Raw genomic sequence first — 111,017 nt, 5'->3', positions numbered from 1 at the left:
CACCGCCGCACCGCCGGGGACCGCGTTCAGGTCCGGGGCGAGCAGTTCGGTCTCCTGGAGCCAGCGCCAGGCCGCCCGGGCCAGCTCCAGGTCCGGCGAGTGGCGTCCGGCGGCCACCGCGTCGGCCGTGGCCTCGGCGAGCCGCCCGTGCACCCACTCGTGCCACGGCTGGTCGTACGCCGTCAGGGAGAGCCAGGTCTCCAGGTGGGTGACGACGCGGATGCCGCTCAGCTCGTCGTCCGTGTCGGACAGGAAGACGGTGAGCGCCAGCGCGTCGCGTCCGGCGCGGAACTCGAAGGACGTCGGCGGCATCAGGTCGCCGGTCCGCAGCAGCTCGTCGGCGATGTACTCGGCGTACAACCACGCCATGGGAACGCTCAGTTCGCCCCCACCGGTGCCGTCCGTGCTCTCTTGGCCTCTGTGCAGCATCCCTTCCTGCCTTCCTCCGGTGCGTGCGCGTCGCCCGACCGGGTCGTGGACCCCCGTCCGGAACACGGATGAGGACAGCCGACTGCCCAACCGGGGTCCCGGGCAAGGCGCTTTACGGAGGCTTGACCAAAGGGCCGGTTTCACCGCAGGTCGGCGGCGTACCCCGGTAGCACCCTGCGCATGGCGCGCAGCGCGTAGTACGCGCGGGACTTCACGGTACCGGGTGGGATGCCGAGGGCCGTCGCGGCTTCCGCCACACTCGCCCCCTGGAAATACACCAGCACCAGGACTTCACGGTGCTCCGGAGTGAGTGTCTTCACAGCCTCGCGCACATCGAGGGCCGCGGCGGCCCGTTCGGCGTGGTCCGCGCAGACCCGGGCGTTCTCCAGTACGGCGTCGCCGACCTCCGGGGGGCGGGCCTGGCGGGCGCGGCGCGCGTCGATCGCGAGCCGCCGCGCCACGGTGAGCAGCCATGGCCGTACGGAGTCGAAGTCGTCGGCGCGCAGGGCCTCGGGGTGTTGCCAGGCGCGGACCAGGGTCTCCTGCACGAGGTCCTCGGCGCGTTGCCGGTCGCCGTCGCTGAGCCGCAGCAGCAGCGCGAAGAGCGGCCGGCCGTGCTCGCGTTGCAGTGCGGCGAGCTCGTGCTCGGCGGTCGTCCCGTTCGCTGTGTCCGTGAGGGTGATTCCGGCCGTCATGGCCGTATCGCACCGCAGGGCCCCGGACGGGGACAGGGCGCACGCACAGGTGTGCGGCGGACGGTCGATCGCGTCGACGAACGGTTCGACGAACGGTCGGTGCGCGGCCGGCGGAGATCCCCGCCCTCTGTTCCCGCACGCCGGACGGGCTAAAGGGCGTGTCGGAGCCGCTTGTGACGGGTCGTAACTCTTTACCTGTTTATAAGTAAATGTGACTTTTCATCGGTGTGTGCGACCCAGCGGAGTGAACGGATGATCACACGCAGTCGGCAGGTGGCCCTGGCCCTGACCGCCCTCCTCACCGCGGGCGCGGCCTGCCAGGCCCGCGACCACGAGCCGCCGAAACCACCCGCCCCGGCCCCGCCCGCCGCCGTCGAGGGCGCCTTCACCCTGGTCGCCTCCGGTGACGTGCTCCCGCACGACTCGATCATCGAGCGGGCCCGCTTCGACGCCGGCGGCACCGGCTACGACTTCGGCCCTATGCTCGCCGGCGCGCGGCCCGTCGTCTCGCGCGCCGACCTCGCCCTCTGCCACATGGAGACCGTCTACGGCGCGAACGGCGACTACAGCGGCTACCCCCTCTTCAAGTCCCCGCCCGAGGTGGCGAAGGCACTGGCCGCCACCGGGTACGACGGCTGTTCCACCGCCTCCAACCACAGCGTCGACGACGGCGCGGAGGGCATCCGCCGCACGCTGGACGCCCTCGACCGGGCGGGCGTACGGCACGCCGGTACGGCGCGCACCGAGGGCGAGGCGGACACGGCGACGGTCCTGCGCGCGGGCCGGGCCCAGGTCGCCCACCTCGCCTACACCCTCCACACCAACGGCCACCCCCTTCCCGACGGACAGCCCTGGGCGGTCGGCCTGATCGACGAGGCGCGCATCGTCGAGGACGCGCGGGCGGCCCGGAAGGCCGGCGCCGACGTCGTCGTCGTGTCGCTGCACTGGGGCACCGAATGGCAGGACGCGCCGGACCAGGACCAGGTGGCGCTGGCCCGGAGCCTGACCGCCGCGCGCACCGGCGACCGCCCCGACATCGACCTGATCCTCGGCACCCACGCCCACGTCCCCCAGGCCTACGAGAAGGTCAACGGCACCTGGGTGATCTACGGCATGGGGGACCAGATCGCGGGCGAGATGGTCAACGGCGAGGGCGTCCGCGACCCGCGCGGCAACCAGTCGACCATCGGCCGCTTCACCTTCGCCCCGCCCGACCGGGCCGGCGAACGCTGGAAGGTGACGAAGGCCGAGTTCGTCCCGCAGCTGTTCGACGTCGACGCCGGCCGGGTGGTGAACCTCAACCGGGCGCTCGAGAAGGGCGCCGAGCTGCGGGGCGTGCGCGACCGCATCCGCGACGTGGTGCTCAGCCGGGGCGCCGCCGACGACGGACTGGTGATGGGCGAGTAGCCGGTGACGGGGGAGCGGGGGAGCGGCTAACGGCGGGCCAGCTCCGACTTGCGGTACGAGTAGGCGAAGTAGATCACCAGGCCGACCACGAACCACACGGCGAACCGCACCCAGGTCTGCCACTGGAGGAACGTGATCAGCCAGATCGAGAAGACGATGCCCAGCGCCGGCACGAACGGCATCCACGGCGTGCGGAAGGTGCGCGGCAGGTCCGGCTGCCGGTAGCGCAGCACGATCACTGCCGCGCACACCACCACGAACGCCAGCAGGATGCCGATGTTGGTCAGCTCCGCCGCCTCGCCGATCGGCAGGAACCCGGCGATCACGGCGGACGCGCATCCGACGATCCAGGTGACCCGGGTCGGCACGTGCCGCGTCGGGTGCGTCTTGGCGAACCACTTGGGCAGCAGCCCGTCGCGCGACATGGAGAACCACACCCGGGTGACGCCCAGCATGAACGTGAACATCACCGTGAGGATGCCGATGATGGCGCCCACCGCGATGATGTCGGCCAGCGAGCTGAGCCCCACCGACTTGAACGCCGTCGAGAAGCCGCTCTCCGGGTCGATCTCCTTGTAGTTCTGCATGCCGGTCAGCACCAGGCAGGCCGCCACGTACAGCACCATCGAGATGATCAGCGAGTAGATGATCGCCTTCGGCATGTGCCGCTGGGCGTCCTTGGACTCCTCGGCCGCCGTCGACATGGCGTCGTAGCCGAAGACCGCGAAGAACACCGTCGCCGCACCGGTGAACGCACCGCCGACCCCGAACGGGAAGAACGGGTGGTAGTTCGAGCTGTTGATGTGGAAGACGCCGACCCCGATCACCAGCAGCACGACCAGCACCTTCAGCACCACCACGACCATCTCGAAGCGGGCCGCGTTCCTGATGCCCAGCGTCAGCAGGTACGCGATCAGCAGGCACAGCACGGCCGCGAACAGGTCGACCCTGTGCCCGTCGCCGGTCCCCGGCGCGCCCAGCATCCAGTTCGGCAGGTCGGCGCCCATCTCGCCGACCAGGAAGCTGAAGTAGCCCGAGATGCCGATCGCGACCACCGCCACGATCGCCGTGTACTCCAGGAGCAGGTCCCACCCGATGAACCAGCCCACCAGTTCGCCCAGGACCGCGTAGCCGTAGGTGTAGGCGGAGCCCGCCTTCGGGATCAGCCCCGCGAACTCGGCGTAGGACAGGGCCGCCGCCGCACTCGCGACACCGGCGATGAGGAACGAGATCAGGACCGCCGGACCAGCCGTGCCGTTGGCGACCGTCCCGGCCAGCGTGAAGATGCCGGCCCCGATGATGCCGCCGACGCCGATCGCGGTCAGCTGCCACAGGCCCAGCGAGCGCACCAGGCCGCCGCCGCTCTCCGTCTCCTCGATGTGCTCGATGGGTTTGCGGCGGAGAACACCCTCACCCATGCGGAACCGGGCCATGCGCCTCACCTCTTCGTGAACGGCAAACGGCTGACGGTGGATCATGATGACGCACACACGACCGTGACGGAAGACACGACGCACGAAGGACCCGACACGCACACACCGCACCGACGGGTGCGCGCGGTGCCACGGACCCGACGCGACCGGCGGGTGCGCGCGGTGCCACGGACCCGACGCGCGCTACGGCACCACCGTCACCGGCCAGCGTCCGGACTTCACCAGCCGCACCGCCACCGAGCCGACGAACCGGTGACCGGCCTGCTCGGAGGCGCCCACCACCACCGCGTCCGCCTTCAGCTCGTCGGCCGTCTGCACCAGGCCGCTGTACGGGTCGCCGCGGAACGTGTGGAATTCCCAGCGGATGTCGAATATCCCCTTCACCCGCTCGGTCGCCTCCCGGATCTGGGCCACCAGCTCCTCGGCGATCTCGTCGGTGGTCTCCGCCACCGACGCCCCGAGCGCCGCACCCCCCGCCAGTACCGGCTGCACGTACACCACCGCGAGCAGGGCCCCCTGCCGCCTGGCCAGCCCACCGGCGTAGGCAGCGGCCCGCAGCGAGGAGTCGGAGCCGTCCACACCGACGACGATGACCTTGGGTCCGTCCGTGCCGCGTTCGAACTGATGGGAGTGCTGTTCCGTCACGCGGCGAGGCTATCGGAGTCCCCGGTGATCTTGAGCCGGGCGGGTGGTTCCGTGCCGCCGCGCCGGTGTTGCTCAGGTGCGGCGCACCCTCACCGGGCGACTGATGAGTCATGGAGAAGCATCAGTTGCTCACCCGCCGCACCCTGCTCACCGGCGTCGCGGCCCTGGGCGCGGCCGGCGCCGGCGGCGCACTCGCCCTGGGCCGGGGAAACGGGCCCTCCCGTCCGCCCGCCCCCGTACCCGCTCCCGGCCCCCCGCAGCGCAGCCCGCTCAAGCCCTCCGAGTACCGCCTCCAGCCCCTGACCGGCTACGGGGCCCCGCGCGCCGCGCCCCGGCGGCCCCCGGTGCGCAGCGAGCCGATCCTGCGGATGACGGGCCGGGGCCGCACCATGCTGCTCACCTTCGACGACGGCCCCCACCCCGAGTACACCCCCGAGATCCTGGACACCCTCGCGAAGTACGAGGTGCACGCGACGTTCTTCGTGTGCGGGGAGATGGCGGACTACAACCGGGACCTGCTGACGCGGATGGCGGACGAGGGCCACGTGGTCGGCAACCACACCTGGTCCCACCCGCTGCTGACGAAACTCTCCCGGCGGCGCATCCGCTCCGAGATGGAGCGCACGAGCGAGATCGTCGAGAAGGCCTACGGCGAGGCGCCCCGCTGGTTCCGGGCCCCGTACGGAGCCTGGAACCGCGACACCTTCCAGCTCGGCTCCGCACTCGGCATGGAGCCGCTCGCCTGGACCGTGGACACCCTCGACTGGACGACACCCGGCACCGGCACCATCGTCGACCGGGTCGAGGAGGGCGCGGCCCCCGGCGTCGTGGTGCTCTCGCACGACGCCGGGGGCGACCGCTCGCAGAGCGTCCGCGCCCTGCGGCGCTACCTGCCCGAACTGCTCGACTCCGGCTACCACCTCACCGTCCCCCGGCGGCGCCTGATCTGACCGCCGACGGCGCACCCGCCCGGCCGGGGCCGCTCAGCGGACCTCGACCAGGCGGGCGAACACGACGACGTTCCCGTCGTAGCCGTTCTCCTTGGTGAAACCGCCCCCGCAGGTGATGACCCGCAGTTCCGGGGTGCCCTTCGAGCCGTAGACCCGGTCGCCCGGGAAGTTGTTCGTCTCGAACACCTCGATGCCGTAGACCTCGAAGACCGCCGTCTTTCCGTCCTGGCGGTGCACTTCCACCTTGTTTCCCTTTTTCAGGGCGCCGAGTCCGTAGAAGACGGCGGGGCCCTGCTGGTTGTCGACGTGGCCGACCACGACCGAGGTGCCCTTCTCCCCAGGGGTGACGGCGCCGGTGAACCAGCCGGCCAGGTTCGGGTCCTCGGGCGGCGGCGCGTCCACCCAGCCGTCCGGGTCCAGACCGACCCCCATGACCGGCGCGTCGACCTGGATGGCGGGGATGGAGACCTGGTCGGGCACCGAGTACGGCAGCGGCGCGACGCCGGAGGCGGCGGCCTCGCCGGGGGCTGTGCGGGTGTCCGGTGCGGCGGCCGAGGCCGGCTGCGGCGGGCCCACGTCGAACTCCCCCGAGCCGTTGCGGATGAGCGCGAGACCGGTCAGCAGAACAAGCGCTATCACGCCCCAGGGAGCGCGCTTCCGCCGCCGCTCCTCCTCTTCGGCCAACTCGGAGTCGTACATTCGCCTTCCCCTCTCGACCCGGCCGTCGCCGGATCATCCGCGCATACCAGCACGCTAGGCGGCGTGCGGGGGACCGGCGACGGGGCGGCGGCGAACGGGTGGTGCGCCGCCTTCCGTGAGCCATCCGGGAGGTGACGGGCGGAGATTTTCTGACGGTGCGTGACCTGCGGCGATATCCACTCGCGCGGTTTCGGCCCACCGCCCCTCTCACCAGGACGGACCATTCCCGAAGTGCGGCTGCGCGCAGGTCAACTGAGGGTCTTTCTGGGAGGCGCTTTCTCGCCGATCGACCGGGGACGGGACCCGGGGCGTCTTCCGCGGAGGATCACATGCGCAACACTCGTGCCCTCGCGGCAGCCGGCGCCGCGGTCGCTGTCCTCGGTCTGGCGGCCCCCGCGGCCACCGCCGGCGGGGACCACAACCAGCCGAGCAACATCGTCGCCCTGCCCAGTGTGATCGCCCGCGGCGGCCAGATGACCGTCACGGTCGACGGCTGCCCCCAGGGCGGCACCATGACCTCGGACGCGTTCCGGACCACCCACCTGACCCCGGTCAGGGGAGCCAACGAGACGTCGAAGGGCACCGCCACCATCAAGCAGGACGCCCGGCCGGGCTCGCACGACATCACCGTCAACTGCTCGGGGCGGCGGCTGACCCGGCCGGCGGCCTTCACCGTCATCGGCGGTGTCCGCGGCGGCCTCGGCGGCAGCAGCTCCAGCGGGGCGACCTCGACCGACATCGCGATCGGCGGCGGGCTCGTCGCCGCGGCCGTCGCCGGCGGCGGTCTGTTCTGGCTGCGCCGCCGGTCCGAGCGGCGGATCTGACCGCACGGCGGAGGACACCGGCAGCACTTCGCCCCGGATCCGGTGGGATCCGGGGCGAAGTGCCGCGCGCGGTGCGGGTGGGTCAGGTCCGGTTCTCGCCGGAACGGCGGCGCGAGAGGTGGTACGCGGTGCCCACCGCCCCCGCGACGAGTGCCGCGCCGATCCCGATCTGCTTCACGTCGAACCCGGCGACGCTGCCGCCCTCACCGGCGTGCACGCCCTTGTCGCGCCAGGGCTCGTCGGACGGGCGGTGCGAGCCGCCGGCGATGGTCAGGTCCACGGTGCCGGTCTTGTCCCGGCAGGCGAACGTCACCCGGTAGACCGCCCCGCGCCGGGCTTCCCGGTCGACACGGGCCGTCGCGGACGACTCGTGCCGCGGAATGGTGACCGTGTCGAACACCGGCGAGGTGACCGTGACCCGCCCGTGGCAGCCCGCGGCGGTACGGCCCACCCCCACAGTGACCTCGCCGCCCGGCGCCACGGTGGCGGGGGAGACGGTGAAGCCGAACGTGTCCGAGCCCACGGCCCCGGCCGGCACGCAGGCGGAGAGGGCCGCGGCGCCCAGCAGGGCGACCGAGGCGACGGGTATCGCGCGCATGGTGAATCCTCCGGGTCCCCGAGGAGCAGCGGCGGACCTGTTCCGCCCGCGCCAGGAATGCACCTCGATGTCCGAAACGCTAGGAAGCCGTGCACGTCGCCGCGATCGCTGTCGCGCGAATGGGGCAAGAGTGTGGGCCGCTCAGGGGACGGTGACGGCGTGTCCGCCGTCGCCGCCCCCTGGCGTCGTGTCAGTCCCCGGCGCCCGGGAACAGGCTCAGGAACGGGTCGGTGGACGCCGAGACGCCCCTGCTGAAGGGCGCGTCGAAGTCCCAGATCAGGAAGAGCAGGAAGGCGATCAGCGCGGAGAACAGCCCCGCGAGGATCAGTTCCCGGGGCGTGCGCCGGATCTGCAGGGCGAAGACCATCCCGATGGTGATGACGGCCCCGGCGATCAGCCCGAACCACACCACCCCCGGCATGGTCGCCCCGGTCGACTGCGCCCGGGAGTTGCGGGCCTGGTCCGCCAGGGCCACCTGGTCGACCAGGGGCTGGTACGCCTGGGCCTCGAAGTCCGACCTCGGCTCGTAGTCGGTGACGTCCGCGCGGACGCGGTCGAGCAGCTCGGTGCCGCGGTCGGTCAGCTCGTTGTGGTCGGCCATCGCCTTCCACTCGGTGGTGACGACGTGTCCGACATAGGCGTTGACATCCGCCCGGATGCGGTCACGGACCTCGGGCGGGTAGACCCGGGACCGTTCCGAGATCTCGTGCAGCGCCACGGCCTCCGTCTGCACGTCGGCCTCGGCGGCGCTGCGTGCCTCCCAGACACCGGCGATCGCCAGGCCCAGGACGATGGCGTACACCACGCCGATCCACATCGTCATGTACTCGATGACGTCCGGGGTCTCCGTGATGTCCTCGTCGTCGGACGCCGTGCGGTGCCGTAGCAGGGTGACGACGACGACCACGGCACACGCGGCCAGCATCGCGAGGGTGAGAACAAGCCATTCCGGCAAGAGAGGCCTCCAGGGATCAGCGCGCACGGAGCGCGGCGACGGCGACCACCGCGGGCACCGTGATGAGCAGGACGAAGACGAGCGGCGACGTGGCCCCGCGCGAGGACCGCTGCGGCGGCCGGGCGGCGCGGTGGCGCGGGTAGTGCACGGGGCTGAGTGACGGCCGGGGGGTGGGCGTGGGCGCCGGAGTGGCCGACGGAGCGGGCACGGGCACCTCGGGCCGCACCGGCGGCGGGCTCGGACGGGGCGTCGGCGTCGGGGTGGGCGTGGGCCGGGGCGGTGCCGGACGTGGCGCCGGCGGCGGCGGTTCGGGCCGCGGCGCCGGCGGCGTGGGCGCGGGAGGCTTCGGCTCGGGCGGCGGCGGGGGAGTCGGCTCGGGCGGGGGCGGAGTGGGCTTGGGGGGCGGCGGGGGCGTCGGTGTCGGAGTCGGCTCGGAGCACGGCGGGAAGGTGGGCCAGGAGAGGCTCCCGGCGACCGCCACCGCGTCGGTGCCGTCCGGTCCGGTCGAGGCGTACGCGCAGGCGTCGGCCTGCGCCGGGGCGACCGGTATGCCGACGAGGGTGAACGTCAGCGTCACCAGGGCCAACACCCGTCCGGCAGCGGCGGATCGGGTCGGTTCGGGTCCATGCACGACGAGATCATGAAGCCTGGCGCACCGTCCCACGCCCGAGTGACCGGCGATTGCCCCGAAGGAGGGACACCTCCCCACCAGGGGTTTGACGACGGCGGACCCGTCTTCGCCGGATGCCGGAAGCCTGTGCGAGGGGCCACCTGCCGGTGACGTCCGGAAGGCGAGCCGGAGAGCGAGCCGGTCAGAGGGCCGGAACGGGAGCCGGAATGGGAGCCGGACAGAGGGCCGGAATGGGAGCCGGAAAGAAAGCCCGTCTCCCGTTGAACACAACGGGCTTCCCTGTGCGTACCCAGTGTCGTGCGGCGGCCGGCAGGACGCCCCAACACCTTCGTGACGATCGGGGATTGACGATGAAGACCTCCTGGCGGAGCGCCTCACTCGTGGCGAGCGCCGCGGTGGTGCTGGCGCTGACGACGGCGTGCGGTCAGGACGGCGGCGGCGCCACCGGCAGCCAGAACGTGGGCGCGACGGCCGCGCCCGGCGACGTCGGCGACCTCGGCGCGGGTGCCGGCGACGGCGTCGGCACCGGCGCCGGAGCCGGACAGGCTTCGGCGAGCGCGCCGGAACCGGCCGGCAAGCTGTCCGTCTCCACCGACGCCGACTTCGGCGAACTGGTGACCGACGGAGCGGGCCGCACCCTCTACCGCTTCGACGCCGACACCGCCGAGCCGCCCAAGACGACCTGCGAGAACGACTGCGCCACCAAGTGGCCGCCCGTGGGGGCGGACGACGCCCTCGCGGGTGAGGGCATCGACGAGGATCTGCTCGGCGAGGTCACCCGCCCCGACGGCACCAAGCAGCTGACGATCGGCGGCTGGCCCGCGTACCGCTACGCCAAGGACACGGCCGCCGGGGACGTCAAGGGCCAGGGCGTCGGCAAGAAGTGGTACGCCCTGGCCGCCGACGGCAAGAAGGCCCGGGCCGAGCCGGCCGCCGGGCTGTCCACCCGCAAAGACCCGAAACTCGGCGAGATCGTCGTCGACAAGAACGGCATGACCGTCTACCGCTTCATGAAGGACGAGGCCTGGCCGAAGCCGGTGTCGGCCTGCACCGGAGCCTGCCTGGAGAAATGGCCGGTCGTGGCGCCCGTCGAGGCGAACGACACCAAGGGCGTCGAGAAGAAGGGCCTGATGAGCTTCACCCGGCCCGACGGCGCCGCCCAGCAGACGATCGACTGCTGGCCCATCTACACCTTCGCCGGCGACAAGAAGGCCGGCGACACCAACGGCCAGGGCGTCGGCGGCACCTGGTACGCCGTCAAACCCGACGGAAAGCCGGTCGGCGCACCGAAGAAGTAGCGACCTCCCGCCCGCCCACCTTCGGCGCACGACCACCGGGCCGTCCCCTCCGCACCCAGACGGAGGGGACGGTCCCGTTCGTGCGCTTTGGCATGCCTTCGCCCACGGCACGTGCCCGGGGCAGTGACCGGGAACGGACGGTCAATTTCCGTTTGGACTCGCCCGTTTGGCGGGCGATCAGTAGCCTCAGCTCGAACACCGGATCGCCTATGCCTTGGAGAGCTAGATGGAGCGTCCCGCCTGGGCCCCTCGCAGCATCGACATCTCGGTGCCCAGCGTGTCCCGGATCTACGACTTCTACCTGGGCGGTTCGCACAACTTCGAGGTGGACCGCGAAGCGGCCCGCAGGGCCATGGAGTTCATGCCGGGACTCCCCAAGATCATGCAGGCCAACCGGGCGTTCATGCGCCGGGCCGTGCGCTTCGCGGCCGGCGAGGGCATCGACCAGTTCCTCGACATCGGCTCCGGCATCCCCACCTTCGGCAACGTCCACGAGGTGGCCGCGCGCAGCCGTCCCGGCGCCCGCGTGGTGTACGTGGACCACGACCCGGTCGCGGTCGCGCACAGCGAGGCCGTCCTGGCGGGCAACGACGACGCGGACGTCGTGGCCGGCGACCTCCTCAAGCCGGCCGAGATCCTGGCCAGCGCCCAGGTGGAGCGGCTGATCGACCTGAATCGGCCGGTCGCCCTGCTGCTGGTTGCCATACTGCACTTCGTGGAAGACGAGGACGACCCGTACGCGGCGGTGGCCGAGCTGAGCGACGCGCTCGCCCCCGGCAGCCTGCTCGTCCTCACGCACGCCTCGTACGAGAACATCCCGCTGCCCGCCGAGCGGGCCGGAGGCGCGGTGGACGTGTACAAGGACATCCGCAATCCGCTGATCATGCGTTCGCGCGAGCACATCGCGCGGTTCTTCGAGGGGTACGACATGGTGGAACCCGGACTGGTTCCGATGCCGCGCTGGAGGCCGGAGGGGGAGCCCGAGGAAGAGGACCCGTACGCGTTCTCCGGGTTCGCCGGCGTGGGGCGTACGGCGTGAGCGCGGAGCCGGACGGGCCGGAGGACCGACTGCGCCGGTTCGCGACGATCTGGAGCCGGGCGGTGTTCCCGGTGACCTCCACCTCGTCCACCCGGCCCGAGTTCGAGGCGGAACTGCTGCCGCTGGCCCGCCGGCTGAGCGAGGTGCTGCGCGCGCGGAGTTTCGACGCGGCCGAGGCCAGGGCGGTCGGCGCCGCCCTCGTCGACGCGCACTGCACCGACCCGGACGCGCTCTCCCGGACGCTGGACTGCGTCGACGCCTACCTGGTGCTCTACTGCGGCGAGGACGGCGACCCGGAGGACCTGCGGGCCCGCTCCGCACGGCTCCAGCACGCCATGGCGGCCGGGTTCGCCGGGGCGCTGCGCGCCAGGACCCTGGCCGAGCAGGAGGCCATCGCGCAGGCCGCCCTGAAGGCGCAGGGTGTGGTGGCCGAGGCCCTGCACGCCAGCGAGGCCCGCTTCCGCGCGGTCTTCGAGGGCGCCGCCATAGGCATCGGCATCGCCGACCTGGACGGCAACGTCCTCCAGGTCAACGAGGCGTTGATGCGCATGTTCGGCATCGCCGACCCCATGCTGGGCGGCCGCCGGGCCACCGAGTGGACGCATCCGGACGACGCGCCGCAGACCTGGCGGCTCTACGAGGAGCTGGTGCGCGGCGAGCGCGAGCACTACCACGTGGAGAAGGCCTTCTACCGGCCCGACGGGACGGTCCTGTGGACCAACCTCACCGTCTCCCTGCTGCGCGACGCCGACGGCATCCCGCAGTACCAGCTCGCGCTGATGGAGGACACCACCGAGCGGCGGCTGCTCAACCTGCGGCTGCGCTACGAGGCCACCCACGACGCGCTCACCGGCCTGCCCAACCGCAGCTTCTTCTTCGAACGCCTGGAGAAGGCCCTGAACGCGGGCCCGGGCCAGCGCTTCGGCCTGTGCTACCTCGACCTCGACGGCTTCAAGACCGTCAACGACAGCCTCGGCCACGCGGCCGGCGACCGGCTGCTCGTGGAGGTCGCCGACCGGCTCCAGGGCTGCGCCACCGCGCCCGGGGAGATGGTGGCGCGGCTGGGCGGCGACGAGTTCGTGGCGCTGACCACCGGACCGGACACCCGGGACGGGGTCGACGAGCTGGCCGGCCGCATCATGAACGCGCTGCTCGCCCCGGTCAGCGTCGACGGCCGCGAACTGACCGTGCGCGGCAGCATCGGCATCGTGGAGGGCCCGGCGGGCGAGCGCAGCCCGGCCGAGGTGCTGCGCAGCGCCGACATCACCATGTACCGGGCCAAGTCGGCGGGCGGCAACCGCTTCGAGCTGGCCGACCCGGAGGCCGACGCCCGTGTCATCACCCGGCACGGGCTGACCACCGCCCTGCCGGCCGCCCTGGAGCGCGGCGAGTTCTTCATCGAGTACCAGCCGCTGGTCCACCTCGGCGACGGCAGCGTACGCGGCGCCGAGGCGCTGGTGCGCTGGCTGCACCCGCAGCACGGGGTGCTCGGCCCCGACCGGTTCATCCCGCTGGCCGAACACACCGGCCTGATCGTGCCGTTGGGCCGCTGGGTCCTGGAACAGTCCGTACGCCAGGCCCGCCTCTGGCGCGAGCGGTACGGCGAGGGCGGCGCCGCGGGCCCGCTGCGCATCAACGTCAACCTCTCGCCCTGCCAGCTCACCCACCCCGGCCTGGTCCAGGACACCGTCGAGATCCTGGAGCGCACCGGTGTGACGCCCGACGCGCTGTGTCTGGAGGTGACCGAGTCGGCGCTGATCGGCGCCGACGACGACCTGCTGAAACCACTGCGCCGGCTGGCCGAGATGGGCGTCGACATCGCCCTGGACGACTTCGGCACCGGCTACTCCAACCTCGCCAACCTGCGCAGGCTGCCGGTGAGCGTCCTCAAGCTGGACCGCTCCTTCACGCAGAGCATGCAGCAGTTCCCGGCCGACCCCGTCGACCTGAAGATCGTCGAGGGGATCGTCGCCCTGGCCCACAGCCTGGACCTCGCGGTCACCGTGGAAGGCGTGGAGACCGGCGCCCAGGCCGAGCAACTGCGCATACTGGGCTGCGACACGGCCCAGGGCTGGTACTACGCCCGCCCGGGCCCGCCGGAGCGGCTGCACGACCTGGCACTGGTGGACGCGACGGGCTGAGCGGGGCCGCCGGTCCGTCCGGGATCCGTCATGGCCGGCTCAGGCTCCGCCCCGGGCGGCTCCCGGCCCCGGCGCGGCCCAGCCTGCGCCTTGCCGCAGCAGGGCGGCCGGCGTGGACTGCTTGGCTCCTGCCCCGGTGCGGACGGCTCGGTTCACGCCCCGGCGCGGGCGCGTCGGCTCCCCTCCCGGCGCGGGCGTCTCCGTTCTCCTCCCGGCGCGGACGCCCCCGGCTTCTGCCCCGGCACCGACGACTCGGTTCACGCCCCGGCGCGGGCGGCTTCCGCGACCGCCGTCGCCGCGCGGACGAGGGCCGCGGTCGCCGTCGAGCGGGACTGCCGGGGCCAGGCGACGGCCAGGACGACCGGCGGCGCGTCCGGGACCGGGCGGTACGCGACGCCCGGCCTCGGGTAGCGGGCGGTCACCGACGCGGGCAGCAGGGTGACGACCTTCCCGAGGGAGACGGCCGTGAGTACCTGGGCCAGGTCGCCGTGGCCGCGCCGCGCCTCGTCGATGTGCCGCTCCACGCTGTCGGCGTCCAGGCCGAGGTCGGCCAGCTCGAGACGGTCCCGGGCGGCGAGCGGATGGTCCGCGGCGAGGGCGGCGACACGCGGCTCGGCGGCCAGGGTCTCCGCGTCCAGGCCGGCCCCGTCGAACGGTGCGTGGACCAGGGCGACGTCCGCCTCGCCGCCGCGCAGCAGCCGCGGCTGCTCCTGCCACCCGCACATCCGGACGGCGACCGGCACGGACCCGGGCTCGGACGCGTAGCGCGTCAGGATCGGCTCCAGCAGCCCCGCGTCCCCGTCCGCCTTCACGGCCAGGACCAGCTTCGGTCCCTCGGCCGCCCGTCTGGCCCGCCGCCCGGCGGCCTCCAGGGCGTCCAGTGCGACGCGCGCCTCGGCGAGCAGCACGTCCCCGGCCGGGGTCCGGCTGACACTGTGGGTGGTCCGCTCGAACAGGGTGACGCCCAGCTCCGTCTCCAGGCGGCGGATCGCCCTGGACAGCGGTGGCGGGGAGATGCCCAGCCGCTCGGCGGCGCGTGCGAAGTTCAGCTCCTCGGCGACCGCCACGAAGTACCGCAGGGAACGCGACTCCATGCTCCGCCTCCCTCGGGTGCCGCCCGGTATTGCCTTCAGGGTAACAAGCGGGACCCGATCGATCCTTCAGTTCCACCGGCCCGGCGAACAGGATGGAAGAGCGCCGGGAAGCGAACGGTACGGGCTACCCGCCCCGGTGCATTTCCTTCCATCTCGCCTTCCCTGAACCGGAGTTGTGCTCGTGATCGTCATCACCACCCCGACCGGCGGAATCGGCCGGCAGGTCCTCGACCGAGTCCTGGACGCCCTCGACGCCCGGGACGACGGGGCCGCCCTGCGGGTGATCGCCCGCGACCCCGGCCGTCTCACCGCCCGCGCCCGCGAACGGGCCGAGGTGTTCCAGGGCTCGCACGCCGACCCCGAGGTCCTGGCCGCGGCCTGCGAGGGTGCCGGCCAGGTGTTCTGGCTCGTGCCGCCCGCGCCCGGCGCCGACAGTGTCGAGGGCCACTTCCGCGACTTCACGCTGCCGCTGTGCGACGTGATCGCCCGGCAGGGCGTTCCACGGGTCGTCGCCGTCTCCAGCCTGGGACGCGGCGTGGCCAAGGACGCCGGACCGATCTCCGCCTCGCTCGCCATGGACGACCGGATCGCGGCCACCGGCGTGCACTACCGGGCGCTGTGCCCGCCCTTCCTGATGGAGAACCTGCTCGGGCAGGCGACCGCCCTGCGCGACACCGGCGAGTTCCGCATGGCGTACGCCGCCGACCGCGTCCTGCGGACCTGCGCGACCGCCGACATCGCCGCCGCCGCCGCCCGTCTGCTCCTCGACGACTCCTGGACCGGTCGCGCGGACGTCCCGCTCGTCGGCCCCGACGACCTCACCCCGGCGGGCATGGCGGGGGTGCTGTCCGACGTACTGGGCCGTCCGGTACGGGTACGGGAGACCACCCCGGAGGCCTACAAGGCGTCCGCCCTGCGGTTCGGGGCGAGCGAGAGCGGGGCCCAGGGGCTGGCCGACATGGCCTCGGCGATGGACGCCCAGGGCTTCTACGGCGCGGCCGAGCCCAGCACCCCGGACACCGCGCCCACGAGCTTCCGCCGCTGGTGCGAGGAGGTCCTCAGGCCGGCCACGCCCGCCTGACGGCCCGGGGCCGTCACCGCTCCAGGAGCATCCGCGTCAGCTCCCGCGCCGCCCGCGGCGGAGCCACGTCGCTGCGGTGGGCCAGGGCGATGGTCCGGTACAGGCCCGGCCGGGCCAGCGGGGTCACCCGCAGTCCGCGCCCGGAGCGCGCGGCCACCATGCGCGGGACGACCGCCATGCCGAGCCCGGCCCGCACGAAACCCAGCACCGCGTCCATCTCCCCGCCCTCCACGGCGAAGTCCGGTTCGAACCCGGCCGAGCGGCACGCGGCCACGGTCAGCTCCCGCAGGTCGTAGCCGTGCCGGAACATCACCAGACGCTCGCCCTCCAGGTCGGTGATGCGCACGGCACGGCGCCCGCCGCCCGGCCGGGGCGACTCCGGGGACGACACCACCACCAGGTCCTCCCGCAGCAGCTCCACCGTGGTCAGCGCCGGTGACGCGGTGGGCAGCGGCAGCACGACCAGGGCGAGGTCCAGCGCACCGCGCGCCAGCTCGCGCACCAGGTCGTGCGAGCCGCCCTCCTCGATCAGCAGCTGGATGCCGGGATAGCGGTCGTGGAAGGCGCGCAGCACGTCCGGGAGCAGACCGGTGCACAGACTCGGGGTGGCGCCCAGCCGGACCCGGCCGCGGCGCAGCTGGGCCAGCTCCAGCACCTCGTGCCGGGCGGTGTCCGCGTCCGCGAGGATGCGCCGGGCCAGCGGCAGCAGCGCCTCCCCGGCGTCGGTGAGGGTGATGTTCCCGCGCGCCCGCAGGAACAGGTCGGCGCCCAGCTCCCGCTCCAGCGCCTTGATCTGCTGCGACAGCGAGGGCTGCGCCACGTGGACCACCTCGGCGGCCCGGGTGAAGTGCCGGGTCTCGGCGACCGCCACGAAGTACTGGAGCTGTTGCAACTGCATACCACGAGCATACGGCCTTGATAGGCACACCCTATGGAAACCAGGCGTTCCATGTCTTGGACCGATGGGGCCCGGTCCCCGTAACGTCCTGTGACATGGCTCTGGCAACGCGGACGGACCGACGGCCGTCCATGGCGCGCACCGTGTGGGACTCGACCGTCGGCAAGAAGACAGTGATGGCGGTCAGCGGTCTCGTCATGCTGCTCTACCTGGTCGCCCACATGATCGGGAACCTGAAGATCTTCTTCGGGACCGAGGAGTTCAACCACTACGCCCACTGGCTGCGCACGGTCGGCGAGCCGTTCATGCACTACGAGTGGACGCTCTGGCTGATCCGCGTCGTGCTCGTCGTCGCCGTCGTCGCCCACGCCGTCTCCGCGTACCAGCTCAGCCGCCGCGACATCAAGGCGCGACCCAGCAAGTACGTGCACAAGAAGGCCCGTTCCAGCTACGCCACGCGCACCATGCGCTGGGGCGGGATCATCCTCGGCCTGTTCATCGTCTGGCACATCCTGGACCTGACCACCGGCACCGTGCACTCCGGCGGCTTCGAGACCGGCAAGCCCTACCAGAACGTCGTGGACACCTTCTCCACCTGGTACGGCAACGTCATCTACATCGTCGCGGTGCTCGCCGTCGGCATGCACATCAGGCACGGCTTCTGGAGCGCCGCCCAGACCCTCGGCGCCGGCAGCCGCACCCGCGACCGCGCCCTGAAGACCGTCGCGAACGTCCTCGCGCTGCTGCTCACGCTCGGTTTCATCGCCGTACCCGTGGGCGTCATGACCGGAGTGGTGAGCTGACATGACAACCTACGCCGACTACACGACCGGCGAGCCGGTCGCCGACACCAAGGCCCCGGCCGGGCCCGTCAACGAACGCTGGGACACCCGCCGTTTCGAGGCGAAGCTGGTCAACCCCGCCAACCGGCGCGGGAAGACCGTCATCGTCGTCGGCACCGGCCTCGCGGGCGGCTCCGCGGGCGCGACGCTGGCCGAACAGGGCTACCACGTCGTCCAGTTCTGCTACCAGGACTCCCCACGCCGCGCCCACTCCATCGCCGCCCAGGGCGGCATCAACGCCGCGAAGAACTACCGCAACGACGGCGACTCGATCCACCGCCTGTTCTACGACACCGTCAAGGGCGGCGACTTCCGCTCCCGCGAGTCCAACGTGCACCGGCTGGCGCAGATCTCGATCGAGATCATCGACCAGTGCGTGGCGCAGGGCGTGCCCTTCGCCCGCGAGTACGGCGGACTGCTCGACACCCGCTCCTTCGGCGGCGTGCAGGTCTCCCGCACCTTCTACGCCCGCGGCCAGACGGGCCAGCAGCTGCTGCTCGGCGCCTACCAGGCGCTCAGCCGGCAGATCGCGGCCGGCACCGTCGAGATGCACGCCCGCACGGAGATGCTCGACCTGATCGTCGTGGACGGCCGGGCCCGCGGCATCGTCGCCCGGGACCTGATCACCGGGAAGATCGACACCTACTACGCGGACGCCGTCGTCCTGGCCAGCGGGGGCTACGGCAACGTCTTCTACCTCTCCACCAACGCCATGAACTCCAACGCGACCGCCGTCTGGCGGGCGCACCGGCGCGGTGCCTACTTCGCCAACCCCTGCTTCACACAGATCCACCCCACCTGCATCCCGCGCACCGGCGACCACCAGTCCAAGCTGACGCTGATGAGCGAGTCGCTGCGCAACGACGGCCGGATCTGGGTGCCGAAGGCCAAGGGCGACGACCGTCCCGCCAACAAGATCCCCGAGGACGAGCGCGACTACTACCTGGAGCGCATCTACCCCTCCTTCGGCAACCTCGTCCCCCGCGACATCGCCTCCCGCGCCGCGAAGAACGTCTGTGACGAGGGCAGGGGCGTGGGCCCCGGCGGCCAGGGCGTCTACCTGGACTTCGCCGACGCCATCGAGCGCATGGGACGCAAGGCGGTGGAAGCCAAGTACGGCAACCTCTTCGACATGTACCAGCGGATCACCGACGAGGACCCGTACCGGGTGCCCATGCGGATCTACCCGGCCGTGCACTACACGATGGGCGGACTGTGGGTCGACTACGACCTCCAGACCACGATCCCCGGTCTGTTCGCCGTCGGCGAGGCCAACTTCTCCGACCACGGCGCCAACCGGCTCGGCGCCTCCGCGCTGATGCAGGGACTGGCCGACGGCTACTTCGTGCTCCCGGCCACCATCAACGACTACCTCGCCCGCAACCCGCACGAGGACGACGTGGACGACGGCCACCCGGTGGTGCAGGAGGTGCTGGCCGAGACCGAGGACCGGCTGAACCTGCTGCTGTCCGTCGACGGCGACCGCACCCCGGACTCCTTCCACCGGGAACTGGGCGAGCTGATGTGGGAGTTCTGCGGCATGGCCCGCACCGACTCCGGCCTGCGCAAGGCCCTGGAGCGCATCCCGCAGATCCGCGAGGAGTTCTGGCGGCGCATCAAGGTCCCGGGCACCGGCGAGGAGTTCAACCAGTCGCTGGAGAAGGCCAACCGCATCGTCGACTACCTCGAACTCGCCGAGCTGATGTGCCTCGACGCGCTGCACCGCGCCGAGTCCTGCGGCGGCCACTTCCGCGAGGAGTCCCAGACCCCCGACGGCGAGGCGGCCCGCAGGGACGACGAGTTCGGCTACGCCGCCGCCTGGGAGTTCACCGGCACCGGCGACGCCCCCACCCTGCACAAGGAAGACCTGGTCTTCGAGTACGTCCACCCCACCCAGCGGAGCTACGCATGAAGCTCACCCTGCGCGTCTGGCGGCAGAAGAACGCCGACGCCGACGGCGCCATGTCCACGTACGAGGTGGACGGAATCTCCAGCGACATGTCCTTCCTGGAGATGCTCGACACCCTCAACGAGGAGCTCATCCTCAAGGGCGAGGACCCGGTCGCCTTCGACCACGACTGCCGCGAAGGCATCTGCGGCGCCTGCTCGCTGGTCATCAACGGCGACGCCCACGGCCCCGAGCGGACCACCACCTGCCAGCTGCACATGCGGTCCTTCCAGGACGGCGACACCATCGACATCGAGCCCTGGCGGGCCTCCGCCTTCCCGGTCGTCAAGGACCTCGTCGTCGACCGCTCGGCCTTCGACCGGATCATCCAGGCCGGCGGCTACATCACCGCGCCCACCGGTGCCGCGCCGGAGGCGCACGCCACGCCGGTGCCGAAGCCGGACGCCGACCTCGCCTTCGAACACGCGGAGTGCATCGGCTGCGGCGCGTGCGTGGCGGCCTGCCCCAACGGGGCGGCGATGCTGTTCACCTCCGCGAAGGTGAACCACCTGGGCGTCCTGCCGCAGGGCGCGCCCGAGCGCGAGACGCGGGTGCTCGACATGGTGGGGCAGATGGACGCCGAGGGGTTCGGTGGATGCACGCTCACCGGCGAGTGCGCGACCGCGTGCCCGAAGGGCATCCCGCTGATGTCCATCACCAGCATGAACAAGGAGTGGCTGCGGGCCGCACGGAAGGTGCAGCGCTAGGGGTTCAGTGAACGTTCGCCGACAAGGTGCGGACGGGCGGGGTCGAGGGAGGTGCTCCCCTCGGCCCCGTCTCGCTTCTGCTCCCGGCATTCAGGAAGCGCACATCCGGGCTCCCGGCACTCGTCATGTGCAGTACAGCCGGCGTCGGGAGAACTGTGGCGGAGCCCGTCCCCACCACCACCGTTCTCACGACCAGGAGAGCACCCATGACCGGCGTACTGACCGCGGACCGTCCCCCGAAGCCCGCCGCTCCCCGCCGCTACACCGTCGCCCTCGCCCGCGACGAGGACGACGTACGGGCCGCGCAGCGGCTGCGGCACGACGTGTTCGCCGGGGAGATGGGAGCACTGCTGGCGAGCGCCGAGCCCGGGTACGACGTCGACCCCTTCGACGCGTACTGCGACCACCTGCTCGTGCGCGAGGAGACGACCGGACAGGTCGTCGGAACCTACCGGCTGCTGCCGCCGGAGCGCGCGGCGGTGGCCGGACGGCTGTACGCCGAGACCGAGTTCGACCTCGCGGCGCTGGACGCGATCCGGCCCGGACTCGTCGAGGTCGGCCGCTCCTGCGTGCACCCCGACCACCGCGACGGCGCCGTCATCGGCCTCATCTGGGCGGGGATGGCCCGCTACATGACCGACCGGGGCCACGAGTGGCTGGCGGGCTGCTGCTCGCTCCCGCTCGCCGACGGCGGAACGCTCGCCGCCGGGACCTGGGACCGGGTGCGGGCCAAGCACCTGGCTCCCGAGGAGTACCGGGTACGGCCGCTGCTCCCGTGGGTCCCGCGCCCGGCGGCGCCCGCCGCGCGCACCGAGCTGCCGGCGCTGCTGCGCGGCTACCTCCGGCTGGGCGCCTGGGTCTGCGGCGCGCCCGCGCACGACGTCGACTTCGGCGTCGCGGACCTGTACGTGCTGCTGCCGATGAGCCGGGTCGACCCGCGCTACCTGCGCCACTTCCTCTCGCTCGCCCCGGCCCGATGAGCGGCTGGCTGCCCGTCGCGCCCTGCACCCCCGGGGCGTGTGTCGAGCGGCCCCGCGGCGTGGCGGCCGTGCCGCGTGCCGTGCTGCGGCTCACCGCCCTCGCGGCGCTGCTGCTGGCCGGGACCGCCGTCGTACTGGCGCCGTCCGGCCTGCGGCGCCGTCTGCCCGCGGCACCGGTGCGCAGCTGGTGCCGGTGGGTCGTGCGGGCCGCGGGGGTCCGGGTCCGCGTCACGGGTGCGGCCGCTCCCGCAGGCGGGCTGCTGCTCGTCGCCAACCACGTCTCCTGGCTCGACATCCCGCTGCTCGCCGCCGTGCGCCCGGCCAGGATGCTGGCCAAGAGCGAGATCCGGTGCTGGCCGGTGGCGGGCGGGCCGGCCGCGCGTGCGGGGGTGCTGTTCGTCGAGCGGGACCGGCTGCGGGCACTGCCGGACACGGTCGACGCGATCGCGCGGGTCCTGGCGGCCGGCGCAGCGGTGGCCGCCTTCCCGGAGGGCAGCACCTGGTGCGGACGCGCCCGGGGGCCCTTCAGCCGGGCGGTGTTCCAGGCGGCCCTGGACGCCGGGGTGCCGGTCCAGCCGGTCCGGATCCGCTACCGGTCCGGGGAGCGGGCGGTGAGCACCACGCCCGCGTTCGTCGGCGTGGACACACTGATCGCCTCCCTGTGGCGGGTGGCGTCGGCGCGGGGACTGACGGCTGAGGTGGAGGTGTGCCCGGCCGTGTCGCCCGGCCGGCACCGCGACCGCCGTTCCCTGGCGCGGGCCGCGGAGGAGGCGGTCCACGGCCACCAGGAGAAAGCACTTTCGAAAAGCGTGTGTGCTTTGTGAAGTTTGTGCCGTTTCCTCACCGCTGGATGCGGACAATCGGAAGGCAGGCACCCGAAAGGAGGGTGATGGCAGATGATCACCCGTGAAGAGATCGCCAACGTCCTGGACCAACCGGTCTACGACGGGGACGGCAACAAGATCGGCGACGCGAAGCATGTCTTCTTCGACGACATGACCGGGCGCCCCGAGTGGGTGAGCGTCAAGACGGGCATGTTCGGCGGAGCCGAGTCCTTCGTGCCCATCCGCGACGCCGCGATGGTGCAGGACCACCTCGAGGTTCCCTACGGCAAGGACCAGGTCAAGGGCGCGCCCTCTGTCGACGTCGACGCGGGCGGCCATCTGTCGGAGACCGAGGAGCACCGGCTGTACGACTACTACGGCATCAACTGGGACAGCGTGCTGTCCGAGGCCGAGCGCACCGACGACGGCCCCGCCGCCGCGGGAACGGGCACGGCGGGCACCGCCGGAGCCGCCGGAGCCGCCGGAGCGGCCGGAGCGGCGGGTGCCGCGGGGCTGGCCGGTACAACCGGTGCTGCCGGAACGGCGGGCGGCAGGACCGGCCGCGAGGACGCCGGGCGGCGCGAGGGCATGCGCGGCGACGAGGCCATGACCCGCTCCGAGGAGCAGATGCGCATCGGCGTCGAACGCCACGAGTCCGGCCGGGCCAGGCTGCGCAAGTACGTGGTCACCGAAGAGGTCCAGCAGACCGTGCCGATCACCCACGAGGAAGTGCGTGTGGTGCGCGAGCCCATCACGGACGCCAACCGTGACGAGGCGCTGGCCGGACCGGAGATCAGCGAGGCCGAGCACGAGGTCACGCTGCACGCGGAACGTGCCGTCGTGGAGACGGAGACGGTACCGGTGGAGCGCGTCCGGATGACCACGGAGGAGCTCACGGAGAACGAGACGGTGCGCGGCCAGGTCCGCAAGGAGCGCATCGAGGCCGAGACCGAGTCGTTCACCGAGGGTGAGACGAAGCATCCCCGGGACGACAAGCGGCGGGGCGGCAAGTGACCGCTCCCCGCGGTCGCGGGACCGGGCGCCGGTGAAGCCACTTCACCGGCGCTCCCCGCCGTCCAGGGCCCGGGCCAGATAGGGCGCCGTGGCGCTCCCGGCGGCCCGCGCCACCTCGGCCGGCCGCCCCGCGGCGACGATCCGGCCACCGGCGTCGCCGCCGCCCGGCCCCAGGTCGATCACGTGGTCGGCGCCCGCGACCACCCCCATGTCGTGCTCGACCACGACGACCGTGTGCCCGGCGTCGACGAGACCGTGCAACTGGCGCATCAGCACCTCGACATCGGCCGGGTGCAGACCGGTGGTCGGCTCGTCGAGGAGGTAGAGGGTGTGACCGCGGCGCCCTCGCTGAAGCTCGCTCGCGAGCTTGATGCGCTGCGCCTCCCCGCCGGACAGCTCCGTCGCCGGCTGGCCGAGCCGCAGATAGCCGAGACCGACGTCCAGCAGCGCGGCCAGACTGCGGGCCACCGCCGGCGTGTCCGCGAAGAAGTCCGCCGCGCCCTCCACCGTCAGGTCCAGCACCTCGGCGATGTTCCGCCCCCGGTACGTCACTTCGAGCGTCGCGGGGTTGTAGCGCGCCCCGCCGCAGTCCGGGCACGGCGCGTAGGTGCTCGGCAGGAAGAGCAGCTCGACGCTGACGAAGCCCTCGCCCTGGCAGGTCTCGCAGCGTCCTCCCGCCACGTTGAAGGAGAACCGGCCCACGCCGTAACCGCGCTCCCGCGCCTGGTCGGTGGCGGCGAAGACCTTGCGTACGACGTCGAACAGACCCGTGTAGGTGGCCAGGTTGGAACGCGGGGTGCGGCCGATGGGCCGCTGGTCGACGGAGACCAGCCGGTCCACCCCCGGCAGTTCCTCGGTGATCTCGCCGACCAGCGTCGACTTCCCGGAGCCGGAGACGCCCGTCACCGCGGTGAGCACCCCGAGCGGGATCCGCGCGCTCACCCCGCGCAGGTTGTGCCGGGTCACCGGACCGACCGTCAGCGTGCCCCGCGGCACGCGCGCCTCGCGGACGGGCGCGGGGGAGCGGCCGAAGAGGTGCCGGGCGGTGGCGGACTCCGGGACCACGGCCAGACCGTCGACCGGACCGCTGTACAGCACCCGCCCGCCGTGCTCGCCGGCCAGCGGACCGACGTCCACGATCCAGTCGGCGCCGCGCATCACACCCAGGTGGTGCTCCACCACGAACACCGAGTTCCCGCCCGCCTTCAGCCGCTCGAGCACCGTCAGGAGCGCCTCGGTGTCCGCCGGGTGCAGACCGGCCGAGGGCTCGTCGAGGACGTACACCACCCCGAACAGCCCGGACCGCAGCTGGGTCGCCAGCCGCAGCCGCTGCAACTCGCCCGCCGACAGGGTGGGCGTGGGCCGGTCCAGGCTCAGATAGCCGAGCCCCAGCTCGACGACGGGCGCGATCCTGGACACGAGGTCCTCGGTCAGCACCTTGGCCGTCTCGCCCTCGGTCGGCAGGAGGGCGGCCAGCTCGGTGAGCGGCAGCGCGGCCAGCTCGGCGACGCTGCGGCCGCCGACGGTCACCGCGAGGGACTCGGCCCGCAGCCGGCCGCCGCCGCACACCGGGCAGGGCGCGCCGGTCAGGAAGCGCTCCGCCTTCGCCCGCAGCGTGCTGCTCTTCGAGTCCGCGAACGTCTTCATCACATATCGCCGGGCGCTCATGTACGTGCCCTGGTACGGCCGCTGGATGCGGCCCGCGTCCCGCACCGGGTGCACCGTGACCACCGGCTGCTCGTCGGTGAACAGGATCCACTCCCGCGCTTCGGCGGGCAGCTCGCGCCAGGGCCGGTCCACGTCGTACCCGAGCGCGTCCAGGACGTCGCGCAGGTTCTTGCCCTGCCAGGCACCCGGCCACGCGGCGATCGCACCGTCCCGGATCGACCGCGAGGGATCCGGGACCAGCAGTTCCTCGGTGGTGCGGTGCACCCGGCCGAGCCCGTGGCACTCCGGGCAGGCCCCGGCCGCGGTGTTCGGCGAGAAGGCGTCGGAGTCCAGCCGCTCGGCGCCCGGCGGGTAGTCGCCCGCGCGGGAGAAGAGCATCCGCAGGGAGTTGGAGAGGTTGGTGACCGTGCCCACCGAGGAGCGGGACGTCGGGGTCGCCCGCCGCTGCTGGAGCGACACGGCGGGCGGCAGCCCGGTGATCCCGCCCACCTTCGGGGCGCCGACCTGGTGGATCAGGCGGCGGGCGTACGGCGCGACCGACTCGAAGTACCGCCGCTGCGCCTCCGCGTAGACCGTCCCGAAGGCCAGCGAGGACTTCCCCGACCCCGAGACGCCGGTGAACACCGCCACCACGTCCCGGGGGACGTCCACGTCGACGCCCTTGAGATTGTGTTCGCGCGCGTCGCGCACCCGGACGTACGGGTCGTGGGGGCTGTGCATCGCGGGGGGCTCCGTACGGTGGGGGACAAACTCCGCGATTCTACGCCGGGGCGCCGAGCGGACCCGTGCCGGTGACACGGGCGAGCCGCCGGTAGGAGCCGAGCAGCGCCTCGCGGTCGTACGTGCTGGTGGTGACCAGGACCTCCTGCGCGCCCGTCTCCTTCACCAGCCGCTCCAGCTCGTCGGCGACCTGCTCCTCGGTGCCGGCGACGTGGCCCGCGAGACCGGCCTCGTACAGGTCGCGCTCCTTGCCGGTCATCGTCCGGGCCCCGACCTCCTCGGCCGGGGGCAGCGGCGGGAAGGAGCCCCGCGTGCGGGCCTGGGCCATGGACCACGCCTCCGGGACCAGCAGCCGCCGGGCCGCCTCGGCGGTGGCGGCCACCGCCACGGTGCCGGAGACGACGACGTACGGCTCCGCGCTCCACCCGGAGGGGCGGAACCCGGCGCGGTAGCGGTCGATACCGCGGCGCATCCGGTCCCGGTCGCGCAGGTCACCGATGACCATCGGCAGGCCGGCCCGGGCGGCGACGGCCGCGCCCTCGCCCATGGCCAGGACGAACGGCGGTACGGTCAGCCCCTCGGCGGGGCGCGCGTGCACGCCCGTCGGCGAGCTGCCCCGGAACCAGCCGAGCAGCTCGGCCAGTTGCGCGTCGAAGTCCTCGGCGTCGTCCTTCTCCCGGCCCAGCGCCCTGCGGACGCCGTCGGTGAAGCCCACCGAGCGGCCGAGCCCCATGTCGATCCGGCCGGGGAAGAGCGACTCCAGCACGCCGAACTGCTCGGCGACCACCAGCGGCCGGTGGTTGGGCAGCATCACGCCCCCGGTGCCGACCCGGATGCGGCTCGTGGCCCCGGCCACGGCGGCGGCGAGCACGGTCGGCGCCGAACCGGCCACCCCGGGCACGCCGTGGTGCTCCGCCACCCAGAACCGGTGGTAGCCGAGCCGCTCCGCCTCCCGGGCCAGCTCCACGGTGTCGCGCAGCGCCTCCCCGGCACTGCGGCCGGCGCGGATGCGGGAGCGGTCGAGGACGGAGAAGCGGGTGCTGGCGAGGCTTGAGGTCACATGCTGTTCAACGCCCGCGCGCCGCACAGATTCCCGGCGGCGCCCTCTAGGGTGAACGCGTGAGCGACAGCAGCAGACCGCCGGTGGCCGTGTTCGACCTGGACAACACCCTCGCCGACACCGCGCACCGGCAGCGGTTCCTGGAGCGCAGGCCCCGCGACTGGGACGCCTTCTTCGCCGCCGCGCCGCACGATCCACCGCTCGCGGAGGGGGTCGCGCTGGTGCGCGAGAGCGCCAAGGAGTGCGAGGTCGTCTACCTCACCGGCCGGCCCGAGCGCTGCCGGCGCGACACGCTCGACTGGCTGGCCGCGCACGGCCTGCCCGAGGGTGTCGTGCACATGCGGGGCAACGCCGACCGCAGGCCCGCCCGGCGCACCAAGCTGGAGATCCTGCGGCGCCTCGCCCGGACCCGCGACGTCCGGATCCTGGTGGACGACGACGAACTGGTCTGCGACGACGCCGAGCGGGCCGGTTTCCCCGTGCTCCGGGCACGCTGGGCGGCCCGGTCGGCCGAACTGCGCGTGGCGCAGGAGCGCGAGGGCCGTACCTGACGGACACGGCCGTCCGGATGGGCTCCCGGGGTGTCAGTCCGACTCCTCCAGGCGGAACCCGAGCTTCAGGCCGACCTGCCAGTGCGCGACCTGCCCCTCCTCGATCTGGCCGCGCACCTGTGTCACCTCGAACCAGTCCAGCTTGCGCAGGGTCTGCGAGGCACGGGTGATGGCGTTGCGGACCGCCTGGTCGACGCCGTCGGGCGAGGTGCCGACGACCTCGGTGACCCGGTAGGTGTGGTTCGACATGCCGGTGCTCCCTTCCGCGAGGACAGCGGTGTGCGCTGCGTCACTCCACCGTGCCCCAAGTCGGGACGGAGCGCGAGGCATCGGCGTTCGGGGCGGAAACGCTCCGATACCTCCCCTTGCCCCTTGACCTTTGTAATGGTCCATACCAAAATCCCAGACACCCGTTCGAGCCTCGGGCTCGTCCCCCACGTCGGGTCTCCCTTCGCGTGTGCAGGACGCACCTGCCGCCACCCTCTGTTCGTCAGTCAGAAGGACCCCTCGTGAGACGTCGCCTCCTCGCCCTTGTCTGTGTGTCCGCCTCCGTGCTCAGCGGCTGCGGCCTGATCTCGCAGGACGGCGGGAGCGGGCGGCACACCGTCAGCGTGTGGCTGATGAAGGGCAGCGCCTCGGAAGACTTCCTGAAGCGGTTCACCGAGGGCTTCGAGGCCGACCACCCCGACCTCGACCTGGACATCCGCATCCAGGAGTGGACCGGGATCGGCGACAAGGTGCAGGCCGCGCTGAAGGCCGACGGCACGGACGGCCCCGACGTCGTCGAGGTCGGCAACACCCAGGTCCCGCAGTACGCGGAGGGCGGCCGGCTCCAGGACCTGACCCTGGAGTCGATGCGCGACTGGGGCATCCGCGACTGGCTTCCGGGCCTCGCCGAACCGGGTCAGTGGATGTCCCAGCAGTTCGGCGTCCCCTGGTACGCCGCCAACCGCGTCGTCATCTACCGCAAGGACCTCTTCGAGCAGGCCGGCGTCAACGAGCCGCCCCGCACCCGCGAGGAGTGGCTCGAAGCCACCGAGAAGCTCGACAAGAACGGCGACCAGGGCATCTACCTGGCCGGCCAGGACTGGTACACGCTCGCCGGGTTCATCTGGGACGAGGGCGGCGAACTGGCGACCCAGGCCGGTGAGGGCGGGGTCTGGACGGGTGCCCTCGACTCCGGAGCGGCCCTGCGCGGCATGGACTTCTACCGCGAACTGCAGGCCCTGGGCGACGGTCCGGTCGACGCCGACGAGGAACACCCGCCGCAGTCCGGGGTCTTCGCCAAGGGGCAGGTCGCGCAGATCATCGCGGTGCCGGGCCAGGCCCAGTCCGTCCTGCGCGAGAACCCGGACCTCAAGGGCAAGATCGGCTTCTTCCCCGTGCCCGGCAAGAGCGCCGACAAGCCCGGCGCCGTCTTCACCGGCGGCTCCGACCTCGTCGTCCCGAAGAACACCGACCAGGAGGAGGGCGCCCTCGCCGTGATCGAGGCGCTCGCGGGCGAGAAGTGGAACACCGACCTGGCCCGGACCATGAACTACGTGCCGAACAAGAAGTCGCTCGCCGAGGCCGTCTCCGGCGAGGAGGGGGCCGAGGCCATGGCGGCCGGCGCCGCGCAGGGCCGGGCGACCCCCGGAACGCCCCAGTGGGGCGCGGTCGAGGCGGACAACCCGATCAAGGAGTACATGACGAAGGTGCTCAAGGGGGCGGAGGCGAAGCCGGAGGCCCGGAAGGCCTCCGACCGCATCACCGAACTGCTGGACCCCAACACGCGCTGACCGTCCCGCGGCGGGACCGGCGCACCGGCCCCGCCGCGCTCCGACTCAGCGCGCCACGCTCAGCGACAGGGCGAAACGCCCCTCCCCGTCCGTCCACCAGTGGGTCAGGTCCAGACCGGCCGCCTCCAGCTCGGCCCGCACACCCTCCCGCCGGAACTTCGCGGACACCTCGGTACGCAGCTCCTCCCCGTCCGCGAAGTCCACGGCCAGGTCGAGCGCCTGGACCTTGACGGTCTGCGCGGTGCGCGAGCGCAGCCGCATCTCGATCCACTCCCGTTCGGCGTTCCACAGCGCCACGTGCTCGAAGGCCGCGGGCTCGAAGTCGGCCTCCAGTTCGCGGTTCATCACGGCGAGCACGTTCTTGTTGAACTCGGCCGTCACCCCGGCCGCGTCGTCGTACGCGCGGACCAGCACTCCCTCGTCCTTGACCAGGTCCGTGCCCAGCAACAGGGCGTCGCCCGGGGAGAGCAGGGCGCGGACCGAGGACAGGAACGCGGCGCGCTCCCCGGGCAGCAGGTTGCCGACGGTGCCGCCGAGGAACGCGACCAGCCGCGGGCCCGGCGTGCCGGGCAGCGTCAGCCCTCCCGTGAAGTCGGCGATCAGCGCGTGCACCTGGAGACCGGGACGCTCGGCGACCAGCGCCTCCCCGGCCTGGGTGAGGGCGCTCTCGCTCACGTCGACCGGCACGTAGGCGCCCAGCCCGGTCCGCTCCGTCAGCGCGTCGAGCAGCACCCGCGTCTTCTCCGAGGAGCCGGAACCCAGCTCCACCAGGGTGCGGGCGCCGGTCGCCGCCGCGATCTCCCCGGCCCGGTCGACCAGGATCTCCCGCTCGGCCCGGGTCGGGTAGTACTCGGGCAGCGCGGTGATCGCCTCGAACAGCTCGCTGCCCCGCGCGTCGTAGAACCACTTCGGCGGCAGCCACTTGGGCGTGCTGGTCAGGCCGGCCAGGACGTCGTCGCGCAGGGCGGCGTCCGTGGCGTCCTCGGGCAGCGTCCGGGTCAGACGGAACTGGCTCACGTGCGGGGCTCCTTCGTATGCGAAGAGACGAAAGCGTCTGCGGAGGCGGTCTCGCCCGGGTCCTTGAGCGGGGTCAGTCGCACGTCCGCGCGGCTCGCCGCCAGCAGGGTGCGGTCGGGGACCTCCTGCCAGCCGGGGTCGTCGTCGTACGGCTCCGAGGCGACGACCGTGCCGCCACCCGGGCGGGACAGGTACCAGAGGGTGTCGCCCCAGGTGGTGGCGGTGACGGTGGAGCCGTTGGTGAGGAGCAGGTTGAGCCGGGAGGCCGGGGCCGCCGCGGCGACCTCCAGGACCGTCTCGGACAGCGCCCGGCCCTCGTCGTCCCCGGCCCGCAGCCGGGCCAGGACCAGCGCCCACACGAGCGCCGAGTCGTTGCGCGCCTCCAGCGCCAGCAGCTCCCCGGGCGGCAGTGTCGCGGCCACCGGCGCCAGCGAGTCGGGCCAGCCCTTCACGGCACCGTTGTGGCTGAACAGCCACGTCCCCGCGGCGAACGGGGCCGCGGCCGCCTCCGCGTCGGCGCCGGCCAGCGTCGCGTCCCGTACGGCGGCCAGCAGCGCACCGGTGCGCACCACCCGCGCGAGGTCGGCGAAGGACTGGTCCGCCCAGATCGGGCCGGCCCGCCGGTACCGGGCGGGCACCGGATCGCCCTCGGCGTACCAGCCGACGCCGAACCCGTCGGCGTTGACCGTGCCGTACCGCTGGTGCCGGGGCGCCCAGGACTGGCGGTACAGACCGTGCGGCGGCGTCACGAGGAGGCCGCCGAGCGGCTCCGCGGGGCCCACGTAGGCCAGGTGACGGCACATCAGACGGCCTCCGCCGAGCGGGCCGTGCGGAACCCGGAGAAGATCTGCCGCCGGATCGGGTAGTCCCAGTTGCGGAACGTGCCCCGGCAGGCCACGGCGTCCACGGCGAAGGAACCGCCGCGCAGCACCTTGTACTCGGGGCCGAAGAACACCTCCGAGTACTCCCGGTACGGGAACGCCCCAAAGCCCGGGTACGGGGTGAAGTCGCTCGACGTCCACTCCCACACGTCGCCGATCAACTGCCGCACGCCGAGCGGCGACTCGCCGGCCGGGTAGCTGCCCGCGGGCGCCGGGCGCAGGTGCCGCTGTCCGAGGTTGGCGTGCTCCGGGCCCGGGTCGGCGTCGCCCCACGGATAGCGCATGGCGCGGTCGCCGGCCGGGTCGTACCGTGCCGCCTTCTCCCATTCGGCCTCGGTGGGCAGCCGGCGCCCCGCCCAGCGGGCGTACGCGTCGGCCTCGTACCAGCACACGTGCAGCACCGGCTCGTCGGCCGGGACCGCTTCGGTCACCCCGAAGCGGCGGCGCAGCCACTGTCCGCCGTCCCGGCGCCAGAACAGCGGGGCGGCGAGGGAGTGCCGGCGGACGTGGTCCCAGCCCTCGGGGGTCCACCAGCGCGGGTCGTCGTAGCCGCCGTCGTCGATGAACGCCAGGTACGCGCCGTTGGTCACCGGGGTGGTGTCGATGTGGAACGGTGCCACCTCGCGCCGGTGCGCGGGCCGTTCGTTGTCCAGGGCCCACGGCTCGGTCGACGTGCCCATCGTGAACGGGCCGCCCGGCACCAGGACTTCGACCGGACCGGTGAACAGGGGGAGCGGGTCCGGATCGGGTGCGGTCAGGACCTGAGGGCCCCTGCGCAACTGGTGCGTGATCAGCATGGTCTCGTCGTGCTGCTGCTCGTGCTGGGCGATCATGCCGAAGGCGAAGCCCGCCTCCGTCAGCCGCGTCCCGTCGAACGCGGTCCGCTCCAGCACGTCCAGGGCCCGTCCGCGCACGTCCGCCGCGTACCGGCGGGCCTCGGCGGGCGACAACAGCGGCAGGCTCGGCCGCTCGGAGCGCGGGTGCTCGAAGGCGTCGTACAGGCTGTCGATCTCCGGGCGTATCGCCTCCTGTCCGGCGACCGCCCGCAGCAGCCACTGCTCCTCCTGGTTGCCGATGTGCGCCAGGTCCCACACCAGCGGGGACATCAGCGGCGACACCTGGGCGGTCAGGTCGGGGCCCTCCACACAACCGGTCAGCAGCGTGGTGCGCTCCCGGGCGGTGACGAGCGTGGTCAGGGCCCGCTCCCGCAGCGTCTCGGCGGTGGCGGTCGTGGGCGCGTCCGTGGAGTCGGTCATGAGCGGGTCTCCCTCCCGTGCGGGCCACGGTCTGCGCCGCCCGGCGTGTCCAGCAGATCGTCGGCGGGGCAGCGGCCCCTCAGGACGTAGCGCTCCAGGTACCCGGCGACGGCGTCCGTCACCTCGGGACCCGCGCCGAGCCGGGGCAGTGCGGCGAGCGCCGCGGTGAAGCAGGTGACGGCCGCCTCGCGCAGCTCGGGGTCGGTCAGGGCGGCCCGGGCCGCGTCCTCGTACAGCGGATTGTGCGGCGCCGGCAGCCCGAGCGTGCGCTCGGCCAGGGGCTTGACGGCCCGGTAGGCGGTCTCGGTGGCCTCCGGGTCGTCGAACAGCGCGGCGGTCACCGCCAGCGGCACGATCCAGCCGTCGTCGCCGGGCTGCGCGTCGATCATGCGCAGCTCCAGGTGGCCGCGCGGCCGGACCGGCGGGAAGAGCGTGGTCAGGTGGTAGTCCAGGTCCTCCCGGGTCGGCGGCCTCGGCACCAGCTCACGGGTCCACTCCCGCAGGGTCAGGCCCTCCGGCACGTCCCACGGGCCGCCGTCCCGGCGTACGCACATCACCGGGGCGTCCAGCACGTGCCGCGCCCAGGTGCCGCGCGGGTCGGTGGTCAGCGGGGGGCCGCCCGCCCGGCCCGCGCCGATCTGCGTCCACCGCAGCTGCCGGGTGGACCGCCAGCCGGTGGGCCGGCCGCCGGACAGCGGTGAGTTGGCGAACGCGGCCAGCAGGACCGCGCCCAGGTGATGGGCCAGCCACCACCGGCGTACATGGCCCAGCGGCCCGGGCTCCTCGTACCCCGCGTCCACGCACACCTGCACCGAGGCGGAGGCGCACATCATGAAGCGGCCACCGGGGCCGGTGCGGTCGAGGCAGGACTCCATGGCGTCGTAGCGGGGCTGCCGCAGGTAGCGGCGCGGCCGGTGCCAGGGGTCGTGGCCGAGGCCGACCAGGCCGAGGCCGTCCTCGCGCAGCACGGCACGGACGGCGTCGAGGTCGGCGGAGACGGTGCGGACGCACTCCGTCAGGGAGGCGGCGGGGAGCGAACTCAGCTCCAGCTGGCCGCCGGGTTCGACGGTCAGCGCCGACCTCAGGGGCACGGCCCGCAGCGCGGTGTACACCGCGTGGAGCCGTTCGGGTGACACGGGGAGCCGCGGCGCGCGCAGCTCGTGGACGAGCCATTCCACCTCGACGCCGAGGAGCCTGGGCGGCCCGGTCTTGAAGCAGATGCCGTGGACCAGTGCCTCGACCTCGGCCTCACTGACGGCGGTACGGGGCCGGACACAGCCCCCAACCGAATCGGACATGTCGGGATCCTCCTGAGATTCCACCATGCCGCCGGCCCTTCTGTGGTGGGCCGGGCCGGCACACTCGTCCCACCCAAGACCCTCGTGCCGCTCCGCACAAGGGTGCAATTCGGGACGTTCCCACTCGGTAATCTCCGCGATCCGCCCGTTTCCGGGGGCTTTCCCCGTGGTTCGCCGGTCGGGAAACTCCGTTGCACCGCATCCTCAGCATCGCCCAGGATTCCCGCATGAGCACGACGGGGGAGACCGCGCGGCACGCGGTCACGGCGTCCACGGGGGTGGCGCCGTGAGCGCGCGCCTGCGGGGCATCGCACAGCGGACCGAGCAGATCGTCGCCGCCGGGGCCTACCGCACGTCCGACGGCCGCGAGGTGTCCGTCGCGGCGGCGGTCGAGGCGGCCCGGGACGGCACCCGGATGTACGGACCGGAGCCCGTCGAGGTCCCTTCCACCGCCCCGCTGCGGACGCTCTTCGAGGTCACCGGCGAGAGCAGCCTGGAGGCCGCCCGCCGCCTCGGCGGCGAGGTCGCCGTGCTCAACTTCGCCTCGGCGCGCAACCCCGGCGGCGGCTACCTGAGCGGCGCTCAGGCCCAGGAGGAGGCCCTGTGCCGGGCCTCCGCCCTCTACACCTGCCTGCTGCGGGCGCGCGGGTTGTACGACCACCACCGCGCCCACCGTGACCCGTTCTACACGGACCGCGTCGTCCACTCGCCCGGCGTGCCCGTCTTCCGCGACGACCGCGGCCGCCTGCTGGACGAGCCGTTCGCGGCCGGATTCCTCACCTCCGCCGCGCCCAACGCGGGCGTGGTGCTGCGCACGGCCCCGGAACGCGCCGCGGAACTCCCCGCCGCGCTCGCGGTGCGCGCCGAGCGGGTGCTGGAGACCGCCGCGGCCCACGGGTACCGGCGCCTCGTGCTGGGCGCCTGGGGCTGCGGGGTGTTCCGCAACGACCCCGCCCAGGTGGCGGGCGCGTTCCGGACACTGCTAGGGCCCGGCGGACGGTTCGACGGTGCCTTCGAACAGGTGGCGTTCGGCATCCTGGACCGCGCCCCGGGCGGGCTCGTCCGGGCGGCGTTCGAGCGCGCCTTCCCGGAGGGCGCGGGCCGCCCCGCTCAGCTCCAGCCGTAGCGCTCCCGCAGCCGCTGCCGTACGAGGTCGAAGCGCATCCGGTCCAGGGCGCACGCCTCGCGGCGCATCCCGGCGTCGTGCAGGCGCAGCACCCGGTCCACGTCGACCCAGGAGTCGCGCCCGGAACGGTCCCACGGCCCGCTCCCGATCGGCACCCACTCCCGGTCACCGTCGTGCCGCTTGCTGGACAGCTGCACGGCCAGCACGGTCCCGGCCGCCTCACGCGCCACGACGAGCACCGGCCGGTCCTTGCCCCGGCCGTCCGCCTCCTCGTAGGGCACCCACGTCCACACGATCTCGCCGGGATCGGGGTCGCCGTCGTGCGCGGGGGAGTACTCGGTCCGCACCCGGCCCACCTCCCGCGGGTCGGCCTCGGTGGTGGCGGAGGGTCCGTAACGGCCGGGGACGGTCTCGCCGTTGCTGTCGATGTCGTCGGTGAAGGCGCTCACGGCCGTACCGTACGGGACGTCGCCGCGCGGACGCGCGGGGACCCGCGCCGAGTGGCAGGCTGGCCCCGGCAACCCCGTCCGAGGCAGAAGGCGACGTCATGACCGACCAGCTCACCGTGAGCGTCCTGGGCACCGGCATCATGGGTGCCGCGATGGCCCGCAACCTCGCCGGCGCCGGACACACCGTCCGGGTCTGGAACCGCAGCCGGGACAAGGCCGAGCCGCTGGCCGCCGACGGCGCGCACGTCGCCGGCAGCCCGGAGGAGGCGGTACGCGGCGCCGACGTCGTCCTCACGATGCTGTACGACGGCCCGGCCGCCCTCGACGTCATGCGGCGGGCCGCGCCCGGTCTTGCTCCCGGCACCGTGTGGGCGCAGTCCACCACCGCGGGCGTCGACGCGGTCGCCGACCTGGCCGCCTTCGCCCACGAGCACGGCCTCGTCTTCTTCGACGCCCCCGTCCTCGGCACCCGGCAGCCCGCCGAGGCCGGGCGGCTGCTGGTGCTGGCGGCGGGGCCCGGCGAGGCGCGGGAGCGGGTGACGCACGTGTTCGACGCCGTCGGCTCCCGCACCGTGTGGACCGGCGAGGACGGGGCGGCGGGCAGCGCGACCCGGCTGAAACTGGTGGCCAACAGCTGGGTCCTCGCCGCCACCAACGCGGTCGGCGAGACCCTGTCGCTCGCCAAGGCGCTGGGCGTGGACCCGGACGGCTTCTTCGACGCCATCGCGGGCGGCCCGCTCGACATGGGCTACCTGCGCGCCAAGGCCGGCCTGATCCGCGACGGCGCGCTCACGCCCGCCCAGTTCGCCGTCGCCACCGCCGAGAAGGACGCCCGCCTGATCGTCGAGGCCGGGGAGGCGAACGGAGTCCGGCTGGATCTCGCCGCGGCCGGTGCGGAACGCTTCGCCCGGGCCGCCGCACAGGGACACGGCGACGAGGACATGGCGGCGGCCTACTTCGCCAGTTTCGAGGAGAAGGCGAGCGACTGAGCCCGCCCGGGGTACCGGGTGCACGAGAGCACACTCAGACCGGCGACCGGACCCGGTGCCGGACCACACCGAATCCCGAGGAGCCCGCATGTCCAAGCCGCCGCTGCCGTCCGAGGCCGTCGAGCTGCTGCGCCGCCCCAACCCGTGCGTCATGGCCACCCTGCGCTCGGACGGCGCCCCCGTCTCCACGCCCACCTGGTACGCGTGGGACGACGACGGCCGCGTGCTGATCAACCTCGACGCGGGCCGGGTACGCCTCGGACACCTGCGCCGCGACCCGCGCGTCACCCTCACCGTCCTCGCGGGCGACGACTGGTACACACACGTCACCCTCATCGGCCGGGTCGCCGAGATGCGCGACGACGAGGACCTCTCCGGCATCGACCGGCTCGCCCGGCACTACACCGGCAACCCGTACCCGGACCGGAAGCGCCCCCGGGTCAGCGCCTTCGTCGAGGTGGAGCGCTGGCACGGCTGGGGGGCGATGAAGGACAGCGACCAGTCCGGCTGAACCCTGGGCAGAGGGGCGGACCCGGACGTATGATCACCGCGCGGCATCGCGTGCCGGTCACCGTCCGGGTGAGGCATGGAGGCGCCGCGGAGATGCCCGTGGAGGCATTGACCCGTGTCAGTCCAGTTCAACCACACCATCGTTCTCTCCCGCGACCGGGAGAAGTCCGCCCATTTCCTCGCCACGATCCTCGGTCTCGAGGTCGGCGAGCCGGCCGGGATGTTCCTGCCCCTGACGACCGCCAACGGCGTCACCCTCGATTTCGCCACCGTCGACATCGACATCCCCGTGCAGCACTACGCGTTCCTCGTCTCCGAGGACGAGTTCGACGGCGTCCTCGCCCGGCTCGTCGAGGGCGGGACACCCATCCAGGCCGACCCGCACGGCCGGCACCCGCGCCGGATCAACCGCAACGACGGCGGCCGGGGCGTGTACTTCACCGACCCGTCCGGGCACGGCATGGAGGCCTTCACCCGCCCCTACGGCAGTGACCCGGCCTCGCCGCTGAACGGCGTCACGGAGGACGTGCCCGGAGCCCGCTGAGGGCCCCTTCCCCGCGTCGGCCGCGGCAGCAGCAGCTGCCGCGGCCGGTGTCCCTACCGGGCCAGCAGTGCCCGCAGCGCCCCCGCGACCTCGTCCGGCGCCTCCTCCGCCATGAAGTGTCCGCAGCCCACGGTCTCATGCCGCAGGTCCGGCGCCCACGCCCGCCACAGCGCGGCGGCGTCGTACCCGAGGGCGGCGCCCCAGTCCTGCTGGAGGACGGTCACCGGCATCCGCAGCCGGTTGCCGTTCTCCCGGTCCGCCAGGTCGTGGTCCACGTCGACGCCGGCCGAGGCACGGTAGTCGGCCACGATCGAGGGCACCGCCTCGCGCGACGCCTTCAGGTAGGCGGCGCGGACGTCGGCGGGCAGGGCGTCCGGGTCCCGGGTCCACAGGTCGAGGAAGTGACCGAAGAACGCGTCCGGCGCGGCGCCGATCAGCTGCTCCGGCAGCCCGGGCGGCTGCGCCATCAGGTACAGGTGGAAGCCCACCGCGGCCGTCGTGCCGTGCAGGACGTCCCACATGTCGAGCGTCGGCAGCACGTCCAGCGCGGCCAGGTGCGTCACCGCGTCCGGATGGTCGAGCCCGGCGCGCACCGCGACCAGCGCGCCCCGGTCGTGACCGGCCAGCGCGAACCGCTCGTGCCCCAGCTCCCGCGCCAGGGCGACCACGTCGGCGGCCATGGTCCGCTTGGCGTACGCGGTGCCGTCCGGGTCGGCGGGCTTGTCGCTGGCGCCGTAACCGCGCAGGTCGGGGCAGATGACGGTGTGGTCGGCCGCCAGGTCGGCGGCGACGTGCCGCCACATCAGGTGGGTCTGGGGGAAGCCGTGCAGCAGCACGACGGGGCTGCCGGTGCCGCCCGTGGCCACGTGCAGGCCGATGCCGTCGGCGACCGTCACGCGGTCGTGGGTGAAGCCGGGGATGGTCGGTTCCATGGCTGGTCGTGCCCTTCTCTTTCTCGGTGCTTCGCGCTCCGCCCACAGCGCGTGGGCGATGTCCCCGACCCTGCCGTGCGCGAATCAGCAACCGATCAGCAACGATCAGCACCGATCGGCACCGATCGGCGGCCGGTCACCGACCGGCCGCGCACCGTCCCGCGCGCGTACCGTGGTGAGCGCACGAACGGTGGCGGAGCGGAGCGGACGGACACGGAACATGGAAGCGGTCACGTTCGGTGTGCTCGGCGCGGTCACCGCCGGACGCGGCCCCGACGTGCTCGCCCTCAAGGGCCCCCGGCACCGGGCTGTGCTCGCCCGGCTGATCCTGGCCCGGCGCCGGGTCGTCCCGGTCGCCCGCCTGGTCGAGGACCTCTGGGAGGCGCCGCCGCCCCGGGCCGTGGGAGCGGTACGCACCTTCGTCGGCGACCTGCGCCGCGCCCTCGAGCCCGACCGCCCGCCGCGCGCCCCGGCCCGGCTGCTGGTCACCGAGGGCCCCGGCTACGCCCTGCGCGCCGCGCCGGACGCCGTGGACGCGTGGCGCTTCGAGGCCGCCATCACCGAGGCCGACCGGCTGCCGGCCGCCCAGGCGCCCGAACGGCTGCGGGCGGCCCTGGGGGAGTGGCGGGGGCCCGCCTACGCCGAGTTCGGCGCGGAGGACTGGGCCCGCGGCGAACGCTCCCGGCTCACCGAACTGCGGCTGCGCGCCGTCGAACGCCGGGCGGAACTGCTGGTGGAACTCGGCCGGGCCGCCGAGGCGGTGCCCGATCTCGACGCGCACCTTACCGAGCACCCCTGGCGCGAGGAGTCCTGGCGCCTGCTCGCGCTCGCCCTGTACCGGACCGGACGGCAGGCGGACGCCCTCGCCGTGCTGCGCCGGGCCCGCGCCCTGCTGGCCGGACGGCTGGGCATCGACCCCGGACCCCGGCTGCGCCGCCTGGAGGCCGGCATCCTCGCCCAGGACCCGGACCTGGACCCGCCCGGCGAACCGGCGGACGCGGCGGCCCGGCTGTGGGCCCGCACGACCGAGGCGTACGACCGCACCGTGGCCGCCGGCGCCCGGGCCCGCCTGGAATCCACCGTCGGTCTGCTGCGCGGCCTCGCGGTCACCGGCGGCGGTGGCCTCGAGGCCGCCCGGGAGCACCGGATGACGGCGGTCCAGGCCGCGGAGGAGACGGGTGACGCGGAACTCACGGCCCGCGTGATCGGCGCCTACGACGTCCCCGCCAACTGGACCCGAGGCGACGATCCCGAGCTGGCCCGGCGGATCGTCGCGGCGGCCGAACGCACCCTCGCCGCCCTGCCGGAGGACCCCACCGCCGACACGGCGCGCTGCCGACTGCTGGCCACCGTCGCCCTGGAGTCCCGGGGCGTGCGCTCCCCGCGTGGGCCGCGGGCGGCCGCCGAGGCCGAGGAGATCGCCCGCCGCCTGGACGACCCGGCGCTGCTGGCCTTCGCCCTCAACGGCGTCTTCATGCAGTCCTGCACCCGCGCCGGACTGGCTCCGCGCCGCGACGCGATCGGCGCCGAACTCACCGCCCTCGGGGCCCGGCACGGCCTGGTCAACCACGAGGTGCTCGGCCACCTGATCCGGCTCCAGGCCCGCGCGGCCCTCGCCGACCTCACCGCCGCCGACGCGCACGCGAGGGCCGTGGACCGCCTCGCCGAACGGCACGAACGCCCCCTCGTGGGCGTCTTCACCTCCTGGTACCGGGCGCTGCGCGAGGCCGTCTCCGCCGACGCTTCCGACGCCTCCTCCGACGCTTCCGACGCCTCCTCCGACGCGTCCGGCGGCTCCCACGACAGCGCCGAGGCCGCCTACCGCTCGGCCGCCGCACGGCTCGACGGCGCCGGGATGCCGGGTCTGGAACGCGGGCTGCTGCCCCTCGCCCTGCTCGGCCTGCGCCTGGCCCGCGGCCGGCCCGCCCGGGTGGACCCGCGCGCCGACTGGGGTCCGTACCGGCCCTGGGCCGAGCCGTTCGCCCTGCTGGCCGAGGGACGTGACACCGAGGCCCGCGGCGCCCTGCGGGCCCTGCCCGAACCACCGCCCGACCTCCTCTACGAGGCCCTGTGCTGCGCCGAGGCCGCGGTCGCCCTCGGCCTCGGCGACCGCCCGGCCCTACGGCGGACGTACGACAGACTGCTGCCCGCGGCCGGCGAACTCGCGGGCGCGGGCAGCGGACTGCTCACCTTCGGACCGGTCGACGGGTGGCTCGCCGCGATCCGCCGGGCACTCGACGCCTGACGGCGGCGGACCGGCGCGGCGGGACCGCCGCCGTCACGCGTTCCCCGGCACCGCCGCCGGCTCCTCGACGCGCGCCGAGGCCGTGCCACGGCTCGCCCCGGGCGCGGGCGGTCCGGGCGGGACGCCGACCGGGGTTGCCCCGGCCCCGCCGGGTACCCGCCGGGCCATGAAGTGGCAGCAGGTCCAGGACGGTCCGTCCGCGGTGTACGTGGTGGTGCTCGACCAGGGAGAGGACGCGGTCGCCGAACTCACCGCCTTCGCCCGCGACCGGTCGCTGGGGGCCTCCCAGGTGACCGCCGTGGGCGCCTTCTCCGAGGCGGTCGTCGGCTGGTTCGACCGGCAGGCCAAGGACTACCGGCCCCTCCCGGTCCAGGAGCAGTGCGAGGTGCTGTCCCTGATCGGGGACATCGCCGTCGCCGACGACGGACCGACCCCGCACCTGCACGCCGTACTGGGCCTGTCCGACGGCTCCACCCGCGGCGGCCACCTGCTGTCCGGCCGGGTCTGGCCGACCCTGGAGGTCGTCGTGCGGGACAGCCCGGCCGAGCTGGCCAAGACCCACCGCCCCGACATCGGCCTGGCCCTGATCGACCTGGGCTGAACCGGTCGGCGCGCGGCGGTTTACCGGGCCGGGCGAGGGCTACGCGGCCCGCAGGCAATCCCGTACCGACACCCCGGGAGGCGCGAGATGACACGGCGCATCCGAGACGTGATGTCACCGGCCGCGGTGGCCGTCGAGCCCATGACGACGGTGGCGCGAGCGGCCCGGCTGATGCGCGAGGAGGACGTGGGCGACGTCCTGGTGACCTACGACTGCGATCTGTTCGGCGTGCTCACCGACCGCGACATCGTGCTCCGCGGCGTCGCCGACGGACGGGACCCGGACACCACCACGGTCGGCGCGGTGTGCACACCCCCGCCCGTGGTCACCCTCGGACCCGACGACACCACCGACCGCGCCGCCGAGCTGATGCGCCGGCACGCGGTGCGCCGGCTCCCCGTCGTCGAGCACGGCGGCGTCCCCGTGGGCGTGGTCACCCTCGGTGACCTCGCCGCCACCGACGACCCGCGCTCCGCCCTCGCGGACATCAGCCGGGCCGCACCCGGCCACTGACACCCCCCACCGCCGGGGAGGAACGGCATGAGCGACCGACGGAGCCCGCACCGGGCCACGGAACGCGACCCCCGGTCCCGTTCCGGCGCGGTCGGCCGCCGCTCCCCGCGCACCGGCACCGAACCGGTCCGCGCGCAGAGCGCGCTGCGGCTGAGACTGCTGCTGTCGGCGGTCTTCCTGCCGCTGTTCCTCGCGGGGGCCGCGTACTTCGGCGTGTGGGCCGCCGACGCCGCTTCCGGCGACAGCCCCGGCCGCGGCACCCTCGTGGTCGTCGCCGTCGTGTGCGGGGCGCTCGCCCTGCTGGCGGCCGCCGACCTGCTGGTGGTGACCCGCAGGCTGAGGGACGAACGCGGGAGCGCAACCCTGTGATCCTGTGATCCGCAAGGGGACGGAGGAAACGACATGGCGCCCAAGGCACGCACCCCCGCGGCACGCACCCGGGACGACCGCCGCGCCACCACCCGTACCGCGCGGCTGCGCAGCCGGATCCCCGAACCCGACGAGGAACCCGACCTGCTCGGCCAGTACCTGACCCAGATCGGGGCCACGCCCCTGCTGACCGCCGAGGACGAGGTCCGCCTCGCCACCCGCATCGAGGCCGGCGTCCGGGCCAGGGAGGAACTGGAGGCGGCCGACACCGGCGAGCCCGCACCGGCCCCGGGGCGGCGCCGTGCGCTGGAGGCAGCGGTCCACGACGGCCAGGCGGCCAAGGACCACATGGTGCGGGCCAACCTGCGCCTCGTGGTGTCGATGGCCAAGCGCCACGCCCACCGCGGGCTGCCCCTCCTCGACGTCATTCAGGAGGGCAACCTCGGACTGATCCGGGCCGTGGAGAAGTTCGACCACACCAAGGGCTTCAAGTTCTCCACGTACGCCACCTGGTGGATCCGCCAGGCCATCGAGCGGGGTCTGGCCACCCACGCCCGCACGGTACGGCTGCCGGTCCACGTCGTGGAGCAGCTCCAGAAGCTGGCCAAGGCCGATCGCAAGCTCCGCGCGGGCCTCGACCGCGAGCCGACCACCGAGGAGGTCGCCGCCGAGAGCGGCATCGACGCGGACAAGGTCGTCTGGCTGCGCAGGGTCGGACGGGACGCGGTCAGCCTGGACACCCCCGTGGACGAGACCGGCGACACCGTCGTCGGCGACCTCATCCCCGACACCGAGGTGCTGCGCGCCCCCGAGGTCGCCGAGTTCCAGGCACTCGCGGCGGAACTGCGGGAGGCCGTCGGCACCCTCGCCCCCCGCGAGTCCCTGATCCTCAGCCTGCGCTACGGCCTCCACGACGGCCGCCCCCGCACCCTGCAACAGGTCGCCCAGCACGTGGGCCTCACCCGCGAACGCGTCCGCCAGCTGGAGAAGGAGTCCCTCGCCCACCTGCGCGCCCCCGAGCAACGGGAACGCCTGCTGGACTGGGCGAGCTGAGCCGGCCGGAGTCCCGTCGGCGGACTCTCACTCGGGTCCCGTCCGCAGCCGCGCCCCCTGCCGCGGCAGTTCGCGCTGGACCAGCCGGTAGGGCAGCCCGCGCGGTCCGCGCCCGTGCCGCACGGTCAGCGCGGCGCACACCCCGGCGGCGTGCCCGGTCGCCATGGCGATGGGCATCACTCGGTACGACGAGTGCGCCACGTGTGTCCCGGAGATGCAGCGCCCCGCGGCCAGCAGCCGGTCGGTGTCCCGGGGCAGGGCGCGGGCCCCGGCGGGCGGGGTGCGGATGCGAGGGCCGAAGAGTCATCCGGAACTCCCGTCACGTCGGCGAAGCCCCGGCGCGGGCCGGTTTCGGTGCGCGGGGCCGCGCACGGTGCCGGGTTGCCTGCCCGGCATCCCGGAAACACTCTGATCAGGAGCAACCCCGAACGCGGCCCGTCCCGAACGCGCCCCTGCCCGACACAAGGTCCCGTCCCGCACGAGGAGCACCGGTGAACGTCTCGACCAGCGTCTGGCTGCTGACCGTCGCGGGCCTGTGCGTCCTCGTCGCCGCCGACTTCTTCATCGGCCGCAAGCCGCACGACGTGTCCCTGCGCGAGGCCGGGATCTGGACGGCCGTCTGGGTGGTGCTGGCCGCTCTGTTCGGGGTGGGGCTGATCGTGTTCGGCGGCGGCGGGCCGGGCGGCGAGTTCTTCGCCGGATACATCACCGAGAAGTCGCTCAGCGTGGACAACCTCTTCGTCTTCGTCCTGATCATGACGAAGTTCGCGGTGCCCTCGCAGTACCAGCAGCGGGTGCTGATGGTCGGCGTCCTGGTGGCCCTGGTGCTGCGCGCCGTGTTCATCGCGGCCGGTGCCGCGATCATCTCCGCCTTCTCCTGGGCGTTCTACCTCTTCGGCGCCTTCCTGATCTGGACCGCCTGGAAGCTGATCCAGGACGCCCGCAAGGGCGGGCACGAGCAGGAGGAGTACGAGGAGAACAAGCTGCTGAAGTCGATCGAGCGCCGCTTCGGCGTCGCCGACCGCTACCACGGCACCAGGCTGTGGGTGGAGGAGAACGGCAGGCGGGTCATGACCCCGATGCTGGTCGTGATGCTCGCCATCGGGTTCACCGACGTCCTGTTCGCCCTGGACTCCATCCCCGCCATCTACGGTCTGACGCAGGACCCGTACATCGTGTTCACGGCGAACGCGTTCGCCCTGATGGGCCTGCGCCAGCTCTACTTCCTCATCGGCGGCCTGCTGAGGAAGCTCGTCCACCTCTCCTACGGCCTGTCGGTGATCCTCGGCTTCATCGGCGTCAAACTGGTGCTCCACGCCCTGCACGAGTCAGGCGTGCACGTGCCCGAGATCGGCATCCCCTTCTCGCTCGGGTTCATCGTGCTGGTCCTCGCGGTCACCACGGCGACCAGCCTGTGGGCCACGAGGGGGCAGGAGCAGGAGTGACGCCCGCCCGCCTGCCGGTGAGCCCAGCGGTTACTCCACCAGTTCCTGGGTGCCCAGGACGGTGAGCAGGGCGAGCCGTTCCGCGTCGGCGGTGTCCGGCTCGGCCGTGTAGACCATGATCCGCAGGTCGCTGCCGGCCACGCCGAGCACGTCGCAGTCCAGGGTGACCGGTCCGACCCGCGGATGGTCGACGGTCTTGCGTGCCGCCTCGTGCCGGCCCACCGCGTCCGCCCGCCACAGCTCGGCGAACCGCTCGCTGCGGTCACACAGCTCCGTGACCAGCCGGGCGAGGGCGCGGTCGGCGGGATAGCGGGCCGAGGTGGCGCGCAGGTCCGCGACGAGTGCCGCCTCGAAGGCACGCCGTTCCCCGGGCGTGTACCGGGCCCGGCTGCCCGGGCCGACGAAGTTGCGCCACACGCCGTTGCGCTCCGGGCCGCGCCACCGGGAGGGGTCGCCCATCAGCGCCGCGTAGGGCGGGTTGGCGAGCAGCAGCGTCCACGCCGCGTCGTACACGGCCACCGGGGTGGCGGCCAGCCGGTCCAGGAGCCGGTGGACGCTCGGCGGGATGTACGCGGGGACCGTCTCGGGGCCCGGCGGCACCAGCCCGGCCAGCCGGAACAGATGCGCGCGCTCCTCGGCCGGCAGCCGCAGCGCCCGTACGAGGGCCTCGACGACCTGGGCCGACGGGTGGGCCGCCCGGCCCTGTTCGAGGCGGGTCACGTAGTCGACGGAGACACCGGCCAGCAGGGCCAGCTCCTCGCGCCGCAGCCCCGCCGCCCGCCGGTGCCCGCCGGAGGGCAGTCCGGCCGCCCCGGGCGGGACCCGGTCCCTGCGCAGCCGCAACGCCCGCCCGAACTCCGTAGCCGTCATGCCCCCAGTGAACACCTCGTGCGCCCCGTGTTCCTGGTACCCGCGGTCCCAGGAACACGGGACGCCTGGCTGCCCGCACGGGCGCGCCGCACGCTGGACCCATGACGACCACACTGATCACCGGAGCCAACAAGGGCCTCGGCTTCGAGACGGCCCGCCGCCTCGTCGCCGCCGGCCACACCGTCTACGCCGCCGCCCGCGACCCCGAGCGCGGCCGCCGCGCCGCCGCGGAACTGGGCGCGCGCCCCCTCGTCCTCGACGTCACCGACGACGCGTCGGTGGCCGCCGCCGTGCGGGCCGTGGCGGCCGACGGCGGCCTCGACGTCCTGGTCAACAACGCGGGCATCGAGGAGCGCGGCGAGCACAACACCGTGACCGGTGCGGACGGCACGACCGCCGGCCTGCTGCGCACTGTCTTCGATACCAACGTCTTCGGCCTGGTCCGCGTGATGCACGCCTTCCTGCCGCTGCTGCGCCGCTCCGCCGCGCCCGTCGTGGTCAACGTGAGCAGCGGGCTGGCCTCGCTGACCGGACTCGGCTCGCCCGGGAGCCCGGGGTACGGCTACCCGGGGCTCGCCTACCCGGCGTCGAAGACCGCGGTGAACGCGCTGACCGTGCAGTACGCCAAGGCGTTCCCGGGGATGCGGATCAACGCGGTCGAGCCCGGCTTCACCGCGACCGACCTGAACGGCAACACCGGTACGCAGACCGTGGCCGAGGGTGCCGAGGTCATCGTCCGCACGGCCCGGCTGGGCCCGGACGGACCGACCGGGGGCTTCTTCGACGCGGCGGGCCCGCTGCCCTGGTAGGGGTTCAGCGGCCGGCCGGGGTGGGCCTGCCGCGCGAGACCACCCGGCTGCCGTGTCCGTCGACGACGCGGGCCTGGAGCGAACCGCAGGCGCACCGGGTCCACAGGGTCCCGCCCGCCCCGGTGGGATGGGCGGACACCACCTGGAAGGGCTCGGCGCCGTCGGGCCACCCGCAGTGCGGGCAGACGAGACCGGTCGTGCTGGGCATGGCGACTCCTCGTGCGTCGGTGGTACGTGGGGATGCCGGTGTGGGTGTTCGGGCCCACCGTGGCGCCACTGACAAGGGTGCGGCCACGAATCCGTTCACGTCCAGGTTGACTTTACGGACTCCACCGTGAAGCGTGCACTTCATGATTGATCTGCGCAGGCTGCACGTGCTCCGGGCCGTCGCCCACTACGGCACCGTCACGGCGGCGGCCCGCGCCCTGCACTTCACCACCTCGGCCGCCTCGCAGCAGATCCGGCAGCTCGCCCGGGACCTGGGCGTCGACCTGCTGGAGCCGCAGGGGCGCGGGGTGCGGCTCACCGCGGCCGCCGAGAGCCTGCTGGAACACGCCGACGCGATCGAGGCCCGCTGGGACGAGGCCGAACAGGATCTGCGGGCGGGGGAGGGCGCCCCGGCCGGGCCGCTGCGGGTCACCGGGTTCCCCGTGGCCGTCGCCGTCCTGCTGGCCCCGATGGCGGCGCGGCTGCGCGAGCGGCACCCCCGGCTCTCGGTACGGATCCGGGAGGTCGAGGTGGCGGAGAGCTTCGACCTGCTCTTCGAGGGGGAGAGCGACCTGGCGGTGGTGGAGGCGACCCCGGCCAGCCCGCCGTCGGCCGACACGCGCTTCGAACAGCGACCGCTCCTGGACGAACCGTTCGACCTGGTCGTCCCCGCGGACCATCCACTGGCCGGACGGGGGGAGGCCGACCTGGCCGACGCGGCCCACGAGGCCTGGATCGCGCCGCTGCCGCAGAGTCCCTGCCGGACGCACGTGATGTCGGCGTGCGGCGCCGCCGGGTTCACTCCCGACGTGGTCCATCTCGCGGTGGACTGGAACGTCACGGCCCACCTGGTCGCCCACGGGCTCGGCGTCGCGCTGGTGCCCCGGCTCGCCCGGCTGACCCCCGACCTGCCGATCGTCCGCGTGCCCTGCGCCGACCGGCCGCACCGCAAGCTGCTGACCTGCACGCGCAGCGGTGGTCACCGCCGTACCGCGGTCGCGGTCGCCCTCGAGGAACTGCGCACCCTGGCCGCCGCCGCGGTGGCCTGACACACGCGTGGACCGGAGCTCGGGCGAGCTCCGGTCCACGCGTCAGGTGTGCGCCGGTCAGGCGGCGAGGGCCTCGTCCGCGTGGCCGTGCAGCCGGGCGACGACCTCGGTCAGCTGCGCGGCGACCTCGGCGTCGTCCGACGGGTGGGTCTCGGCGAAGCGGGTCATGGAGCCGGGGATGGACAGCTTGATGTCCTCGATCACCTTGCCGCCGGCGATGCCCACGGCCTTGCGGGCCTCGTCCTGCGCCCACACGCCGCCGTACTGGCCGAAGGCGGTACCGACCACGGCGACCGGCTTGCCGGTGAAGGCGCCGGCGCCGAACGGGCGGGACAGCCAGTCGATGGCGTTCTTCAGGACGGCCGGGATGGTGCCGTTGTACTCGGGCGAGAAGAGCAGGAAGGCCTGGGCGCCCTGGGCGGCCTCGCGCAGCTTCGCGGCAGCGGCCGGGACGCTGCCCTCGACGTCGATGTCCTCGTTGTAGAAGGGGATCTCGGCAAGCCCCTCGAACAGCTGCACCTCGGCGCCCTCCGGCGCGAACTTGGCGGCAGCCTCGGCGAGCTGGCGGTTGTGCGAACCGGCGCGAAGGCTGCCGACGAGCGCAAGGATGCGGACAGACATGAGTACTCCCAGTAATGGAACAGAGGGTGACGGGCGGGCCGCGACCTTGCGGTCCACGATCCGGACCGAGGTCCGTTTAATTTCTAACATCCCAAACGGACCGCGGTCCAGTTTTCTTCCCGATGCTTTACGCTGGCTTCATGTCCGCCTCCCCGCCGCCCTTCCCGCAGCCTCAGGAGAACGCCGGCTCGCCCGAGTTGCTGCAACTCGGCACCGGGTCCGACACGGACGAGCCCTGCCTGCGCGCCGACGCCGCGCGCAACCGCGCCCGGCTCCTGGAGGCCGCCGAACGCTTGGTCGCCGAGCACGGCGCGGCCGCCCTCACCATGGAGGCGGTGGCCACCGCGGCCTGCGTGGGCAAGGGCACGGTCTTCCGCCGCTTCGGCGACCGCACCGGGCTGCTCGCGGCGATGCTCGACCACTCCGAGCGCAAGTTCCAGGCCGCGCTCCTGACCGGTCCGCCGCCCCTGGGCCCCGGCGCACCGCCCGTCGAGCGGCTGCGCGCCTTCGGCTGCGCGCTGCTGAGCCGCTCCGTCGACCAGCTCGACCTGCTCCTGGCCGGGGAACCCAGCGCCGAACGCCGCCACACCTTCGCCCCGCGCCGTTTCCTGCGCCAGCACGTGGCGCTGCTGCTGCGGGAGGCCGTGCCGGACGCCGACGGCGAACTCCTCTCGCACACCCTGATGGCCTACCTCGACGCGGCCCTGATCCACCACCTCACCCAGCAGTGCGGGCTGCCCGCCGAACGGGTGCGGGCGGGCTGGATCGACCTCGTGGCACGGGTGACCCGTACCGACCCCCCGGACGCCGGCGGTGAGTTCCCCGCGACCGCCGAGACGGCCTGAGCGTTCCGCCGGCGTCGCCCCGCCCGCCGTCCCGCGCCCGGCTTCTGCCAGGATGCCGTACGTCATGGTGCAGATACCGAATCAGCCCGCCCACGAGCCCTCCGCACCGCGCTCGGCCCCCACGAGCGCCGATGTGGCCCGCCTGGCCGGCGTCTCGCGCGCGACCGTCTCCTACGTCCTCAACAACGCCGACGCCGTACGGATCAGCGAACCCACCCGCCGCCGCGTCCGCGAGGCCGCCCGGGAACTGGGATACGTCCCGCACGCCGCGGCCCGCTCACTGCGCGCCGGGCACAGCCGCATGGTCCTGATGCCGGCGCCGTCCTTCCCGGCGGGCCCGCTCTACAGCCGCTTCGTCGCCGAACTCCAGTGGGCCCTGGGCCGCCTCGAGTACACCGTCGTGCAGTACGGCACCGCCGGCGCGCACGGCGACGAGGCCGCCCGCGCCTGGGCCGAACTGCGCCCGGTCGCCGTCCTCGCCCCCGCCTCCGACCTCGGACCACGGGGTGTGGAGATCCTCAAACGCTCCGGCGCCCGGGCGGTCCTCACCCTCGGCCCCGAGCCGGTCGACGGAGCGCACGCCCTGCTCACGGACCAGGAGGGCGTCGGTCGCGGCGCGACCCGCCACCTGTACGACCGCGGACGCCGCACCATCGGCGTCGTCGTCCCCGCGGAACGCGGCCTGGACGTCTTCTCGGCACCGCGCCTCGCGGGCGCCCGCCAGGCGGTCGCCGGCACCGACGCCACCGTCACCGAGCTGCCCCTCGCCTACGCCGAAGGGGACGCCGCCCGCCTCGCGGCGCGCTGGCGTCCCCTGGGACTCGACGCGGTGTTCGCGTACAACGACGAGTACGCGATGCTGCTGATGCGGGCCCTCCAGGACGAGGGCCTCGAGGTCCCCGGCGACACGGCCGTCATCGGCGCCGACGACCTCATGCTGGGCCGGCTGCTGCGGCCCCGGCTCAGCACCGTCCACCTCGAGCTGCCCGCGGGCCGCGACCTGGCCGCACTCGTCGACCGGGCCGTGCACGACCCCGGTGCCGCACCCGAGCGCCACAAGGTGCTGGGCGCGACGGTGGTGCACCGGGAGTCGAGCTGACCGGGGGCCGAACCGCCCGCTACTGGCCTTCCGGGCCGTTCTGGTTCTGCCCGGCCTGGGCCTGCTGCTCGGCGACCGCCTTGCGGACCTCGTCCATGTCCAGGTTCCGGGCCTGGCCGATCACGTCGGTGAGGGCCGCCTCCGGCAGCGCGCCCGGCTGCGCGAACACGGCCACCTGGTCCCGCACGATCATCAGCGTCGGGATCGAACTGATGCCGAAGGCCTGCGCCAGCTCGGGCTGCGCCTCGGTGTCCACCTTGCCGAACACCAGGTCCGGGTTGGCCTCCGCGGCCTTCTCGTAGACCGGCCCGAACTGCTTGCACGGACCGCACCACTCCGCCCAGAAGTCGATCAGCACGAACTCGTTGTCCGTGACCGTCTGGTCGAAGTTCTCCTTGGTGAGTTCCACGGTGCTGGTCATGAGGTAATCCCTCTTCCTGGTTTCGGGGGAGTAGCCGTCGGCACAACACTGCCGACCTGGTGGGTATTCCGCGCACGTACCCATGTGGCCACGTCGCACACCACCCACCAGACTGACCCCATGACGCAATCGGATTCCCTCACGTACGACGTCGTCGTGATCGGCGCGGGCCCCGTCGGGGAGAACGTCGCCGACCGCACCCGCGCGGCCGGGCTGTCCACCGCGATCGTGGAGAGCGAACTGGTCGGCGGCGAATGCTCCTACTGGGCGTGCATGCCCAGCAAGGCCCTGCTGCGCCCGGTCATCGCCCGCGCGGACGCCCGCCGGCTGCCCGGCCTCGCCGGGGCGGTCCAGGAACCCCTCGACGCCGCGGCCGTCCTCGCCCGCCGCGACGAGTTCACCTCGCACTGGAAGGACGACGGCCAGGTCCAGTGGGTGGAGGGCATCGGCGCCGACCTGTACCGCGGCCAGGGACGGCTCGCCGGACCGCGCACGGTGGAGGTGGCCGGCCCCGACGGCACCCGCCGGACCCTGACCGCCCGGCACGCGGTCGCCGTCTGCACGGGCAGCGCCGCCGCCCTGCCCCCGCTGCCCGGACTCGCCGAGGTACGGCCCTGGACCAGCCGCGAGGCCACCAGCGCCGAGAGCGCACCCGGCCGGCTCCTCGTCGTCGGCGGCGGAGTCGTCGCCGTCGAGATGGCCACCGCCTGGCAGGCCCTCGGCTCCCGGGTGACGATGCTGGTACGCGGCGACGGCGGCCTGCTGGCCCGCATGGAGCCGTTCGCCGGGGAACTGGTCGCCGAGGCGCTCACCGACGCCGGTGTGGACGTCCGCACCGGCGTCTCCGTCGAGTCCGTCACCCGCGAGAACGGCACCGTCGTCGCCGTCACCGACACCGGCGACCGCCTGGAGGCCGACGAGATCCTCTTCGCCACCGGCCGCTCTCCCCGCACCGGCGACATCGGCCTGGAGACCGTCGGCCTCGAGCCGGGCTCCTGGCTTCCCGTCGACGACAGCCTCCGGGTGGAGGGCCACGACTGGCTCTACGCCGTCGGCGACGTCAACCACCGCGCCCTCCTCACCCACCAGGGCAAGTACCAGGCCCGCATCGCGGGTGCCGCCATCGCCGCCCGCGCCCCCGGGGTGCCGATCCTGGAGTCCGACCCCTGGGGCGCGCACGCCGCGACCGCCGACCACGACGCCGTGCCCCAGGTGGTGTTCACCGACCCCGAGGTCGCGTCCGTCGGCCCGACCCTGGCCGAGGCCGAGCAGGCGGGACACCGCGTCCGCGCCGTCGACGTCCCCATCGCGGTGGCGGGCTCGAGCCTGTACGGCGACGGCTACAAGGGCCGTGCCCGCATGGTGGTCGACCTGGAGGACGAGATCGTGCGCGGCGTCACCTTCGTCGGCCCCGGCGTCGGCGAGATGATCCACTCGGCCACCGTCGCCGTCGCCGGCCGGGTGCCGGTCAGTCGCCTGTGGCACGCGGTCCCGTCGTACCCGACGATCAGCGAGGTGTGGCTGAGGCTCCTGGAGACGTACCGGGACAACTGACGGGGCCGGTCCGTGTGGACGTGGGCACGTGAGCCCGGCCGGACCGCCGGGCTCACGGCAGCTCGAACCCCAACGCCGACGCCGCCCGCTCCGGCGTCGGCTGGGACCACAGGTCCGCCATCGCCGCGTTGGAGGACAGCGAGCGCAACTCGGCCCGGTCGAGATACAGAATTCCGCCGAGGTGGTCCGTCTCGTGCTGCACGATCCGGGCCGGCCAGCCCGTGAACACCTCGTCCACGGTCCGCCCGTGCTCGTCCAGCGCCAGCAGCCGCACCTCCGCGTGGCGCGCCACCACCGCCTGCCACCCCGGCACACTGAGGCAGCCCTCGAAGAACGCGGCGCGCCCGGCGCCGACGGGTTCGTACGACGGATTGACCAGCACCCGGAACGGCTGCGGCACCCGCCCACGCGCCACCCGCACCTCGTCCGGCACCGGCGCCGGATCCTCGATCACCGCGATCCCGAGCCCCACGCCCACCTGCGGCGCGGCCAGCCCGACACCCGGCGCCGCGTGCATCGTCAGGCGCAGCGCCTCGACGAACCGGGCGAGCAGCGCCGGCTCCAACTGCCCGTCGAACGGCTCGGCCGGCCGCCGCAGCACCGGATCGCCGGCCGCGACGATCGGCAACGGGCCGCCGACGGCGAGCAGTTCCTCGACCCGCTCGGCAAGCGGGGCACCTTCATGCGGAGTTCCCATCGCGCCAGGATGCCACGGAGCGACGCGCCGCCCGTCAGGGCTCAGCGGCGCCGCCCGTCCCGGCTCAGCGTCCGGCGAAGTCGCCCGCGAGGGCGGAGGCGATCCGCAGCTGGGCGTCCGCCTCCTCCTGCCGCCCCTGCCGTTCCAGGGTGCGGCCCAGCATCAGCCGGGCGTACTGCTCGACGGGATCCCGCTCGACCAGCGTCCGCAGCTCGGCCTCCGCCCGCCGCAGCTGGGCCGAGTGATAGTAGGAACGCGCCAGGAGCAGCCGCGGTCCGGTCTGCTCGGGCACCTCCGCGACCAGCCCGTCCAGGACCCGCGCCGCGGCGGCGTAGTCCTTGGCGTCGAAGAACATCCGCGCGCGCTCCCAGCGCTCCGCCGGCGTTCCGTGGTCGTAGTACGTCGTGTCCACTCGAAACCTCCTTCGGTCTCCTGCAACCACGCCATATGGTTGAACATTCCACTACCGATGGAGCTGCCGTCGCCCGCCACGGTGACGCCACGGGGACCGCCCCACGCGGACGGCCGGTCTGGGGCTACGTTGGGCGGCATGAGCAACCTTGACCGGGACGCGGTTCCCAGCCTGTGCGGCGGCCGCGGCTTCGTGGTGACGGAGCCCGTGCGTGAACTCCTCAGCCCTCGCAACGTCAAGCTCGGCGAGTCGACCGAGGTCCGCCGACTGCTGCCCAACCTGGGCCGGCGCATGGTCGGCGCCTGGTGCTTCGTCGACCACTACGGCCCCGACGACATCGCCGACGAGCCCGGCATGCAGGTGCCGCCGCACCCGCACATGGGCCTTCAGACGGTGAGCTGGCTGCACGAGGGCGAGGTGCTGCACCGCGACTCCACCGGCAGCCTCCAGACCATCCGCCCGCGCCAGCTGGGCCTGATGACCTCCGGCCGCGCGATCAGCCACTCGGAGGAGAGCCCGCGTGCGCACGCCCGCCTGCTGCACGGCGCACAGCTGTGGGTGGCCCTCCCGGACACCCACCGCCACACCGACCCGCACTTCGAGTTCCACGCCGAGCTGCCCCGCGTCACGGCCCCGGGCCTGACGGCCACCGTCCTCATGGGCACCCTCGACACGGCCACCTCGCCCGGCACGACGTACACCCCCCTCGTCGGCGCCGATCTGACCCTCACCGGCGGCACGGACGTACGCCTGCCGCTGGAACGGGACTTCGAATACGCCGTACTGGCCATGAGCGGCGAGGCCCACGTCGACGGCGTGCCGCTGGTGCCGGGCTCGATGCTCTACCTCGGCTGCGGCCGCGACGAACTCCCCCTGCGGGCCGACTCGGACGCGGGCCTGATGCTCCTGGGCGGCGAGCCGTTCGAGGAGGAACTGATCATGTTCTGGAACTGGATCGGACGCTCCCAGGAGGAGATCGTGCAGGCCCGCCGGGACTGGATGGAAGGGACACGGTTCGGTGAGGTCAAGGGGTATGACGGCGTCCCGCTGCCTGCCCCTGCGCTGCCGACGGTGCCACTGAAGCCGCGCGGAAGGGAACGCTGACCTGCGGGAATGGCCGATGAGCTGATGCCGGCCAGTCGGCTGGCCGTCCTCCGTCGTCCCTCATGGGTACCTTGCGGGCGAGGGGCGGCAGGGCGTGCTGTTAGCTCGATGCGCTGCGCCATGCCTGTCGAGGGTGTGGCCATCTGTGGGTGGCTGTGGCAGGACACTTGCTAACCCTTTGCTCACTCTACTGACGCGTCATCATGTTCCGATGGCATTTGTGGCTGACCTCTGGGCGCGGTGGCGTCGTCAGCGTGGCCGGATGACCACCGGGTGGATAGCGAGCCTGTGGGTGACCGGCACACGCTCTGCCGCACGGACTCGCTGCTTGGCCCATCGTATTGTGGGGGTTCTACAAGCGGCGTCAATGGCTGTGATGGTGAGGCTTATGGTGCTGCCTTCCTGGAGGAGAGCCGTATCGGAGCGCTCGTAGCAGGCTTCTCGGCGGCTGGTCGTACCGCGTATGTGAGCCTCTGAGAGAGATCCCCGTGAATCACGGCCCTGTCGTGGCATGGGGAGCCGGGTCCAGGATGGAGCGGATCCGACGCAGGCCTTCGTGATTGACGGAGAACCAGGCCCAAGTACCGCGCCGTTCGCGGTCCAGGAGCCCTGCCTCAGTCATGATCTTCAGGTGGTGACTGACTGTGGACTGGCGCAGCCCCAGGCTGTCCGCCAGATCGCACACGCAGGCCTCGCCATCGGGGGCCCGTTCCAGGAGTCGGAACAATTGCAGGCGGGTGGGGTCGGCGATGGATCTCAGTATCGTGGACAGTTGTTCGGCTTCTGATCGCTCCAAGGGCTGGCAGTTCAGCCCGGGCCCGCACGAGCCACCTTCGAGGAACCCGTCATCCGACATCTGCAGATCTATGACAGTCACCCGTCAACCATAGACGCAGTGTGATCACCTTGACACGATCGAATATGGCCGGACTGCGAGTTCACCTCATGTTGGGCAGCTGCTAATGCTGGCCTCTCCGTTTCGGTCCTTGGTGGCTATGGCTTTGTGGCAGCCGTAGTTGGTGCCGTGTACCAGGCGATGAGCGCAGCGGCGGCCGAGGTCAACGCGAGAACGGCGAACAGGTGGGGGTAGCCGCCGAGAGGGGCGGCCAGGGCGGTGCCGGCGAACGGAGCGAGTGCGGAGGCGGTCGTCGTGGGGGCGGCGAGGATGCCGGAGAGGCGGCCGTAGCGATTGGCGCCCCATCGGTCTGTGATGGCGGTGGCCTGCAGCAGGGTCAGGTTGCCGCGGACGGTGCCGGCGATGACGGCCAGCGTCGCAAGCACCCCGTAGGGGCCGGGAATGAGCGCGAAGGCCGCGGTGGTCAGTCCTCCCATGCCGATCAGCACTGCTGCGCGTAGAGCGGGGGAGCTGCGGCGGGCCAGTGAGGCGTAGAGGGTGCGGCCGAGGGTTTGGCCGGTTCCGCCCAGCCCCAGGGCCCAGGCGGCTTCGGCAGCGGTGTAGCCGCGGTCGAGCAGCAGGGGGACGAGGGTGATGACGACGGCGTACGTTGCGAACGCCGACAGGGTCAGAGCCGTTGCCAGAAGAAGGAAGGGACGGCTACGCGTGATGACGACTGTAGATGCGGTCTCACCTGTTGTGCTCGGGGATGGGGCGGGGGGCCATGGGCCGCGCAGGGCATAGGCGTGGAGGGGCACCGTCACTGTGGCCAGGACGAGAGCCAGAAGCAGGTAGGTGTGCCGCCAACTGAAGTGGTTGGCCAACTGGGCGGTGAGTGGTGCGAAGACGGTCGATGCCAGGCCGCCGGCAAGAGTGACGATCGTCAGCGCCCGTACGTGGTTGGGGGCCCACCAGCGGGTAAGCGCCGCGAACGCGGGTTGGTAGAAGGTGGAGGCCATGGTGAGACCGGCCAGTAGCCATCCGGCGGTGAACAGGGTCAGGTTGGGGGCGCTGGCGATGATGACCAAGCTGACTGTGCCGACCACCGATCCGACGGTCATGACGGTGCGAGGTCCTCGGGCATCGAGGATGCGGCCGATGCCGATGCCCGCAACAGCCGACATCAGCAGGGCAGCGGAGAACGCGGCCGTGGTTGCAGTGACGCTCCAGCCGGTGGCCATGGTGATCTGTGGGTTGAGGACCGGAAAGGCGTAGTAGACGATGCCCCAGCTGGTGATCTGGGTCAGGCACAGGGCGGGGAGAGCCGCCCCCGGCCGCGCCGGCCGGTCGAGGGCGGTGGTCGCGGGGGAGGCGGGGGAGCGGTAGCTCATGCGCCGGTCAGCAACAACTGGTTGTGGTGGCCTGCGGTCCCGGTTGGACGGCGTGGGTGGGTGCGCAACACGTGCTGCCGGGTTGCTTGGCCAGGGTGTCCGCGTCCGCCTTCACGACGTACACCTCCCACGCCTCCTGACCGGGGCCGTGCACCCACACCTTGTCCTGCAGGGCGTAGCAGCAGGCGGTGTCGTTCTCTTCGCGAGTGCTCAGCCCTGCCTGACTCAGCCGGGCGGTGGCTGCCGCAACGTCCTCGGTGGATGCCACCTCGACACCGAGGTGGTCCAGGCGGGTGGCCGCGCCCTCTTCTCCCTCGATCAGAACGAGCTTGAGCGGCGGCTCGGTGACGGCGAAGTTCGCATAGCCATCACGGAGCTTGGCCGGCTCGGTGTCGAAGAGCTTGCTGTAGAAGGCGATGGCTGACTGCAAGTCGGGAACTCGCAGGGCGAGTTGTATCCGCGACATGGGACATTCCTCCTGCCGGTTCAATGGTGCGCGCTCCCGCGGCCACAACGGCTACGGGTGGGGATCAGGCGTTGCAGCTGCTGCCGGGTGTCGTGGCCGGTCGGGGGGAGATGGTGGACAACTGGACCAGCTGCGGAGCGGACGGAGCGCAGCAGCCTTCCGTTTCAGGCTCGGCGGCGCCGTCCGTGTCGAAGAGTCCGGAGCCTCCGCACACGCCGGTTTCCGGCAGGACCAGTTCGACGCGGTCGGCAGCTTCGGTTTCGCCGGCCAGGGCGGCCGCGACGGATCGGACCTGCTCGTAGCCGGTCATTGCCAGGAACGTGGGAGCTCGTCCGTAGCTCTTCATGCCGACCAGGTAGACACCGGAGTCCGGGTGGGACAGTTCCCGATGGCCGTGCGGGTAGACGGTTCCGCACGAGTGCTGGTTGGGGTCGATCAGCGGAGCGAGCTCGACCGGTGCCTGCAGGCGCTCGTCCAGGCGCAGGCGGACCTCGGAGAGGAAGGACAGGTCGGGGCGGAAACCGGTCAGGACAATGACCTCGTCCACTGCCTGGAGCCGCCGACCGTCCTCCGCGACGAGGATCAGTCGGCCCTCAGCATCGCGTTCTACGGCCTCGGTGCGAAAGCCGGTGACTGCCTCGGCGTGGCCCTCATCGACGGCGGCCTTGGCAGCCAGACCGAGGGCACCGCGTGCGGGCAGCTGGTCTGCTTCGCCGCCGCCGTAGGTGGAGCCCGAGAGGCCGCGGCGCAGTACCCATACCGCCTTTGTCGTCGCGCTGTTCTGCGATCGCGCGAGTTCGGCCAGTGAGGCGAGTGCGGTGAATGCCGAGGCGCCCGAGCCGATGACCGCGGTGCGCTTCCCCGCGTAGCGTGCGCGCACCGCCGGGTCGGTGAGGTCAGGGACGCGGTAGGTGACACGGTCGGAGGCCATGTGCTCGCCGAGGGCGGGCAGACCGCTGCTGCCGGCGGGGGAGGGCAGGGACCAAGTGCCGGAGGCATCGATCACCGCAGAGGCGGTGATCCTTTCTTCCCGGCCGTCAGTGTGCCTCACCTGGACGACGTACGGCTGTGCGTCGCGATCGGCGTCCACGACGCGGTCACGGCCGGCCTTCGAGACGCCGGTGACTCGGGCTCCGTAGCGAATCTGGTCGCCGAGGGTGTCGGCGAGCGGCTGCAGGTAGTGCTTCACCCAGTCGCCGCCGCTGGGGTAGGTGCTGCTGTCGGGCCTGCTCCACCCGGTGGGGGTGAGGAGCGTTTCGGCGGCGGGGTCCACGACCTCGCCCCAGGTGGAGAACAGGCGGACGTGTGCCCACTCGCTGACGGCGCTGCCGGCGGTGGGGCCTGCTTCCAGCACGAGCGGGCGCAGACCCCGTTCCAGCAGATGAGCTGCGGCAGCCAGCCCAATGGGTCCGGCGCCGATGACGACTACGGGCGGGGTGAGGACGGCGGGCGCAGTCACGATGACTCCTCGGCTTCGATGTTTGTCGATGCCGCCAGGATGCATCCGGAATCGACATCCGTCAACATAGAAGTTCATCTATCCTGCGCCCGATCGGGCGCAGAGGGGTTCCGCTTACTGCTTGGCAAATGATTAGATGCCTGTCAACATAGAGGCATGTCGAATCTGGCTCTGGACTCCACCAACGTGAACGCCACCGCGTCCTGGTGCTGCCAGCCGCTGGGCAAGGAAGAGCTGTCCGCTGCGGACTCGGAAAAGATCGCCGTGATGTTCAAGGCGCTGTCCGATCCCGTCCGGCTGCGGCTGTTCTCGAAGATCGCTGCTCGGCCGGGCGGCGAGGCCTGTGTCTGTGACATTCAGGATGTCGGAGTCTCTCAGCCCACGGTCAGCCACCACCTGCGCAAGCTGAGAGAGGCCGGACTTCTCGAGTCGGAGCGCCGTGCCAGCTGGGTGTACTACCGAGTTGCGCCCGGCGTTTTGTCGGCCATGGCGGGACTGCTGTCGCAGACCACCTGAACCGGTCGGCTCTGCCCGTCCGCAGGTGTGCGCTCGGACGGTGTGCTGCGGTCCCCTGGGTGCCAGGACATGCCCACCGGTAACGGATCCCAGAAGGGACGCTGGGAGGGAGATGTCATGTGTCAGACAGGGGCGGGCTCTGCTTGTGACGGGACGTGTCTGGAGCTGAGTACGGCCGACATGGTCTGGTGGTCCAAAGTCTTCAAGGCCCTGGGAGATCCCGTTCGTCTGCAGCTGTTGATGAAGCTCGCGGAGCAGTCCGGGGGTGAAGCCCCTGTGCATGAGTTGGCGGACGTCGGGGTGTCCCCGGCCACCGTCAGCCATCACCTGAAACGACTGCGCTGTATCGGCCTGATCGAGAGCAGACGTGACGGTCGGCTCGTCTACTACAAGCTGGGTGCGGGTGTGCGCGCTGCGCTGATGCAGATCCTGCATCAGCGCAGCCAGGTCGGCGCGTAAGTATCCCGTCGTCGGGATTGGGCCCCGCCTCCGAGCGGTGCGGTGCGGTGCAACGACGCGAGGTGAGGGGCGATCGAGACACTGTGGGCGTTGGCAGACTTCCGTCCACCTACTGGCGATCAGCCCACGGCGGCAGGTGTGGATGCCGTCACGGGTTGGTCCAGGTGGACGGTCGTATCGCACAGGCGTTCCACCTGCGCCGGGTCGTGGGAGACCAGGAGGACGGCACGGCTTCCGCGCAGCGCCGAAATGGACTGTTCGACCTTGTCCCTGCTGCGTTCGTCAAGGGCGCTGGTGGGCTCGTCGAGCAGCAGTCCGGCCGGCTCCAGGGCCAGAGCCCGGGCAAGGCAGAGTCGTTGGCGCTGACCTGCGGAAAGATTCTGCGCGGGTGAGTCGAGCCGGTCGGCGACCTCCTTCCACAGTCCGGCTTCCTCCAGCGCCTTCTCCGCTCGCTCGCGCAGGATCTCTTGGGAGGCGCGGAGAAGATGGCGGAGCCCGAACAGGGCGTTGTCGAGGACGCTGCCCCCGAAGACGACAGGCGTCTGGGGCACAAGGACGATCTTCGACCTCAGGTCGGCGTCTCCCTTGCAGGGGGCGATCGTGCGGTCCAGCACCCGCAGTTCCCCATCGCGGTTCAGTCCGTTGGGGAGCAGTTCCACCAGGGCGCGCAGAACCGTGGATTTGCCGACCCCGGACGGTCCGCACAGGCCCGTGGTCGATCCGTGCTTGAGGCTGAAGGAGACGGGGCCGACAAGGTTTTTGTCCCTGCTGCGCACGCGGAGTTCGCGCACGGTGATCACGTTGTCCATCGTTCCCCCTCGAAGCGGTTGCGCAGCACGACCGCCGCGCTGAGAAGTGCGGCTGTGATGATGACCAGCACCATGGCGCTTCCCCATGCCTGGGTGACGGCCTGTGGGTCTCCCGAGTCCTGGGAGAGCGTGAAGATGTGGGTCGGTAGTGCCTGCACCGGCGCTTCCACGATGCCGCTCGGTAGGGCGGGTGCGCCGAAGAAGACCGTCGCAGTGAAGATCAACGGGGCGGTCTCGCCGGCGGCGCGGGCCAGTCCGAGCAGCAGTCCGGTGATCGTTGCGGGCCAGGTGTACGGAACTACGACGGAGCGGACGAACTGTGCGCGCGTCAGGCCGAGGGACATGGCGCTTTCCTTGAGTTCCGGGGGGATGCTCCTGACGCGGGCGGATGTCGTCAGGGCTATCACCGGCACCACGACGGGAACGAGTACGATCGCGCCGGCCAGCCACGACCGGCCCCAGCCCATGGTGGTGGAGAGGATCACGAATCCGGCCAGGCCCAGCAGGATGGTCGGAGCCCCTCCGAGGACGACCGTGAAGGTCTGCAGCACTCGCGCGGTGCGCTCGGATGCGTGGACGCCGATCAGGATGCCCGCGCCGAATCCGAGGGGCAGGGCCAGGATGCCGGTGGTGATGATAAGGAGCACGGTGCCGACGATCTGGTCGCGGACGCCTCCTCCTGCCGCGCCCGTCGCTGATGAGAACCAGAAAGACGGATTGAACGCCGAGCTCCCTCGCGTCACCAGTAGACCGAGCATGCCGAGGAGGAGGGCACTGGGTAGGAGCAGGGCGCCCAGCCGCAGCGTCATGACCAGCCGGTCCCGCTGCAACCGCATCCGAGATGTCCCCCGGAAGCGCGGAGTGCGTTCCGCCGCGTTCTTGCGGGTGCGACTTCGTGTGCCCCAGATGGTCGCGGCGGCCACCAGCGCCAGGAGGATGAGACCGAGTGCGCACAGCGCGGCGAAGTGGGGGCCTGAGGTCCCGGCGAGGACGGGCTCCGGACCGGCGAGTTTCGTCGTCAGAGTCTGGCCGGGGTGGGACAGTGAGTCGAGGAACCCCCCGAAACTGGTGGGCAGTCGTCCGTCTGCCCGGCCGACGACCAGGAAGACGGCGATGGCTTCGCCCAGTGCTCGGGCCAGTCCGAGCAGCACAGCCGCTCGCATGCCGGACCGGGCAAGCGGCAGTACTGCTGAGCGGACCACTTCCCGGCGGGTCAGGCCGAGGGAGTACGCGGACTCGCGGACACGGTCCGGCACAGCAGCGAGTGCGTCGACGCTGACCGCCACGATCGTCGGAGTGATCATGACGGCGAGGACGATGCCGGCGGCAGCGAGACTGTCGCCGCCGGGTACGTCGGCGATCTGCGCAATGACAGGGCGGACGACCATGATGCCGATGAGGCCGTAGACGATGGACGGTACGGCTGCGAGTAGCTCCACGCACATGCGTAGGGGCCGGGACAGACGGGGCGGGAGGTACTCCGACAGTGCGACGGCTGCGGCCCAACTGATCGGCACGGCGATGACCAGCGCGAGGGCGGACACCACGGCGGTTCCGTAGATCATTGCCAGGCCGCCGTACACAGAGCTTGTCGGGCTCCATGCCTTTTCGGTCAGCACTTCAGGCCAGTTGACGTGTCCGCTGGCCAGTCCTGCGCCGAGATATCCGATCACGGTCAGGAGCAGGGCCGCCACGGCGAAGGCCCCGCCGTAGAGCCAACTCCAGATCCATTTGGAGGCGCGTGGGCGGCTGCCGACGTCGGGTGCGACGGGCGGCCGTGTCAGGGTCTTCGTGGTCATCGACTACTTCCCGATTTCCTTGAGGGTCAGGTAGTCGTGCTTGGTCATCAAGGCCTGGCCCTTGGCGGAGAGTACGTAGTCGATGAACTTCTTGGCGGTCCCCTCCGGCTTGCCGTCGGTGATCATGTACAGGGGACGGGACATGGGGTACTTGCCCGTGGCGATGTTCTCGGGGGACGCCTCTATCCCGTCCAGCGTGACCGCGGCCAGGCGGTCGCGTCCCTCGACGAAGCTGGTGGACAGCGGTGCCACGGCGCCGGGCGTGGACTCCAGCTTGTTGCGGGTCTCCAGGTTGCCGCCGACGATGGCGAAGTTGCCGGACTCGGGCGGCGGCGGGGCCTTCTCGTCCCCGTAGATGTACTTGTCGAGGACCTCTCGCGTGCCGCGCCCCGGTTCCTTGTCGTAGACGAAGACGTCGAGATCCGGGCCGCCGACTTCGGACCAGTTCTTGATCTTGCCTTCGAACAGGTCACGCACCTGGTCGGCGGTGAGGTTCTTGACGCCGGCGTCGGCGACCTGCTTGGTGACGATGATGCCGACGGCGTCGGCGCCGATCTGTGTGGAGACGAAGTCGGTGTTGGGGTTGGCGGCCTTGTCCTCTTTGGACAGGGGCTTCGAGCTCAGGGCGATGGTGATCTGCCCGGAGGCGAGCTGCGAGATGCCGCCGGCCGAACCGCCCTGGGTGGCGACGGTGATGTCGAGTCCGTCGGCCTTGAGTGCCTCGGCCGCGTCGGCGGCGACCGGAGCCACGGTGGTGGACCCGCTGACCTGCAGGGCGCCACTCTTTCCGGCTCCGCCGTCGGCGCAACCGGCCAACGACATGACCGCCAGTGCCGAAGTTGCGAGGCATGCGAGGCGGCGCTTCTTGCTGATCATTTCTGAGGCCCTTCCTTTGCGCGTGACCGTGGTACTCGGGGTGCAGGGGGACAGGGCGCGATGCGACGCCCTCAGGACGGTCACCGGTGTGACAGACGAGGAAGGACTGGGCTGGTAGGTGGACTGTCCCCGTCAGTCATGCCAATGGCAGACGGAGGGGTGTCCCGAGTGCTGGGTGGGGCGTGGACGAACGCTGAGTGCGTGCAGGCGTGCATGTCAGATCCTTCGGGGTTGGCGGTGCCCTGAAAGAGAACGCGAGGAATCTCCCGTGGGAGGGTTGCTCGCGCAGGCTGCGGGGGGGGGATCTGGTGGCGCGGCCCTCGCTATGTGGTGGTGGTCAGCCAGACGGTGTCGGATGCGGCCAGGTGGAGGTGCAGGCCGTCGGCTGCTTCGCTGGTGTGCATGGAGCCGCTGAGGAAGTGCCAGGTGCAGTTGGCGTGTTCGGGCAGCAGGGCGCGGAGATTGACGCGGCTCTCGGTCGTGGACGGGTTGTGCAGGCCCAGCACCGCTCGCGAGCGGTCGGCGGGCTCGTGCAGTACTCCCTCGATGCCGTCGGCCTCCAGCTCGCGGACGAGAGCGTCCTGATCGAAGGCGGCCGCGATGTGGGGCTGCGTCAGGCAGTCGGACAGGGCGGGAGTTCGATGCCACAGGGCGTGGTCGGGTGTGGGGGTGAGTGGACTCACAGCAGGGGCCTTCCTGTCATGACGGGTCCGGGTTTGTGTCCCAGTAGGTGCAGGATGGTGGGGGCCACGTCGGCCAGCGTGGCCGTTCTGGGCAGCGTGGGTGCCGGCGTGTCGGTCCGGTTGGGGACGATCACCAGCGGGACCGGGTTCGTCGTGTGGCCGCCGTAGGGCCGTACGCTGCCGTCCGGAGCCTGCTTGGTCATGCGTTCGGCGTTGCCGTGGTCTCCCACGGCCACTACCCATCGGCCGCTGTTCCGGGCCGCTCGCAAGATCTGGTCCACGGCGGCGTCGGTCGCCTCGCAGGCCGTGACGGTGGCGGCGAGGTTGCCCGTGTGCCCGACCACGTCGATGTTGGCCAGATTGGCGATGACCAGGTCGACATCGACGCGGCCGGCCGCCTCGACCACCGCCTCCGTGACACGGTCGAGGTTCATGTGGGGACGGGCGACGTAGTCGGCCTTGCCCTCACCTGTGATCCGCAGATGCTCCTCGCCGTCGCGTACGGTCGCGTCCCGGCCGTTGATGTAGTACGTGACGTGTTCGAACTTCTCGGTCTCCGCGATGCGGACACTGCGCATCCCGGCTTCCTGGAGCTCATCGGCCAGACCGCCGGAGGCGTCCGCGCGGTTCACGAGGGCGGGTATCGCGGTGCGGGTGTCGTACTGGGCCAGGCTCACCATGCTCACCGTGCGGCCGGTGGTTGCGAGGTGCTCCTGGAGCCTGTCCGCGAACTGCTGGATACGGTCGCTCCGGAAGTTGAACCACAGCACCGCGTCCCCGTCGGTGACCCTCGCGTCACCCGCTTCCGTGAGCACGGAGGCGGGGACCCACTCGTCGCCGCGTTCGCTCGAGTGGACCGCCGAGTGGGCGCTGTCGGCCGGGGAGCCGCGCCCGTCGGCGACCAGGGCGACCGCATGCTCGGTCAGGTCGAGATCGCCGGCCTTGTCCATCGCGTAGCCGCGGCCGATGACTGTGGCGATCTGCCCAGTTCCGGCCGCAGCGGCCAACTCGTCCACCCGTGTCAGATACGCCTCGCCCGTGTGATCGGCGACATCCCGGCCGTCGGTGATCGCATGGATGAAGACGCGCTCCACCTGGTGCGTGGCTGCGGCGGCCAGCAGCTCGCTCAGGTGCTCGACGTGGGCGTGGATCTGCCCGTCCGAACACAGACCGATCAGATGCAGCGCGCCTGAGGAGCCGGCGACCTCGTTCAGCACGGCGTCCAGCCGCGGATGGCTGCGCAGGGTGCCGCTGTCGATGGCCTGCTGGACCAGGAGGCTGTCGTAGGGGAGGGGCCTTCCGGCTCCGATGACCATGTGGCCGATCTCGGAGTTGCCGACCGTACCGGGGAGCAGACCGACCGCTTCGCCGGAAGCTTCGGCCAGCGTGCTCGGGTGCTGGGCCACGAGTTCGTCCAGCACCGGGGTGCGGGCGAGGCTCAGGGCGTTGTCGTCGGCCGCGTCGGCGGAGCCCCAGCCGTCGAGCACCAGGAGGATGCCCGGGCCGGCGAGCACCGGTTCGGGTGTGCTCACTTGGTGCTCTCCAGGTCCGGGTGCAGGGTGTCGAGGGTCTGCCAGAAGGCGGGGAAGGACTTGGCGACGCATCCCGGGTCCTTGATGACCACGCCCTCGGTGCGCAGACCGCCGATGGCGAAGGTCATGGCGATGCGGTGGTCGTCGTAGGTGTCGATGACCGCGCCGTGCGGAGTGCCGCCGGTGATGTACATCGCGTCGGCGTGTTCCTCCACGTCGATGCCCATCTTGCGCAATTCGGTGGTGACGGCGGCGATGCGGTCGCACTCCTTGACGCGCAGGGACGCGATGTTGGTGATCCGGGTCGTGCCTTCGGCGTACGCGGCGACGATGGCCAGTGAGGGCACGACGTCGGGCATGGCCTCCATGTCGATGTCGATGCCGCGCAGGGGGCCTCCGGTGACCGTGATCGAGTCGTCGCCTACCTCGGTGCGACAGCCCATTCGCTCCAGGGCCTGGACGAGGTGGACGTCTCCCTGGTGGGAGCCGGCACCGATGCCCGGAATGACGACGCGTGACTGGAGGATGGCGGCGGCCGCCAGGAAGTAGGACATGCCGGAGGCGTCCGGCTCGACGGTGACTTGGCCGCCGCGGGCCTGCTGACCGGACGGGACGGTGAAGCGTCGGTAGCCGTCCCGGTCGACGCTCACGCCCATCTCCGCCAGTGCGGCGAGCGTCATCTCCAGGTAGGGCTTGGAGACCAGGTCATCGCTGATGGTGATCTCGGTGTCGGTCTGGGCGCGCAGGGCGTTGATGATGAGGCTTGAGGTGAACTGGCTGGAGACGGCTCCGCTGATGGAGGTGGCGCCGCCCTTGAAGGAGCCGCCGACGACGCGGACGGGCGGGCTGCCGTTGCCGCGGACCGCCGTGGCGTCCACGCCCAGTGCCGGCAGTGCCTTGAGCAGGTCGCCCATGGGGCGCTCCTGCATGCGGGCATTACCGGTGATGATCGTCGTGCCGTCGGCGTGGCCGGCCATGGAGATCAGGAACCGCAGCGGCGTGCCCGCGCCACCGACGAAGATGTCCTCGCTCGGGGCGCGCATCGGCTTGCCCGTGGGGGTGACGCGGATGCGGGCGGTGGCGTGGTCGATGTCGCAGGTGACGTGACCGAAGGTCTCGATGGCGCGGGAGAAGTAGACGGTGTCGTCGGACAACAGCGCGTTGTCGATGACCGTTTCCTGCCCGGACAGCGAAGCGACGGCGAGGTAACGGTTGGTGTAGCTCTTGGATCCCAGGACGCGGACTGTCTCGTCGAAACCGGTGAGGGTTCGGATCGTGAGGGCCTCGGCCTTGAGCCGTGGGTCGGGCGTTGCGGACATGCGTTGCCTCCTGCAGTGGGGACGGGTGAGGTGATGCCTGTGCTCGGTGATGCGTCAGGCTTTGACGACCCGGCAGGCGAAGCACTTGAAGGCCTGCTGGCCGGACAGGTTGTCGTAGAAGCGGTCGTCGGGCAGTGTGTTGGCCGCCTCGTAGCGGGGGTCGTCGAAGAGGTCACCCTGCTTTTGGGCCGGGCCGAAGGTGTTGGGGACGAACACGGTGTCCGCTCTGATCCCCTCCCAGAGCAGTGCGGTACCGGTAACCGATCCGCGAGGGCTCTCGACGGTCACCTCGTCGCCGTCGGCGATGCCGGAACGCCGTGCCGTGTCGGGGTGGATCTGGATGAAGCGGATGCCGTTGAGCTGCTTGCCCGTGGGCGTCCAGTGGGTCACCTCGGCGAAGTGGACGACGCTGGGTCGGCCCGTCATGCCCATCAGCGGGAAGTCACGGTGCACCGCGTCGCTTCCCGGGACACCCAGGCGTACGGGATGGGTGACTGCCTGGGGGTTGATGGGGTTCGTGACGAACTTGCGACTGTAGGACAGGGTGGGGTTCCTGCCCGTGACCTCGGGATGTGTGTAGAAGATCGGAAGGGCACCGTGCCCGGTGACCGCCAGCTTCCTCTCCAGGGCCGGTGTCGAGATCTCTACCTTGCCGCTGGGGGTGAGGAAGCGTTTGCCTCGGTTGGCCGGGTCGAGTGACTCGGCCGCCTGGTACCAGCTGGGGTGGTCCAGGTAGAGGGTGCTCACGCCGGGGTGGTCCTCGGTGGGGCACGGCCAACGCAGCGGCTCGGTGCGCTGTCGCATCCTTGCGCGGGTCATTCCGCCCACGCCGGGGGTGTGGGTGACGAAGTCGTCCCACAGTTCCCGGTAGTTCATCCACCGCTCTGGGAACGCCGCACGCCACTCGGCGGCCGGCCGACGGCTGTCGAGTTCGGCCAGCGCGTGCGCGAGCCCGACCCAGATCTCCCAGTCCGGCCGGGATTCGCCCACTCGGTCGACGGCCTGGTCCTGCCAGCGAATGGCTCGGTCGTCGCGGCGCATGTAGACGCCTTCCATCTCCAGGCCACTGCAGACCGGCAGGATGATGTCGGCGTAGTACGCGGCCTCTTCCATGAACAGGCCGGTGTAGACGTAGAAGTCGAGTTGCTCGAATGCCTTCTTGACCTTGGTGGTGTTGGCCGAGGACACCAGCGGATTGCCCTGGGTCACCACCGCGCGCAGCCGGTAGGGATCGTCCGTGAGGATGGACTCGGCGAAGTAGTCCGGGCCGACCGGCAGCGCCTCGCGCCGCTCGGGCAGGTCGGCGTCCAGGGGTGGCAGCTGCAGGTCGCCGGGCCAGGTGTTGTGCATGAAGTTGCAGCCGCCGCCGGGTTGCCCGATGTTGCCGGTCACCGCAGCAAGGAACGTGGCCACCCGGTAGGTGTCGAAGGCGCCGAGCTGGTGGGAGATTCCCGCGTTGCAGAAGATCGCTGCCGGTTTCGCCGTCGCGTATTCCACCGCCATCTTGGCGATGACATCGGCCTTGACTCCGGTTACCTTTGCCGCCCACTCGGGGGTGTACTCGTGCTTCGCGAGGTGTCGGCGCAGCTCGTCAAACCCTGCTACCCAGCGTTTGACGAACGCCTTGTCGTACAGCTTCTCCTGCACGATGTGGTGGAGCATGGCGAGCAGGAGCGCGAGGTCTGTGTGCGGCTTCGGCGCCACCCAGCGGTCGGCGGCGGCTCCGGTGGGCGTCAGGCGCGGGTCCACGACCGTCAGGGTCGCGTTGTTCTCCTTGCGGCCGCGCAGGAGGTAGTCGAAGGTGACCGGGTGTGTCTCGGCCTGGTTGGTCCCCAGGAACAGGTAATGGCGCGCTGAGCCGAGGTCGTCCTTGCCGGTCGCGCCGTCGGTTCCGTAGCCGTTGGTGAAGTTGCCGAGTCCGAAGGTCATCGCGAGGGCGTTGCCGCCGGCGTCGTTGCAGACCGGGCCGACATCCGTGTTGTTGGGGCTGCCCAGCATGGCGAACATGCGGGCCACGAGAGATCCGGTGCCTCGGGGCATCCGGCCGGTGGTGCGGTTGGCGATGGTGTGGGCCTGGCCTGCATCCCGCAGCGCCAGGAAATTCTTGGCGATGGTGTGCAGGGCCTCCTCCCAGCTCACGGCCTCGAACTTGGAGTGCGGAGAGCCCTTCGCACCGGAGACGCGGCGAAGTGGACGGGTCAGCCGCTCGGTGTTGTAGACGAGCTGCGGCATCAGCTCGGCTTTGACACACACCTGCCCTTGCTGGACCGGGTCGCTGTCCTCGCCTCGCACGGCCAGTACACGACCCGCTTTGAGATCGACGTTGAGTCGGCAGTTGGAATTGCAGAACTGACAGGCGGTGGCGACTGTCTTGTCAGGGGTCAAGGCGGCGGACTGGTCGGTGAAATCCGCGCCGGACCCTCCGCCCGTACCGGACGGCTCTCCCGGGGAGCCTGAGGCGTCGGCTGCGCGTGCGGAGACCATCGGAAGCAGGACGGGCGTTCCAAGGCCTGCACCGCCGACGACGCTCCCGCGGACGAAACCGCGCCGGGACAGACCGTGCTGATCGCGCTTCATGAAGACGTGGGGATCCTTCCGCCTGGTGTGGGGTACGAGGCGGGCATGGCGGTGCCCGGGCCGTGCGGGCGCGCCGCACGGCCTTGTCGGATACGGATGTGCCGTGGTGGTCAGGTCGTGGGCATCGGCAGAGCGTCGGTGCCGGCCTTCGCGCTTACGGCGGCCAGAAACGCCTTGAGGATCTTGTGTTCGCTTCCCGGAGCGGAGGAGAGCTCGGGCTGGAAGAGGCTGCCGAGGAAGAAGGGATGGCCGGTGATCTCCAGGGCGCGCGGTGCGCCGTCGCTGTCCCAGGCACTCAGCCTCAGTGAGCCCTGGTTGGCGGCGTTCATGAAGGTGTCGGTCAGGCCGTAGTCGCAGTGGAAGATCTCCTCGACCTCGGTCGTGCCGTAGATACCGGCCAGCCGGGAGTTCTCCATCACTGTCAAGGGAGCCTTCTCTCCGCGGAAGGAGCACTTCAGCGGCGTGACAAGAGGCATCAGCTTCTCGGGGTCCTCGTCGACGCCGGCCGCCTCGGGGAGGCGGAGCACGTTCTGGGCGTGTTCGATCAGGGCGCTGAAGAAGCCACCGCAGGTGCCCAGGAAGGGCAGCCCGTTCTCACGGGCGTGGCGCACGGCGACGTGCACGCCCTTCTGGTTGAAGTACGGGGCTCCCGGCACGACCCATATGCCGTCGAAGCCGTCGAGAACCGAGGCGTCGTGTATGTCGGTGGTCGGTATCCACTCGGTGGTCAGGTCCCACTGCTCACGCATCGCGTCGATCTTGGGGTGGGACGGCTCGTCGTGATTGCCGCGGTCTCCCACCAGGGCAAGGCGTGGCTGTGCAGAGACTGACATCGTTTTCCCCTTCAACGGTTCAGGAGGGCGAATCCGTCTCGCCAGTGACGGTTCCAGCCCAAGGGGCGCGGCAGAGCGCGTGCCGTGCGTTCTGCTGCGCGGGTGTGGTCGTGCCTGAGGTGATGTCAGGACCGTGCCGCCACGCACGGGTCCCGTGAGGAAGGAAAGCGGGGAACTACCGCCGTGTGGGCGGCTGGGCTGCGAGTTGTTGCCTACCGGATGTACGCATGTCTGCCAGCCCCCTGGTGTGCCCCGTGTGGGAGCCCTCTGCAGGCCCCCCGTGCTGCTTCTCGCTCAATTTATCGATGGCGGTCAAAGTATTCGAGGGTTTCCGGGTCGGCCTGGAAACGATCACGCCATCTCTGTCATGTGACGGGACTGCCGCTGCGTCGGCTGCCAGGGGCGGTAAGGAGGTGCTCTGACCAGCCGTCACAGTGGCACTCCGGTGCTAGCGGACCGGAGGGGGCGGCAGGAGTCCCGCTCGGCGGTGATCGGGCCTTGACCCCGAATCCTGAACACGGGTTATGCGGCTGGTGCCAGCGTAGTTGGTGTGAGTTGGAGGGCGTCCTCGAAGGCGATCGGTGATCGTTGTCCGAGGCGGGAGTGTCGGCGTCGGGTGTTGTAGCGGTTCAGCCATCGGAAGGCGTCGAGTCGGGCTTCGCGCGCGTCGGGCCAGCTCTTTCGTCCTTGCAGGGTCTCGCGTTTGAAGGTCGCGTTGAACGACTCGGCAAGCGCGTTGTCCGCACTGGAGCCGACCGCGCTCATGCTTCGCCGCACCCCTGCTGACCTGCATGCTTCGGCGAATGCCCTGCTGGTGTACTGGGCTCCGTGGTCGGTGTGCATGATCGATCCGGCGAGGCTGCCGCGAGTGCGGATCGCCGCGGCCAGGGCGTCGGTGACGAGACCGGTGCGCATGTGGTCGGCGATCGCCCAGCCGGCCAGGCGCCGTGAGGCGAGGTCGATGACGGTCGCCAGGTAGCAGAACTTCCCGCCGTCGATGGGCAGGTAGGTGATGTCACCGACGTACTTCGCGTTCGGCCTCTGGGCGGTGAAATCGCGGCCGATCAGGTCCGGCGCCTTGGCGGCGGCCGGGTCGGGGACGGTGGTGCGGTGCCGGCGGCGCAACCGGATCCCTTCGATCCCGGACGCCCGCATGATTCGGGCGACGCGCTTGTGGTTGACCGCCTCGCCGTTCTCCTCACGGAGCTCGGCTGTGATCCTCGGGGCCCCGTAGGTGCCGTCCGACTCCCGGTGCACGGCCTGTATCCGGGCGGCCAGCTTCGCGTCGGCCGCCTGCCGGGCCGCCCGGTCCGCAACCGTCCGGCGCCAGTAGTAGAAGCTCGAGCGGCTGACGCCGAGGATGCTGCAGAGCCGCTTCACGCCGTAACGGCGCTGGAGGTCGGCGACACACTGGAAGCGGTTCACCAGCGTGTCTCCCCGGCGAAATACTTCGCCGCTTTGCGCAGGATCTCGCGCTCCTCCTCCAGCTCGCGGACCTTCTTGCGCAGGGCCGCGTTCTCCGCTTCCAGCGGGGCCGGCGGCTGGGCCGGTTCATGCGTCCGGCGTCCCCGAGGACGACTCGCGCCGGCCGCCCGAACCCAGTTCCGAAGCGTCTCCGGGTTGATCCCCAGATCGGCTGCGACCGACCTGATCGTCGCTTCCGGCCGCGACTCGTACAGCGCGACCGCGTCCGCCTTGAACTCCGGCGGGTAGTTCTTCATCACCACGAGATGTCCGTTCTCAGATCCTCAGGATCCAGTGTCTCGTGTGTTCAACATCAGGGGTCAAGGCCCATCCGTCACCGTGAGTGCTTCTGTGCACGCCAGTGCGGTGAACGGAACCTGCCCTGCCGGGTCGTGGGAGGCCGCGCGAGTTGGCCGGATCCGGCGCACAAACCAGGCCGTTATTAACAGTGATGACTGTTGATAGCGATAGATGCTGTTTAGTTTGGGCTTGGCTGATGGCCGGCCTGCTCGTCATACCCCCGTGCGGCGGCCGGCCACAGCCGCTCCCCGGGACTCCAACCTGTTGCGTTTGAGGAGAAGCAAGTGACCAGCTCCGCCGGCCATCCGCGCCGATGGCAGATCCTGAACATCCTGTGCCTGAGTCTCGTGTTGATCGGCCTGGACACCCTGATCCTGAACCTGGCGCTGCCCAGCATCCAGAAGGACCTGGACGCCACGAGCAGCCAACTGCAGTGGATGGTGGACTCCTACGCCCTGGCGTTCGGCGGACTGCTGCTCATGGCCGGCGGCTTGTCGGACCGGTTCGGCCGCAAGCGACTTCTCTCCGTCGGTCTCGGCGCTTTCGCCCTGACCAGCCTGGGCGCTGCGTTCGCCTCCAACGCCGAGATGCTGATCACTTTCCGGGCCCTCATGGGCATCTCGGCAGCGCTGATGATGCCCGCCACCCTTGCCATCATCAAGGACGTCTTCCCGCGCGAGGAGCAGGGCAAGGCGATCGGCATCTGGTCGGGCGCCGCCGCGGTCGGCGTGCCGCTCGGCCCGCTCGTCAGTGGTCTGCTGCTCGAACACTTCTGGTGGGGATCGATGTTCCTCATCAACGTCCCCCTCGCGGCCATCGCCCTGATCGGCGGAGCCAAGCTCATCCCCGAGTCCAAGGCCGAAGGGCACCCCGGGCTGGACCTCGTCGGCGCCCTTCTCTCGGTGGCGGGGCTGGTGGCCATCGTCTACGGCCTGGTCGAAGCCCCGCACAACGGCTGGGGCGACATCATCACCCTCGGCTCCCTGTTCGTCGGCGTGGTGCTGATGGTCGCCTTCGTTCTGTGGGAGCGGAAGACGGCCCATCCGATGCTCGACGTCAGCCTGTTCCTGAACGCTCGCTACGGCGGGGGAGCTCTGGCCATCGCCTGCACCTCCTTCGGCCTCTACAGCGGCCTGTACCTGCTCACCCAGTACCTGCAGTCGGTGCTCGAACTCGATCCCCTGGGCGCGGGTCTGCGTATGCTCGCCATCGGCACGATGATGGTTGGGGCGCCGTTGTCCGCGAAGCTGGTACAGCGCACGGGGCTGAAGACGACGGTGGTGGTCGGCCTGCTGCTGTGTGCTGCGGGACTCGGTGTTCTGGCCGGGCTCAGCGTCGACGACGAGGCGCAGGCACTGATCGGCCTGGCTGTATTCGGCCTGGGTATGGGTATCGCGCTGCCGGCCGCCGTGGATGTCATCCTGGTGGTCTCCGACGCCCGTCAGGCGGGCGCCGGGTCGGCCGTCGCCGATGTCGGCATGCAGGTGGGAGGTGCGCTCGGCATCGCGATCAGCGGCAGTGTGATTGCCACGCTGTACCGTGACGACCTGCCGCAGGCGGCTCAGCTGCCTGGTGAGGCCGGAGAGGCGGTACACGAGTCCCTGGCGGGCGCTTCCGCGGTGGCCCAGCAGCTCGGCGGCGACACGGGCCGGCGCGTGCTGGATGCGGCGCAGCAGTCCTTCGTGGGCGGGTTCACCGGCACGCTGCTGATCGCCGTGGGTGTCGCGGCGGTCGGTGCCCTGGCCGCCGCGTTCATTCTGCCCCGCGCCCGAGTTGCCGACGAGGACGGCACAGCCCAGTCCGAAGCCGCCGCCCGCAGCGACAGCGCCGACGCCGCCGCTACGTCCTGAAGACCGGGGAGCGGACTGTGCGTAGGATCGACTCCGCAGCCCGGCCCGCGGGTGAGAGGGAGGTGGCGATGGCCCGGCCATCGAAGCTCAGGGTAGCGGTCAGTGATCCTGACCAGTGGCTCAGCGAACGCGAGCGGGCACAGATGCTGGCACCGAAACTGCGGGCCTTGGCGGACGAGACGCGACTGACGCTGATCCTGCTCATCGCCCAACGTCCCCGCACCGTCAAGGAACTGCAGGAGGCCACCGGCTTGAGCCAGACGTTGGTCAGCCATCACCTGGCCCCCCTGCGTGAACAGAACCTCGTAGAGGCGATTCCCAAGGGCCGCAGCAATCAGTACGTGATGTGCTGTCAGACGTTGGCCGAGCCGCTGCGCATGTTCGCCAGCCTTGCCGCCATGGATCCTGAGACGGTTGCGGCTTGTCTCCAGACGGGGGCCGGACAGTCGCCCGTGGCGCAGGGCGCCTGAGCCCGCCACTCGCCCCAGGGGGCCGTGTTCAACGCGTCTGCGTGGAACACGGCCCCCTGCGGCGTGCCTCCCGTGCTACTGCCGCAGATCGTTCTGGAAGCGGTCCCGGATGTCGAGCGTGCTGAGGGCGTTGGTCGCGCGGGGCGGGACCGCGCCCGTGCGAGGCAGCGTCTTGATACAGATCAGGTGCGGGCCGGGAGCGGCCTGGGCTCGCAGCATCGCGGCCCGCACGTCCTCCTCCCGGTCGCAGACGACCGCGTCGGCGTATCCGGCGGCCTTCGCCATCTCGGGGAACGAGGTCGTCGCCGAGGTTGTCGCCTGTCCGCCCGTCGACTCGTGCACCCGGTTGTCGAGCACGACGTGGATCAGGTTGGCGGGCGCCTCGCTGCCGATCATCGACAGGGCGCCCAGGTGCATCAGGAGGGCCCCGTCCCCGTCCAGGACCACCACGGTCCGCTCCGGTTGGGTCAGCGCCACGCCGAGGCCGATGGACGAGGCGTGGCCCATGGAGCCCTGCATGTAGAAGGTGCTGGGCGTGTCGGCAACGGCGAAGGTGTCACGGCCGGTGAATCCGGTGGTGGCGACGACGGCCGCCTGCGGAGCGGCAGAGGTGACTAGGCGGATGGCTTCCGCGGCGGGCAGTCCCTCGGTGTGAGGGGAGTTGGCCGCCGTGGCCTTGCCGATGGCGCCGCGTTCAACCAGCACGAACGGCGCCCGCTGCTCGGCGAGGTCTTTCTCTGCCTTCTCCAGGACCGCGGTGAACTCCTCGACCCCGTCCTGCGCGTACAGGGTGTGGTGCGGGGTGTCGACGCTGTCGAGAAGCCCGGGAGTCGCCGGTCCCATCACGGCGTGCTGGGGTTCGTCAGTCGCGGGGTCGGGCCAGCCCCGGAGGCTGGTGAAGGTCAGGATCGGCAGCTGGTAGGTCATCACCAGCGAAGTGAGCGGATTGATGAGGTTGCCCAGACCGGAGTTCTGCAGCATCACGTAGGCGCGCTGTCCGCCCAGGGCGGCGCCGGCGGCCACGGCGAGCGCGCTGCCCTCGTTCGGGGCGGGTACGTAGCGACCGGGCTCGGTGCTCAGGTGCGCGATCGGCCCACCGAAGTGGGAGCAGGGAACGCCGCTGGCGACGGTGAAGCCGCGGTCGGCCAGGAGGTCGCAGAATTCTTGTGCCGTGATCATGGACGGGGCAGCTCCGTTTCGGGGGTGGTGGACGGCGTGACGGGCATCTCCTGGCCCGCTGCGGGCGCGCTGCGGGCGCGACGTCGCATCTTGATGCCCTCGATGATGATGGGAATGCCGGAGATGAGCACGATGCCGATGACGATGCCTTCGATGTTGTCGCGGACGAAGGCGACCTGGCCCAGGTAGTAGCCGACGAGAGTCAGGCTGACCGACCACAGCACAGCACCGATCACGTTGAACAGGAAGAACGTGCGGTACGTCATGCGTCCGATACCGGCAGTGATGGGGATGAAGGTACGGAAGACCGGTATGAAGCGGGCCATCACCAGGGCCTTGGGACCGTGCTTGAGCATGAACTGCTGGGCCCGCTCGGCATTTTCCTGCTTGAAGAACCGGGAGTTGGGACGGCGGAAGAGAGCCCCGCCAACTTTGCGGCCGAAGGCGTAGCCGAACTGGTCGCCCAAGACGGCGGCTGCGGCGATGGCGAGCATGACCAGCCACAGGGGCTGGTGGAGGAACTGGTCGTTGGCCACGAGCAGCCCCGCCGTGAACAGCAGCGAGTCGCCGGGCAGGAAGAAGCAGACGATCAGGCCGGATTCGGCGAAGACGGTGGCCATGATGCCCAGCAGGCCGAAGCCGGAGATCAGGGCCTCGGCGTCGAGCAAGGGTGATGAGGCGAGGTTTTGCACGCGTGCCCCCCAGGACGGTGGTGCGAATGAGCGGACATGCCGCCTGCCGGCCCCGTCGCGGGACCGGCAGGCGGGCGGGGTTGATCAGCCGGCGGCCCAGTCGGGCCGCTGGTCGATGCGTACGACGGCGCAAGTGATGGACACCCCGCCGCCATGGGCGACGATCAGTACGTGGTCGCCCGGGCCGACCTGCCCGGTTTCCACCAGGTGCGTCAGGCCGACAACCTGGTCGTTGACCGTCATGTGGCCCAGGTTGCGGCCGAAGTCGAGCAGGCCCTGGTCGGGGGAGAGGCCCATGGGATCGAGGATGACCTTCAGGTAGCTCTCCTGGCCGGTGAACACGTGGCAGACCCTGGTGACGTCGCCCGGCTCCAGGCCGGCTTCGGCCAGGGTGCGCAGGGCGATCTCCGTGCGCAGCTCGCCCTGACGGCGCACGACCTCGGCGACGGTCTCCTCCAGCCCGCCGGCGGCGGCCAGGCGCTCCTTGAAGTCCATGCCGCGGCCCACCGTCAGCGACGGGGGGAAGAGCGGTTCCGTACCGCGGTACTGCTCCTCGACCTCTGCAGTGGAGCCGGTGTTGATGGACAGGAGGCTCGCGAAGCCCTCGGACTTCGACAGCAGGATCGCACTGCCCCCGTCACCGAGCACCCCGTTCTGGATGCCGAAGGCCCACCGGTTGAAGTTGGGGGTGCCGACGTTGTCGGCGCCGGTGAGCAGAGCGGCGCTGCGTTCGGGTACGGCCTTGAGGTAGCAGGCGGCCAGCTCCAGTGAGCCGATCAGTCCGCTGCAGGCCTGCCAGACACGGAAGGAGGGCACGTCGCGGTCGGTCAGGTGACGCAGGATGTAGTGCTGCGGCGACCAGCCTTCGGGGCCCTGTTCGTGCCCGCAGGCGTGGATGTGGAAGTCGATGTCGTGCGGGTGCAGCGCGGAGCGTTCCATGGCCTGCCGGGCAGCGGCGACCGCCATGTCCGGAGCGGGCATGTCGTCGGCGACGGCGGCGCCGGTCCATCCGTAGAACTCGTAGTCGTCGGCGTCGTACAGACCCAGCGCGACGGCCTTCCGGGCATCGACGATCTCAGGGATGTACGTGCCGAGCCCGGCGATGCGAATGTCAGTGGTCTTCATGAAGTCGGTCCTCGTCCCTCGCTCGGTCAGGCCGAGGCGTCTGCGGAGTTCAGTTCGGTGGCCAGGGCTTGGGCGACGGTGGTGATGGTGCCGTCCTTGAGGAGTTGCACCATGGGGAGTTTGACCTGGTAGCGGCGTTCGACGCGGTTGCGGAGTTCGACGGCCATGAGGGAGTCCATGCCGAGCCGGTTCAGCGGCCGATTGATGTTGACGCGTTCGGGCCGCAGCCCCATCACCACGGCGACCTCCTGCTTCAGGAAGTCGAGGAGCTCGTCCGTGGGAGGCGTCTGTGCTGCTTCGGGGGCCCGTGAGGCGCTGGCATCGGGCAGGGACGGTTCAGCGGCAGCCGGGGCCGTGCTTTCGCGACTGGTCTCGACGGATGCGACCTCGGCCACCGGAGGTGCACTGCCCGCCGCTGCAGCTACCGCCGAGTCGTCCGCCTTGGTGCTGCCGGACTCCTCCTCGACCGGCTCCAGTTCGGTGGCCAGGGCTTGGGCGACGGTGGTGATGGTGCCGTCCTTGAGGAGTTGCACCATGGGGAGTTTGACCTGGTAGCGGCGTTCGACGCGGTTGCGGAGTTCGACGGCCATGAGGGAGTCCATGCCGAGCCGGTTCAGCGGCCGGTTGACGTTGACCCGTTCGGGCCGCAGCCCCATCACGACCGCAACCTCCTGCTTGAGGAAGTCGAGCAGTTCGCTGCTGGGCGCTGCTTGTACAGGAGCAGTGGCCTGCGGTGCGATCCGGGCAGTAGCCGTGGGCTCGGCCACCGCCGCAGAGGCGGGCGGAGCCCCGGCTGGCGCGGATGCGACACGACGGGACACGTCAGGATCGGCGACCTGGGACAACGGGCGGGGTTCGGCGGCCTGCTTCTCAGAAGCGGGAGCCGGGTACGCCGACTGATCGCTGTTGGTGAGGTGCTGCACCAGAGGGGCAGCAGCGGCGCTCGGGTAGGCGCGGGCCCAAGCCTGCCAGTCCGCCGGCAACACCGCCGTGTGGAGCCTGCCTTCGGCCAGGATCCTGCCCAGCACCGACAGACCGTCGTCCGGGCTGAACGAGGTCATGCCGTGCGGCAGCAGCGTGCGCTCTTCCTCCTGCTCCTTGCGCGCCACCATCCCGACGCTGTCCCAGAACCCCCAGTTGACGACGGTGCCGGAGAGGCTCTGGGCGTGCCGGTGGTGCGCCAGCGCATCGAGGAACGCGTTCCCTGCCGCGTACCCGCCCAGCATGGGGGAGCTGAGGAGCGCGGAGCCGGAAGAGAACAGGACGAACGCCTCGACCGACTCCTCGCGCAGCAGCCGGTGCAGATTCCAGGCCCCAGAGACCTTCGCCGCCAGGACTCGATCCATCTCGGCGCCGCTCATGTCACTGAGCAGGGTGTAGTCGATGACCCCGGCCGCGTGGAACACCCCACGCACAGGCGGCATCCCCGCGCGGCGTCGCGACTCCAGCATCGCCCGCATGGCCTGGGCGTCGGCGACGTCCACAGCCTTGTACGCCACGTTCACCCCGCGCTCGCGCAATTGCCGGAGCACGGCGACGGCGGCGGCCTGCGGATGAGTCCCGCTTACTACCGCGTCCTGCTCGGGCAGCGCACTGCGGCCGGTGAGCAGCAGGTGGCGGGCGCCCTGGTCGGCCAGCCACAGAGCCAGCTGTCCGCCGATGCCGCCCGCACCTCCGGTGACCAGGTAGGTACCGTCAGCGTGAACGGTGACCGAGCGGCCGCGTGGGCCGCCGGCCGTGACGGATGACTGGCCGAAGGACAGCACGATCTTGCCGGTGTGCCGGGCCTGGGCGATCAACCGAAAGGCGTCGGCGGCCTTCTCGACCGGGTACACCGTGTGTGGCAGTGCCTCCAGCGCGCCCTCGTCGACCAGGGCGGCAGCGGCCCGCAGCACACGGCCAGCGCGTTCAGGCGCGTGCTGGATCATGTGCACGACGTCGATGGCGTGGAAGGAAAGGTTGCGGGCGAAGGCACCCAGCGGCAACGCGTTGTTGTCGAGGATGTCGCGTTTGCTGAGTTCCAGGTAGTGCCCGTACGGGGCCATCAGGGACAGGTTCGCCTCGATGGCGTCCCCGGCCAGGGTATTGCAGATGACGTCGAAGCCCTCTGCGACAGCCGGCTTGAAGACGTCGGCGAAGGCAAGGCTTCGGGAGTCGGCGACCTGCTCGACACCGAGCTCGGTCAGCAGCTGCCGCTTTGCGTCACTGCCGGCGGTGGCGAAGACGCGGGCCCTCTTCCAGCGGGCGACGTTCAGCGCGGCCCGGCCGGTGCCCCCGGTCGCGGTGTGGATGAGTATCTTCTGGCCCCGTTCGAGGCGGGCCATGTCGTGCAGTGCGTGGTAGGCGGTGAGGTAGGCGGCCGGCAGGGTCGCGGCCTCGGCCGCGGTCAGCCTGGCCGGCTTGGGTGCCGTGAGGCAGGCGCGGGTGACGACCTCGGAGGCCAAGGCCCCTTCGGCGAAGGCGATGACCTCGTCGCCCACCGCGACGTCGGTCACGCCGGAGCCGGTCTCGCTGACGGTGCCGGCGCACTCCCAGCCCATCACGGGCGGCCTGTCGTCCTGTCCGGGATACATGCCCAGGCTCAGGAGCACGTCGCGGTAATTGACCCCGGCGTGGCTGACCTGGATACGGACTTCGTCCGCGGCGAGGCCGCGCGAGGGGGCGGCGGTCAGCTGCAGGTCGTCGATGACGCCGGGTGTGGGCAGTGACAGCGCCTGCGGCGCAGGGGTGGCGGCCGCCGCGGGGCGCAGCCGGGCTGCCAGGCGCCGGCCGTTGCGCCACGCGACCTGATTCTCCTGGTCGGGGTGGAGCAGTTGCTCCACCAGGGCGGGGACACTGGCCGGGGAACGGTCGAGGTCGACCAGGCGAGGGTTCAGTGCGGGTGCCTCGGCAGCCAGCGTGCGGCCCAGCCCCCACGGCATGGCCTGGAAGGGGTGGCGTACCCGCTCCCCGGTGCCGGTGGCCTGGGCGAGTTGGGTGACCAGCCACAGCGGGGGGTTGCCGAGCGGTTCCTTCTCCAGGGACCTGGTCAGGTGCAGGATGCTGTGCGCGGCGAGCACCTGGGTGCGGTGGATTTCGGTGGGTGTGGCGTCCAGGCCGGTCTGGGCGTCCAGGGCCCACAGGTGGATGATGCCGCGGCAAGCACCGTAGCGGGCGACATCGGCCAGGACCTCGCGGTAGTGCTCTTCCTTGGCGGGGTCGATGCGGTAGCGGTCGCCGCCCCCTGCCAGCTGGCCCGCGCCGGCGGTGACGGCGACGACGCGCTGGCCGCGGCCGTTCAGTTCACGCACCAGGGCGCGCCCGGTGGGCCCGCTGTCGGTCAACAGCAACCAGAAGCCGTCGGGGTCAGTGGTGCCCGTGGCCGGGGCGGGAAGGGGGGCTTCGTCCCAAGTGAGTGTGTGCAGCCAGGTGTCGCGGTCGTCGCTGGCTGGGGCGGCCGGGGAGCCGGGGGTGCGGGATGGTGTCACGGAATCCTCGGTGCGCGGGTTGAGCAGGGCGGGAGCGTGGCCGGCCAGGTACTGCAGGCGCAGTCCGCGCATCTGGGCGATCAGACGGCCGTCGTCGGCGCGGATGTCGATGTCGGCGGTGAACGAGTCCTCGCGCGGGGACGGCAGCAGCCTGGCGTGGCTGAACAAGGAGGCGGGCGGCCGCTGGTAGAAGCGGACTTCGTCGATGCCGCCGAGGACGAAGACGCCTTCGTCACCGGGAGCAGTCAGCTCACGGGCGGCGGCCATGGCGTGTCCGCTCGCGTCCAGGAGGGCCGGGTGGAAGTGGTGGGGGGCGAGTCCGTCGAGGAGCGCGGCCGGGCAGGACAGCTGGGCGAGGACCTCGCCGTCGGCGCGCCACAGTTCGGTGATTCCTTGGAAGGTGCCGTTCCACTGGTTGCCGCGGGCGGCGTTCCACGTGTAGAAGTCGACGGCGTCCTGGTGCTGGGGCAGGCGGGCACGAATGGACTGGAGCGACTCGCCCGGTCGGGGAGTGTCGCCGGCCACCGCGCGAGCAGTGGCTTCGGTGTGCAACACCCAGTCGTCGGTGGCGGATTCCCGGCTGAGGATGCGGCAGTGCAGTGAGGAGTCCGGGCGCGCAGTGACAGTGACCTGGACCTCTGGTGCGGGCCCGTCCTCGTCGAGGAAGAGGGCCCGGTGGTAGTGCACCTCGCTCACCGACAGCGCTCCGGATCCCAGTTCGGTGCGTGCGGCGGCGCTGACGAGCTCCAGGTGGGCGGTCCCCGGCAGGATGATGGTGTCCTGGATGCAGTGGTCGCGCAGGTAGGGGTGGTCAGCGAGCCGCAGTGCGCCTTGCCAGATACGGGTCGCGCCCTCGGTGGGTGACGGCTTGCCGAGCAGCGGGTGCGTCGCGTGCTCCCTACCCGTGGCGGGCTCGGCAGGCGCCGCGGTGGCGGCCGCGGGACGGGCTGGGGCGGGGCTGATCCAGTGGCGGGTGCGCTGCCAGGGATACGTGGGCAGGGCCACGTAGCTCCCGTCGGCGGTCAGCTTGTCGAGGTCGAGACGGGCACCGGCTGTGTGCAGGGCGGCCGCGGAGGTGAGCAGGGAGCCGCGTTCGTCCGCGTGCCGGCGCAGGCTGCCGACCGCGGTGGTGTCGGCGCCGGTGGCCATGCGGCTGGTCTCGCGGATTCCTGACACGAGCAGCGGATGAGGACTGACTTCGACGAACACGGTGTCGCCGAGGTCGAGCTGGCCCTTCACCGCGCCGACGAAGTCGACCGGTTGGCGGATGTTTCGCACCCAGTACTCGGCGTTCATGCCGGAGCCGTCGATGACCTCGTTCAGCAGGGTGGAGTGCAGGGGGGTGGTACCTGCCCGCGGTGTGAGGTGGGACAGCTCGGAGAGCAGGTCCTCCTGAAGAGCGTCCATCTGCGGACAGTGCGACGCGAAGTCCACGTTGACCCGCCGATTGTCGACACCGCGCACATCGAGGCCGGCCAGTACCTGGTCGAGAGCTTCACCATCACCGGACAGAAGGGTGGAGGTGGGGCTGTTGATGGCGGCTACGGCCACCGTGTCCTCGTGACCGACCAGCGCTGCCGCTGCCTCGTCGGCGGGAAGAGCGACCCAGGCCATGGTGCCGCGGCCGGACAGGCGCTTGGCCAGTCGGCTGCGGCGGCAGATCACCGCGGCGGCGTCAGAGAGCGAGAGAGCGCCGGCGATGTAAGCGGCGGCGGACTCACCCATGCTGTGGCCGATGACCACGTCCGGTTCGATGCCCCAGGAGCGCCAGAGCTCGGCCAGGGCGATCTCCATGGCCCAGAGGGTGGGCTGGATGACGTCGAGTTCCTTGAGTCGCTCTTCATCCGCCGAACGCAGCAGCTCGATGACCGACCAGCCGTTCTCCGTCCTGATGGCGTCGTCGCAGTCCCGCATGGCCTGGTGGAAGACCGGCTCGTTGTCCAGGAGCTCGCGGCCCATGCCTGGCCACTGCGAACCCTGTCCGGGGAACACGAACGCGACCCGTGGCATCGCCTCGGAGTCGGTGTAGTCGCTGAAGGACAGGCCGGGCTCGTTGTCGCCGTCGGCGAACCCCCGCAACGCGGCGGCGGCCTCGGCGTGGCTCTCGACGGGAAGGGCGAGGCGGGCGTCGTGAACGGTACGGCGCAGCGCAGCGGAATGGGCGATGTCCCGCAGCTTCTGTCGCGCCCCGGGGCCCTCAAGGTGGTCGGCCATGCTGCGGGCCGCCTCGGCCAGGGCTTCGGGGCTGAGCGCGGACAACACCAGCAGCTCGCTGCGCGCGTCCGGCGCTGTGTCCCGGGCGGTGGTGCGCCGCTCGGGGGCGGCTTCGAGGACGAGGTGGGCGTTGGTTCCGGAGAAGCCGAAGCTGGAAACCCCGGCGACGGCCGGCCGGTCCCGCTGCGGCAGAGGGGTGGCGTGGATGGGCACGGCGAGTGGCAGGTTGGCCCAGTCGACGGCGGGGTTGGGATTCTTCAGGTGCAGGTTGGGCGGGATCGTCTTGTTCTCCAGGCACAGCACGGCCTTGATGAGACCGGCGATTCCGGCAGCTGCCTCGGCGTGGCCGATGTTGGTCTTCACTGAGCCGACCAGGCAGCGATCGTCCGAGGCTCGGGCGCCGACGATGTCGGCCAGGGCCTGCAGTTCGACCGGGTCGCCGACGCTGGTGCCGGTGCCGTGGGCCTCGATGTAGTCGATGTCGGCGGGGTCCACGGCGGCGTTTGCGTAGGCGCGGCGCAGCACGTCACGCTGGCCTTCGACGGCGGGCGTGACCAGGTAGCCACTGCTCTGGCCGTCGTTGCCGACGGCGGATCCGCGGATGACCGCCCGGATGCGGTCGCCGTCGGCGAGAGCGGCCGACAGCGGCTTGAGAATGACGGCTCCGATGCCGTCGCTGCGGACGAAGCCGTCACCCGAGGCGTCGGCGAACTTGCAGCGGCCGTCGGAGGCGAGCATGCCGGCGCCCGAGTAGACGACGCCCTCTTCCGGCAGGAGTACGAGGTTGACCCCGCCGGCGATCGCCAGGGGGCACTCACCGAGCCGGATCGCCTGGACGGCGTTGTGGACGGCCACGAGCGCGGAGGAACAGGCGGTGTCGACGGTGAAGCTGGGCCCCCGCAGGTCGAATGCGTAGGACAGCCGGCCGGAGGTGATGGCGCGGGCGGCCGCACCGGTCATGGCGTACAGGTCGAGCTGATCGCGGTCGTCGTACTGCAGATGCCAGTAGTCACCACCCAGCTGGCCGATGAAGACGCCCGTGTCAGTGCCCGCGATGCGGGGCAGGGGCTGACCCGCGTCTTCGAGTGCTTCGTAGGCGACCTCCAGGAGGAGCCGCTGCTGGGGGTCCATGCGATCGGCCTCCCGGGGGGAGATACCGAAGAATTCCGCGTCGAATGCGTCGATGTCGTGGAGCAAGCCGCCCCACCGGCTCACCGTGCGGCCGGGCGTGCGGGGCGTGGGGTCGTAGACGGCGTCGACGTCGTAGCGATCCGGCGGGATGTCCGTGATGGCGTCGCGGCCCTGGAGCAGCATGTCCCAGAGTTGTTCAAGGCTGGTGGCATCGGCGAACCGTCCGGCCATGCCGATGATGGCGATCGGTTCACTGGCAGTCCCAGCCGCGCGGGTGGGGTCGTGAGGCATGAATGTCCTTCCGGGCATGACGAAGCCGTTCACTGGTGAAGCAGCACGGAAGGAACTGCGGTGCGGGCGCGGCAGACCGGCAGCAGGGCCGGTCCGGTGGCGGGCGATCGCACCGAGGACAGAACGAGAGTGAGGCGGGAAAGATCCGGTCCGCCGGCTGAGCGGTCAGGTGCGGGGCGAGCGCACTGACCGTTCACGGGCCGGGCGCGGCTATCGGCACAGCCGCTGTTCCCCGATGTCGCTGTGGCACTGGGCGGGTGCCCTGGTGCCACTACCCCCGCTGTTTCGACATGTATCGAGATTGACCCGGCGCGGGTCGCCCGCGCAACGCGGCGCGAGGTGACGCTCGTCACACCACGGCAGGCTGTGGCATGAGGTTGACATTCATCGAAGCAGGGGTGAAGGTGGAACTCTGATTCGTTGTTTATCTATATAGGCGGTTGTGATGCGCTTGCTTCGCGTCGCCCTCCGAGCCGCCGCGACAGGAGCCGCTTCCGATGAGTGATTCCATCGGCCTCGACGCTGAGCAGACCGGCTCTTGCTGTGCCGCCATCGCCGAATTTCGGCGGCGGGCTGCGGAGCGCAGCGAACAGCACAAGCAGGCGGACACCGCAGAGGATCTCGCGGCTTCCTCGTCCGATCCCACGCGAGATGCCTGACTGCCACCCTTCCCTTCGTGAAAGGACACCGCACAGTGGTTGACCTCGGCTCCGACCGCCTCCCAGTCGCCGTGATCGGCGCCGGCCCCGTCGGGCTGGCTGCTGCCGCGCACCTGGCCGAACGCAGCGTCCCCTTCGTCGTCCTGGAAGCCGGAGACGCTGCGGCGACAGCCGTGCAGGCCTGGTCCCACATCCAGCTCTTCAGCCCATGGGAGTTCAACACCGATCCCGCTGCCCGCCGACTGCTCGCGGCCGCCGGCTGGGAGGAGCCCGACGCGTCCGCCCTGCCCACGGGCGGGGATCTCGTCAAGCAGTACCTCCAGCCGCTGGCCGAGCTTCCCGCGCTGGCTTCCCACATCCGCTACGGCGCCGAGGTCACCGCCATCAGCAGGCTGGGCATCGACCGTCTGCGCACCGCCGACCGGGACGCGGCCCCGTTCGTCCTGCGCCTGGCCGACGGTGAGGAAGTGCTGGCGCGCGCCGTCATCGACGCCTCGGGCACCTGGCGTCAGCCGAACCACGTCGGCGCGAACGGCCTGCCCGCCCACGGCGAGCAGGACGCCGCCGCCTGGATCAACCACGGCCTGCCCGACGTCTTCGGAGCGGACCGCGACCAGCACGCCGGCCGTCACACCGTCGTGGTCGGCGCCGGCCACTCGGCAGCCAACACTCTGCTGGCCCTGGCCGAGCTGGCCGACACCGCACCGGGCACCACCATCACCTGGGCCATCCGCGGCGCCGACCCGGCCGCCTCCTTCGGCGGTGGCAGTGACGACGAGCTGCCCGCACGAGGAGCCATCGGCTCCGGCCTGAAGATGCTCGTGGAAACCGGCCGCGTGACTCTTGCCGCCAACTTCCGCACCCACGCCGTCCGCCGCCTGGGCGACGACCCCTCGCGCGACCAGGTGGAGCTCGTCTCCCGGGACCTGGACGGCACCGAGCGAAGCCTTACCGCCGACCGGGTCGTCGCGGCCACCGGCTTCAGGCCCGACTACCGCATCGTCGACGAGCTGCGCCTGGAGCTCGACCCGATCATGTCCGCACCCCGCGCCCTCGCCCCGCTCATCGACCCCAACCAGCACTCCTGCGGAACCGTCACCCCGCACGGCTACCGCGAACTGGCCCACCCCGAACCGGGCTACTACACCGTCGGCATGAAGAGCTACGGCCGGGCTCCGACCTTCCTTATGCTCACCGGTTACGAGCAGGTTCGCTCCATCGCCGCCGCGCTGGCCGGTGACTTCGAAGCGGCTCAGTCGGTCGAACTGCAGCTGCCCGAGACCGGAGTGTGCTCGGTGACTGCCGGGGGAGAGGCGCTCGCCCTGCGTCTCGGGTTGACCAAGGATCAGCACGAGCAGCTTCTCCACGTCACCGCGAAGCACCTGGGCACGTCGGCCACGGCGTCGGACGCCGTGCTGTCCGCCGCGACGGAACTCGGCATCGACCACACCGCGGCCCTGCAGCTGGCCGCCTACGCCGCCGACATGTTCGACGCGCCCGGCGCCCAAGGCTGCTGAACCGCCCCGACGGGTCGCCTCTCCCGGTCTGGGGGGGAGGCGACCCGTCGGCAGTCGGTCAGGTGGTGCGGTGCACCTTGTGCTGCGCCGCCTGTGCTCTGGGGCGGACCACAAGGAGGTCGATGTTCACGTGAGGCGGCCGGGTCACCGCCCACGTCACCACGTCGGCGACATCATCGGCGACCAGCGGGTCCGGAACACCCGCGTAGACGGCGTCCGCCCTGTCCAGGTCACCACGGTAGCGATTTAGGGAGAACTCCTCGGTGTGGACCATCCCCGGAGCGATCTCGACCACCCGCAAGGCCTCCCCGCACACCTCCAGACGCAGAGTCTCGGCCAGTACGTGGGCACCGTGCTTGGCGGCGCTGTAACCGCCCCCTCCTTCGTAGCAGGTGAATGACGCGGTGGACGAGATCACGACCACCACCCCGTCACCAGAGGCTCTCAGGGTCGGCAGCAGGGCCTGGGTCATGTGCAGGGCGCCGACGACATTCACCTCGTACATCGACCGCCAGTCACCAGGATCGGCGTTCTCGATGTGCTCCGTTCCGTAGGCCCCACCCGCGTTATTGACCAGCACGTCACACGCCGGAAACTGGGCGGCGAAGGCGAGGACGGCCTCCCGGTCGGTCACGTCCAGGGGGAACACCTGGACCGTTCCTCCGTCGTTTCTGATCTCCTTGGCGACGGCCTCCAGGCGGTCGGCCCGGCGGGCTGTCAGGACGACCTCGTACCCCTCGCGAGCCAGTGCCCGCGCCGTTGCCGCCCCGATGCCGCTACTGGCTCCGGTGACGACGGCCGTCCTCCTGAGAGCTGCCTGTATATCGGCGGTACGCATGCTTGTCGTGCCCCCAGTGCTGATTAGATGCTCATCGAATCAATCGATCTTGGCAGGAGACGAAACGAGTGTCAACATAGATGCATGTCGAAGCTAGCGCAGTTGGCGGCCACCGCCTCCGCTCCACCGTGCTGCCCGTCCCTCACGGACCGGGAGCTCACAGACGAGGAGGCCGAGGTCACCGCCGCCATGTTCAAGGCGCTGGGTGATCCGGTGAGGCTGCGGCTGTTCTCCAAGGTTGCTTCCCATCCTGACGGGGAGGCCTGTGTGTGCGACATCGCCGACGTCGGCGTCTCCCAGCCCACGGTCAGTCACCATCTGAAGAAGCTCCGCGAGGCCGGTCTGCTGCTGTCCGAGCGGCGCGGCACCTGGGTCTACTACCGACTCGCCCCGTCGGTGCTCGCTGCCCTGTCCGGATTTCTTACCACCCGCGACTGATTCGCATCACGGAGTATCCATCGGGCCTGGTCTGCGCGGCTGACATCTGCCGCGCCACGTGATCTCTGCGTGCTGTGCAAGCCCCGGCCAGTGGTGACGCCCCACGCGGCCAGCGGTCCGTCGAGGGTGGTGGCTCACTCGTCGTGCTGCCTGCTCCTGTGTCTGCCCCGGCTGCGCTTCGGGGCGCCTCGGTGTGCCTTGATCTCCTGAGGGCGCCGCCAGTAGTCCCCCAAGGACTCGCTGCACTTGGGTCCCGGCAAGTGGTTGACACCCGCCTTAGATCGACGCCAAGCTGATTCCTGATTCGGCAACAGTCGATATAGCCCAGTCGCGGCCAGCCCATGCGGCGCCCTCGTGGCTGCAACGTTCCCTTGCGCACTGATGCGCCCGGGACCTCCGCACCCTCCAATTCGGCAGTGCCACCCGTCGGGCTGCCCACTCCCCCCACCGGTTCGGCTGTCCACAGTGCCCTTGCATGAGAGGACTCGCACATGACCAGCACCATCCTCACCAGTGCTCAGGCCCACTCCAACAACATTCTGCGAAGCGATGGCGACCGTGCTGCGGAGCCCAACATCTTCCTGGCGGGCGGGAAAGACATTCCCGAGGACCAGCGGATGCACGAGCTGGAACCGCTCACGGACCGGGTCAAACTCAACGTCGAGAACCGCTACGAGCACTTCGAGGCGACGTCAGAAGTGCGAGAGGTCGACGGGCGCTCCCTGCGTGTATACGGCTGGATCTAGGACCGAAGCCAGCCTGCTGCGCGTCAAGCGCGTCGTCGACCAGCTCGCCAAGAACGGCACCACGATCACTGTGGCAGCGGTCGCCCGGGAAGCGGACGTCTCGCGCACCTTTCTCTACGAACACGCCGAGGCCCGCACCATCGTCACCCAGGCCGCTCTCCGAGCTCGCGGGCTCCGAGCGCAGAGCGATCAAGCCCAGCGCGACGCGGTTGAGGCGTCCTGGCGTGAACGCGCGCTCAACGCTGAGGAGGCCCTCAAGAACACCAACGCGGAGGTCGTCAACCAGCGAGAGCGCATCGCCGAGCTTCTGGGGCAGATCGCTGGCCTTCAGGGCGACTGGACGGACGCCGACGTCGTACGCATCACCACCGCCAACGTTGCCCTGCAACGCGAGGTCAGGGCCCTGACCGTCGAGCGGGACCGCCTCAACAAACGTCTGGCTGCCGCCCGGGACAACGCGCGCTTCGCCGACAAGCGAATCGCCGCGCTCGAAGCGCAGATCACCGAGAAGCTCACCGACCCGCCGACCTGACAGTGCGCCGCTGTGTTGGGCCGGGCCTTGATCGGTCAGCCTCAGAGCGCGGCCTTGATCCAGTGCAGGATCTGTGCGTTCGTCCTGGGTGCGTTCTTGTGCAGTTGCACATCGTGGCCGCTGTTGGGCACGACGATCGATGTGAGGTCGGCCTGGTCGGAGTAGTACGGCCGCTCGTTGGCGAGCATCGTCTTCGGGGTGCAGGTGTCAACGGTGCAGTATTGGTCCTTGTCGCCGGTGACTAGGAGGGTGGGCACCTTGATCGCCTGAGAAGGGGACTGCGCGGCGGGAAGGCTCGCGCTGTCGGAGTCTGCGGCGGTGCTCACGTCCTTGAGGCGCTCGTCGGCCTTGATGACGGCCGGGTCGGTGTTGGGGGTGTAGTAGAAGAACTGCCGCATGCCGACGTTCGTGGTCAGGTAGCCAGAGTCGTTGATCTTGCCTTGGAACTTGGGGTCGTCCTTCGCCTTGATCTCGAACTTGACGTCCTCGCCGGGACCGTCGTCGGAGGGCTCCTCCTGGCGGACGACGTGGCTCATGCTGGTGAGCACGAAGGCGTCGACGTCGTTGTTGTACTTCGCGGCCTGAGCCCATGCCATGGACGAGCCCAGCGAGTGGCCGACCCAGACGACCTTGTCGAAGGCTCGGTCCTTGACCTGACCGCCACGCAACCGGCTGATGACCTGGTGGATGGCGTCCGTGCTGGATTCGAGGGCGTACTTCGAGCTGGGCGGCAGTGTGCTCTTGCCTGTGGCGAGCCGGTCAATGTTGAAGGTGGAGAAGCCCTCGTCGAGGGCCTTGGACACGTAGGAGTAGCGGCCGTTTTCCACCGGCATGTCGTAGTAGCTGTGGTTGTAGGTTGAGCCGGGGACCAGCAGCTGCACGGTCTTGCTCACCTTGGTCTTCTGGCGCGGCTGGCACAGTTCCCCGTAGATGTGGGCCCTGCCTATCTTCTTGACCGACACCGGCACCCGTACCTCGAAGCAGGCCGCGTGGGGGTGCAGCTTCTGCACGCTGCTGGGGGCGGTGTGCGCATCGGCCGAGCGTGCGGAGGCGGAAGTCTTGGCCTGCGCGCTGGTGATCACCGGCACAGCGATCCCCGCCACGGCGATGGCCGTCAGCGCGGCCGTGAGAGCTTTGGTCTTCGGCGAGAAGGTCCGGAGGTGTCCGGTCATGGTCATTCTCCTAGAGGGGGGCCGGAGGAGAGCGTGAGAGGGCAGGCCGAAGCTCGGCCGGGGATGGCGATTTGGTGGGACCAGTCGCGCTCAGGTGCCCGATACGAGGGCGAGTTGACGTGGGGCGCGGGAACGGCTCGGGCGGGCGAGAGAGTGCGGACTGCCTGCGAGCTCTGCGCATGCAAGCGTGCTGTCCCGCTCGGCGGGGGCCATTGCGGTGACCAGGGTGGGGCGGTGGCAGCTGGTGGCAGCCGGGTGCCGCGACGGCTGGGTCCCCATCGAGATGGAGCCAGCCGTCTTCACGGGCTGCCCGGCGGGACCGGGCGGTGGATCAGAAGTGCGCGTAGTACGCGCGGACCAGGGCGAGCGTGAAGTCTTCCTCCATGAGCGCGCCAATCTGGGCGTGCAGCTCCTCCCACCTGGGATCGGCATCCTGGGCGGCGAGGGCTTCGTCGCTCTTGAAGAACTCCATCGCCCACAGGGTGTCGGGGTCGTCCTCGGCGCGCGCGATGATGACCTTGTCCGTGGCGTCGGACTCGTCGCTCAACTTGGCGCACAGGGCGAACAGTTCGTCTCCTTTACCGGGCTTCGCCTTGAACCGCAGGACCTTGCCGGGCTGACGCGGATCGATCACGCCTTTCTCCTTGAGTCGTGCACCGTCGTGTGACGGCGATCTGGTGGGGTGTCCGGCGGCCTCCTCGGCAATGCGCCGACAAGGGCCGCGGCCGGGCTAGTTCTGGGCGCCGGCGAACCAGCGGGCGGCTGCCTGCTCGAACGTGCCGATGTCCAGGTCCTGTCCGGCGGCCCAGGCCACGACGCCGTCGGGGCGAACGAGTACCGCGGTGAAGCCGAGGTCGTTGCGCGCCGGGCCGGCGGCGTACTGGATCCGGCCCTCCCAGTGCTGAGCGGCGCGATGCAGCCGGTCATCGGTACGGAAGTCGAGCAAGACGCCCTGGCCCTGACGGAGCAAGTCTCCCAGGCGGGTGCCGTCCTCGAAGCGGAAGTCGGGGGCGGTACAGCCCGCGAGCTGGTGAGCGTCGCTCACGTCGTAGCGGTTGAACAGACCCGTTGTCCGCCGGTAGGCGAGGGTCGTGCCGTCCGTGGTACTCAGCAGCTGGTGGACCAGCTGTCGCAGCGCGGGGGCATTGGGGCCCGGCTTCATGGTCGCCACCTGGGCCCGCGACCAGTCCAGCACCGCAGCTCCCACCGGGTGGCGCTCGCTGGTGTAGGTGTCGAGCAACCCCTCGGGCGCGGTGCCGCGCACGGTCGCAGCGAGCTTCCAGCCGAGGTTGGCCGCGTCCCCGATGCCGAGGTTGAGTCCCTGCCCCCCAAGGGGCGAGTGAATGTGCGCCGCATCCCCTGCCAGCAGGACACGCCCCCTGCGATACGTCGTGGTCTGCATGGCTCGGTCGGTAAAGCTCGACGCCAGGTGCACCTCGGTCAGCGACACGTCCGCACCGGTGATGCGCCGCAGGACATCCTGGAGATGCTCGCGGGTCAGTGGCTGGGACCGGTCGAAGGCGCCGGCGTCAAAGTCCATCATGCCCAGATGCCCCTCGAAGGGCGTGCGCAGATACATGCCGTTGTCCGTCAGGTTGAAGCCCAGCGACAACTGGTCGGGGTCGGCGAAGGTGACTTCGGCGACGTAGCCGGTGAACAGTGGATCTGTACCGATGAAGTCGAAGCCCGCCAGGCGCCGCACCGTGCTGCGCCCGCCGTCGCAACCGACCAGGTAGCGCGCCTGGTACTCCTGACCTCCGGCCGTGACCGTGACGTGTTCGTCGTCCTGCGTGAGGGCCGTGACGGGCTTGCCGCCCAGGATCTCTACGCCCAGCTCGGTGGCGCGCTCAGCCATGACTGAGATGACTGCCTCCAGGCTGGTCATGAAGCCTTCCATCGCCGGGCTTGGCAGCCGGAACGGCAGTGAGGCCACGTCGATGTCGGCCGCGTTCAGGCCCATACCGGCGAAGTGACTCACATCCCGGGGATCCGGTGCCTGGATGGCGTCGGGAGCCGCGCCGACCTTCGCTGGGTCGGCATGCGAAGCGCGTATCACTGCATCCAGCAGGCCGCTGCGGTGGAACGTCTCGGCCGACCCGGCGCTCAGGCCGCGCAAACCCAACGGGAGCGCCTTCCAGGGTGAAGTTTCTGCGTCGCGCTCCAAGACCAGGACGGACGCGCCGCCCAGGGCGAGCTCGGCGGCCAGGAACAAGCCGACGGGTCCGCCGCCTGCGACTACTACGTCACGCATGATGGGATTCCTTTCAGAGACACGCGCTGGGGTGGGCCAGCCGGGATGGGTCAGCCGAGCCGGGTAAGCCCGTCGAGAATCACGGCGATGCCGGTGAGGAACTGCTCGCGGTCGTCGTGCGTGCTTATCTGGACGACGATGGCGTGCATGAACGGGTAGTCCTCGGCATTGAGGTTTTGCCAAGCCGCCGCGGTCTCGTCGAGGAACTCGCCGCGGTTGTGCGAGCCGTCGGGGGCGTCGCCTTCCATCCGGGTGTTCTGGCTGACGGCACCGAGGATGTAGTGCACCAGCGTCGAGGCGGCGTCGAACCAGGATGCCTTGGCCACACCCAGCGCCCCGACCTGGCAGCCGATCCGCTCGAAGATGCCGACCGTCACTGGGCCGAACGGCTTGCGGACCACCTGCTGGGTCAGCCGCGTCGCGAGCCACGGGTGCTCGGTGATCGCGTCGAACAGAGCCAGCGCGACGGTGCGGATCTCGTCCCCGGGTGCGGCTGAAGCCTGAACGGGCTTTGCGGCCAGGGCTGCTGTGACGAGCGTCTCGGTCGCCGTGTCCAGCAGGTCGTCCCGGCTGCCCACCCGGTAGTAGATCGCTCCCGAACCGGTGGACAGGCGCTCGGTGAGCGCCCGCGTGGTCATGGCGGCCTCACCGCCCGCGTCGAGCAACTCGATCGCCGTCTCGATGATCCGCTCCCGGGAGAGCACCTGGTTACGCCGCTCCGAGCGGGGGTTCCTCGTTGCCATGCCTCCAGCGTGACACATTTGGTGCGCTGCGCCAAATTGGTGCGGCGCACCAAAAGGTCACTCCATAGGGTTTCTGACCAGCTACTGTGCGCAACATTCGCCCCGTGATCAGGCGGCAGTGCTCGCGAAACTGCGGAACCTACATGCAGGCCCCCTCCCGCAGGGACTCCAAGTACTTGCCGTGGTTCCAGGCGAACCGGCGGGCCTGCAGCTCCATGACCGGGTACTCGGGCTGGGCCGTCATCTGCTCCGCATGCTTGCCGTAGTGGTAGACCACGGTCGGCAGCAGAGCACCCCTGGCAGCGCCGGTGACGCCGACGAGATAGGCATAGTCCTCCCCTTGGGGCAGGGCGGCATAGCCACCGCTCGCGCGGACAATCGCGGTGCGGGCCAGCAGCGTCGTCGGCCCGATGGGGATGGTCGAGTCAGGAGTCGCCCAGTGGCGCCAGACGTCACCAGGGGCACGGAAGCCGGGCGGAGTTGAGCAACGCCAGGTGGTGGTCGAACGATCCGGGTGAAGGTCTGCAGACCAGCCTGCACACCAGCCCAGGTCGTGCTTCTGTGCGTAGCGGAGGCGCACGGACAACGACTGCGCGGGGAGTACGTCGTCATCGTCCGACGTGGTCAGCCAGTCGGCGGTCACCTCGTTCACGGCGAAGTTGCGCGCAGCGCCGGCCCCGACCGGCCGCGGAAGCGCGACGACCTTCACAAGGGCGTCCGTGCGCAGAACCTCGGGCACGCACTCCTCGGACACGCCGTCGAGGGCCAGGACCCACTCCCAGCTCACGTCCTGGTCGCGCAGGCTCGCGTAGAGCTCCAGCAGGTACGCGACCCGGTCCGGACGTAGTCGAGTAGGGGTGACGACGGCGACTTCGGCGTGCCGCGCGGGGACCTACCTTTCAGCGCCGCGATGGTTCGTACGGCATTCGACAACTGGCTTTCTGCCGAACCCGATTGAGTGGACCAGATCCCGATCGGGACCGCCGTCGCGTGCATGTCCGCTACGTTCAATCCCAGGTCACCAGCCATAGAACGCCTCCGTCGGCCGGTAAACGTCGGGGTGCTGGTTCTCGCTCCAGCCCGCGCACCAGCCGACCCCGGTGGATTCCAGGGTGTTCAGCCGTACGGACATTGCGTCGTCGGTGAACTCGTCGTCATCGTCGGCCCAGTTGACGAAGGGGGTGCGGACCCGGGTGAGAGCGAGGTTGCGGGCGCAGGCGGCGCCCACAGGCCGGGGCAAATCCAATGTGCGGATGCGGGGATCCTGCGCGAGCGGCGCCGGCAGGCGGTCGGGTGAGGCGCCGTCGAGCGCGATCACGGCCTCCCACGGCACGGACTGCCGGGTGAGGCTGGCGTGCATGGCGGTCAGGTAGTCGAGGCGGTCGTCGCACAGGCGGGTGGCGATGACGACCGTAATCAGGGGAGTGGGCAGGGAAAACTCCGGCAATGAGAGGCGTGCGGGTCAGCGGCGGGCACCTTTGCGGGGCCCGGTCGGCGCTGCTCCGGCAGCGGGCCGCAGCGGGCCGCAGCGGGCGTGCGGCGGGCGAGGTGGTGGGCGTCCGGCGTGTGGTGATGGCGGGCCAGTGCGCCGGGTGGTCGCTGAAGGGAGTGCTGGGGTCGGTGTCCCAGGCGACGACGGGGCCCGTGCCTGCGTGAGCCATGCTGATCACTTCGATGCCCTGCGGATGCAGGATGTAGCCCCACTGCATACCCAGTTCGCCGGCGGTTGTGTCGGTGACCGTCATACGCACCGGGGGCGAGCCGTCCGGAGTGATCAGGTGGTCGAGGGTCCGGCTGGGCCAGTGTTCGCCGCCGGTCAGCGCGGCCACGAGCGCGGGTGGGGCGTCGTCGAGGAGATCGGTGCCGAGTTCGTCCCAGCCGACGGCGATGTCGTCGATGAGGTGCTGGGACATGGCCTCGACGTCGCGTCCGAACTTGTACTGGTAGGCGGCCAGGAGGAGCGGGATGTGGTGGCTGGGCACGCCGTCGAGCTGGACGTGGATGCCGCTGTATCCCGTGCCGGCGGCGGGGCGGGCGATGAACGAGTGTGTGGACAGGGAGTTCTCCGGAGCGAGCAAGGGGAGATGTGCGGCGGCCGTCGAAGTGGCGGGCGGGTGCGGCTACGCGCGGTGTGACCAGGAGGGGACCGGGGGGCCGGAGGCGTCGGTGCGGGCGCAGGTGTAGCCGATGAGGCGGGAGGGCTCGGCCTTGGCGGGGACGGTGGCGGCGTCGTTGCACACGAACGTGTAGCGGATGGAGGTGCGGGGCACGTCGTGGAGCCAGGCCCGGTCTTCCTTGCCGGGGTTGATCTGTAGGCCGGAGTGCGCGACGGCGTCGGTCTGGGTGTGCGTGTGGGAGAAGAGGATCAGTGCGCCGCCGTCTGCCGTCTTGAGGGCGTAGGCGTCCGTGAAGGGGTTGTCGGCTGCGTCGAAGACGCTGCTTCCCTTGTTGCCGAAACGGGTTGCGGCATCGCTGTGGACCTTGACCTGCCGCTTGCTGGCCTCGGTCGGCGCGAACACCGTGCTTCCGGTGTTCGTGCCTCCGGTGGTGAAGTTGTCCAGCACGGCCGTACGCAGAACGTCGGCGTCGGCGGCCAGGTGCTTGTTGCCGGTGGCGGCGACAGCCGTTGCGTATCCCTCGCGGTCGAGGGCGACGTCGGGCAGCTTCTGGCTGTCCAGGTCGACGACGGAGACCATTTCCCAGCGCTTGTGCTGGGGCTGTTCGGCGAACACGGCCAGGCGGGAGGGGGGCTCGCCCTTCTCGCTGGAGAGGGCGGCAGCGAACCAGCGGTCCTGCCCGGCAGCCAGGCGGGGGATGTACAACTTGGCGCTGGCGAGGTCGTAGGACCACGCCTCGTACGGCTCGCGGTCCTTGGCGGGAAGCCCTTCGGTCTCGGTGTAGTCCGATACGGACATCGCGTACAGCGGTCCGTCCTCGACCGTGTCGAGCAGACGCCAGCAGGTCGGACAGCCGGTGGATCACCATCAAGTTCGCGATGCCGAGGCCGCGGGAGAGCTTCCACTGGGCCTGCATGCGCTGGAGGAGGCCGACGTGCCGCATCAGGCGCCATGCCTCGTCGTAAACGATCCAGCGCCGGCCGCCGCCGGGGTCGGAGAGGGCGGATTCCATCCAGGCGCTCGCGCAGGTCATCGCGAGGACGAGGGCGGTGTCGTCCCCGGAGCCGCCGAGGCGGGACAGGTCGATGGTGAGCATCGGCGCGTTCGGATCGAAGGCGACGGTGGAGGGGGCGTCGAACATGCCGGCCAGGTCGCCGTGGACCAGGCGCCGCATGGCGTGGGCCAGGTCGCGGGCTGCGTCGCCGAGTTGGCCCGACATCATCCCGGCGGCCTCGTCGAGCGCATGAGGGTTGTTGAGGGTGGCGGCGATTTCGCCGAGGAGCGGGGTGCGGTGTGTGTCGGCGGCGCGGGTGACGACGGCGTCGAGCGCGACGTCCAGGGCGGTGTGCTCCATGGGCATCAGGTCCCGGCCCAGGACAGTCCGGGCCAGGGAGCCGAGCAGGAGCAGGCGCCGCTTGCGGATCTCGCCGACCCAGTCGGCCTCGGCCACGCTCTCCGGGCGCGGGGCCGCGTCCAGGGGGTTCAGGCGACCGGGCAGTCCGGGACCGAGGGCGACGGTCCGGCCGCCGAGGGCTTCGGCCACTGGCGTCCACTCGCCCTTCGGGTCGCACGGCACGTAGACGCGGTATCCGAAGGCGACCGACCGCAGCGCGAAGGACTTGGCCAGCGCGCTCTTGCCCTGGCCGATCACCCCGGCGAGCAGCAGGTTCGGGTTGGTGAAGCCCTCGACGCGACCGTACAGGGCGAACGGGTCGAAGACGAATGATGCTTCGGCGTGGACGTCGCGGCCGATGTAGATGCCTTCGGCGCCGAGTCCGCCTTCGGCGAGGAAGGGATAGGCGCCGGCCGCGACGGCGGTGGTCATGCGGTGGGCGGGAAGTTTCAGCCGGTTTCCGCGGGCGGAGGTGGGCCCGGGGCGCCCGCCCGGTGGGTAGAGCGCGGTGGGCATCTCCTGCTCGGGGAGGGGGACTGGGACTTCAAGGACCGCTGGTGCAAACCGCTAGGGGAGGCTTTCGGGATCTCAGAGGAGACGGTCCTTCGACTCGTCGGGCACACCATCACGGCCACCTGGCAGCTCGCCTGTCGTGGCGTACATGAGGACGACCCGCGCTACGCGCTCAAGTTGTACAGGGAAGGAAGCACCTTCGCCCACCATACGACCTGGCCGGACGCCGACGATCTAGACTTCTATCTCTGCACCCACGCCGTGTGGACTGTCGCCGGGGAACTGCTGAAGACGCATCCCGTGTACCAGGACAGCGAGGCGGACACAGACCTGTTCATCGACTGGCTCGGTGACTTCCTACTCACGCGCGACGACGGCAGATGGCTTGCCGACCGGCGAGACCCCTCGCCCCAAAGCGTCTTCCAGGAACCATACGACTCACCAAGACCCGACTGGATCTGGCGGTTGAACAGCCAGCACTTCAGTGAGCGTCTCCTGGCGAGCGACGGGTGGGTCACGGTCTGGGAGAGCTCCGACGACACGAGCTATGAGGCCGCGCAACAAGTCCTGATCCGCAGCGCTCTGGTCACTCCCGAAAAGGCCAGGGCGCTCGCGCTCGCCCTGCAGACCGCCCCTTCGTACATGGCATTCCGCATCCCAAACGCCGACGACAGTGAGTACCAGTTCGATACCCCAGGCTTCCAACTGACGGGGTGGATTGCCGTCCCGGACGGCCGTGAAGGCCAGGACAACAGAGACCCGCTAGCCGGCGGGGTCCGGTACCCGCCGTACCGGCCCGTTGAGGAATTCGTCGGTCTGCTTGGGCTGGAACCGGACGCAGACATGCGCGAATGGGCCCGTGCCGACGGCCTCGCCCTCCGCAGCACTGTCTGGGATGACACAGCCGCGACCAGCTCGGACCGAGTAACAGGAACTGAGGGACAGCGGCTGGAAATCCGGTGTGATGCCCTCCAGGAAGTCCTTTCCCTGACCGGACGCAGCATGATCGTTGAAGTGATGATCGACCGCACTCATAAAGACCACAATGAGCCCTACTCGGTGAGGTACGACCAAGACGATGACGAATCCCTCCCCCCACGCGAAAGGTCCTACAAGATTTACCTCTTCGATGACTCCGGAAGGTGCGGAGAGCTTTGAGCGCACCCTCGAACTGGGCAAAGAGATCGCAGCTAGCCTCCCGGACCACGATGTACTGGGCCGATGGATGGCCCACCACGTCGGCGACTTGATCATCCGCGCCGAGACAGCCTCTGAGGCGGAAGCTGACGACGTACGGCGTGAAACGGCGACCTCTGTGCTCGCGCTTTGGCACCACAGGGCGGCACTCCCCATCTCCAGACCGCCACTCGACGCGTTCGAGCCTGTCTTCACCGCTTTGGGACGGCTGAGCGAGCCGCAAGACCCGTGGGACTTCTACCGGATGTTCCAGCGGGGGAGTGAACCCAGCGAGGACGACATGGCAGCAGCGCCGCTGCTTCGGATCGATCCCGCTGCCCGGCCTTCCACTCGCCGGCGTACTCCCGGAACCGCATCGCCCCGTACCTCGCGATCCGGTCCGCCCTCGCCTGTCCCCGCGGCGCGGCCTTCTTCGTGTTGTAGACCTCCGTCAATCGCGCGATCGCCTTGTCCTGGGTCGAGAACCCGGACTCCTTCACCCGCTTCCCCGCCGCGGACCGATACCGGATCTTGTACGCGTGCGGGCACTTCGACCACCGCGACCGCGGATGCTCACACTCCTTGAAAACGAACCCATCCCACGAACCAAGCCAGTGGCACTCACGGTTGCTGACCCCTCCAGGACCGATGACGACAGTTTGCTCACCGCCGGCGGTCCGGAACGCCACTGACCTGCGCAAATACGCGCAGGATTCGCTATGTTCTGGAACTGGATCGGACGCTCCCAGGAGGAGATCGTGCAGGCCCGCCGGGACTGGATGGAAGGGACACGGTTCGGCGAGGTGAAGGGCTACGACGGGCGTCCACTGCCCGCGCCGACACTGCCGACGGTGCCGCTGAAACCGCGGGGGAGGCGGCGCTGACCTGCGGTAATGTGTCGGAGAAGGGAACAGCCTTCGGGCTGCCGCCTTGCGGCCGTCCCGCAGGGGTCCGGTGCCACCGTTGACCGTAGGCAGCCGCCACTCGGCCGCCTTCCCTTTCTCAACGCGACGTTCGAAGAGCGCCGGTGGCATGCCTGTCGTGTACCGTCCGGCCAGAACCGACGGATTCGTGCCCTTCTCCGCCAACTCGTCCCCCACCTCGCCAAGGCGCCGCTGCACAGGGATGCCGACGGCCGCATCCGGGCCGGGGAAGCGGGAAGCGATGGCGGCACGTCGACAGCGTCTGCGCCTGAAGAAGCGGACGAGGCAGGCGACTGCGGAGCTTGGGTGTGGTGGCGGTGGCGGCCGCGGGGATGTGGGCGGCCGGGAACTGGTCGACGGTGTGGCCCGTGCTCGCAGTCGTACTCGCCGCGGCCGTGCTCGGCGGGTCGGGCTGGTCGGTACTGCGGGCGCACCGACGCGCGATCGGCCAGGACCGTGTCTGGCGGGCGCAGGAGGAAGCCCGGGCGCGTGAGTTGTCCATGGCGGAGGTCGATGCCCTGTCGTGGCAGGACTTCGAGACCTGCATCGCGGGGCTGTGCCGACGGGACGGCTGCACGGACGTCGTCGTCAGCGGCAAAAGCGGTGACCTGGGCGCGGATGTCGGTCGGCCGCCTGGCCGACGGCCGCAAGCTGGTCGTCCAGTGCAAGAAGTACGCGCCGCACCGGAGCGTGCCCTCGCAGGACTTGCAGACGTTCGTCGGCACCGCCCGTCTCGAGCACGGTGCGGACGTCGTCCTGTTCGTCACCACCTGCCGCACGTTCACGAAGGCCGCGCAGGAGCTGGCGCTGCGCCAGGACATCGTGGCGCTGCACCGGGACCTGCTGGGCTCGTGGGCCAAAGGCGCTCACCTGGAGACGCTTGTCCCGCTGAACGGCAGGGGCGACGGCACCAGGCGGCGGTCCTCCGCCTGACGACGGCACGGCCCGAGGGGCCCGGGACCGCGGAGCCGACCGAGTTCCTGGGCGCGGCTCAGGCGTTCGGCGGCCAGCGTGCGGCGGTGCGGGGAGTACAGCTGCCGGTAGGCGGCGGCGAGGTCTGCGACGCGCCGATCAGCTCGGCGCGGATGTCACCGGTGCCGGGGAAGACGAGGTGTCCTCGACGGCGTGGAAGCAGCCGTCCAGGGCGAGAGCCCCTTGGAGGGCCACCATGTGCAGAGTGTCGTCCTGCCGGCGCCCGAGGCCCTGGAGACGGCCCGGACCTCGTCGGCGGGGCGTCGTCCACGGCCCTTGCCCGCCGGTACCGAGCTCGCCGTGGGTGCCGCGCGTGGCCCAACCGCCGGCTGTCCGTCCGCACACGGTTTCACGGTGTGATCGCCAGGGCGGCGACCAGCTCGTCGGGGCGCCCGTGACGTGCGGTGTGGTTGGCTTGAGGCATGGCGAAGCGCGCACGGGTCCGCGCCCCCGAGCTGGTGGGCAAGGGGGGCTGGATCCGCACCGGTGGCCGGGAGCCGACTCTTGCCGCACTGCGCGGCCGCATCGTGGTCGTCGACTTCTGGACGTCCTGCTGCATCAACTGCCTGCACGTCCTGGACGAGCTGAGGGAGCTGGGGGACAAGCACCGCGAAACCGTGGTGATCGTCGGTGTGCACTCCCCGAAGTTCGCGCACGAGGCCGATCACCGGGCCGTCGTGGACGCCGTCGAGCGCTACGACGTCGAGCACCCCGTGCTGGACGACCCGAAGCTGGCCACCTGGCAGCAGTACGCGGTGCGCGCTTGGCCCACTCTCGCCGTGATCGACCCCGAGGGCTACGTCGTCGCCCAGTACTCCGGCGAGGGCCACGCGGACGCCGTCGAGCAGCTGGTCGGGGAACTCGAGGCCGAGCACGCGGCCAAGGGCACCCTGCGGCGCGGCGACGCCCCGTACGCGGTGCCCGAACCGGAGCCGACGAGTCTGCGCTTCCCCGGCAAGGTCCTCCTGCTGCCCTCGGGGACCTTCCTGGTCAGCGACACCACCCGGCACCGGCTGGTGGAGCTGGCACAGGACGGTGAGAGCGTCGTGCGGCGGGTAGGGAGCGGAGAGCGGGGCCGTGCGGACGGTCCCGCCGAGGGCGCCTCCTTCAACGAACCGCAGGGCCTCGCCCTGCTCGACGACGGTTGCGTGGTCGTGGCCGACACCGCGAACCACACCCTGCGCCGCTTCGATCCCGCCACCGGTGAGGTCGCCACCCTCGCCGGCACCGGCCGGCAGTGGACACGCGGCGGTCCCACCTCCGGACCCGCCCTCGAAATCGGCCTCTCCTCGCCCTGGGACGTGGCCCTGTGGAACGGCCGGGTGTGGATCGCCATGGCCGGGATGCACCAACTGTGGGCCTACGACCCGCGGGACGGGAGCGTCGCCGTCGCCGCGGGGACGACCGACGAGGGGCTCGTCGACGGGCCCGGTCCGCAGGCCTGGTTCGCACAGCCGTCCGGGCTGGCGGCCACCGAGGACCGGCTCTGGGTCGCCGACTCCGAGACCTCCGCCCTGAGATGGGTGGACCTCGAAGGGACGGTCCGCACGGCGGTCGGCACCGGACTGTTCGACTTCGGGCACCGCGACGGCCCGGCCGCGCAGGCACTGCTGCAACACCCGCTGGGCGTCACGGCCCTGCCCGACGGCTCGGTGGTGGTCGCCGACACCTACAACGACGCCCTGCGCCGCTACGACACGGCGACCGGAGACGTCAGTACCCTCGCCACCGATCTGCGTGAGCCCAGTGACGCCGTGGTCGTCGGCGAGGACGTCCTGGTCGTCGAGTCGGCCCGGCACCGGCTGACCCGGCTGCGGCTGCCGAGGGAGGCCGTAGACACGGCGGCCCGCACCCACGGCACGCGGCGAGAGGTGACAGAGGTGGCGCCCGGCACCCTGCGCCTGGAAGTCGTCTTCCGTGCGCCCGGCGGGCAGACTCCGGACACGCGCTACGGGCCCTCGACCCGGCTCCTGGTCTCCGCCACTCCGCCCGCACTGCTGAGCTCCGGTGCGGGCGCGGGTACCGTCCTGTCCCGGCTGCTCGAAACGGACCCGGCCGTGCCGGACGGCGTACTGCACGTCTCCGCCACGGCCGTGTCCTGCGACGACGACCCGGCGACCCCGTACCCGGCCTGCCACGTCCACCAGCGGGACTGGGATCTTCCGATCCGCCTCGCCGACGGGGCGACGGACCGCCTGTCGCTCGTTCTGGCCGACCCGGGCGACGCCTGACCCCGACGGCACCGGCCGTACGGGCCGATCGGCGGGAAGGCAGCGAGGGGGAGCCACCGCGGGGCCGGCGAGGGGGCCTCCCGTGTGATCATGACCGTGCCATTGCCGCCCGGCGCGGGGTGACCGCAGCGCTCCCGTCACCCCTACGGTCTCGGAGATCAAGGACAATCGAGAGCCATGTCTGAACGAGCGACGGAATCCGTCCTGCGGTCCCCCGGCATACCCCACCTGCTGACGGTGGGAGCCTTCTGCTTCGCGGGACTGGCCCTGCTGCTCCCCGTCTCGCCGGCCTGGGCCGTCGCCGGAGGTGCCGACGAGTTCGGCGCCGGACTCGTCACGGCCGTCCTGATGACCGCCACCGTCCTGGCCCAGTTGTGCGTCAGAACGACGCTGCGCACGATCGGCTGGCCCCGCACCCTCGCCCTCGGCGCGCTCCTGCTCGGCCTGCCCGCCCTCCTTCAGAGCCTCAGCGACCATCTGCTGGCCATCCTGCTCACGACCGCCCTGCGCGGAGCGGGCTTCGGCATCGTCACCGTCTGCGGTGCCACCGCCGCGGCGGCCCTGGCCCCGCGCGGTCGCCAAGGAGCGGCCATCGGCCTCTACGGCCTCGCCGTCGCGCTGCCGCAGGTCGCCCTCACCCCGGCGGCACCCTGGCTGATGGGCACGTTCGCCCTCCCCGCGATCGTCGCCTGCGGTGTTCTCCCCGTTCTCGCGCTGCCCTGGACCCGGTCCCTCGGCCGCGCGGTCGAGGCCCGTACGGACGCTCCGCCCGCCGAGGACGGTCGCATCGAGCACCCCGACCCCACGACCACGGTGCTCCGGCGCATCCTGTTGCCGCTCACCGTCCTGCTCCTCGTCACGGCCGCGGGCGGAGCGGTGCTCACCTTCGCCCCGCAGTTCACGAGCACCCCCACGCTCGCCGCCACGGGTCTGCTGGCCCTCACCGCCACCGCGGCCCTGGCCCGTTGGGGCTGCGGAGAGCTGGCCGACAGGATCACCCCGAGGCCGGTCACCGCCCTCCTCGCCGCGACCGCGTGCGCGGGACTGGCACTGATCGCCCTGGCCGTCCGAGCCGACGGCGGGGCCATTCTCGCCCTGCTCACCGGGCTGCTCCTGCTGGGAGCCGCGTACGGAGGGCTCCAGAGCATCACGCTGGTGCAGGCCTTCGACCTCGCGGGCGCGGAGAACCGGCACGTGACATCGGTCGCGTGGAACATCGGCTACGACGCCGGCACCGGCCTCGGGTCCCTCGCGCTGGGTCTGGCGGCGCAGGCGGCCACCTTCTCCGCCGGCTTCACCGTCATGTCCGTGGTGATGGCGGCCACCGTGCTCGCCGTCGTGATCGCCCGCACTCCGTCCCCCGGTCCTCCGAAGCGACAGTGCGAGCCCTGACGTGCCCGACCGCCGTGAGCCGTGTCCACATCTTGCAGACGGTGATGGCGGTCCTGCTGGCCGTCGAGGTCGGGGGAAGCGACCTCTCCGATCGGCTCGTTCCCATCCTCACGATCGTGGTCCTCGGTGCGGGGACGGCCCAGGTCGTCCTGGTCAGCGTGTGGCGTTTGGTGACGATGGTGCGGCGCGGCACCGTCTTCTCCCACGCCGCCTTCCGTCACGTGCACCTGGTGATCGGTGCGTTCCTGGCCGCCTCCCTGCTGGCGTTCGCGCTAGGGGTGGTTCTGGCGCCGGGTGAGGCCGTCGCCCCTGGCATCGTGCTGTTGCTGTGCGGCGCGGCACTGGCCGTCTTCGGTGTCGCGCTCGTCGTGCTGGTGCTGCGGATGCTGCTCGCCCAGGCCGTCGCGCGGGACGTCGAGGCGTCACGGATGCGGGCAGAGCTGGCCGAGGTGATCTGATGCCGATCGTCGTGGACATCGACGTGATGCTGGCCAGGCGGAAGATGTCCGTGGGCGAGCTCGCGGACCGGGTCGGCATCACCCCCGCCAACCTTGCCGTGCTCAAGAACGGCCGGGCGAAGGCGGTGCGGTTCACCACCCTCGCAGCCCTGTGCGAGGTGCTGGCGTGTCAGCCGGGGGACCTGCTGCGCTGGGAGGTCCCCGCGTCGGAGGGGGCCGTTCACTCCGGGGCGGCGGCCGCCGACGGCCCGAACTCGTAGCGTCCGCCCACCTCGACGGAGAACGTGCCGCTGGAGCCGGGTCCGCCGGGGCTGTCGTCGGCGCCCTCACTCGATCCGGACGTGCGCGCCCGGGGCCAGTCGACGGTAGCGGGCCGGCACCCCGGGGCCCCGCTCGCCGAGGAACCCCTCGACCATCGTGGTGCCGACGGCGTTGAGTGCGCCGTCGCGCCTGCGACGCGAGCAACACCGCGCCGCGCGTGGTCCAGGCAGCCGAGTCCGACGAGGGCGGGCGTGGCCTGTACCTCGTGGCCCAGCTCGCTGATCGGTGGGGAGTGCGCTACACGGGACACGGCAAGGTCATCTGGGCCGAACAGTCACTTGCTCAGGGCCATGGCACGGCTCTGAGCTGAGGACCTGATGCCTGCTGCTCGGACGTGGCCCTTTCGGACGCGCCGGTACGGCCCGACCAAGCGGCTGCCCTGGGCACACCGCCGGGCCGGGCGGGTGTTGCAGGTCAGTGCTCAGCGGATTCGACGGCGTGCCTGATGCCGTGCAGGGCTTCCTGGAGGCCTTGCTCCACGTGGCCGCCTTCGGCGCGCCGGGTGTGGAGTTCGACCTTGAGGCGAGACGACTCACTGCTGGGGCCGGGGCCGATGCGGAGCCGGCCGTGGTAGTCGTTGGGGCCGGGAGCGCCCCATTCCAGTGTCTTGCCCTGTTCGAAGACGCGGATCCAGGCCTCGCTGGTGACGTCCTGCTCGGGTTCGTCCGGGGGGTCGATGTGCGCCGTGACGGTGACGCGGTCGCCGTCGTGCGGATGAGCAGCTGTCAGCCGCGGCATGTAGGCGGGCAGGTGCTGCACGTCCGCGAGGTAGGCGAAGAGCCGGTCCGGCGGAACGTTCACCGTGATGGTGTGGTCGTAGTCACCCATGCCGTCCCCAGTTCCCCAGCAGCACCGCGGGCAACCTGCTCGCGGCCGCCGCTCACCCGACAGGACGCGCACGGGTGCGGCGGGGGATCCGGGGGCCCACCTGCGTCGCGGCGTTCACAAAGCGGATTCCGCCGGCCCGCCCCGCCGACGAAGGCCGACAGTGGCGGCACACAACGTTCCCCAGCCGGCGGCGAAGCCGGCGACCTCGGTCCGCTGCCGTCCGGTGAGGGCGCGGCCGAAGAGGACGGCGTCGGACAGGTCGGCCGCGACCCTGCACGCACTGGCGGTCTGCAGGACCCGGGGCCCGCGACCCAGGCACATGACCATGCCGATGGCGGTGTCGCGGGCGCCGACCGCCCGGATCAGAGTCGCCGTCGACGCCGGCACCGCCCCGTCCTCGGCCGTGAGGCCGCAGGGCCTGGCGAGCCACGCAGGGCGCACCGTGATCGCCACACTGTAGGCAGCGGTCGCTGCTCCCAGTACCCGCACCAGCCGCGTACCCCTACCAACCCTCGTCCCTTGTCGGTGGCGAGACAATCGTGTACCCAGGGCCAGGACGGCAGCACCGCCTGGCCATCCGCGTGTCGCACCGGGCGCCGTCGCCGCGAGCGGTCGTGCACGTGCTGCGATCGTCCACTGGACCCCGTCAGTGCGTCCCGAGGGTTCCAGCGGCAGGACGTCACCGAACATGCGCAGCGCACTGTCCGGACGGCAGTGCCGGCAGACATCGACGCCGTCCGCGACGGCGTGGCTGGGTCCCGGGGGCCGGTGAGGAACTGGTCTGCATTCACCCAGCAGGGCCGTCTGCCGGCCGCACTGCCTGCAGGCCCCTGCGCTTCGGCAACTGCAGCGTGACGGACTGGTCGAGCGTCACGTCGTAGCCGCGACACCCGTGCAGGTGGAGTACCGGCTCATACCCGAGGGACACGACCTGGACCGGTCCTCGACGCGATCATCGCGTGGTCGCACACCTGGATCCCCCTGCCCGGCCCGGGCCCGGAGCCCTGACGCCTCCCGGTCCGCCAGAGCGAGCGGCGGCCCGTGCCCGGACGGGCCCTTCGCCGGCCGGATATGGCGTCCGCGCTGGTCGACCGCTCGTCTGGCACGTCGTGCCGTGGACGCGCGGCAGCGCCTGGTATTCGGCGGCCCGGCCCATCGCGATCGGACTGGCGTGGCTGCCGATGAACCGGATCGGCTGGGGCGGGATCGACGCCGTCACCGGCGCCCCGGCCCCGCGACCGGCGCTGGTACATTCGTGTGCCACAACGGATCGCGTGTATGCCGCTCGCCTACGAGGCGTCTGCCGTGGCCCCGGCGCCCGGTGGGGTTCCCACCGCCTCGCGCGGGAGGTCGGAGCCCTGCTCTTCGGCCGGAACTCGGCGCGGTCGCGGCCGTCCGGAGGTCGCAGGTGGGGGGGCGGGCGGACGGCCCCGTCCTGACGTCGAAAGGCTGAGTAATGACCACGTCGCAAAAGACCGAGCCAAGCCCTCGCGGGGGCGAAGCCCGCGACAAGCTCGACAGCAAGGTCCTTCTCGTCGCCGGAGTGGTCGTGCTCGGCGGGATCATGTCGATCCTGGACATCACCGTGGTCTCGGTCGGACTGCAGACGTTCCAGAAGGAGTTCGAGGCGACCTCGGCCCAGGTGGCCTGGACGATGACCGGCTACACCTTGGCGTTGGCGAGCGTCATCCCGCTCACCGGCTGGGCCGCCGACAGGTTCGGAACCAAACGGCTCTACCTGCTCGCGATCACTCTGTTCGCGGCCGGGTCCGCGTTGTGCGCGGCCGCCAACTCCCTGGAGATGCTGGTCGCGTTCCGGGTCCTCCAGGGCCTGGGCGGCGGCATGCTGATGCCCCTCGGCATGACGATCCTGACGCGTGCGGCAGGCCCCGAGCGGGTCGGCCGGGTGATGGCCGTACTCGGCATCCCCATGCTGCTCGGTCCGATCTTCGGCCCCATCCTGGGCGGTTGGCTGATCGACGTCGCCTCCTGGCACTGGATCTTCCTGATCAACCTGCCGGTCGGTGCCATAGCCCTCGTCTACGCCGCGATCGTCCTGCCCAAGGACCGCGTGGAGCCCTCCGAGACCTTCGACTGGCAGGGCATGCTCATGCTGTCGCCCGGGCTGGCGACCTTCCTGTACGGCGTCTCGTCCATTCCGGAGGCCGGAACGGTCTGGGCCGCCAAGGTCCTCGTGCCCGCCGCCATCGGTCTGGTTCTCCTCGCCGCGTTCGTCCCCTGGGCGCTGCGGCGGCGCAACATCCACCCGCTGATCGACCTGCGGCTCTTCTCGAACCGGGACATGAGCATCGCCGTGATCGCGATGTCGCTGTTCGCCATGGCGTTCTTCGGTGCCAGCCTGCTGTTCCCGCTCTACTTCCAGCAGGTGCGCGGGGAGTCGGCGCTCGACTCCGGAGTGCTTCTCGCCCCGCAGGGCATCGGAGCGATGATCACCATGCCGATCGCCGGGATGCTGGCCGACCGCATCGGCCCCGGCAAGATCGTGCTGACCGGCATAGCGGTGATTACTGTCGGCATGGGCATGTTCACGCAGCTCGGCGCGGACACCTCCTACGCGTACGTCGTCACCGCCCTCTTCGTCATGGGGCTCGGAATGGGTGCCTCGATGATGCCGATCATGGCGTCGGCGCTGGCCACCCTGAAGGAGCACACGGTCGCCCGGGGGTCGACGCTGATGAACATCGTCCAGCAGGTGGCCGCCTCGATAGGCACCGCTCTGTTCTCGGTGCTCCTCACCAACGGTCTCAAGGACATCAACGCGACCACTCCGGACGAGGTGCGTTCGCAGATGGGTGACGCGTTCGCCTCGGTGTTCCTGGTGGCGACCGTGCTCGTCGCCGTGTGTCTCGTCCCCGCCGCGCTGCTGCCCCGCAAGAAGGTCGAGGCCGCGGACCCCACCGTCATGATGGGGCACTGACTCCGGGCCCGCGTCTGGAGGACGTGGGCAGCCCGCCCACCGCGACTCGGCCCGCTCAGTCGCGGTAGGCGTGGGTCTGGGTGGCCTTCACCGTGGCCCAGACGGTGGCGCCGGGGTGCAGGCCGAGTTCGGCGGCGGCGAGTGTGGTCAGGTCGGCGGCGAGGGGGAGTTCGCCGGTGAGGTCGGCGCGGATCTGGTCGCCGTGGGTCTCGAGGCCCGCGACCTCGCAGTGCCAGACGTTGCGGGCGCTGGAACCGGTGGGGCGGTCCCGGTGCAGGGTGACGGCGCTGGGCGGGAAGGCGACGAAGACCGGCCCGGTCAGTTCCTCGGTGGTCGTGATGGCGGGCCCGTCCTCGAGCCGTACCGTGTGGCCCGCGGCCTGCCCCCGGTAGAGGTTGAGGCCGACCAGGTGGGCGATGTAGTCGGTCCGCGGGCGGCGGGCGATGTGGGAGGGGGCGCCCTCCTGGACGACGTGGCCGTCCTCGACGACGACGAGGTGGTCGGCGAGGACCATGGCGTCCAGGGGGTCGTGCGTGACGAGTACGGCGACGGCCTCGAAGTCGGCCAGGTGGTGGCGGAGTTGGGCGCGGACCTCGAGGCGGGTGCGGGCGTCGAGAGCGGCCAGCGGCTCGTCGAGGAGCAGCAGCCGGGGATGGGTGGCCAGGGCGCGGGCGAGGGCGACGCGCTGGGCCTGGCCGCCGGAGAGCCGGCGCGGTTTGGCAGCCGCGTGCTCGGCGAGGCCCAGGCGTTCCAGCCACGCGGCGGCCTGTGCCCGGGCCTGCGCCTTGGCCGCGCCCCGGCAGCGTGGTCCGAAGGCCACGTTGTCCAGCGCGGTCAGGTGGGGGAAGAGGAGGTAGTCCTGGAAGACGACCCCGACCGGCCGGGACTCCGGCGGTGTACGGTCCAACTCCACGCCGTCGAGCCGCAGGTGACCGTCCGAGAGGGGCACGAGGCCGGCCAGGGCGCGCAGGGCGGTGGTCTTGCCGGCGCCGTTGGGGCCGAGCAGCGCGACGACGTCGCCGGGTGCGGCGGTCAGCGCCACGTCGAGGCGGAAGCCGCCCCGCTCGACGACGAGCCGTGCGTCGAGGCCCTGGGCTCCGGCTTCCGCGGCTGGGCCCCGGCCCTCGGTGGTCTTGTCGATGTCGGTCATGAGGTGGTCATCCAGCGGTCGCGCAGCCCGGCGAGCACCGCGACGGACACGGCCAGCAGGACCAGGCTGAGGGCGATGGCGGCCTCCGGGTCGCTCTGCAGGGCGAGGTAGACGGCCAGCGGCATGGTCTGGGTGCGGCCGGGGAAGTTGCCCGCGAAGGTGATCGTCGCCCCGAACTCGCCGAGCGCCCGGGCCCAGGCCAGGACGGCGCCGGCGGCGATGCCGGGCGCGATCAGGGGCAGCGTGACCCGGCGGAACGCGGTGAAGCGGGAGGCGCCGAGGGTGGTGGCCGCCTCCTCGTAGCGGGGGTCGGCGGCGCGCAGGGTGCCCTCGACGCTGATGACGAGGAACGGCATCGCCACGAACGCCTCCGCGAGGATCACCCCCGTGGTGGTGAACGGCAGCGTGATCCCGAACCACGAGTCCAGCCACTGCCCGACGACGCCGTTGCGGCCCAGCGCCATGAGCAGGGCGACACCGCCCACCACCGGCGGCAGCACCAGCGGCAGCGTCACCAGGGCCCGGACGAGACCGCGTCCCGGGAACTCCACCCGGGCCAGCAGCCAGGCCAGCGGGACGCCGATCACCATGCTCACCACGGTCGCCGCCGTGGCGCAGATCAGCGACAGCCGGAGGGCCTGCCACACCTCGTCGCTGGTCAGCAGCTCCGGCATGCTCGACCAGGGGGCCCGGACCAGCAGCGCGAGGAGGGGGAGGACCAGGAAGACCAGGCCGATCAACGCGGGTACGAGCAGGGGCAGGGGAGCCCCGCCGCGCAGCCGGGCCTTCGACCGGACGCGGCGGCGCCACGGCCCGCCCGTGCGGGGGCCGGTGGCGGCACCGGACTCGAGCGGAGCGGTCACGGCGCGGTGAACCCGGCACCGGTCAGGACCTGCTGGCCCTCGGCGGACCGCACCAGCTCGATGAACGCCTTGCCGGCATCGGCGTTGGGGGCGTCCTTGAGGAGGGTGATCGGGTAGTCGTTGACGGCCTTCGCCGACTCGGGGAACTCCACGCCTTCCACCTTGTCACCGGCCGCCTTCACATCCGTCCTGTAGACGACCGCGGCGTCGGCCTCCTTGAGGACCACCTTGTTGAGCGCCGACTTCACGTCCTCCTCGTAGGAGACCGGAGTGAGCTTCAAGTCCGCGGCGGTGAGCGCCTTCTGGGCCGCCGCGCCACAGGGAACCGTCTTGTCGCACAGGACGACCTTGAGATCGTCCCCGGTGAGGTCCTTCAGGGAGGCGATCTTGTCCGGGTTGCCGGGCAGGGTGGCGATCTCCAGCCGGTTGCGGACGAAGGTGGCCGGCGTGCCCGCGGCGTCCCCGGCGTCTGTGACGACCTTCATGGTCTTGGGGCTGGCGGAGGCGAACACGTCGGCCGGTGCCCCGCTGGTGATACCGGCGGCGAGCGAGTCGCTGCCGCCGAAGTTGAAGACGACCTTGGTGCCCGGGTGCTGCTCCTCGAAAGCCTTGCCCAGCTTCGTGAAGCTCTCGGTCAGCGAGGCCGCGGCGAACACGTTCACAGTCCCGGAGGGCTTGTCCGGACCGCCTGCCGACGAGGCGCCGGACCCACCGCCGGAGTCCTCGTCCGAGGAGGAGCAGGCGCTCAGGGCCAGCAGCGCGGCGGCACCCGCGCCGGTCAGCCGCAGCATCCGGCGGGTCCGGCCGGTCCGGCGCGCGCAACGGGTCATCACGGGTCCACTCCCTCGACTCAAGATCCTCAATGGACGTACGCAGAGCATAGTGCCGCAGATGCAAGGCGAAAGTCTCCTGTCGCTTCGCATGAGCCGGATATCGGATCCCGTGGCATCGCATGTGCGTTTGTACGGTCAGGCGTGTCGGTCACGGTCTCACGCGTCTCACGCGGCCCGAAGCGGACGGCCGGCCGGTCCGCGACGCACGGCCGACCGGCCCGGCGGGTGAGCCGGACCGGTCGGTCCTCTTGCGTCGGGTCAGTGGTGACCGTGTGGCCGCAGCCACTGCGGCCGGTGTCCGGCGGCGCGGTGACCGGCCGGCTCGTCCCCGGCGGAGGTGCTGCCCCCTTCCTCCAGGCGGCCGGCCAACACGTCACGCTCGGCGGTGGCCTGCCTGGCGGTCTCGCGGTCCCTGCGGCGCTTCTTGCCGCGGTGGCGCGCCAGCACCGTC

The 111,017-nt window shown here is 71.3% G+C and carries 103 protein-coding genes and 6 pseudogenes (2 of these 109 cut by a window edge); 51 read left to right on the top strand and 58 right to left on the bottom strand.

Annotated elements, in window-relative coordinates:
• Positions 1-429, bottom strand: partial view of a hypothetical protein gene (locus OHA99_RS03160; protein WP_164381351.1) — the 5' portion only. It extends 87 nt beyond the left edge of the window; the window shows 429 of its 516 coding nt (coding positions 1-429); the start codon lies at positions 427-429; the stop codon falls past the left edge of the window.
• Positions 430-569: 140 nt separating this feature from the next.
• Complete coding sequence (locus OHA99_RS03155) at positions 570-1,124, bottom strand: sigma-70 family RNA polymerase sigma factor (protein ID WP_007389266.1); 555 nt, start codon at positions 1,122-1,124, stop codon at positions 570-572.
• 252 nt (positions 1,125-1,376) lie between these two features.
• Between OHA99_RS03155 and OHA99_RS03150 the strand changes: the two genes are divergently transcribed.
• The gene (locus OHA99_RS03150; RefSeq protein WP_405693868.1) at positions 1,377-2,531 is read left to right on the top strand and encodes a CapA family protein; all 1,155 of its coding nucleotides are present in this window, start codon (positions 1,377-1,379) and stop codon (positions 2,529-2,531) included.
• Between the two features lie 26 nt (positions 2,532-2,557).
• On the opposite strand, the gene OHA99_RS03145 is transcribed toward OHA99_RS03150, so the two are convergent.
• Complete coding sequence (locus OHA99_RS03145; RefSeq protein WP_153176717.1) at positions 2,558-3,964, bottom strand: amino acid permease; 1,407 nt, start codon at positions 3,962-3,964, stop codon at positions 2,558-2,560.
• A gap of 183 nt (positions 3,965-4,147) precedes the next feature.
• Positions 4,148-4,609: a universal stress protein gene (locus OHA99_RS03140; RefSeq protein ID WP_007389268.1), complete on the bottom strand. Its 462-nt coding sequence runs from the start codon at positions 4,607-4,609 to the stop codon at positions 4,148-4,150.
• Between the two features lie 110 nt (positions 4,610-4,719).
• Between OHA99_RS03140 and OHA99_RS03135 the strand changes: the two genes are divergently transcribed.
• The gene (locus OHA99_RS03135; protein ID WP_153176716.1) at positions 4,720-5,559 is read left to right on the top strand and encodes a polysaccharide deacetylase family protein; all 840 of its coding nucleotides are present in this window, start codon (positions 4,720-4,722) and stop codon (positions 5,557-5,559) included.
• A gap of 33 nt (positions 5,560-5,592) precedes the next feature.
• On the opposite strand, the gene OHA99_RS03130 is transcribed toward OHA99_RS03135, so the two are convergent.
• The gene (locus OHA99_RS03130; RefSeq protein WP_153176715.1) at positions 5,593-6,258 is read right to left on the bottom strand and encodes a class F sortase; all 666 of its coding nucleotides are present in this window, start codon (positions 6,256-6,258) and stop codon (positions 5,593-5,595) included.
• Between the two features lie 329 nt (positions 6,259-6,587).
• Here OHA99_RS03130 and OHA99_RS03125 point away from each other — a divergent pair, with 329 nt between their 5' ends.
• Positions 6,588-7,082: a hypothetical protein gene (locus OHA99_RS03125; protein WP_061440977.1), complete on the top strand. Its 495-nt coding sequence runs from the start codon at positions 6,588-6,590 to the stop codon at positions 7,080-7,082.
• An 82-nt stretch (positions 7,083-7,164) separates the two neighbouring features.
• On the opposite strand, the gene OHA99_RS03120 is transcribed toward OHA99_RS03125, so the two are convergent.
• From OHA99_RS03120 to OHA99_RS03110, 3 genes are all read right to left on the bottom strand, one after another.
• Positions 7,165-7,680, bottom strand: coding sequence for a hypothetical protein (locus tag OHA99_RS03120; protein WP_405693863.1), 516 nt, complete (start codon positions 7,678-7,680; stop codon positions 7,165-7,167).
• A 190-nt stretch (positions 7,681-7,870) separates the two neighbouring features.
• On the bottom strand, positions 7,871-8,635 hold the full coding sequence (locus OHA99_RS03115) for a hypothetical protein (RefSeq protein WP_405693860.1): 765 nt from the start codon (positions 8,633-8,635) through the stop codon (positions 7,871-7,873).
• A gap of 16 nt (positions 8,636-8,651) precedes the next feature.
• A complete protein-coding gene (locus OHA99_RS03110) occupies positions 8,652-9,212 on the bottom strand; it encodes a hypothetical protein (protein ID WP_282881862.1) in 561 nt (186 codons plus the stop codon).
• Between the two features lie 404 nt (positions 9,213-9,616).
• Here OHA99_RS03110 and OHA99_RS03105 point away from each other — a divergent pair, with 404 nt between their 5' ends.
• The 3 genes from OHA99_RS03105 to rmdA all read left to right on the top strand — a co-directional run bounded on the left by OHA99_RS03105 (position 9,617) and on the right by rmdA (position 13,744).
• Positions 9,617-10,564, top strand: coding sequence for an SCO0930 family lipoprotein (locus OHA99_RS03105; protein WP_153181649.1), 948 nt, complete (start codon positions 9,617-9,619; stop codon positions 10,562-10,564).
• Positions 10,565-10,790: 226 nt separating this feature from the next.
• Complete coding sequence (locus OHA99_RS03100) at positions 10,791-11,603, top strand: SAM-dependent methyltransferase (RefSeq protein ID WP_164381341.1); 813 nt, start codon at positions 10,791-10,793, stop codon at positions 11,601-11,603.
• A complete protein-coding gene (rmdA, locus tag OHA99_RS03095; protein ID WP_405693856.1) occupies positions 11,600-13,744 on the top strand; it encodes a cyclic Di-GMP phosphodiesterase RmdA in 2,145 nt (714 codons plus the stop codon). Before OHA99_RS03100 ends, rmdA begins: the two co-directional genes overlap by 4 nt.
• 257 nt (positions 13,745-14,001) lie before the next feature.
• Here rmdA and OHA99_RS03090 read toward each other — a convergent pair whose 3' ends face one another.
• Complete coding sequence (locus OHA99_RS03090) at positions 14,002-14,838, bottom strand: LysR family transcriptional regulator (RefSeq protein WP_405693854.1); 837 nt, start codon at positions 14,836-14,838, stop codon at positions 14,002-14,004.
• Positions 14,839-15,019: 181 nt separating this feature from the next.
• Here OHA99_RS03090 and OHA99_RS03085 point away from each other — a divergent pair, with 181 nt between their 5' ends.
• Positions 15,020-15,919, top strand: coding sequence for an NAD(P)H-binding protein (locus tag OHA99_RS03085; RefSeq protein ID WP_153176708.1), 900 nt, complete (start codon positions 15,020-15,022; stop codon positions 15,917-15,919).
• A gap of 13 nt (positions 15,920-15,932) precedes the next feature.
• Here OHA99_RS03085 and OHA99_RS03080 read toward each other — a convergent pair whose 3' ends face one another.
• A complete protein-coding gene (locus OHA99_RS03080) occupies positions 15,933-16,817 on the bottom strand; it encodes a LysR family transcriptional regulator (RefSeq protein ID WP_153176707.1) in 885 nt (294 codons plus the stop codon).
• 131 nt (positions 16,818-16,948) lie between these two features.
• Between OHA99_RS03080 and OHA99_RS03075 the strand changes: the two genes are divergently transcribed.
• The 6 genes from OHA99_RS03075 (at position 16,949) to OHA99_RS03050 (ending at position 23,132) form a co-directional block, all read left to right on the top strand.
• Entirely contained in the window at positions 16,949-17,620 is a 672-nt protein-coding gene (locus OHA99_RS03075; RefSeq protein WP_153181648.1) for a succinate dehydrogenase, read from the top strand.
• A gap of 1 nt (position 17,621) precedes the next feature.
• Positions 17,622-19,571, top strand: a complete 1,950-nt coding sequence (locus OHA99_RS03070) for a fumarate reductase/succinate dehydrogenase flavoprotein subunit (RefSeq protein ID WP_381609575.1) — start codon at positions 17,622-17,624, stop codon at positions 19,569-19,571.
• The gene (locus OHA99_RS03065) at positions 19,568-20,314 is read left to right on the top strand and encodes a succinate dehydrogenase/fumarate reductase iron-sulfur subunit (RefSeq protein WP_153176705.1); all 747 of its coding nucleotides are present in this window, start codon (positions 19,568-19,570) and stop codon (positions 20,312-20,314) included. Before OHA99_RS03070 ends, OHA99_RS03065 begins: the two co-directional genes overlap by 4 nt.
• A gap of 206 nt (positions 20,315-20,520) precedes the next feature.
• Positions 20,521-21,294, top strand: a complete 774-nt coding sequence (locus OHA99_RS03060; RefSeq protein WP_007389259.1) for a GNAT family N-acetyltransferase — start codon at positions 20,521-20,523, stop codon at positions 21,292-21,294.
• The gene (locus tag OHA99_RS03055; RefSeq protein ID WP_165683819.1) at positions 21,291-22,118 is read left to right on the top strand and encodes a 1-acyl-sn-glycerol-3-phosphate acyltransferase; all 828 of its coding nucleotides are present in this window, start codon (positions 21,291-21,293) and stop codon (positions 22,116-22,118) included. The genes OHA99_RS03060 and OHA99_RS03055 overlap by 4 nt, the downstream gene beginning before the upstream one ends.
• Before the next feature lie 72 nt (positions 22,119-22,190).
• Positions 22,191-23,132, top strand: coding sequence for a PRC and DUF2382 domain-containing protein (locus OHA99_RS03050; protein WP_405693848.1), 942 nt, complete (start codon positions 22,191-22,193; stop codon positions 23,130-23,132).
• A 42-nt stretch (positions 23,133-23,174) separates the two neighbouring features.
• On the opposite strand, the gene OHA99_RS03045 is transcribed toward OHA99_RS03050, so the two are convergent.
• The gene (locus OHA99_RS03045) at positions 23,175-25,520 is read right to left on the bottom strand and encodes an ATP-binding cassette domain-containing protein (protein WP_405693846.1); all 2,346 of its coding nucleotides are present in this window, start codon (positions 25,518-25,520) and stop codon (positions 23,175-23,177) included.
• Positions 25,521-25,560: 40 nt separating this feature from the next.
• The gene (locus OHA99_RS03040; RefSeq protein ID WP_165683818.1) at positions 25,561-26,580 is read right to left on the bottom strand and encodes an LLM class flavin-dependent oxidoreductase; all 1,020 of its coding nucleotides are present in this window, start codon (positions 26,578-26,580) and stop codon (positions 25,561-25,563) included.
• Positions 26,581-26,639: 59 nt separating this feature from the next.
• Between OHA99_RS03040 and OHA99_RS03035 the strand changes: the two genes are divergently transcribed.
• Positions 26,640-27,131 (top strand): hypothetical protein, encoded by a 492-nt coding sequence (locus OHA99_RS03035; RefSeq protein WP_165683817.1) that lies wholly within the window; start codon positions 26,640-26,642, stop codon positions 27,129-27,131.
• Between the two features lie 33 nt (positions 27,132-27,164).
• Here the strand turns inward: OHA99_RS03035 and OHA99_RS03030 are convergent, their stop codons facing one another.
• Positions 27,165-27,380, bottom strand: a complete 216-nt coding sequence (locus OHA99_RS03030; RefSeq protein ID WP_007389281.1) for a dodecin — start codon at positions 27,378-27,380, stop codon at positions 27,165-27,167.
• A 260-nt stretch (positions 27,381-27,640) separates the two neighbouring features.
• Between OHA99_RS03030 and OHA99_RS03025 the strand changes: the two genes are divergently transcribed.
• Entirely contained in the window at positions 27,641-28,909 is a 1,269-nt protein-coding gene (locus OHA99_RS03025) for an extracellular solute-binding protein (protein WP_153176698.1), read from the top strand.
• Positions 28,910-28,954: 45 nt separating this feature from the next.
• On the opposite strand, the gene egtD is transcribed toward OHA99_RS03025, so the two are convergent.
• From egtD to egtA, 4 genes are read right to left on the bottom strand one after another with little or no spacing between them, the layout of a single operon-like run.
• Positions 28,955-29,926, bottom strand: a complete 972-nt coding sequence (gene egtD, locus OHA99_RS03020; RefSeq protein ID WP_381499454.1) for an L-histidine N(alpha)-methyltransferase — start codon at positions 29,924-29,926, stop codon at positions 28,955-28,957.
• Positions 29,923-30,729, bottom strand: a complete 807-nt coding sequence (egtC, locus tag OHA99_RS03015; protein ID WP_164381320.1) for an ergothioneine biosynthesis protein EgtC — start codon at positions 30,727-30,729, stop codon at positions 29,923-29,925. The genes egtD and egtC overlap by 4 nt, the downstream gene beginning before the upstream one ends.
• Positions 30,729-32,063: an ergothioneine biosynthesis protein EgtB gene (egtB, locus tag OHA99_RS03010; protein ID WP_405693839.1), complete on the bottom strand. Its 1,335-nt coding sequence runs from the start codon at positions 32,061-32,063 to the stop codon at positions 30,729-30,731. Before egtB ends, egtC begins: the two co-directional genes overlap by 1 nt.
• Positions 32,060-33,361, bottom strand: a complete 1,302-nt coding sequence (egtA, locus tag OHA99_RS03005; protein ID WP_405693835.1) for an ergothioneine biosynthesis glutamate--cysteine ligase EgtA — start codon at positions 33,359-33,361, stop codon at positions 32,060-32,062. The genes egtB and egtA overlap by 4 nt, the downstream gene beginning before the upstream one ends.
• 286 nt (positions 33,362-33,647) lie before the next feature.
• On the opposite strand from egtA, the gene OHA99_RS03000 reads away from it, so the two are divergent.
• The gene (locus tag OHA99_RS03000; protein WP_405693833.1) at positions 33,648-34,487 is read left to right on the top strand and encodes a TIGR02452 family protein; all 840 of its coding nucleotides are present in this window, start codon (positions 33,648-33,650) and stop codon (positions 34,485-34,487) included.
• On the opposite strand, the gene OHA99_RS02995 is transcribed toward OHA99_RS03000, so the two are convergent.
• Complete coding sequence (locus OHA99_RS02995; RefSeq protein WP_007389286.1) at positions 34,472-34,936, bottom strand: type II toxin-antitoxin system PemK/MazF family toxin; 465 nt, start codon at positions 34,934-34,936, stop codon at positions 34,472-34,474. The genes OHA99_RS03000 and OHA99_RS02995 overlap by 16 nt on opposite strands.
• Before the next feature lie 98 nt (positions 34,937-35,034).
• On the opposite strand from OHA99_RS02995, the gene OHA99_RS02990 reads away from it, so the two are divergent.
• From OHA99_RS02990 to OHA99_RS02980, 3 genes are all read left to right on the top strand, one after another.
• Positions 35,035-35,925 carry an NAD(P)-dependent oxidoreductase gene (locus tag OHA99_RS02990; protein ID WP_153176693.1) on the top strand — a complete coding sequence of 297 codons (891 nt, stop codon included), beginning with the start codon at positions 35,035-35,037 and terminating at the stop codon, positions 35,923-35,925.
• 88 nt (positions 35,926-36,013) lie between these two features.
• Positions 36,014-36,436 (top strand): PPOX class F420-dependent oxidoreductase, encoded by a 423-nt coding sequence (locus tag OHA99_RS02985; RefSeq protein ID WP_164381311.1) that lies wholly within the window; start codon positions 36,014-36,016, stop codon positions 36,434-36,436.
• A 114-nt stretch (positions 36,437-36,550) separates the two neighbouring features.
• Complete coding sequence (locus OHA99_RS02980; protein WP_153176691.1) at positions 36,551-36,979, top strand: VOC family protein; 429 nt, start codon at positions 36,551-36,553, stop codon at positions 36,977-36,979.
• Positions 36,980-37,032: 53 nt separating this feature from the next.
• Here the strand turns inward: OHA99_RS02980 and OHA99_RS02975 are convergent, their stop codons facing one another.
• On the bottom strand, positions 37,033-37,911 hold the full coding sequence (locus tag OHA99_RS02975; RefSeq protein WP_153176690.1) for an alpha/beta fold hydrolase: 879 nt from the start codon (positions 37,909-37,911) through the stop codon (positions 37,033-37,035).
• 220 nt (positions 37,912-38,131) lie between these two features.
• On the opposite strand from OHA99_RS02975, the gene OHA99_RS02970 reads away from it, so the two are divergent.
• The 5 genes from OHA99_RS02970 to OHA99_RS02950 all read left to right on the top strand — a co-directional run bounded on the left by OHA99_RS02970 (position 38,132) and on the right by OHA99_RS02950 (position 42,692).
• The gene (locus OHA99_RS02970; RefSeq protein ID WP_405693826.1) at positions 38,132-40,156 is read left to right on the top strand and encodes a BTAD domain-containing putative transcriptional regulator; all 2,025 of its coding nucleotides are present in this window, start codon (positions 38,132-38,134) and stop codon (positions 40,154-40,156) included.
• A gap of 166 nt (positions 40,157-40,322) precedes the next feature.
• Positions 40,323-40,757, top strand: coding sequence for a PPC domain-containing DNA-binding protein (locus OHA99_RS02965; protein ID WP_087788544.1), 435 nt, complete (start codon positions 40,323-40,325; stop codon positions 40,755-40,757).
• An 87-nt stretch (positions 40,758-40,844) separates the two neighbouring features.
• The gene (locus OHA99_RS02960) at positions 40,845-41,270 is read left to right on the top strand and encodes a CBS domain-containing protein (protein WP_366471496.1); all 426 of its coding nucleotides are present in this window, start codon (positions 40,845-40,847) and stop codon (positions 41,268-41,270) included.
• A gap of 27 nt (positions 41,271-41,297) precedes the next feature.
• Positions 41,298-41,639, top strand: a complete 342-nt coding sequence (locus tag OHA99_RS02955; protein ID WP_405693821.1) for a DUF6343 family protein — start codon at positions 41,298-41,300, stop codon at positions 41,637-41,639.
• Between the two features lie 33 nt (positions 41,640-41,672).
• A complete protein-coding gene (locus OHA99_RS02950; RefSeq protein WP_405693818.1) occupies positions 41,673-42,692 on the top strand; it encodes an RNA polymerase sigma factor RpoD/SigA in 1,020 nt (339 codons plus the stop codon).
• A gap of 27 nt (positions 42,693-42,719) precedes the next feature.
• Here OHA99_RS02950 and OHA99_RS02945 read toward each other — a convergent pair whose 3' ends face one another.
• Positions 42,720-42,950 (bottom strand): FAD-dependent oxidoreductase, encoded by a 231-nt coding sequence (locus tag OHA99_RS02945; protein WP_381506810.1) that lies wholly within the window; start codon positions 42,948-42,950, stop codon positions 42,720-42,722.
• 233 nt (positions 42,951-43,183) lie between these two features.
• On the opposite strand from OHA99_RS02945, the gene OHA99_RS02940 reads away from it, so the two are divergent.
• Positions 43,184-44,137 carry a TerC family protein gene (locus tag OHA99_RS02940; protein WP_405693815.1) on the top strand — a complete coding sequence of 318 codons (954 nt, stop codon included), beginning with the start codon at positions 43,184-43,186 and terminating at the stop codon, positions 44,135-44,137.
• A 30-nt stretch (positions 44,138-44,167) separates the two neighbouring features.
• On the opposite strand, the gene OHA99_RS02935 is transcribed toward OHA99_RS02940, so the two are convergent.
• Positions 44,168-45,007, bottom strand: coding sequence for a helix-turn-helix transcriptional regulator (locus tag OHA99_RS02935; protein WP_405693812.1), 840 nt, complete (start codon positions 45,005-45,007; stop codon positions 44,168-44,170).
• 101 nt (positions 45,008-45,108) lie between these two features.
• Between OHA99_RS02935 and OHA99_RS02930 the strand changes: the two genes are divergently transcribed.
• A complete protein-coding gene (locus tag OHA99_RS02930; protein WP_405693810.1) occupies positions 45,109-45,816 on the top strand; it encodes an SDR family NAD(P)-dependent oxidoreductase in 708 nt (235 codons plus the stop codon).
• 4 nt (positions 45,817-45,820) lie between these two features.
• Here the strand turns inward: OHA99_RS02930 and OHA99_RS02925 are convergent, their stop codons facing one another.
• The gene (locus tag OHA99_RS02925) at positions 45,821-46,024 is read right to left on the bottom strand and encodes a hypothetical protein (protein WP_153176685.1); all 204 of its coding nucleotides are present in this window, start codon (positions 46,022-46,024) and stop codon (positions 45,821-45,823) included.
• Between the two features lie 142 nt (positions 46,025-46,166).
• Here OHA99_RS02925 and OHA99_RS02920 point away from each other — a divergent pair, with 142 nt between their 5' ends.
• Complete coding sequence (locus OHA99_RS02920; protein WP_153176684.1) at positions 46,167-47,072, top strand: LysR family transcriptional regulator; 906 nt, start codon at positions 46,167-46,169, stop codon at positions 47,070-47,072.
• 57 nt (positions 47,073-47,129) lie between these two features.
• On the opposite strand, the gene OHA99_RS02915 is transcribed toward OHA99_RS02920, so the two are convergent.
• Positions 47,130-47,693, bottom strand: coding sequence for an NAD(P)H-dependent oxidoreductase (locus tag OHA99_RS02915; RefSeq protein WP_007387316.1), 564 nt, complete (start codon positions 47,691-47,693; stop codon positions 47,130-47,132).
• A 140-nt stretch (positions 47,694-47,833) separates the two neighbouring features.
• Between OHA99_RS02915 and OHA99_RS02910 the strand changes: the two genes are divergently transcribed.
• Together OHA99_RS02910 and OHA99_RS02905 are read left to right on the top strand one after the other, a co-directional pair.
• Positions 47,834-48,538 carry a TetR/AcrR family transcriptional regulator gene (locus OHA99_RS02910; RefSeq protein WP_405693805.1) on the top strand — a complete coding sequence of 235 codons (705 nt, stop codon included), beginning with the start codon at positions 47,834-47,836 and terminating at the stop codon, positions 48,536-48,538.
• Between the two features lie 64 nt (positions 48,539-48,602).
• Positions 48,603-49,637, top strand: a complete 1,035-nt coding sequence (locus OHA99_RS02905; protein WP_164381289.1) for a LacI family DNA-binding transcriptional regulator — start codon at positions 48,603-48,605, stop codon at positions 49,635-49,637.
• A gap of 19 nt (positions 49,638-49,656) precedes the next feature.
• On the opposite strand, the gene trxA is transcribed toward OHA99_RS02905, so the two are convergent.
• Entirely contained in the window at positions 49,657-50,058 is a 402-nt protein-coding gene (trxA, locus tag OHA99_RS02900; protein WP_153176681.1) for a thioredoxin, read from the bottom strand.
• Between the two features lie 120 nt (positions 50,059-50,178).
• Between trxA and OHA99_RS02895 the strand changes: the two genes are divergently transcribed.
• The gene (locus tag OHA99_RS02895) at positions 50,179-51,612 is read left to right on the top strand and encodes an NAD(P)/FAD-dependent oxidoreductase (RefSeq protein ID WP_153176680.1); all 1,434 of its coding nucleotides are present in this window, start codon (positions 50,179-50,181) and stop codon (positions 51,610-51,612) included.
• A 52-nt stretch (positions 51,613-51,664) separates the two neighbouring features.
• Here the strand turns inward: OHA99_RS02895 and OHA99_RS02890 are convergent, their stop codons facing one another.
• Both OHA99_RS02890 and OHA99_RS02885 read right to left on the bottom strand, forming a co-directional pair.
• A complete protein-coding gene (locus OHA99_RS02890) occupies positions 51,665-52,309 on the bottom strand; it encodes a peptide deformylase (protein WP_405693800.1) in 645 nt (214 codons plus the stop codon).
• A gap of 64 nt (positions 52,310-52,373) precedes the next feature.
• Positions 52,374-52,721, bottom strand: a complete 348-nt coding sequence (locus tag OHA99_RS02885) for a tetratricopeptide repeat protein (protein ID WP_007387319.1) — start codon at positions 52,719-52,721, stop codon at positions 52,374-52,376.
• 138 nt (positions 52,722-52,859) lie between these two features.
• Between OHA99_RS02885 and OHA99_RS02880 the strand changes: the two genes are divergently transcribed.
• On the top strand, positions 52,860-53,825 hold the full coding sequence (locus OHA99_RS02880) for a pirin family protein (protein WP_266573473.1): 966 nt from the start codon (positions 52,860-52,862) through the stop codon (positions 53,823-53,825).
• 493 nt (positions 53,826-54,318) lie between these two features.
• On the opposite strand, the gene OHA99_RS02875 is transcribed toward OHA99_RS02880, so the two are convergent.
• The 4 genes from OHA99_RS02875 to OHA99_RS02860 all read right to left on the bottom strand — a co-directional run bounded on the left by OHA99_RS02875 (position 54,319) and on the right by OHA99_RS02860 (position 57,976).
• A complete protein-coding gene (locus OHA99_RS02875) occupies positions 54,319-54,681 on the bottom strand; it encodes a helix-turn-helix transcriptional regulator (RefSeq protein ID WP_153181633.1) in 363 nt (120 codons plus the stop codon).
• A gap of 137 nt (positions 54,682-54,818) precedes the next feature.
• The gene (locus OHA99_RS02870; protein WP_405693795.1) at positions 54,819-56,051 is read right to left on the bottom strand and encodes an MFS transporter; all 1,233 of its coding nucleotides are present in this window, start codon (positions 56,049-56,051) and stop codon (positions 54,819-54,821) included.
• 7 nt (positions 56,052-56,058) lie between these two features.
• A complete protein-coding gene (locus OHA99_RS02865; RefSeq protein WP_405693792.1) occupies positions 56,059-56,517 on the bottom strand; it encodes an ArsI/CadI family heavy metal resistance metalloenzyme in 459 nt (152 codons plus the stop codon).
• Between the two features lie 64 nt (positions 56,518-56,581).
• Positions 56,582-57,976, bottom strand: coding sequence for an FAD-dependent oxidoreductase (locus OHA99_RS02860; RefSeq protein WP_153181632.1), 1,395 nt, complete (start codon positions 57,974-57,976; stop codon positions 56,582-56,584).
• Between the two features lie 156 nt (positions 57,977-58,132).
• Here OHA99_RS02860 and OHA99_RS02855 point away from each other — a divergent pair, with 156 nt between their 5' ends.
• Together OHA99_RS02855 and OHA99_RS02850 are read left to right on the top strand one after the other, a co-directional pair.
• Positions 58,133-58,492, top strand: a complete 360-nt coding sequence (locus OHA99_RS02855) for a helix-turn-helix transcriptional regulator (RefSeq protein WP_007445854.1) — start codon at positions 58,133-58,135, stop codon at positions 58,490-58,492.
• Between the two features lie 117 nt (positions 58,493-58,609).
• Positions 58,610-58,951, top strand: a complete 342-nt coding sequence (locus tag OHA99_RS02850) for a helix-turn-helix transcriptional regulator (RefSeq protein ID WP_153176572.1) — start codon at positions 58,610-58,612, stop codon at positions 58,949-58,951.
• A gap of 119 nt (positions 58,952-59,070) precedes the next feature.
• Here the strand turns inward: OHA99_RS02850 and OHA99_RS02845 are convergent, their stop codons facing one another.
• The 9 genes from OHA99_RS02845 to OHA99_RS02805 all read right to left on the bottom strand — a co-directional run bounded on the left by OHA99_RS02845 (position 59,071) and on the right by OHA99_RS02805 (position 71,106).
• Complete coding sequence (locus OHA99_RS02845; RefSeq protein ID WP_405693787.1) at positions 59,071-59,760, bottom strand: ATP-binding cassette domain-containing protein; 690 nt, start codon at positions 59,758-59,760, stop codon at positions 59,071-59,073.
• Entirely contained in the window at positions 59,748-61,559 is a 1,812-nt protein-coding gene (pstC, locus tag OHA99_RS02840) for a phosphate ABC transporter permease subunit PstC (RefSeq protein ID WP_405693784.1), read from the bottom strand. Before pstC ends, OHA99_RS02845 begins: the two co-directional genes overlap by 13 nt.
• Positions 61,560-61,562: 3 nt before the next feature.
• Complete coding sequence (locus tag OHA99_RS02835; RefSeq protein WP_153176570.1) at positions 61,563-62,435, bottom strand: phosphate ABC transporter substrate-binding protein; 873 nt, start codon at positions 62,433-62,435, stop codon at positions 61,563-61,565.
• 323 nt (positions 62,436-62,758) lie between these two features.
• On the bottom strand, positions 62,759-63,118 hold the full coding sequence (locus OHA99_RS02830) for a hypothetical protein (RefSeq protein WP_153176569.1): 360 nt from the start codon (positions 63,116-63,118) through the stop codon (positions 62,759-62,761).
• Positions 63,115-64,650 carry a 2,3-bisphosphoglycerate-independent phosphoglycerate mutase gene (gpmI, locus tag OHA99_RS02825; protein ID WP_405693779.1) on the bottom strand — a complete coding sequence of 512 codons (1,536 nt, stop codon included), beginning with the start codon at positions 64,648-64,650 and terminating at the stop codon, positions 63,115-63,117. Before gpmI ends, OHA99_RS02830 begins: the two co-directional genes overlap by 4 nt.
• The gene (gene aroA, locus OHA99_RS02820) at positions 64,647-65,969 is read right to left on the bottom strand and encodes a 3-phosphoshikimate 1-carboxyvinyltransferase (RefSeq protein ID WP_405693776.1); all 1,323 of its coding nucleotides are present in this window, start codon (positions 65,967-65,969) and stop codon (positions 64,647-64,649) included. Before aroA ends, gpmI begins: the two co-directional genes overlap by 4 nt.
• A 54-nt stretch (positions 65,970-66,023) precedes the next feature.
• Complete coding sequence (locus OHA99_RS02815; RefSeq protein ID WP_194279827.1) at positions 66,024-68,546, bottom strand: molybdopterin-dependent oxidoreductase; 2,523 nt, start codon at positions 68,544-68,546, stop codon at positions 66,024-66,026.
• Positions 68,547-68,656: 110 nt separating this feature from the next.
• Complete coding sequence (locus tag OHA99_RS02810; RefSeq protein ID WP_153176565.1) at positions 68,657-69,379, bottom strand: CTP synthase; 723 nt, start codon at positions 69,377-69,379, stop codon at positions 68,657-68,659.
• A gap of 522 nt (positions 69,380-69,901) precedes the next feature.
• Positions 69,902-71,106 (bottom strand): IS3 family transposase gene (locus OHA99_RS02805; protein WP_405693772.1). Its coding sequence is split into 2 segments (ribosomal slippage): positions 69,902-70,815 and positions 70,815-71,106, totalling 1,206 coding nucleotides; the frame shifts between segments, so codons are not numbered across the junction.
• A gap of 321 nt (positions 71,107-71,427) precedes the next feature.
• Between OHA99_RS02805 and OHA99_RS02800 the strand changes: the two genes are divergently transcribed.
• Entirely contained in the window at positions 71,428-72,993 is a 1,566-nt protein-coding gene (locus OHA99_RS02800; protein ID WP_366471505.1) for an MFS transporter, read from the top strand.
• A gap of 68 nt (positions 72,994-73,061) precedes the next feature.
• Positions 73,062-73,463: a helix-turn-helix transcriptional regulator gene (locus tag OHA99_RS02795; protein ID WP_179232229.1), complete on the top strand. Its 402-nt coding sequence runs from the start codon at positions 73,062-73,064 to the stop codon at positions 73,461-73,463.
• 75 nt (positions 73,464-73,538) lie between these two features.
• Here OHA99_RS02795 and aepY read toward each other — a convergent pair whose 3' ends face one another.
• From aepY to OHA99_RS02775, 4 genes are all read right to left on the bottom strand, one after another.
• Positions 73,539-74,642, bottom strand: coding sequence for a phosphonopyruvate decarboxylase (gene aepY / locus OHA99_RS02790; protein ID WP_266573485.1), 1,104 nt, complete (start codon positions 74,640-74,642; stop codon positions 73,539-73,541).
• A complete protein-coding gene (locus OHA99_RS02785; protein ID WP_153176562.1) occupies positions 74,639-75,334 on the bottom strand; it encodes a DedA family protein in 696 nt (231 codons plus the stop codon). The genes aepY and OHA99_RS02785 overlap by 4 nt, the downstream gene beginning before the upstream one ends.
• Before the next feature lie 84 nt (positions 75,335-75,418).
• Complete coding sequence (locus tag OHA99_RS02780; protein ID WP_153176561.1) at positions 75,419-76,459, bottom strand: ketoacyl-ACP synthase III family protein; 1,041 nt, start codon at positions 76,457-76,459, stop codon at positions 75,419-75,421.
• Positions 76,460-76,485: 26 nt separating this feature from the next.
• A complete protein-coding gene (locus OHA99_RS02775) occupies positions 76,486-83,562 on the bottom strand; it encodes an SDR family NAD(P)-dependent oxidoreductase (RefSeq protein ID WP_405693766.1) in 7,077 nt (2,358 codons plus the stop codon).
• Positions 83,563-84,059: 497 nt separating this feature from the next.
• On the opposite strand from OHA99_RS02775, the gene OHA99_RS02770 reads away from it, so the two are divergent.
• A complete protein-coding gene (locus OHA99_RS02770) occupies positions 84,060-84,221 on the top strand; it encodes a hypothetical protein (protein ID WP_016325501.1) in 162 nt (53 codons plus the stop codon).
• A 35-nt stretch (positions 84,222-84,256) separates the two neighbouring features.
• The gene (locus tag OHA99_RS02765) at positions 84,257-85,738 is read left to right on the top strand and encodes an NAD(P)-binding domain-containing protein (protein ID WP_405693763.1); all 1,482 of its coding nucleotides are present in this window, start codon (positions 84,257-84,259) and stop codon (positions 85,736-85,738) included.
• 58 nt (positions 85,739-85,796) lie between these two features.
• On the opposite strand, the gene OHA99_RS02760 is transcribed toward OHA99_RS02765, so the two are convergent.
• Positions 85,797-86,576: an SDR family NAD(P)-dependent oxidoreductase gene (locus tag OHA99_RS02760; protein WP_405693760.1), complete on the bottom strand. Its 780-nt coding sequence runs from the start codon at positions 86,574-86,576 to the stop codon at positions 85,797-85,799.
• An 84-nt stretch (positions 86,577-86,660) separates the two neighbouring features.
• Here OHA99_RS02760 and OHA99_RS02755 point away from each other — a divergent pair, with 84 nt between their 5' ends.
• From OHA99_RS02755 to OHA99_RS02745, 3 genes are all read left to right on the top strand, one after another.
• Positions 86,661-87,014: a helix-turn-helix transcriptional regulator gene (locus OHA99_RS02755; RefSeq protein WP_042799404.1), complete on the top strand. Its 354-nt coding sequence runs from the start codon at positions 86,661-86,663 to the stop codon at positions 87,012-87,014.
• 491 nt (positions 87,015-87,505) lie between these two features.
• Positions 87,506-87,760, top strand: coding sequence for a DUF5988 family protein (locus OHA99_RS02750; RefSeq protein WP_366471508.1), 255 nt, complete (start codon positions 87,506-87,508; stop codon positions 87,758-87,760).
• Complete coding sequence (locus OHA99_RS02745; protein ID WP_366471509.1) at positions 87,741-88,292, top strand: DUF6262 family protein; 552 nt, start codon at positions 87,741-87,743, stop codon at positions 88,290-88,292. Before OHA99_RS02750 ends, OHA99_RS02745 begins: the two co-directional genes overlap by 20 nt.
• A 41-nt stretch (positions 88,293-88,333) precedes the next feature.
• On the opposite strand, the gene OHA99_RS02740 is transcribed toward OHA99_RS02745, so the two are convergent.
• From OHA99_RS02740 to OHA99_RS02715, 6 genes and pseudogenes are all read right to left on the bottom strand, one after another.
• Positions 88,334-89,464 carry an alpha/beta hydrolase gene (locus OHA99_RS02740; protein WP_194279826.1) on the bottom strand — a complete coding sequence of 377 codons (1,131 nt, stop codon included), beginning with the start codon at positions 89,462-89,464 and terminating at the stop codon, positions 88,334-88,336.
• Positions 89,465-89,795: 331 nt separating this feature from the next.
• Positions 89,796-90,098 (bottom strand): putative quinol monooxygenase, encoded by a 303-nt coding sequence (locus tag OHA99_RS02735; RefSeq protein WP_228126003.1) that lies wholly within the window; start codon positions 90,096-90,098, stop codon positions 89,796-89,798.
• A gap of 96 nt (positions 90,099-90,194) precedes the next feature.
• Positions 90,195-91,715, bottom strand: coding sequence for an FAD-dependent oxidoreductase (locus OHA99_RS02730; protein ID WP_153176554.1), 1,521 nt, complete (start codon positions 91,713-91,715; stop codon positions 90,195-90,197).
• A 50-nt stretch (positions 91,716-91,765) separates the two neighbouring features.
• A complete protein-coding gene (locus tag OHA99_RS02725; protein ID WP_153176553.1) occupies positions 91,766-92,458 on the bottom strand; it encodes a TetR/AcrR family transcriptional regulator in 693 nt (230 codons plus the stop codon).
• Between the two features lie 139 nt (positions 92,459-92,597).
• A pseudogene (locus OHA99_RS02720) lies at positions 92,598-93,311 on the bottom strand (glycosyltransferase family 2 protein); the annotation flags it as partial.
• A 201-nt stretch (positions 93,312-93,512) separates the two neighbouring features.
• Positions 93,513-93,878: pseudogene (locus OHA99_RS02715) on the bottom strand (glycosyltransferase family 2 protein); the annotation flags it as partial.
• 358 nt (positions 93,879-94,236) lie between these two features.
• Between OHA99_RS02715 and OHA99_RS02710 the strand changes: the two are divergent.
• Positions 94,237-94,593, top strand: coding sequence for a hypothetical protein (locus OHA99_RS02710; RefSeq protein WP_405693753.1), 357 nt, complete (start codon positions 94,237-94,239; stop codon positions 94,591-94,593).
• On the opposite strand, the gene OHA99_RS02705 is transcribed toward OHA99_RS02710, so the two are convergent.
• Positions 94,579-95,373: a hypothetical protein gene (locus tag OHA99_RS02705; protein WP_405693750.1), complete on the bottom strand. Its 795-nt coding sequence runs from the start codon at positions 95,371-95,373 to the stop codon at positions 94,579-94,581. The two genes, OHA99_RS02710 and OHA99_RS02705, sit on opposite strands and share 15 nt — an antisense overlap.
• A gap of 22 nt (positions 95,374-95,395) precedes the next feature.
• Positions 95,396-96,484 (bottom strand): annotated as a pseudogene (locus OHA99_RS02700) (ATP-binding protein); the annotation flags it as partial.
• 1,892 nt (positions 96,485-98,376) lie between these two features.
• Between OHA99_RS02700 and OHA99_RS02695 the strand changes: the two are divergent.
• The 8 genes and pseudogenes from OHA99_RS02695 to OHA99_RS02660 form a co-directional block, all read left to right on the top strand.
• Positions 98,377-98,541, top strand: a pseudogene (locus OHA99_RS02695) (pirin family protein); the annotation flags it as partial.
• Positions 98,542-98,912: 371 nt separating this feature from the next.
• Positions 98,913-99,152: pseudogene (locus OHA99_RS02690) on the top strand (restriction endonuclease); the annotation flags it as partial.
• A 46-nt stretch (positions 99,153-99,198) separates the two neighbouring features.
• Positions 99,199-99,513 carry a restriction endonuclease gene (locus tag OHA99_RS02685; RefSeq protein ID WP_381506278.1) on the top strand — a complete coding sequence of 105 codons (315 nt, stop codon included), beginning with the start codon at positions 99,199-99,201 and terminating at the stop codon, positions 99,511-99,513.
• 461 nt (positions 99,514-99,974) lie between these two features.
• Positions 99,975-101,783 (top strand): NHL domain-containing thioredoxin family protein, encoded by a 1,809-nt coding sequence (locus tag OHA99_RS02680; protein WP_405693747.1) that lies wholly within the window; start codon positions 99,975-99,977, stop codon positions 101,781-101,783.
• Positions 101,784-101,960: 177 nt separating this feature from the next.
• Positions 101,961-103,175: an MFS transporter gene (locus OHA99_RS02675; protein ID WP_366471513.1), complete on the top strand. Its 1,215-nt coding sequence runs from the start codon at positions 101,961-101,963 to the stop codon at positions 103,173-103,175.
• A 44-nt stretch (positions 103,176-103,219) separates the two neighbouring features.
• Positions 103,220-103,633, top strand: coding sequence for a DUF2975 domain-containing protein (locus tag OHA99_RS02670; protein WP_366471750.1), 414 nt, complete (start codon positions 103,220-103,222; stop codon positions 103,631-103,633).
• Entirely contained in the window at positions 103,633-103,893 is a 261-nt protein-coding gene (locus tag OHA99_RS02665; RefSeq protein ID WP_366471514.1) for a helix-turn-helix transcriptional regulator, read from the top strand. Before OHA99_RS02670 ends, OHA99_RS02665 begins: the two co-directional genes overlap by 1 nt.
• 194 nt (positions 103,894-104,087) lie before the next feature.
• Positions 104,088-104,264: pseudogene (locus tag OHA99_RS02660) on the top strand (ATP-binding protein); the annotation flags it as partial.
• 104 nt (positions 104,265-104,368) lie between these two features.
• Here OHA99_RS02660 and OHA99_RS02655 read toward each other — a convergent pair.
• Both OHA99_RS02655 and OHA99_RS02650 read right to left on the bottom strand, forming a co-directional pair.
• Positions 104,369-104,782 (bottom strand): SRPBCC family protein, encoded by a 414-nt coding sequence (locus OHA99_RS02655; RefSeq protein WP_366471515.1) that lies wholly within the window; start codon positions 104,780-104,782, stop codon positions 104,369-104,371.
• A 114-nt stretch (positions 104,783-104,896) separates the two neighbouring features.
• A complete protein-coding gene (locus tag OHA99_RS02650; RefSeq protein ID WP_405693743.1) occupies positions 104,897-105,235 on the bottom strand; it encodes a hypothetical protein in 339 nt (112 codons plus the stop codon).
• A 328-nt stretch (positions 105,236-105,563) separates the two neighbouring features.
• Here OHA99_RS02650 and OHA99_RS02645 point away from each other — a divergent pair, with 328 nt between their 5' ends.
• Together OHA99_RS02645 and OHA99_RS02640 are read left to right on the top strand one after the other, a co-directional pair.
• Positions 105,564-106,235 carry a winged helix-turn-helix transcriptional regulator gene (locus tag OHA99_RS02645; RefSeq protein WP_405698881.1) on the top strand — a complete coding sequence of 224 codons (672 nt, stop codon included), beginning with the start codon at positions 105,564-105,566 and terminating at the stop codon, positions 106,233-106,235.
• Positions 106,236-106,238: 3 nt separating this feature from the next.
• Positions 106,239-107,720 carry a DHA2 family efflux MFS transporter permease subunit gene (locus tag OHA99_RS02640; protein WP_164381272.1) on the top strand — a complete coding sequence of 494 codons (1,482 nt, stop codon included), beginning with the start codon at positions 106,239-106,241 and terminating at the stop codon, positions 107,718-107,720.
• Between the two features lie 55 nt (positions 107,721-107,775).
• Here OHA99_RS02640 and OHA99_RS02635 read toward each other — a convergent pair whose 3' ends face one another.
• The 4 genes from OHA99_RS02635 to OHA99_RS02620 form a co-directional block, all read right to left on the bottom strand.
• A complete protein-coding gene (locus OHA99_RS02635) occupies positions 107,776-108,870 on the bottom strand; it encodes an ABC transporter ATP-binding protein (RefSeq protein ID WP_153176543.1) in 1,095 nt (364 codons plus the stop codon).
• Positions 108,867-109,733, bottom strand: a complete 867-nt coding sequence (locus OHA99_RS02630) for an ABC transporter permease (RefSeq protein WP_153176542.1) — start codon at positions 109,731-109,733, stop codon at positions 108,867-108,869. The genes OHA99_RS02635 and OHA99_RS02630 overlap by 4 nt, the downstream gene beginning before the upstream one ends.
• Positions 109,730-110,563, bottom strand: coding sequence for a molybdate ABC transporter substrate-binding protein (gene modA, locus OHA99_RS02625; RefSeq protein ID WP_366471517.1), 834 nt, complete (start codon positions 110,561-110,563; stop codon positions 109,730-109,732). Before modA ends, OHA99_RS02630 begins: the two co-directional genes overlap by 4 nt.
• 261 nt (positions 110,564-110,824) lie before the next feature.
• Positions 110,825-111,017 carry the 3' portion of a hypothetical protein gene (locus OHA99_RS02620; RefSeq protein WP_405693736.1) on the bottom strand. The gene runs 203 nt beyond the window's last position, so 193 of the gene's 396 nt are visible here — the last part of the coding sequence; its start codon lies off the right edge, out of view; it ends in the stop codon at positions 110,825-110,827.

Source organism: Streptomyces coelicoflavus (assembly GCF_045041415.1).
Classification (GTDB): domain Bacteria; phylum Actinomycetota; class Actinomycetes; order Streptomycetales; family Streptomycetaceae; genus Streptomyces; species Streptomyces coelicoflavus.
Note: the sequence above shows the minus strand (reverse complement) of the source record. Positions and strands in the feature narration are given on the sequence as shown.

Bases quoted from the DNA above. Each gene is read 5' to 3' on its own strand.
- OHA99_RS03155 (WP_007389266.1), bottom strand. From the start codon at position 1,124: ATGACGGCCGGAATCACCCTCACGGACACAGCGAACGGGACGACCGCC.
- OHA99_RS03150 (WP_405693868.1), top strand. From the start codon at position 1,377: ATGATCACACGCAGTCGGCAGGTGGCCCTGGCCCTGACCGCCCTCCTC.
- OHA99_RS03145 (WP_153176717.1), bottom strand. From the start codon at position 3,964: ATGGCCCGGTTCCGCATGGGTGAGGGTGTTCTCCGCCGCAAACCCATC.
- OHA99_RS03135 (WP_153176716.1), top strand. From the start codon at position 4,720: ATGGAGAAGCATCAGTTGCTCACCCGCCGCACCCTGCTCACCGGCGTC.
- OHA99_RS03130 (WP_153176715.1), bottom strand. From the start codon at position 6,258: ATGTACGACTCCGAGTTGGCCGAAGAGGAGGAGCGGCGGCGGAAGCGC.
- OHA99_RS03125 (WP_061440977.1), top strand. From the start codon at position 6,588: ATGCGCAACACTCGTGCCCTCGCGGCAGCCGGCGCCGCGGTCGCTGTC.
- OHA99_RS03120 (WP_405693863.1), bottom strand. From the start codon at position 7,680: ATGCGCGCGATACCCGTCGCCTCGGTCGCCCTGCTGGGCGCCGCGGCC.
- OHA99_RS03105 (WP_153181649.1), top strand. From the start codon at position 9,617: ATGAAGACCTCCTGGCGGAGCGCCTCACTCGTGGCGAGCGCCGCGGTG.
- OHA99_RS03100 (WP_164381341.1), top strand. From the start codon at position 10,791: ATGGAGCGTCCCGCCTGGGCCCCTCGCAGCATCGACATCTCGGTGCCC.
- OHA99_RS03090 (WP_405693854.1), bottom strand. From the start codon at position 14,838: ATGGAGTCGCGTTCCCTGCGGTACTTCGTGGCGGTCGCCGAGGAGCTG.
- OHA99_RS03080 (WP_153176707.1), bottom strand. From the start codon at position 16,817: ATGCAGTTGCAACAGCTCCAGTACTTCGTGGCGGTCGCCGAGACCCGG.
- OHA99_RS03075 (WP_153181648.1), top strand. From the start codon at position 16,949: ATGGCGCGCACCGTGTGGGACTCGACCGTCGGCAAGAAGACAGTGATG.
- OHA99_RS03070 (WP_381609575.1), top strand. From the start codon at position 17,622: ATGACAACCTACGCCGACTACACGACCGGCGAGCCGGTCGCCGACACC.
- OHA99_RS03065 (WP_153176705.1), top strand. From the start codon at position 19,568: ATGAAGCTCACCCTGCGCGTCTGGCGGCAGAAGAACGCCGACGCCGAC.
- OHA99_RS03060 (WP_007389259.1), top strand. From the start codon at position 20,521: ATGACCGGCGTACTGACCGCGGACCGTCCCCCGAAGCCCGCCGCTCCC.
- OHA99_RS03055 (WP_165683819.1), top strand. From the start codon at position 21,291: ATGAGCGGCTGGCTGCCCGTCGCGCCCTGCACCCCCGGGGCGTGTGTC.
- OHA99_RS03050 (WP_405693848.1), top strand. From the start codon at position 22,191: ATGATCACCCGTGAAGAGATCGCCAACGTCCTGGACCAACCGGTCTAC.
- OHA99_RS03045 (WP_405693846.1), bottom strand. From the start codon at position 25,520: ATGCACAGCCCCCACGACCCGTACGTCCGGGTGCGCGACGCGCGCGAA.
- OHA99_RS03030 (WP_007389281.1), bottom strand. From the start codon at position 27,380: ATGTCGAACCACACCTACCGGGTCACCGAGGTCGTCGGCACCTCGCCC.
- egtC (WP_164381320.1), bottom strand. From the start codon at position 30,729: ATGTGCCGTCACCTGGCCTACGTGGGCCCCGCGGAGCCGCTCGGCGGC.
- egtB (WP_405693839.1), bottom strand. From the start codon at position 32,063: ATGACCGACTCCACGGACGCGCCCACGACCGCCACCGCCGAGACGCTG.
- egtA (WP_405693835.1), bottom strand. From the start codon at position 33,361: ATGTCCGATTCGGTTGGGGGCTGTGTCCGGCCCCGTACCGCCGTCAGT.
- OHA99_RS02990 (WP_153176693.1), top strand. From the start codon at position 35,035: ATGACCGACCAGCTCACCGTGAGCGTCCTGGGCACCGGCATCATGGGT.
- OHA99_RS02985 (WP_164381311.1), top strand. From the start codon at position 36,014: ATGTCCAAGCCGCCGCTGCCGTCCGAGGCCGTCGAGCTGCTGCGCCGC.
- OHA99_RS02975 (WP_153176690.1), bottom strand. From the start codon at position 37,911: ATGGAACCGACCATCCCCGGCTTCACCCACGACCGCGTGACGGTCGCC.
- OHA99_RS02970 (WP_405693826.1), top strand. From the start codon at position 38,132: ATGGAAGCGGTCACGTTCGGTGTGCTCGGCGCGGTCACCGCCGGACGC.
- OHA99_RS02965 (WP_087788544.1), top strand. From the start codon at position 40,323: ATGAAGTGGCAGCAGGTCCAGGACGGTCCGTCCGCGGTGTACGTGGTG.
- OHA99_RS02960 (WP_366471496.1), top strand. From the start codon at position 40,845: ATGACACGGCGCATCCGAGACGTGATGTCACCGGCCGCGGTGGCCGTC.
- OHA99_RS02955 (WP_405693821.1), top strand. From the start codon at position 41,298: ATGAGCGACCGACGGAGCCCGCACCGGGCCACGGAACGCGACCCCCGG.
- OHA99_RS02950 (WP_405693818.1), top strand. From the start codon at position 41,673: ATGGCGCCCAAGGCACGCACCCCCGCGGCACGCACCCGGGACGACCGC.
- OHA99_RS02935 (WP_405693812.1), bottom strand. From the start codon at position 45,007: ATGACGGCTACGGAGTTCGGGCGGGCGTTGCGGCTGCGCAGGGACCGG.
- OHA99_RS02930 (WP_405693810.1), top strand. From the start codon at position 45,109: ATGACGACCACACTGATCACCGGAGCCAACAAGGGCCTCGGCTTCGAG.
- OHA99_RS02925 (WP_153176685.1), bottom strand. From the start codon at position 46,024: ATGCCCAGCACGACCGGTCTCGTCTGCCCGCACTGCGGGTGGCCCGAC.
- OHA99_RS02920 (WP_153176684.1), top strand. From the start codon at position 46,167: ATGATTGATCTGCGCAGGCTGCACGTGCTCCGGGCCGTCGCCCACTAC.
- OHA99_RS02915 (WP_007387316.1), bottom strand. From the start codon at position 47,693: ATGTCTGTCCGCATCCTTGCGCTCGTCGGCAGCCTTCGCGCCGGTTCG.
- OHA99_RS02910 (WP_405693805.1), top strand. From the start codon at position 47,834: ATGTCCGCCTCCCCGCCGCCCTTCCCGCAGCCTCAGGAGAACGCCGGC.
- OHA99_RS02905 (WP_164381289.1), top strand. From the start codon at position 48,603: ATGGTGCAGATACCGAATCAGCCCGCCCACGAGCCCTCCGCACCGCGC.
- trxA (WP_153176681.1), bottom strand. From the start codon at position 50,058: ATGACCAGCACCGTGGAACTCACCAAGGAGAACTTCGACCAGACGGTC.
- OHA99_RS02895 (WP_153176680.1), top strand. From the start codon at position 50,179: ATGACGCAATCGGATTCCCTCACGTACGACGTCGTCGTGATCGGCGCG.
- OHA99_RS02890 (WP_405693800.1), bottom strand. From the start codon at position 52,309: ATGGGAACTCCGCATGAAGGTGCCCCGCTTGCCGAGCGGGTCGAGGAA.
- OHA99_RS02880 (WP_266573473.1), top strand. From the start codon at position 52,860: ATGAGCAACCTTGACCGGGACGCGGTTCCCAGCCTGTGCGGCGGCCGC.
- OHA99_RS02875 (WP_153181633.1), bottom strand. From the start codon at position 54,681: ATGTCGGATGACGGGTTCCTCGAAGGTGGCTCGTGCGGGCCCGGGCTG.
- OHA99_RS02870 (WP_405693795.1), bottom strand. From the start codon at position 56,051: ATGAGCTACCGCTCCCCCGCCTCCCCCGCGACCACCGCCCTCGACCGG.
- OHA99_RS02865 (WP_405693792.1), bottom strand. From the start codon at position 56,517: ATGTCGCGGATACAACTCGCCCTGCGAGTTCCCGACTTGCAGTCAGCC.
- OHA99_RS02855 (WP_007445854.1), top strand. From the start codon at position 58,133: ATGTCGAATCTGGCTCTGGACTCCACCAACGTGAACGCCACCGCGTCC.
- OHA99_RS02850 (WP_153176572.1), top strand. From the start codon at position 58,610: ATGTGTCAGACAGGGGCGGGCTCTGCTTGTGACGGGACGTGTCTGGAG.
- OHA99_RS02845 (WP_405693787.1), bottom strand. From the start codon at position 59,760: ATGGACAACGTGATCACCGTGCGCGAACTCCGCGTGCGCAGCAGGGAC.
- pstC (WP_405693784.1), bottom strand. From the start codon at position 61,559: ATGACCACGAAGACCCTGACACGGCCGCCCGTCGCACCCGACGTCGGC.
- OHA99_RS02835 (WP_153176570.1), bottom strand. From the start codon at position 62,435: ATGATCAGCAAGAAGCGCCGCCTCGCATGCCTCGCAACTTCGGCACTG.
- aroA (WP_405693776.1), bottom strand. From the start codon at position 65,969: ATGTCCGCAACGCCCGACCCACGGCTCAAGGCCGAGGCCCTCACGATC.
- OHA99_RS02815 (WP_194279827.1), bottom strand. From the start codon at position 68,546: ATGAAGCGCGATCAGCACGGTCTGTCCCGGCGCGGTTTCGTCCGCGGG.
- OHA99_RS02810 (WP_153176565.1), bottom strand. From the start codon at position 69,379: ATGTCAGTCTCTGCACAGCCACGCCTTGCCCTGGTGGGAGACCGCGGC.
- OHA99_RS02795 (WP_179232229.1), top strand. From the start codon at position 73,062: ATGGCCCGGCCATCGAAGCTCAGGGTAGCGGTCAGTGATCCTGACCAG.
- aepY (WP_266573485.1), bottom strand. From the start codon at position 74,642: ATGATCACGGCACAAGAATTCTGCGACCTCCTGGCCGACCGCGGCTTC.
- OHA99_RS02780 (WP_153176561.1), bottom strand. From the start codon at position 76,459: ATGAAGACCACTGACATTCGCATCGCCGGGCTCGGCACGTACATCCCT.
- OHA99_RS02775 (WP_405693766.1), bottom strand. From the start codon at position 83,562: ATGCCTCACGACCCCACCCGCGCGGCTGGGACTGCCAGTGAACCGATC.
- OHA99_RS02770 (WP_016325501.1), top strand. From the start codon at position 84,060: ATGAGTGATTCCATCGGCCTCGACGCTGAGCAGACCGGCTCTTGCTGT.
- OHA99_RS02760 (WP_405693760.1), bottom strand. From the start codon at position 86,576: ATGCGTACCGCCGATATACAGGCAGCTCTCAGGAGGACGGCCGTCGTC.
- OHA99_RS02755 (WP_042799404.1), top strand. From the start codon at position 86,661: ATGTCGAAGCTAGCGCAGTTGGCGGCCACCGCCTCCGCTCCACCGTGC.
- OHA99_RS02750 (WP_366471508.1), top strand. From the start codon at position 87,506: ATGACCAGCACCATCCTCACCAGTGCTCAGGCCCACTCCAACAACATT.
- OHA99_RS02740 (WP_194279826.1), bottom strand. From the start codon at position 89,464: ATGACCGGACACCTCCGGACCTTCTCGCCGAAGACCAAAGCTCTCACG.
- OHA99_RS02730 (WP_153176554.1), bottom strand. From the start codon at position 91,715: ATGCGTGACGTAGTAGTCGCAGGCGGCGGACCCGTCGGCTTGTTCCTG.
- OHA99_RS02725 (WP_153176553.1), bottom strand. From the start codon at position 92,458: ATGGCAACGAGGAACCCCCGCTCGGAGCGGCGTAACCAGGTGCTCTCC.
- OHA99_RS02705 (WP_405693750.1), bottom strand. From the start codon at position 95,373: ATGTCCGTATCGGACTACACCGAGACCGAAGGGCTTCCCGCCAAGGAC.
- OHA99_RS02685 (WP_381506278.1), top strand. From the start codon at position 99,199: ATGTCGGTCGGCCGCCTGGCCGACGGCCGCAAGCTGGTCGTCCAGTGC.
- OHA99_RS02680 (WP_405693747.1), top strand. From the start codon at position 99,975: ATGGCGAAGCGCGCACGGGTCCGCGCCCCCGAGCTGGTGGGCAAGGGG.
- OHA99_RS02675 (WP_366471513.1), top strand. From the start codon at position 101,961: ATGTCTGAACGAGCGACGGAATCCGTCCTGCGGTCCCCCGGCATACCC.
- OHA99_RS02670 (WP_366471750.1), top strand. From the start codon at position 103,220: ATGGCGGTCCTGCTGGCCGTCGAGGTCGGGGGAAGCGACCTCTCCGAT.
- OHA99_RS02665 (WP_366471514.1), top strand. From the start codon at position 103,633: ATGCCGATCGTCGTGGACATCGACGTGATGCTGGCCAGGCGGAAGATG.
- OHA99_RS02655 (WP_366471515.1), bottom strand. From the start codon at position 104,782: ATGGGTGACTACGACCACACCATCACGGTGAACGTTCCGCCGGACCGG.
- OHA99_RS02640 (WP_164381272.1), top strand. From the start codon at position 106,239: ATGACCACGTCGCAAAAGACCGAGCCAAGCCCTCGCGGGGGCGAAGCC.
- OHA99_RS02635 (WP_153176543.1), bottom strand. From the start codon at position 108,870: ATGACCGACATCGACAAGACCACCGAGGGCCGGGGCCCAGCCGCGGAA.
- modA (WP_366471517.1), bottom strand. From the start codon at position 110,563: ATGACCCGTTGCGCGCGCCGGACCGGCCGGACCCGCCGGATGCTGCGG.